98 protein-coding genes (1 of these 98 running past the window's edge) are annotated in these 111560 nt (G+C 69.6%); 51 read left to right on the top strand and 47 right to left on the bottom strand.

The genetic code is table 11. The annotated features are described in order from the left end of the window. Window positions 1–5: 5 nt before the first annotated feature. A complete protein-coding gene (locus tag RHOOR92_RS0113305; protein ID WP_007513743.1) occupies window positions 6–1988 on the bottom strand; it encodes a UvrD-helicase domain-containing protein in 1983 nt (660 codons plus the stop codon). A 104-nt stretch (window positions 1989–2092) separates the two neighbouring features. On the opposite strand from RHOOR92_RS0113305, the gene RHOOR92_RS0113310 reads away from it, so the two are divergent. The 3 genes from RHOOR92_RS0113310 (at window position 2093) to RHOOR92_RS0113320 (ending at window position 4970) form a co-directional block, all read left to right on the top strand. After that, window positions 2093–3403 (top strand): NAD(P)/FAD-dependent oxidoreductase, encoded by a 1311-nt coding sequence (locus RHOOR92_RS0113310; RefSeq protein WP_007513745.1) that lies wholly within the window; start codon window positions 2093–2095, stop codon window positions 3401–3403. Between the two features lie 144 nt (window positions 3404–3547). After that, window positions 3548–4180: a thymidine kinase gene (locus tag RHOOR92_RS0113315; protein WP_007513757.1), complete on the top strand. Its 633-nt coding sequence runs from the start codon at window positions 3548–3550 to the stop codon at window positions 4178–4180. A 22-nt stretch (window positions 4181–4202) separates the two neighbouring features. After that, a complete protein-coding gene (locus RHOOR92_RS0113320) occupies window positions 4203–4970 on the top strand; it encodes a hypothetical protein (protein WP_015448903.1) in 768 nt (255 codons plus the stop codon). 9 nt (window positions 4971–4979) lie between these two features. On the opposite strand, the gene mutM is transcribed toward RHOOR92_RS0113320, so the two are convergent. The 5 genes from mutM to RHOOR92_RS0113345 are packed head-to-tail and all read right to left on the bottom strand — an operon-like array spanning window position 4980 to window position 9204. Continuing rightward, a complete protein-coding gene (gene mutM / locus RHOOR92_RS0113325) occupies window positions 4980–5807 on the bottom strand; it encodes a bifunctional DNA-formamidopyrimidine glycosylase/DNA-(apurinic or apyrimidinic site) lyase (RefSeq protein ID WP_027490476.1) in 828 nt (275 codons plus the stop codon). A 15-nt stretch (window positions 5808–5822) separates the two neighbouring features. Continuing rightward, entirely contained in the window at window positions 5823–6314 is a 492-nt protein-coding gene (locus RHOOR92_RS0113330) for a hypothetical protein (protein WP_027490477.1), read from the bottom strand. Between the two features lie 3 nt (window positions 6315–6317). Continuing rightward, window positions 6318–7673, bottom strand: coding sequence for a GldG family protein (locus RHOOR92_RS0113335; protein ID WP_027490478.1), 1356 nt, complete (start codon window positions 7671–7673; stop codon window positions 6318–6320). After that, window positions 7673–8443 (bottom strand): ABC transporter permease, encoded by a 771-nt coding sequence (locus RHOOR92_RS0113340; protein WP_007513762.1) that lies wholly within the window; start codon window positions 8441–8443, stop codon window positions 7673–7675. The genes RHOOR92_RS0113335 and RHOOR92_RS0113340 overlap by 1 nt, the downstream gene beginning before the upstream one ends. Beyond that, complete coding sequence (locus RHOOR92_RS0113345) at window positions 8440–9204, bottom strand: ABC transporter ATP-binding protein (RefSeq protein ID WP_007513763.1); 765 nt, start codon at window positions 9202–9204, stop codon at window positions 8440–8442. Before RHOOR92_RS0113345 ends, RHOOR92_RS0113340 begins: the two co-directional genes overlap by 4 nt. 173 nt (window positions 9205–9377) lie before the next feature. Here RHOOR92_RS0113345 and RHOOR92_RS0113350 point away from each other — a divergent pair, with 173 nt between their 5' ends. Continuing rightward, window positions 9378–10571, top strand: coding sequence for a fatty acid desaturase (locus RHOOR92_RS0113350; RefSeq protein WP_007513764.1), 1194 nt, complete (start codon window positions 9378–9380; stop codon window positions 10569–10571). 365 nt (window positions 10572–10936) lie between these two features. Here RHOOR92_RS0113350 and rpmG read toward each other — a convergent pair whose 3' ends face one another. Both rpmG and rpmB read right to left on the bottom strand, forming a co-directional pair. Continuing rightward, the gene (rpmG, locus tag RHOOR92_RS0113355; RefSeq protein ID WP_007513765.1) at window positions 10937–11104 is read right to left on the bottom strand and encodes a 50S ribosomal protein L33; all 168 of its coding nucleotides are present in this window, start codon (window positions 11102–11104) and stop codon (window positions 10937–10939) included. Window positions 11105–11114: 10 nt separating this feature from the next. Then, the gene (gene rpmB / locus RHOOR92_RS0113360; RefSeq protein ID WP_007513766.1) at window positions 11115–11351 is read right to left on the bottom strand and encodes a 50S ribosomal protein L28; all 237 of its coding nucleotides are present in this window, start codon (window positions 11349–11351) and stop codon (window positions 11115–11117) included. A gap of 296 nt (window positions 11352–11647) precedes the next feature. On the opposite strand from rpmB, the gene secB reads away from it, so the two are divergent. The 3 genes from secB to RHOOR92_RS0113375 all read left to right on the top strand — a co-directional run bounded on the left by secB (window position 11648) and on the right by RHOOR92_RS0113375 (window position 16297). Next, window positions 11648–12151 carry a protein-export chaperone SecB gene (gene secB / locus RHOOR92_RS0113365; protein WP_007513767.1) on the top strand — a complete coding sequence of 168 codons (504 nt, stop codon included), beginning with the start codon at window positions 11648–11650 and terminating at the stop codon, window positions 12149–12151. A gap of 9 nt (window positions 12152–12160) precedes the next feature. Next, window positions 12161–13186: an NAD(P)H-dependent glycerol-3-phosphate dehydrogenase gene (locus tag RHOOR92_RS0113370; protein ID WP_007513768.1), complete on the top strand. Its 1026-nt coding sequence runs from the start codon at window positions 12161–12163 to the stop codon at window positions 13184–13186. Window positions 13187–13279: 93 nt separating this feature from the next. After that, entirely contained in the window at window positions 13280–16297 is a 3018-nt protein-coding gene (locus RHOOR92_RS0113375; RefSeq protein WP_027490479.1) for a DEAD/DEAH box helicase, read from the top strand. A 7-nt stretch (window positions 16298–16304) separates the two neighbouring features. Here RHOOR92_RS0113375 and RHOOR92_RS0113380 read toward each other — a convergent pair whose 3' ends face one another. The 4 genes from RHOOR92_RS0113380 to glk form a co-directional block, all read right to left on the bottom strand. After that, window positions 16305–16616: a hypothetical protein gene (locus RHOOR92_RS0113380; protein ID WP_015448894.1), complete on the bottom strand. Its 312-nt coding sequence runs from the start codon at window positions 16614–16616 to the stop codon at window positions 16305–16307. Window positions 16617–16714: 98 nt separating this feature from the next. Next, window positions 16715–17398 (bottom strand): HAD family hydrolase, encoded by a 684-nt coding sequence (locus RHOOR92_RS0113385; RefSeq protein ID WP_027490480.1) that lies wholly within the window; start codon window positions 17396–17398, stop codon window positions 16715–16717. Window positions 17399–17417: 19 nt separating this feature from the next. After that, window positions 17418–18644 (bottom strand): hypothetical protein, encoded by a 1227-nt coding sequence (locus RHOOR92_RS0113390; protein ID WP_007513772.1) that lies wholly within the window; start codon window positions 18642–18644, stop codon window positions 17418–17420. Between the two features lie 46 nt (window positions 18645–18690). Beyond that, window positions 18691–19707 (bottom strand): glucokinase, encoded by a 1017-nt coding sequence (glk, locus tag RHOOR92_RS0113395; protein WP_027490481.1) that lies wholly within the window; start codon window positions 19705–19707, stop codon window positions 18691–18693. A 114-nt stretch (window positions 19708–19821) separates the two neighbouring features. On the opposite strand from glk, the gene hemB reads away from it, so the two are divergent. From hemB to pyrC, 3 genes are all read left to right on the top strand, one after another. Next, window positions 19822–20817 (top strand): porphobilinogen synthase, encoded by a 996-nt coding sequence (gene hemB, locus RHOOR92_RS0113400; protein WP_015448890.1) that lies wholly within the window; start codon window positions 19822–19824, stop codon window positions 20815–20817. A 188-nt stretch (window positions 20818–21005) separates the two neighbouring features. Beyond that, entirely contained in the window at window positions 21006–21668 is a 663-nt protein-coding gene (locus RHOOR92_RS19715; protein WP_155950252.1) for a hypothetical protein, read from the top strand. A gap of 749 nt (window positions 21669–22417) precedes the next feature. Then, window positions 22418–23470 carry a dihydroorotase gene (gene pyrC, locus RHOOR92_RS0113405; protein ID WP_015448888.1) on the top strand — a complete coding sequence of 351 codons (1053 nt, stop codon included), beginning with the start codon at window positions 22418–22420 and terminating at the stop codon, window positions 23468–23470. A gap of 6 nt (window positions 23471–23476) precedes the next feature. Here pyrC and RHOOR92_RS0113410 read toward each other — a convergent pair whose 3' ends face one another. From RHOOR92_RS0113410 to trxA, 3 genes are all read right to left on the bottom strand, one after another. Continuing rightward, a complete protein-coding gene (locus tag RHOOR92_RS0113410; protein ID WP_015448887.1) occupies window positions 23477–24844 on the bottom strand; it encodes a glutamate--cysteine ligase in 1368 nt (455 codons plus the stop codon). A gap of 218 nt (window positions 24845–25062) precedes the next feature. Beyond that, window positions 25063–26862, bottom strand: a complete 1800-nt coding sequence (rho, locus tag RHOOR92_RS0113415; protein WP_027490482.1) for a transcription termination factor Rho — start codon at window positions 26860–26862, stop codon at window positions 25063–25065. 187 nt (window positions 26863–27049) lie between these two features. Continuing rightward, window positions 27050–27376: a thioredoxin TrxA gene (gene trxA, locus RHOOR92_RS0113420; protein WP_007515050.1), complete on the bottom strand. Its 327-nt coding sequence runs from the start codon at window positions 27374–27376 to the stop codon at window positions 27050–27052. 382 nt (window positions 27377–27758) lie between these two features. Between trxA and RHOOR92_RS0113425 the strand changes: the two genes are divergently transcribed. The 6 genes from RHOOR92_RS0113425 (at window position 27759) to rpoH (ending at window position 33998) form a co-directional block, all read left to right on the top strand. Beyond that, window positions 27759–29507 carry a DEAD/DEAH box helicase gene (locus tag RHOOR92_RS0113425; RefSeq protein ID WP_027490483.1) on the top strand — a complete coding sequence of 583 codons (1749 nt, stop codon included), beginning with the start codon at window positions 27759–27761 and terminating at the stop codon, window positions 29505–29507. A gap of 111 nt (window positions 29508–29618) precedes the next feature. Then, window positions 29619–30296: a cell division ATP-binding protein FtsE gene (gene ftsE / locus RHOOR92_RS0113430; RefSeq protein ID WP_015448884.1), complete on the top strand. Its 678-nt coding sequence runs from the start codon at window positions 29619–29621 to the stop codon at window positions 30294–30296. Beyond that, complete coding sequence (gene ftsX / locus RHOOR92_RS0113435) at window positions 30293–31273, top strand: permease-like cell division protein FtsX (RefSeq protein ID WP_007508750.1); 981 nt, start codon at window positions 30293–30295, stop codon at window positions 31271–31273. Before ftsE ends, ftsX begins: the two co-directional genes overlap by 4 nt. 140 nt (window positions 31274–31413) lie before the next feature. After that, a complete protein-coding gene (locus RHOOR92_RS0113440) occupies window positions 31414–32256 on the top strand; it encodes a response regulator (protein ID WP_007508747.1) in 843 nt (280 codons plus the stop codon). Beyond that, entirely contained in the window at window positions 32253–32975 is a 723-nt protein-coding gene (gene ung, locus RHOOR92_RS0113445) for a uracil-DNA glycosylase (RefSeq protein ID WP_007508745.1), read from the top strand. The genes RHOOR92_RS0113440 and ung overlap by 4 nt, the downstream gene beginning before the upstream one ends. A 156-nt stretch (window positions 32976–33131) precedes the next feature. Beyond that, the gene (rpoH, locus tag RHOOR92_RS0113450; protein ID WP_007508743.1) at window positions 33132–33998 is read left to right on the top strand and encodes an RNA polymerase sigma factor RpoH; all 867 of its coding nucleotides are present in this window, start codon (window positions 33132–33134) and stop codon (window positions 33996–33998) included. Window positions 33999–34073: 75 nt separating this feature from the next. On the opposite strand, the gene RHOOR92_RS0113455 is transcribed toward rpoH, so the two are convergent. Together RHOOR92_RS0113455 and RHOOR92_RS0113460 are read right to left on the bottom strand one after the other, a co-directional pair. Further along, a complete protein-coding gene (locus RHOOR92_RS0113455) occupies window positions 34074–35477 on the bottom strand; it encodes a S41 family peptidase (protein WP_015448881.1) in 1404 nt (467 codons plus the stop codon). A 131-nt stretch (window positions 35478–35608) separates the two neighbouring features. Then, entirely contained in the window at window positions 35609–36829 is a 1221-nt protein-coding gene (locus RHOOR92_RS0113460; RefSeq protein ID WP_007508739.1) for a peptidoglycan DD-metalloendopeptidase family protein, read from the bottom strand. 301 nt (window positions 36830–37130) lie between these two features. On the opposite strand from RHOOR92_RS0113460, the gene gltB reads away from it, so the two are divergent. The 4 genes from gltB (at window position 37131) to ligB (ending at window position 45593) form a co-directional block, all read left to right on the top strand. Then, window positions 37131–41585, top strand: a complete 4455-nt coding sequence (gltB, locus tag RHOOR92_RS0113465; RefSeq protein ID WP_027490484.1) for a glutamate synthase large subunit — start codon at window positions 37131–37133, stop codon at window positions 41583–41585. Then, window positions 41582–43021, top strand: coding sequence for an FAD-dependent oxidoreductase (locus RHOOR92_RS0113470; protein WP_027485239.1), 1440 nt, complete (start codon window positions 41582–41584; stop codon window positions 43019–43021). Before gltB ends, RHOOR92_RS0113470 begins: the two co-directional genes overlap by 4 nt. Before the next feature lie 9 nt (window positions 43022–43030). Next, window positions 43031–43810: an NRDE family protein gene (locus RHOOR92_RS0113475; RefSeq protein WP_007508732.1), complete on the top strand. Its 780-nt coding sequence runs from the start codon at window positions 43031–43033 to the stop codon at window positions 43808–43810. A 97-nt stretch (window positions 43811–43907) separates the two neighbouring features. Next, entirely contained in the window at window positions 43908–45593 is a 1686-nt protein-coding gene (gene ligB / locus RHOOR92_RS0113480; protein WP_027490485.1) for an NAD-dependent DNA ligase LigB, read from the top strand. Window positions 45594–45596: 3 nt separating this feature from the next. Here the strand turns inward: ligB and RHOOR92_RS0113485 are convergent, their stop codons facing one another. The 6 genes from RHOOR92_RS0113485 to dinG form a co-directional block, all read right to left on the bottom strand. Beyond that, a complete protein-coding gene (locus RHOOR92_RS0113485) occupies window positions 45597–45998 on the bottom strand; it encodes a YchJ family metal-binding protein (protein ID WP_007508729.1) in 402 nt (133 codons plus the stop codon). A gap of 56 nt (window positions 45999–46054) precedes the next feature. After that, complete coding sequence (locus RHOOR92_RS0113490; RefSeq protein WP_027490486.1) at window positions 46055–46651, bottom strand: DUF938 domain-containing protein; 597 nt, start codon at window positions 46649–46651, stop codon at window positions 46055–46057. 13 nt (window positions 46652–46664) lie between these two features. Continuing rightward, window positions 46665–46862: a hypothetical protein gene (locus RHOOR92_RS0113495; RefSeq protein ID WP_007508724.1), complete on the bottom strand. Its 198-nt coding sequence runs from the start codon at window positions 46860–46862 to the stop codon at window positions 46665–46667. 93 nt (window positions 46863–46955) lie between these two features. After that, on the bottom strand, window positions 46956–47534 hold the full coding sequence (locus tag RHOOR92_RS0113500) for an NnrU family protein (protein WP_027490487.1): 579 nt from the start codon (window positions 47532–47534) through the stop codon (window positions 46956–46958). A gap of 69 nt (window positions 47535–47603) precedes the next feature. Continuing rightward, complete coding sequence (locus tag RHOOR92_RS0113505; protein WP_027490488.1) at window positions 47604–48155, bottom strand: HutD family protein; 552 nt, start codon at window positions 48153–48155, stop codon at window positions 47604–47606. Next, the gene (dinG, locus tag RHOOR92_RS0113510; protein WP_027490489.1) at window positions 48152–50272 is read right to left on the bottom strand and encodes an ATP-dependent DNA helicase DinG; all 2121 of its coding nucleotides are present in this window, start codon (window positions 50270–50272) and stop codon (window positions 48152–48154) included. The genes RHOOR92_RS0113505 and dinG overlap by 4 nt, the downstream gene beginning before the upstream one ends. A 205-nt stretch (window positions 50273–50477) precedes the next feature. Between dinG and RHOOR92_RS0113515 the strand changes: the two genes are divergently transcribed. After that, window positions 50478–53429 (top strand): EAL domain-containing protein, encoded by a 2952-nt coding sequence (locus RHOOR92_RS0113515; protein ID WP_027490490.1) that lies wholly within the window; start codon window positions 50478–50480, stop codon window positions 53427–53429. 33 nt (window positions 53430–53462) lie between these two features. On the opposite strand, the gene RHOOR92_RS0113520 is transcribed toward RHOOR92_RS0113515, so the two are convergent. The 5 genes from RHOOR92_RS0113520 to RHOOR92_RS0113540 form a co-directional block, all read right to left on the bottom strand. After that, window positions 53463–54116 carry a DsbA family oxidoreductase gene (locus RHOOR92_RS0113520; protein ID WP_007508712.1) on the bottom strand — a complete coding sequence of 218 codons (654 nt, stop codon included), beginning with the start codon at window positions 54114–54116 and terminating at the stop codon, window positions 53463–53465. Between the two features lie 90 nt (window positions 54117–54206). Then, the gene (locus RHOOR92_RS0113525; protein ID WP_007508710.1) at window positions 54207–55853 is read right to left on the bottom strand and encodes an NAD(P)/FAD-dependent oxidoreductase; all 1647 of its coding nucleotides are present in this window, start codon (window positions 55851–55853) and stop codon (window positions 54207–54209) included. Window positions 55854–56021: 168 nt separating this feature from the next. Beyond that, a complete protein-coding gene (locus tag RHOOR92_RS0113530) occupies window positions 56022–56243 on the bottom strand; it encodes a hypothetical protein (protein ID WP_007508709.1) in 222 nt (73 codons plus the stop codon). A 154-nt stretch (window positions 56244–56397) separates the two neighbouring features. Then, window positions 56398–56904 (bottom strand): DUF1993 domain-containing protein, encoded by a 507-nt coding sequence (locus RHOOR92_RS0113535; RefSeq protein WP_007508703.1) that lies wholly within the window; start codon window positions 56902–56904, stop codon window positions 56398–56400. After that, complete coding sequence (locus tag RHOOR92_RS0113540) at window positions 56901–58187, bottom strand: tetracycline resistance MFS efflux pump (RefSeq protein ID WP_027490491.1); 1287 nt, start codon at window positions 58185–58187, stop codon at window positions 56901–56903. Before RHOOR92_RS0113540 ends, RHOOR92_RS0113535 begins: the two co-directional genes overlap by 4 nt. 183 nt (window positions 58188–58370) lie before the next feature. Here RHOOR92_RS0113540 and RHOOR92_RS0113545 point away from each other — a divergent pair, with 183 nt between their 5' ends. Continuing rightward, on the top strand, window positions 58371–60101 hold the full coding sequence (locus RHOOR92_RS0113545; RefSeq protein WP_027490492.1) for a hypothetical protein: 1731 nt from the start codon (window positions 58371–58373) through the stop codon (window positions 60099–60101). A 10-nt stretch (window positions 60102–60111) separates the two neighbouring features. On the opposite strand, the gene RHOOR92_RS0113550 is transcribed toward RHOOR92_RS0113545, so the two are convergent. Together RHOOR92_RS0113550 and hemH are read right to left on the bottom strand one after the other, a co-directional pair. After that, window positions 60112–60957: an alpha/beta fold hydrolase gene (locus RHOOR92_RS0113550; protein ID WP_027490493.1), complete on the bottom strand. Its 846-nt coding sequence runs from the start codon at window positions 60955–60957 to the stop codon at window positions 60112–60114. Then, the gene (gene hemH / locus RHOOR92_RS0113555; RefSeq protein WP_027490494.1) at window positions 60954–62009 is read right to left on the bottom strand and encodes a ferrochelatase; all 1056 of its coding nucleotides are present in this window, start codon (window positions 62007–62009) and stop codon (window positions 60954–60956) included. The genes RHOOR92_RS0113550 and hemH overlap by 4 nt, the downstream gene beginning before the upstream one ends. 97 nt (window positions 62010–62106) lie before the next feature. On the opposite strand from hemH, the gene RHOOR92_RS0113560 reads away from it, so the two are divergent. The 4 genes from RHOOR92_RS0113560 to tatC all read left to right on the top strand — a co-directional run bounded on the left by RHOOR92_RS0113560 (window position 62107) and on the right by tatC (window position 64312). Continuing rightward, entirely contained in the window at window positions 62107–62796 is a 690-nt protein-coding gene (locus RHOOR92_RS0113560; RefSeq protein WP_015448863.1) for a lipid-binding SYLF domain-containing protein, read from the top strand. 63 nt (window positions 62797–62859) lie between these two features. Next, the gene (gene tatA, locus RHOOR92_RS0113565; protein ID WP_027485249.1) at window positions 62860–63096 is read left to right on the top strand and encodes a twin-arginine translocase TatA/TatE family subunit; all 237 of its coding nucleotides are present in this window, start codon (window positions 62860–62862) and stop codon (window positions 63094–63096) included. 27 nt (window positions 63097–63123) lie between these two features. Then, a complete protein-coding gene (gene tatB, locus RHOOR92_RS0113570) occupies window positions 63124–63567 on the top strand; it encodes a Sec-independent protein translocase protein TatB (protein ID WP_027490495.1) in 444 nt (147 codons plus the stop codon). Further along, complete coding sequence (gene tatC, locus RHOOR92_RS0113575; RefSeq protein ID WP_027490496.1) at window positions 63554–64312, top strand: twin-arginine translocase subunit TatC; 759 nt, start codon at window positions 63554–63556, stop codon at window positions 64310–64312. Before tatB ends, tatC begins: the two co-directional genes overlap by 14 nt. A gap of 21 nt (window positions 64313–64333) precedes the next feature. Here tatC and RHOOR92_RS0113580 read toward each other — a convergent pair whose 3' ends face one another. Next, window positions 64334–66508 carry a primosomal protein N' gene (locus RHOOR92_RS0113580; protein ID WP_027490497.1) on the bottom strand — a complete coding sequence of 725 codons (2175 nt, stop codon included), beginning with the start codon at window positions 66506–66508 and terminating at the stop codon, window positions 64334–64336. A 401-nt stretch (window positions 66509–66909) separates the two neighbouring features. Further along, window positions 66910–68112, bottom strand: a complete 1203-nt coding sequence (locus tag RHOOR92_RS0113585; protein WP_015448859.1) for a DUF3667 domain-containing protein — start codon at window positions 68110–68112, stop codon at window positions 66910–66912. A gap of 106 nt (window positions 68113–68218) precedes the next feature. Here RHOOR92_RS0113585 and RHOOR92_RS0113590 point away from each other — a divergent pair, with 106 nt between their 5' ends. Together RHOOR92_RS0113590 and sppA are read left to right on the top strand one after the other, a co-directional pair. Continuing rightward, window positions 68219–69604 (top strand): MATE family efflux transporter, encoded by a 1386-nt coding sequence (locus RHOOR92_RS0113590; RefSeq protein ID WP_027490498.1) that lies wholly within the window; start codon window positions 68219–68221, stop codon window positions 69602–69604. A gap of 37 nt (window positions 69605–69641) precedes the next feature. Continuing rightward, entirely contained in the window at window positions 69642–71522 is a 1881-nt protein-coding gene (gene sppA, locus RHOOR92_RS0113595) for a signal peptide peptidase SppA (protein ID WP_027490499.1), read from the top strand. Window positions 71523–71533: 11 nt separating this feature from the next. Here the strand turns inward: sppA and RHOOR92_RS0113600 are convergent, their stop codons facing one another. Beyond that, window positions 71534–71743 (bottom strand): hypothetical protein, encoded by a 210-nt coding sequence (locus tag RHOOR92_RS0113600; RefSeq protein WP_027490500.1) that lies wholly within the window; start codon window positions 71741–71743, stop codon window positions 71534–71536. Window positions 71744–71831: 88 nt separating this feature from the next. On the opposite strand from RHOOR92_RS0113600, the gene RHOOR92_RS0113605 reads away from it, so the two are divergent. Continuing rightward, complete coding sequence (locus tag RHOOR92_RS0113605) at window positions 71832–72614, top strand: SDR family oxidoreductase (RefSeq protein WP_007509797.1); 783 nt, start codon at window positions 71832–71834, stop codon at window positions 72612–72614. 9 nt (window positions 72615–72623) lie between these two features. On the opposite strand, the gene RHOOR92_RS0113610 is transcribed toward RHOOR92_RS0113605, so the two are convergent. After that, window positions 72624–73562 carry a DegV family protein gene (locus tag RHOOR92_RS0113610; RefSeq protein WP_007509795.1) on the bottom strand — a complete coding sequence of 313 codons (939 nt, stop codon included), beginning with the start codon at window positions 73560–73562 and terminating at the stop codon, window positions 72624–72626. Window positions 73563–73608: 46 nt separating this feature from the next. On the opposite strand from RHOOR92_RS0113610, the gene RHOOR92_RS20005 reads away from it, so the two are divergent. The 4 genes from RHOOR92_RS20005 to RHOOR92_RS0113625 all read left to right on the top strand — a co-directional run bounded on the left by RHOOR92_RS20005 (window position 73609) and on the right by RHOOR92_RS0113625 (window position 79992). Next, complete coding sequence (locus tag RHOOR92_RS20005; RefSeq protein WP_231378391.1) at window positions 73609–73809, top strand: hypothetical protein; 201 nt, start codon at window positions 73609–73611, stop codon at window positions 73807–73809. Continuing rightward, a complete protein-coding gene (locus RHOOR92_RS0113615) occupies window positions 73809–74600 on the top strand; it encodes an AMP nucleosidase (protein ID WP_007509793.1) in 792 nt (263 codons plus the stop codon). The genes RHOOR92_RS20005 and RHOOR92_RS0113615 overlap by 1 nt, the downstream gene beginning before the upstream one ends. Before the next feature lie 521 nt (window positions 74601–75121). Then, window positions 75122–78076, top strand: coding sequence for a TonB-dependent receptor plug domain-containing protein (locus RHOOR92_RS0113620; RefSeq protein ID WP_027490501.1), 2955 nt, complete (start codon window positions 75122–75124; stop codon window positions 78074–78076). An 86-nt stretch (window positions 78077–78162) separates the two neighbouring features. After that, window positions 78163–79992 (top strand): tetratricopeptide repeat-containing sulfotransferase family protein, encoded by a 1830-nt coding sequence (locus tag RHOOR92_RS0113625; protein ID WP_027490502.1) that lies wholly within the window; start codon window positions 78163–78165, stop codon window positions 79990–79992. 3 nt (window positions 79993–79995) lie between these two features. Here RHOOR92_RS0113625 and RHOOR92_RS0113630 read toward each other — a convergent pair whose 3' ends face one another. Further along, window positions 79996–81531, bottom strand: coding sequence for a sulfotransferase (locus RHOOR92_RS0113630; protein WP_231378392.1), 1536 nt, complete (start codon window positions 81529–81531; stop codon window positions 79996–79998). A 31-nt stretch (window positions 81532–81562) separates the two neighbouring features. After that, window positions 81563–83140: a tetratricopeptide repeat-containing sulfotransferase family protein gene (locus RHOOR92_RS0113635; RefSeq protein WP_027490504.1), complete on the bottom strand. Its 1578-nt coding sequence runs from the start codon at window positions 83138–83140 to the stop codon at window positions 81563–81565. Between the two features lie 118 nt (window positions 83141–83258). Here RHOOR92_RS0113635 and RHOOR92_RS0113640 point away from each other — a divergent pair, with 118 nt between their 5' ends. Continuing rightward, window positions 83259–84584, top strand: a complete 1326-nt coding sequence (locus RHOOR92_RS0113640) for an aspartyl/asparaginyl beta-hydroxylase domain-containing protein (RefSeq protein WP_027490505.1) — start codon at window positions 83259–83261, stop codon at window positions 84582–84584. A gap of 74 nt (window positions 84585–84658) precedes the next feature. Here the strand turns inward: RHOOR92_RS0113640 and grxD are convergent, their stop codons facing one another. The 4 genes from grxD to RHOOR92_RS0113660 form a co-directional block, all read right to left on the bottom strand. Then, window positions 84659–85582: a Grx4 family monothiol glutaredoxin gene (gene grxD / locus RHOOR92_RS0113645; RefSeq protein ID WP_027490506.1), complete on the bottom strand. Its 924-nt coding sequence runs from the start codon at window positions 85580–85582 to the stop codon at window positions 84659–84661. 82 nt (window positions 85583–85664) lie between these two features. Beyond that, window positions 85665–86522, bottom strand: a complete 858-nt coding sequence (locus tag RHOOR92_RS0113650; RefSeq protein WP_027490507.1) for a UDP-2,3-diacylglucosamine diphosphatase — start codon at window positions 86520–86522, stop codon at window positions 85665–85667. An 87-nt stretch (window positions 86523–86609) separates the two neighbouring features. Continuing rightward, on the bottom strand, window positions 86610–87209 hold the full coding sequence (locus tag RHOOR92_RS0113655; RefSeq protein ID WP_027490508.1) for an SGNH/GDSL hydrolase family protein: 600 nt from the start codon (window positions 87207–87209) through the stop codon (window positions 86610–86612). A 4-nt stretch (window positions 87210–87213) separates the two neighbouring features. Next, window positions 87214–88461, bottom strand: coding sequence for an aminotransferase class I/II-fold pyridoxal phosphate-dependent enzyme (locus RHOOR92_RS0113660; protein WP_027490509.1), 1248 nt, complete (start codon window positions 88459–88461; stop codon window positions 87214–87216). Between the two features lie 166 nt (window positions 88462–88627). Between RHOOR92_RS0113660 and rsgA the strand changes: the two genes are divergently transcribed. The 4 genes from rsgA to aceE all read left to right on the top strand — a co-directional run bounded on the left by rsgA (window position 88628) and on the right by aceE (window position 96394). Continuing rightward, window positions 88628–89683 carry a ribosome small subunit-dependent GTPase A gene (gene rsgA / locus RHOOR92_RS0113665; protein ID WP_015448848.1) on the top strand — a complete coding sequence of 352 codons (1056 nt, stop codon included), beginning with the start codon at window positions 88628–88630 and terminating at the stop codon, window positions 89681–89683. A gap of 143 nt (window positions 89684–89826) precedes the next feature. Then, window positions 89827–91110: a flavohemoglobin expression-modulating QEGLA motif protein gene (locus RHOOR92_RS0113670; RefSeq protein ID WP_007509771.1), complete on the top strand. Its 1284-nt coding sequence runs from the start codon at window positions 89827–89829 to the stop codon at window positions 91108–91110. Window positions 91111–91209: 99 nt separating this feature from the next. Continuing rightward, complete coding sequence (locus tag RHOOR92_RS0113675) at window positions 91210–93501, top strand: NADP-dependent malic enzyme (protein WP_027490510.1); 2292 nt, start codon at window positions 91210–91212, stop codon at window positions 93499–93501. A gap of 178 nt (window positions 93502–93679) precedes the next feature. After that, window positions 93680–96394: a pyruvate dehydrogenase (acetyl-transferring), homodimeric type gene (gene aceE / locus RHOOR92_RS0113680; RefSeq protein WP_007509767.1), complete on the top strand. Its 2715-nt coding sequence runs from the start codon at window positions 93680–93682 to the stop codon at window positions 96392–96394. A 61-nt stretch (window positions 96395–96455) separates the two neighbouring features. Here aceE and RHOOR92_RS0113685 read toward each other — a convergent pair whose 3' ends face one another. The 4 genes from RHOOR92_RS0113685 to RHOOR92_RS0113700 form a co-directional block, all read right to left on the bottom strand. Further along, window positions 96456–98060: an MFS transporter gene (locus RHOOR92_RS0113685; protein ID WP_027490511.1), complete on the bottom strand. Its 1605-nt coding sequence runs from the start codon at window positions 98058–98060 to the stop codon at window positions 96456–96458. Between the two features lie 140 nt (window positions 98061–98200). After that, a complete protein-coding gene (locus RHOOR92_RS0113690) occupies window positions 98201–98521 on the bottom strand; it encodes a hypothetical protein (RefSeq protein WP_027490512.1) in 321 nt (106 codons plus the stop codon). 88 nt (window positions 98522–98609) lie between these two features. After that, window positions 98610–99278 (bottom strand): glutathione S-transferase, encoded by a 669-nt coding sequence (locus RHOOR92_RS0113695; protein WP_007509760.1) that lies wholly within the window; start codon window positions 99276–99278, stop codon window positions 98610–98612. 89 nt (window positions 99279–99367) lie between these two features. Next, entirely contained in the window at window positions 99368–100285 is a 918-nt protein-coding gene (locus RHOOR92_RS0113700) for an arginine deiminase-related protein (protein ID WP_007509757.1), read from the bottom strand. Between the two features lie 224 nt (window positions 100286–100509). Here RHOOR92_RS0113700 and RHOOR92_RS0113705 point away from each other — a divergent pair, with 224 nt between their 5' ends. Further along, a complete protein-coding gene (locus RHOOR92_RS0113705) occupies window positions 100510–100812 on the top strand; it encodes a DUF3247 family protein (RefSeq protein ID WP_007509755.1) in 303 nt (100 codons plus the stop codon). Between the two features lie 42 nt (window positions 100813–100854). Here RHOOR92_RS0113705 and RHOOR92_RS0113710 read toward each other — a convergent pair whose 3' ends face one another. Next, a complete protein-coding gene (locus tag RHOOR92_RS0113710; protein ID WP_007509753.1) occupies window positions 100855–102054 on the bottom strand; it encodes an acyltransferase family protein in 1200 nt (399 codons plus the stop codon). A gap of 148 nt (window positions 102055–102202) precedes the next feature. On the opposite strand from RHOOR92_RS0113710, the gene RHOOR92_RS0113715 reads away from it, so the two are divergent. The 3 genes from RHOOR92_RS0113715 (at window position 102203) to RHOOR92_RS0113725 (ending at window position 104407) form a co-directional block, all read left to right on the top strand. Continuing rightward, window positions 102203–103066 (top strand): LytTR family DNA-binding domain-containing protein, encoded by an 864-nt coding sequence (locus tag RHOOR92_RS0113715; protein WP_027490513.1) that lies wholly within the window; start codon window positions 102203–102205, stop codon window positions 103064–103066. A 70-nt stretch (window positions 103067–103136) separates the two neighbouring features. Further along, on the top strand, window positions 103137–103871 hold the full coding sequence (locus RHOOR92_RS0113720; protein ID WP_027485267.1) for a hypothetical protein: 735 nt from the start codon (window positions 103137–103139) through the stop codon (window positions 103869–103871). Between the two features lie 77 nt (window positions 103872–103948). Then, entirely contained in the window at window positions 103949–104407 is a 459-nt protein-coding gene (locus tag RHOOR92_RS0113725) for a DUF6491 family protein (RefSeq protein ID WP_027485268.1), read from the top strand. 33 nt (window positions 104408–104440) lie between these two features. Here RHOOR92_RS0113725 and RHOOR92_RS0113730 read toward each other — a convergent pair whose 3' ends face one another. Further along, window positions 104441–105262, bottom strand: coding sequence for a ferritin-like domain-containing protein (locus RHOOR92_RS0113730; protein ID WP_027485269.1), 822 nt, complete (start codon window positions 105260–105262; stop codon window positions 104441–104443). Between the two features lie 112 nt (window positions 105263–105374). After that, on the bottom strand, window positions 105375–105791 hold the full coding sequence (locus RHOOR92_RS0113735) for a universal stress protein (protein WP_007509741.1): 417 nt from the start codon (window positions 105789–105791) through the stop codon (window positions 105375–105377). Between the two features lie 279 nt (window positions 105792–106070). On the opposite strand from RHOOR92_RS0113735, the gene RHOOR92_RS0113740 reads away from it, so the two are divergent. From RHOOR92_RS0113740 to RHOOR92_RS0113780, 9 genes are all read left to right on the top strand, one after another. After that, window positions 106071–106529, top strand: coding sequence for a hypothetical protein (locus tag RHOOR92_RS0113740; protein ID WP_027485270.1), 459 nt, complete (start codon window positions 106071–106073; stop codon window positions 106527–106529). Between the two features lie 177 nt (window positions 106530–106706). Beyond that, window positions 106707–107189, top strand: coding sequence for a hypothetical protein (locus RHOOR92_RS0113745; protein ID WP_027485271.1), 483 nt, complete (start codon window positions 106707–106709; stop codon window positions 107187–107189). 46 nt (window positions 107190–107235) lie between these two features. Further along, window positions 107236–108090, top strand: a complete 855-nt coding sequence (locus RHOOR92_RS0113750) for an energy transducer TonB (protein ID WP_007509735.1) — start codon at window positions 107236–107238, stop codon at window positions 108088–108090. 127 nt (window positions 108091–108217) lie between these two features. Then, window positions 108218–108970 carry a DUF2884 family protein gene (locus RHOOR92_RS0113755; RefSeq protein WP_027490514.1) on the top strand — a complete coding sequence of 251 codons (753 nt, stop codon included), beginning with the start codon at window positions 108218–108220 and terminating at the stop codon, window positions 108968–108970. A gap of 108 nt (window positions 108971–109078) precedes the next feature. Beyond that, on the top strand, window positions 109079–109519 hold the full coding sequence (locus RHOOR92_RS0113760; protein WP_007509731.1) for a DUF2383 domain-containing protein: 441 nt from the start codon (window positions 109079–109081) through the stop codon (window positions 109517–109519). 12 nt (window positions 109520–109531) lie between these two features. Then, window positions 109532–110107: a DUF924 family protein gene (locus RHOOR92_RS0113765; protein WP_007509728.1), complete on the top strand. Its 576-nt coding sequence runs from the start codon at window positions 109532–109534 to the stop codon at window positions 110105–110107. 26 nt (window positions 110108–110133) lie between these two features. Beyond that, window positions 110134–110406, top strand: a complete 273-nt coding sequence (locus tag RHOOR92_RS0113770) for a DUF2845 domain-containing protein (protein ID WP_007509726.1) — start codon at window positions 110134–110136, stop codon at window positions 110404–110406. 62 nt (window positions 110407–110468) lie between these two features. Continuing rightward, complete coding sequence (locus RHOOR92_RS0113775) at window positions 110469–110777, top strand: DUF2845 domain-containing protein (RefSeq protein WP_007509725.1); 309 nt, start codon at window positions 110469–110471, stop codon at window positions 110775–110777. Window positions 110778–110866: 89 nt separating this feature from the next. Further along, window positions 110867–111560, top strand: partial view of a mechanosensitive ion channel domain-containing protein gene (locus tag RHOOR92_RS0113780; protein ID WP_027490515.1) — the 5' portion only. The gene runs 161 nt beyond the window's last position; the window shows 694 of its 855 coding nt (coding positions 1–694); its start codon is at window positions 110867–110869; its stop codon lies off the right edge, out of view.

Below are 111560 nucleotides of genomic sequence, written 5' to 3' on the forward strand. Positions count from 1 at the left end.
GCCCATCAGCCGCCGGCCAGCATCGCCTTGATCCGCGCCATGTGCGACTCGGCGGTTTCGCGGGTCACTTCCTTGTCCGCTTCCGGGTCCTTGCCCTGCCAGTGCAGGTCGGCCTGCGGCAGCTCGTGCAGGAAACGGCTGGGCTGGTTGCGGTGGATGTCGCCGTAGCGCTTGGTCTGCGCCGACCAGGACAGCGTCAGCAGTTCCTTGGCGCGGGTGATGCCGACGTACATCAGCCGGCGTTCCTCGTCGACGCGGCCTTCGTCCAGCGCGCCCTCGTGCGGCAGCGTGCCGTCCTCGCAGCCGACGATGAAGACGAAACGGAACTCCAGGCCCTTGGCCGCGTGCAGGGTCATCATGCGCACGGCATTGCCCGGCTCGTCGCGGTCGGTGTGGCTGAGCAGGGCCAGCTGCGAGGCGAGGTCGCCGGCCGTGTTGCCGCCTTTCTGCATCGCGCGGAACCAGTCGGCCAGTTCCTGCAGGTTGCCCAGCTTGCGCTCGCGCACGCTGGCGTCGGGCGTGCCGGCGGCGATCTGCGCGGCGTAGCCGGTGCGCTTCAGGATCAGCTCGACCAGGTCGGCGGCGCTCTCGTGCAGCGAGGCACTGCGCAGTTCGTCCAGCAGATTGGCGAATGACGCCAGCGCCGCCGCCGGGCGCGGGGTGAGCTGGCGCAGCACGCCGTCGCTGCGGGTGGCGTCGAGCAGGGACGAGTGGCGCGACTGCGCGAGCTGGCCCAGCTTCTCCAGCGTGGTCGCGCCGATCTCGCGCTTCGGCACGTTGACCACGCGCAGGAACGCGGCGTCGTCGCTGGGGTTGGTCAGCAGGCGCAGGTAGCACAGCAGGTCCTTCACCTCGGCGCGGTCGAGGAAGCTCAAGGCGCCGGTGAGGTGGTACGGAATCCGCGCCAGGCGCAGCGCCTTCTCCAGCGGCCGCGCCTGGAAGTTGCCGCGGTACAGGATCGCCATGTCGTCCCAGCGCGCCTTGTGCTTCTCGGCCAGCGTGGTGGCGATCGCGGCGACGCGCTCGGCTTCGTGCTCGGCTTCCTTGCATTCGAGTACGCGGATCGGCGCGCCTTCGGGGTGCTCGCTCCACAGCTTCTTTTCGTGGCTGTGTGGGTTGTGCGCGATCAGCGCATTCGCCGCGCGCAGGATGCGCTTGCCGCAGCGGTAGTTCTGTTCCAGCTTGATCACGCGCAGGTTCGGCCAGTCGCGGCCGAGCTGGTCGATGTTCTCCGGATTGGCGCCGCGCCAGGCGTAGATCGACTGGTCGTCGTCGCCCACGCAGGTGATGCCGCCGCGCTCGCCGGTCAGCACCTTCAGCAGGCGGTACTGCGCGTCGTTGGTGTCCTGGTACTCGTCCACCAGCAGGTAGCGCAGGCGCTCGCGCCAGGCGTCGCGGCATTCGGCGTCGCTTTCCAGGATGCGCAGCGGCAGCCGGATCAGGTCGTCGAAATCCACCGCGTTGAACGCGGCCAGGCGCTGCTGGTACAGGTCGTAGATGGTCGCCGCTTCGAGTTCGCGCGGGCTGCGCGCGGCGGCCAGCGCCTCCTCCGGCGACAGCCCGCCGTTCTTCGCGCGGCTGAGCAGGTTGCGCAGGCCGAACAGCGCGTCGTTCTTGATCCCTTTCGGCGCCAGCTCCTTGACGATGCCGCCGCTGTCGTCCGCATCCAGCACCGAGAAGCCGCGGCGCAGGCCGGCGCGGGCGTGTTCGATCTGCAGGAATTTCAGCCCCAGCGCGTGGAACGTGCTCACCGTGAGCGCGGCCGCGTCCTCGCTGCTGACCAGCTTCGCCACGCGCTCGCGCATCTCGCGCGCGGCCTTGTTGGTGAAGGTGATCGCGGCGATCTTCGACGGCGCCAGCTTGCGGCGCTGGATCAGGTAGGCGATCTTCTGGGTGATCACGCTGGTCTTGCCGGAACCGGCGCCGGCCAGCACCAGCAGCGGGCTGTCGCAGTGTTCGACGGCGGCCAGTTGTTGTGGATTGAGCATGGACCGAGTGAGGCGTGAGGCGGCGGCCGATGGTAACAGAGCGCTACTGGCGCACCCGCCGGCTTCGGCCATAATCGGCCGCACGACAGCCAGCGAGGAACGGCATGGCGGAACCGGAAATCGAGCAGTGCGACGTGGCGGTGATCGGCGGCGGCCCCGGCGGCAGCACCGCGGCCGCCTTGCTGGCGCGCCGCGGCTACAAGGTGATCGCGCTGGAGAAGGCGCACCACCCGCGCTTCCATATCGGTGAGTCGCTGCTGCCGATGAACCTGCCGGTGTTCGAGCGGCTGGGCGTGCTGGACAAGGTGCGCGCGCTCGGCGTGTTCAAGCGCGGCGCGGATTTCGAGACCGACGACGCGCGCGGCTACAACGTCTACGCGTTCGCCCGCGCGATCGGGCAGAGCCCGCCGCATGCGTACCAGGTGTGGCGGCAGGATTTCGACCGCATGCTGTATCAGCATGCGCGCGAGTGCGGCGCCGAGGCGCGCGAGGGGCACGAGGTGCTACAGGTGGAGCAGCGCGGCCCGCGCGAGAGCCGGCTGGACGTGCGCACCGACGACGGTCGCGACTACGCGATCCGCGCGCGCTACGTGGTGGACGCCAGCGGCCGCGATGCGCTGCTGGCGACGAAGATGAAGTTGCGGCGCCGCAGCCGCCAGCATCAGAGCGCGGCGATCTTCGGCCACTTCCGCGGTGCCGGCTGCCGCGATGGCGAGGACGCCGGCAACGTCAGCATCTACCGCTTCGCGCACGGCTGGATGTGGATGATCCCGCTGCCCGACGGCGTGATGAGCGTGGGCGCGGTGTGCCGGCCGGATTACCTCAAGCAGCGCAAGGGCCGCACGCTGGAGTTCCTGCTCGACACGCTGCGGCTCAACCCGGCGCTGTGGCAGCGCGTCGAGCGGGCCAGGCTGATCGGCGACGAAGTGCATGTCACCGGCAACTACTCCTACGACGCGAGCCGCATGGGCGGAGCGGGTTGGGTGCTGGTGGGCGATGCGTTCGCCTTCCTCGACCCGGTGTTTTCCTCCGGCGTGTACCTGGCGATGGACGGCGCGGAGCGGGTGGCCGACGTGGTCGATGCGGCGCTGCGCGAACCGCGGCGCGAACGGACCCTGCTGCGCCGGCTGGAGCGGCGCCAGCGCAGGGGTATGGCGCGCTTCGCGTTCTTCATCCACCGCTTCAACGCGCCGGTGATGCGGCAGATGCTGCGCTCGCCGCGCAACACCTGGCAGCTGGAGCAGGCGGTGATCTCGATGCTGGCCGGCGACTTGTTCGACACGCCGAAGGTGCTGTGGCGGCTGCAGCTGTTCAGGCTGGTGTACGCGATCCTGTGCCTGCGCGACTGGCGCCGCAGCCGTGCCGAGCGCCGTTATCGGCTGGCCCAGGCGCGCGCGCCTTTGGGCGGGGAATAGGGAGCAGGAAACAGGGAATAGGAAGAGCGGCAGCTCTCGCGACCGGGTGCCTGTGAGAAACTGGGAGCATGGCTTGGCCGCAGCGCCGCTCTTGCCAGTCCCGAATCCCGAATCCCGAATCCCGAATCCCGAATCCCGGCTCCAATGGCCAAGCTCTACTTCTATTACTCGGCGATGAACGCCGGCAAGACCACCACGCTGCTGCAGAGCGCGTACAACTATCACGAGCGCGGCATGCGCACGCTGATCCTCACCCCGGCGCTGGACGACCGCTTCGGCGCAGGCGTGGTCGCCTCGCGCATCGGCCTCAAGGCGAACGCGCGCCGCTTCGCCGGTGACGAGGATCTGCTGGCGCTGGTCGAGGCCGACATCGCCGCGCACGGCCCGCTGCATTGCGTGTTCGTCGACGAGGCGCAGTTTCTGGCCAGGGCGCAGGTGTGGCAGGCCAGCGACGTGGTCGACAAGCTGCACATCCCGGTGCTGGCCTACGGCCTGCGCACCGACTTTCGTGGCGAGCTGTTCGAGGGCAGCCGCTACCTGCTGGCCTGGGCCGACGAGCTGCAGGAAATCAAGACGATCTGCCATACCGGCAGCAAGGCGACCATGGTGGTGCGCGTGGACGAGCATGGCCGCGCCGTCACCGACGGCCCGCAGGTTGAGATCGGCGGCAACGAACGCTATGTCTCGGTGAGCCGCGCCGAGTTCAAGAAGATCAGCGCGGGCCACGGCCGCATCGAGCTGCAGCAGAGCGTGCTGCCGCTGGGCGAGCGCGAATGAACCGAGCCACCGAGGAATCCGCATGAGCGAAGCCACTCCCCCCGCCAGCTGGCCGCGGCCGTACTGGCAGCCCGGCGAAGACGAGGTGGTGCTGCAGTTCTACGTGTTCGGCAAGTTCGCGCCGGAGTTGCTGATCCCGTCGCCGCGCTACGGCAGCCCCGGCCTGCCCGCAGGCGTGGAGATCCAGCGCTTCCAGAACGCGGTGCTGCGCCAGTGGGAGGGCTATCCGCTGAACGGCGCGCTGGGCCGGCTGATCAGGGAAGACACGCCCGAGGCGTACGAGGCCGCGCGCATCGCGCCCGAGGTGCTGGTGGTGCGCGGCGTGCTCAAGGACGGCGCCAGCCTCGACTACCTGCGCGACACGCTGGGCGTGCTGGCCGGCATGCTCGACGTGGGCGGCACGGCGATCCTCGACCCGCAGATCCTCACCCTGTTCGACGCCGCGCACTGGCGCCGCCACTACCTGGTCAAGGACGGCGCGCCGCCGCGCCACCACGTGCTGATCCTGCGCAGCGACGAGGGCGGCGACCGCTCCTGGGTGCACACCCGCGGCATGCGCAAGTTCGGCCGCCCCGACCTCAGCCTGCGCCACGTGCCCGAGCGCGACCTCGACCGCGCCGGCGTGCTGTGCGAGAAGCTGGTCGAACTGCTCTCGCTGGGCGCGCACTTCAGCGCCGGCCAGCAGCTCGACGTCGAAGGTTTGCCCGACGGCCTGGTGGCGCAGCCGGGCGGCAGCCTCGACGACCCCGAGTTCAACAACACCCATGTCGAGTTCAGCTGGCCCGAGTAAGCCGCCGGTTCAGCGCTGGCAGCGCGGGCACCAGAACGTCGAGCGCTGTCCCAGCACGACCTGCCGGATTGCCGTGCCGCAGACGTGGCACGGTTCGCCGGCGCGGCCGTAGACCATCAGTTCGCGGAAGAAGTAGCCGGGTGCGCCGTCGGGGGCGAGGAAGTCGCGCAAGGTGGTGCCGCCGCGCTCGATCGCCCAGGCCAGCAGGTGCTTCACCTCGGCGGCCAGCCGCGCGTAGCGCGCCCGCGAGAGGCTGCCGGCTGGTTTGCGCGGGTCGATGCCGCCGCGGAACAGCGCTTCGCTGGCGTAGATGTTGCCCACCCCGACGACGACCGCGTTGTCCATCAGGAACAGCTTCACCGCCGCCGTGCGGCCGCGCGAGCGATGCCACAGCAGGTCGCCGTCGAAGGCATCGGTCAGCGGCTCGGGGCCGAGCTTGGCCAGCAGCTCGTGGATGGTGTCGGGCGGCTGCCACAACAGGCAGCCGAAGCGGCGCGGATCGGTGAAGCGCAGGATGCGTGGCGCCTGCGTGCTCGTGCGTTCCAGCGCGATGTCGACGTGGTCGTGCCTGCCGACCGGGGCGTCCGGCGGCAGCACGCGCAGCACGCCGGTCATGCCCAGGTGCAGCAGCACGCTGCCGGCCGCGGTGTGCAGCAGCAGGTATTTCGCGCGGCGTTCCACCGCGTCGATGCGCTGGCCGGGCAGCAGCGCACCGATTTCCGGCGGGATCGGCCAGCGCAGGTCGGGCCGGCGCAGGATCACGCCGGTGACGCGGCGGCCGACCACATACGGCGCGATGCCGCGGCGGGTGGTTTCGACTTCGGGCAGTTCGGGCAAGGCGTGATCCCGCGGTCAGTGCAACGCGGTGGTCGCCGTGGCCGGCGAGCGCGGTACGTAGCGCGACGATACCAGCGCGATGCGCTGGCCCACGCGCACGTAGTGCTGCGGGCCGGTGACCGAGGCCTCGCCGAATTCCAGTGTCTGGCCGTCCAGCGTGAGCACGGCGTGTGGCGGCGCCAGCCCGATCTTCGCCGTTTCGAAATCGCTGGCCGGGCGCCAGCTCAGTACGGGCGCCGCGGCGGTGTCGGCGAGATCGTTGAGGCGAGCGTCGACGGCCCGGGTGGGCGTGCCGTCGATGCGCCACCAGTGACCGTCGCGTTTCTCATAGCGTTCGGCGGGCGCACCGGGCAGGGCGAGCGCGACGTACGTGACGGCGGCCGGGTCGAGCGTGGTGAGATTTCCTTTGGCGTGGCGCGCGTCGCGCTGCCACTGCCAGCCGGCGAGCAGCAGCAGGGCGAGCACGGCAAGCAGCAACCACAGGCGCTGGCGGGCGGCGCGTTTCATGGTTCAGCGCCGCCGCCGGCGCCATGCGATCAGGCCGCCGGCCAGCAGCAACAGCAACGGCAGCACGACCAGGAAACCGATGCTCAGCGCATTCAACTCGGCCTGCGAGATTTCCAGCAGCCGGTCCGGCGCACCGCGCGGCGGCAGCTCGACCAGCTTGTCGTCGCCCAGCAGCCAGTCGAACACGCGCTCGCCCAGCGCGCGGTTGCCGCCGTTGCCGAGGAAGGTGTTTGAGAGGAAATCGCCGTCGCCGATCACCACCGCGCGCTGCTCGCTCTTGTCCGGGCTGGGCGACAGCCGGCTCAGCGCGAAGCCGAAGTCCAGCGGCCCCTTCAGCTCGCCGGCGTCGGCGTCGTAGCGGATGTCCGAGGGCTTGCTGTTGTCGATCGGCTGGAACTCGGTCCAGCTCTGCGTGCCGGAGCGCAGGAACGGCTTGACCGCCCAATCGCCCTGGCTCAGCTGGGCCAGCGCGGAGGCCTGCGGGAACAGCGTGGTCAGCGTGAAGCCGCGCGTGATTGCCTGCGGCGGGTAGCTGCCCAGCGCGATCAGGCGCGGGTCGCCCACGCCCAGCGCGGCGCCGGAACCGTCGACCAGCACGCCCGGCAGCACGCGCACGCCGAACGCGGCGGCCAGCGGCGCGAGGCCGAGGTCGTCGTTGGACGGCTCGCTCAGCCACAACAGGTTGCCGCCGTTCTGCACGTAGGCAACCAGTGCCTGCACCGCGGCCGGCGGCAGCGCGAGGCTCGGGCTGGCCAGCACCACCAGGTCGGTGTGCTCGGGCACCGCGGTCACTTGCGCGAAATTCAGCGGCACCGCGCGCATGCCGCGCGCTTCCAACTGGGTGATGAAGGTGCCGAGGTCGGCGTTGGCCTGGCCGTCGGCGCGCCGTTCGCCGTCGCCGGTGACGAAGGCCACGATGCGGTCGCTGCCGCGCAGCAGGCGTTCCAGCGCATTGGTGAGGCTGCGTTCGGACAGCTCGTCCAGCCGTTGCTCGCGGTCCTTGTAGTGCAGGATCAGCGCGCCGTCGACGGTGATGCCCAGCTCGCGCATCTTCGCCGGGTCCAGTTGCGGGTCGACGAAGCGCAGCGTGAGGTCGCTCTTTACCGCCTGGTAGCGCTGCAGGAAACCGGCCACGGTCTGGCGCAGGTTGCCCTGCGGGTTCGCGTAGCTGACGATTTCCACCGGGCCGTCGAATCTGGCCAGCACCGCGCGGCTTTCCGCCGACAGGCTGGTGCGACCGTTCGCGGTCCAGTCGGCCTGGTGCGCGTAGCGCGTGCTGAGGTAGCCGATAGCCGCGGCCGCGAGTATCAGCAGCAGCGCGAACAACCAGCCGTCCAGACGTCTGAACAGTGCGCCCATCAGTTGCGCTCCTTGTCGGCCGCCAGCCGGCGCGTGGCCAGGGCCAGCGCCAGCACGATCAGCAGCGCGAACCAGACGAGGTCGGCGCTGGAGACCAGTCCGCGCAGCAGCGGCTGCAGGTGCGTGCTCATCGCCAGCCAGTTGATCGCGCCGCCGTTGACGCCGGCCAGCTGCGCGCCCAGGTTCACGCTCCACAGCGCCAGCGCGATCACCAGCGCGGCGGCGGCGGCCAGCGCCGGATGCGAGGCGAAACTCGAGCAGGCCACGCCGATCGCGGCCAGCGCGGCCAGCATCAGCGCCAGGCCCAGCGTGGCGGCGGCCAGCTTGCCCCAGTCGAAGTGCGTGGCGTGCATCAGCGCCAGCGGCATCGCCAGGGTCAGCGCCAGCCACAGCAGCAGCCAGCCCAGCACCGCCAGGTACTTGCCCAGCACGATGCGCCAGGCCGGCACGCCGGCGGCGAACAGCAGCGGCAGGGTGCCGTTGCGGCGTTCGCCGGCGAGCGTCGACATGCTGAGCAGCGGCACCACCAGGAATGCCAGCTGGGCCAGTTGGGCCAGCAGCGGCACGCCGACCAGGTCGGTGAAGCCGGGCCCGTCCGGCAGCGCGGCGCGCTGGATCTGGCCGGCCAGGAAGCTGCCCAGCAGCAGGGTGAAGTTCCATGCCAGCCAGGCCAGGGTCAGCGCCGCCAGTACCCAGGCCAGCGGACGCACCAGCAGCCGGCGCCATTCCAGTCGCGTCACGGCGACGGTGTTCGCGAAAGCGTGGCTCATGCGGCGCGTGCCGGTGCGGTGCTGCCGTTCATCGCGATCCCGAAAAAGGTTTTCTCCAGCGCGGCATGGTCGTCGGCGCGCACCGGGCCGTCGTGGCGCAGCGCGCCCTCGTGCAGGATCGCCACGCGGTCGCACACCGCGGTGACCTCGGCCAGCAGGTGGGTGGACAGGATCACCGCGGTGCCGGCCGCGGCCTGCTCGCGGATCAACGCGCGCAGCGCGGCGACCTGCACCGGGTCGAGCGCGTTGGCCGGTTCGTCCAGCACCAGCAGGGCGGGGCGATGCAGCAGCGCGCAGGCCAGGCCGAGGCGCTGGCGCTGGCCCTGCGACAGCACGCCGGCCACGCGTCGGGCCAGCGGTTGCAGTTCCAGCCTCTGGATGATCGCGGTGCGCGCCGTGCGCAACGCGGCGCCGTGCAGTCCGCGCAGGCGGCCGTGCGCGTCGAGATGCTCCTCGACGCTGAGCTCGGCCCACACCGGCGCGCGTTCCGGCAGCCAGCCGATCCGCGTGCGTGCCGTTTCCGGGTGTTCCAGGAAATCCTCGCCGTTCAGCTCGATGCCGCCGCTGTCGGGGCGCAGCGCGCCGGCAATCATCGACAAGGTGGTCGACTTGCCGGCGCCGTTCACGCCGAGCAGGCCCAGCACCTGGCCGCTTTGCAGCTCCAGGCTGAGATCCTGCACGGCGGGGCGGCCGGCGCGGCGACGGCTGAGCCGGCGCAGGCGCAGGACGACAGGGGGTGAATCGGCAGGCGGCGAGGTCATTGCGTGATTGTCACGGCGCCCCCATCGTTAAACAACAGGCGCGCGCCACGGACGCGGATAACGTCACCTTAGCGTTCCGCTCTTGACCGGCTGCTATGATTCGTGGTTCGCCGTGCTGGCGGGTATGGAAACCCACAATTTACACTGTCTCCATCCCTCACCCGGTGCTTTCCATGCTCGACGCTGTATTCGATTTCCTGATCAACGGCCTCACCGGCGCAAGCTGGGGCCAGATGCTGGTCTACATGCTGGTCGTGACCCAGCTCACCATCTTCACGGTGACGCTGTACCTGCATCGCAGCCAGACCCATCGCGGCGTGGATTTCCACCCGGCGCTGGCGCACTTCTTCCGTTTCTGGGGCTGGCTGACCACTGGCATGGTCACCCGCGAATGGGTGGCGGTGCATCGCAAGCACCACGCCAAGGTCGAGACGGCGGAAGACCCGCACAGCCCGATGATCTACGGCATCAAGAAGGTGTTCTGGGACGGCGTCTCGCTGTACCGCGACGCCTGCGCGTCGAAACAGGACATGGAACAGTACGGCCGCGGCACGCCCGACGACTGGGTCGAGCACAAGCTCTACGGTGCGCACCCGTATTGGGGGCCGACCCTGATGCTGCTGATCGACCTGGCCCTGTTCGGCGTGATCGGTGCCTTGCTGTGGGCGGTGCAGATGGTGTGGATCCCGTTCTGGGCCGCCGGTTTCGTCAACGGCATCGGCCACTGGTGGGGTTACCGCAACTTCGAGAGCGCCGACACCGCGACCAACCTGGTCCCGTGGGGTTTCTGGATCGGTGGTGAAGAGTTGCACAACAATCATCACGCGTTCCCCAGCTCGGCCAAGTTCGCGCTGCGCAAGTGGGAGTTCGACATCGGCTGGGCGGCGATCTGCGGTCTGCGCGCGGTGGGCCTGGCCAAGGTGCTGCGCGTGGCGCCGTCGCTCGATGTACGTCCGAACGTGCGCCTGCCCGACGCCGACACGCTGAAGGCGGTGCTCACCCACCGCTTCCAGGCGATGACCGACTACTACCGCGGCGTGATCCTGCCGACCATCAGCGACGAGGCACAGCATGCCGGCGAGAGCCTCAAGTCGATGCCGCGGCGCATGCGCCGTGCGCTGGCCGACGGCGGACGCTGGCTGGACAACGAGGGTCGCGAGCGCATGCAGGCCGTGCTGGCCAGGCGCCCGACGCTGAGGACCGTGTGCGATTTCCGCAACCGCCTCGCCGCCTTGATGGAGCAGCGCGGCGCCGAGCAGGCGCTGAAGGGCCTGCAGCAGTGGATCGTCGAGGCCGAGCAGAGCGGCATCCGCGCGCTGCAGGAGTTCGCGCAGCGGCTCAAGGGCTACAGCGTCGCGACAGCCTGATTCGTCCGGCGGCACAACGGTTCGACAAAACCCGCCTTCGTGGCGGGTTTTGTTTATTTGGGTCTGCGGGGAGGCTCGAATAATCTCCGAACTTCGTCATTCCGGCGAAGGCCGGAGGAGCTTTTCAACAGCGAAGCTGGTCATCCATCGGGCCTTGCGCAAGGCCACATGGACGACGGGTTTGCCGCGGCGCGTCGGCCGCGCCATCCATCCGAGCAAAAGAAAACCCGCCACGAGGGCGGGTTTTCCTGGAGGCATCAGTATCGCTGTTGCGGATGCAGTGGCAAGAGCAAGAGCGATCCCTGCCTTCGCAGGGATGACGTTCTGACAGAGCCGCCCGCGCGCAGCGCGGGCGGGTCAGAACGTCACTTGATCTTGCCTTCCTTGTAGATCACGTGCTTGCGCACGACCGGATCGTACTTCTTGAACTCGAACTTTTCCGGCGTGTTCTTCTTGTTCTTCTGCGTGGTGTAGAAGTGGCCGGTGCCGGCCGAGGAGATCATGCGGATCTTGTCTTGCGATTTGTTAGCCATGGCTCAATCCTCAGACCTTTTCGCCGCGGGCGCGCATCTCGGCAATCACGGCCTCGATGCCATTCTTGTCGATCGTGCGCAGGGCGTTGTTGGAAACGCGCAGCTTGATCCAGCGGTTCTCGCTGGGCACCCAGAAACGACGCTCATGCAGGTTGGGCAACCAGCGGCGACGGGTCCGGTTGTTGGCGTGCGAGACGTTGTTGCCGCTCTGCACACCCTTGCCGGTGACTTGACATACACGGGCCATGACGACCTCCGTAATTTGGTTTACTGACACCCGTTGGCCAGGGTGTGATCGGCCCAGCGGCGCCATGCGCCACGCGATGCTGGAGTTGTCGCAACGCGTGATCGTGAGGTCCGTACCGCGTGGCGGACCGCCCGGAAACACCGGGTCGACAGAGGCGAGCCGCGTATTCTCGCAGAAAAACAAGGTCGTGCGCAATCTTCCGGGCTCGCGTCGGCGTCTGCCGGCGTGCGCGCTGCGGGGATGTATGGAACAATCAGTCTCTTTTGTACACACGACCCAGACCCGAGGAACCCCCGATGGCACAAGAGATCACCAACGACCAGGCCAACGGCCAGGCCAGTCAGCCGCAGCTGGTGATGCAGAAGATCTACGTGAAGGACGTCTCCTTCGAGGCGCCGAACGCGCCGCAGATCTTCCAGGAGATCGGCGACAGCGAGCAGCCGCAGGTACAGCTGAACCTGGGCCAGAAGGCCACCGACCTCGGCAACGACCTGTACGAAGTGGTGCTCAGCCTCACCCTGACCTGCACCATCGGCCAGCGCACCGCCTACCTGGCCGAGGTGGAACAGGCCGGCCTGTTCGGCATCGCCGGTTTCAGCGAGACGGATCATGCCGGCATCATCGGCAGCTACTGCCCGAACCTGCTGTTCCCGTATGCGCGCCAGGTGATCTCCTCGCTGGTGCTGGAGGGCGGCTTCCCGCCGTTCCTGCTGCAGCCAATCAACTTCGACGCGCTGTTCGCCGAGCAGCAGCGTCGCATGATGGGTGGCGACGACGCCCCGGCCACGCTCAACAGCTGAGCCGTGTCCATGGCTGAAAACCCGAAGCTGACCATCCTCGGGGCCGGCTCCTGGGGCACCGCGCTGGCGGCGCTGACCGCGCGCAACGGCGTGCCGACCACGCTGTGGGGGCGCGACCGCGCGGCGCTGGCGGCGATGGCGGCCAGCCGTCGCAACCAGCGCTACCTGCCGGACATCGAGCTGCCGGCCGAGCTGGCCTACGAGGCCGAGCTGGCCACGGCCGTGCGCGGCGCCGGCATCGTGCTGATCGTGGTGCCCAGCCACGCGTTCGCCGCGATGCTCGACGAGATCGCGCCGCTGCTCGACGCCGGCACCGCGATCGCGTGGGCGACCAAGGGCTTCGAACCGGGCACCGGTCGCTTCCTGCACGAGCTGGTCGCCGAGCGGCTGCCCGGTCGCGCCGCGGCGGTGGTCACCGGCCCGTCGTTCGCCAGGGAAGTTGCCGCCGGCCTGCCCAGCGCGGTCACCGTGCATTCGGACGACGCGGCGTTCGCGCAGCAACTGGCCGGCTTGCTGCACGCGCCGAACCTGCGCGCATATTCCGGCGGCGACGTGCTCGGCGCCGAACTCGGCGGGGCGATGAAGAACGTGCTGGCGGTCGCCACCGGCATCGCCGACGGCATGCAGCTTGGCCTGAACGCCCGTGCCGGCCTGATCACCCGCGGCATGAACGAGATGCTGCGCCTGGGCGTGGCGCTGGGCGCGCGGCCGGAAACGCTGATCGGCCTGTCCGGCCTGGGCGACCTGGTGCTGACCTGCACCGGCGACCTCTCGCGCAACCGCCGGCTCGGCCTGGCGCTGGGCCAGGGCGTGGCGATCGACGAGGCGGTGCGCCGGATCGGCCAGGTGGTGGAAAGCATCCTGACTGCCGACGAAGTGACGCGGCTGGCCGACAAGCACGGCCTGGACCTGCCGATCAGCGCCGGCGTGCGCGCGGTGCTGCACGGCGAGGTCACCCCGGTGGACGGGCTCAAGGCGCTGATGGCGCGCGAGCAGAAACCGGAATACCCGCACGGCCTGTTCGGCACCGACTGATCCGGCGGCGCGCCGCCCGCGCCTTCGGCGGTCGCATCGTGCCCCTGCGCTGCTAAGCTCAATGTTTTGGTCGTCGCCACGGACCGCATGCGCATGCAGCAACCGGACGGGAAACAGCACGCCGCCGCCACGCCTTCCGGCGAGGACGAGGCCCTGCCGCAGGCATGGCGGCGATTGCTGGCGGCGCCGAAGCCGGCAGTGGCCGACGAGCACGGCGTGCTCGGTTTCTTCCTGGAAGTGATGCCGGAGGAAGGCGCCGCCTTCGCCCGGCTGGACGTGGCGCCGGTGCTGCTGGCGGTGGCCGAGCACGGCCGCTACGCGCGGCCGGTGCCGCTGGACAGCCGGCACCTGGCGCAGTCGCCGCTGCCGCCGCACGAGCAGCGCCTGGCCGCGACCATGCTGGGTCTGCCGCAGAGCGTGCGCAAGGGCCGCAGCTACGCGCGCCTCGGTGGCCACGTCGGCGACACCCTGCTGGCCGAGATCCTGGACACTGCGCCATGTTTCCTCGGCGGCCTGGCCGGGCTGCGGCTGTCGCGCGGCAAGTCGCACCCGCTCAACTGGCACTGGCAACTGGAGCCGGACGGCAGCCAGCGCCTGCTGCCGGTGCTGCCGCACAGCCAGCGCCTGCTGCGCATCGACGGGCTGTGGTGCCTCGATGCCGAGCGCGCCACGGTGGGCCGCTTCGACGCGGCGGTCGAGGAAACACGCTGGCTGGAGTTGCCGCCGCTGAAGCACGAGCACGGCCGCCGCCTGCGCAACCGCCTGGCCGGCAGTCGGCTGGCCACGCGGGTGCCGTTGCCGCTGGTGTTCGATGAAGTGCGTCGCTCGGCGCTGGCGCCCAAACCGGTGCTGACCCTGCACGCACTGACCCGCCACGTGCGGCTGGCCGCCGGCACGCCGCCGCTGGGCTATGCGCGGCTGGCCTTCGACTACGCCGGCGAACGCCTGCCCGCCCGTGGCGGCGAGCCGCTGGTGCGGCGCGTGCGCAACGGGCAGCTGGTCGAGATCACCCGCCGCCGCGCCGAGGAACTCAGCGCGATGGAGCAGCTCGAGCGCGCCGGACTCACCCCCGGCGTGGATACCGAAGGCCTGCCGTGGGACGTGGCCGAAACCCTGCCCGACGACGCCTGGCTGTTTCCCGGCACCGGCTACGCCGGTGCGCTGGAGGTCAACACGCCGGCACGCTGGCTGGCGCTGCGGCCGAAACTCGAGGCGGAGAATTTCCAGGTCGAGTACGCGCCGAGCTTCCCGTTCGAAGTGCTGGAAGGCCCGGTGCACTGGTACGGCCAGGCGGTGGAAGATGCCGACGACCATGCCTTCGACCTGGAGATCGGCATCGAGCTGGATGGCGAGCGGCACAACCTGCTGCCCGCCGTGGCGCAGGCGCTGGCCGAGCACCAGTTGAACTTGCGTCCGGCACCGAACGAGCCGGAAGACGCCGTGTGGTACGCGCCGGTCGATGCGCGCCGGCGCGTGCCGGTGCGCCTGAAGGAACTGCGCGGGCTGCTGGCGCCGCTGGCCGAGTACCTGGAGAAGCCGCGCCAGAAGCTGCATCTGCCGCGGGTCCAGGCCGGCCGGCTGGAAGAACTCGTCGCGGCGATGCCCGGCGGCAGCACGCTGGAGGCGGCCGAACCGCTGCTCGGTTTCGCTGCGCGCCTGCGCGACGCCGCCGAGCGTGCCAGCGACGCGGTGCCCGACGGGCTCACCGTGGAGCTGCGGCCGTACCAGCGCGAGGGCCTGCGCTGGCTGAACGCGTTGGCCGAGGCCGGCGTCGGCGGCGTGCTCGCCGACGACATGGGCCTGGGCAAGACGCTGCAGCTGATCACCCATCTGCTGTCGCTGAAACAGGGCGGCGCGCTGACCCAGCCTGCGCTGATCGTGGTGCCGACCAGCCTGATCCCGAACTGGCAGTCCGAGATCGCCCGCTTCGCGCCGATGCTGCACGTCTTGACCCTGCACGGGCCGCAGCGCGCCGAGGAGTTTGCCCAGCTCGGCGCGCAGGACATCGTGCTGACCAGCTACGCGCTGTTGCCGCGCGACGTGGTCGCGCTGCGCAAGCAGCCGTTCGCGCTGATCGTGCTGGATGAGGCGCAGCAGGTGAAGAACCCGCGCACGCAGGCGCGCCGCGCCCTGCTCAGCCTGCGCACGCCGCGCTACGTCTGCCTCACCGGCACGCCGCTGGAGAATCACCTTGGCGAGCTGTGGTCGCAGGTCGATCTGGCGGTGCCCGGCCTGCTCGGCGACGAGAGCGCGTTCCGCCGCTTCTACCGCATCCCGATCGAGAAGCAGCACGACGAGGAATGCCAGCAGCGGCTGAACCTGCGCATCGCGCCGTTCATTCTGCGCCGGAGCAAGGCGCAGGTGGCGAAGGAGCTGCCGCCGAAGACCGAGATCACCCGCCGCGTGGTGCTGGAAGGGCGGCAGCGCGATCTCTACGAAGGCCTGCGCCTGTCGCTGGCGGAGGAACTGCGCGAGGTGATCGCGCAGCGCGGCATCGCGCACTCCGGCATCGTGGTGCTGGACGCGTTGCTCAAGCTGCGCCAGGTCTGCTGCGACCCGCGGCTGGTGAAACTCGAAGCCGCGCGCGGCGTGCACGAGTCGGCCAAGTTCGAGTTGCTGATGGACATGCTGCCGGCGCTGCTCGACGAGGGCCGCAAGGTGCTGCTGTTCTCGCAGTTCACCGGCATGCTGAAACTGATCGCCGCCGAGCTCGACCGCCGGCGCATCCGCTACGTCACCCTGACCGGCGACACCCGCGACCGCGCCGAGCCGGTGCAGCGTTTCCAGAACGGCGAGGTGCCGCTGTTCCTGCTCTCGCTGAAGGCCGGCGGCGTGGGCCTGAACCTCACCGCGGCGGACACCGTGATCCACTACGACCCGTGGTGGAACCCCGCCGCCGAGGCGCAGGCCAGCGACCGTGCGCACCGCATCGGCCAGGACAAGCCGGTGTTCGTGTTCCGCCTGATCACCTCGGGCACGGTGGAAGAGCGCATCGAGCAGCTGAAGGAGCGCAAGGCCGAACTGGCCGCCGCCGTGCTCGAAGGCGGCGGCAGCCGCGAGAAGCTCAGTTTCGACGAAGGCGACCTGGACACCCTGCTGGCGCCGGGCTGATCTCGCGTCACGACGACGGCGGCAACCGCGTGCGCAGCAGCGCGTCCACCGATTGCTGCCATTCCGGCGAGCCGGGCTTGGACTGCGGCGCTTCCTGGCCCAGCTTGTCCTGTACCGCCTGGTTCCATGCGTCCGAGCCGCGGGCCGGGCCGTGGCCGTCGTCGATGTGCAGCGACTGATCGACCCATGCGTACCATTCGGCCGAGCCGAGCACGGCGTTCGTCGATGCGGGCCGGCTGCCGTCCGATGGCGGCGCCGGCGAGGGCGCGCACGCGGCGAGCAGCAGGGCAAGCGGCAGGCTGGCGACGAGGCGGCGCATGGGTGGCTCCTTGATCGACTGCCGCCGAGCCTACCGCGGGCTCGTGCGCGGGTGATTAATTTTTCATGACGCCTGGCGGCATTGTTCAACGCGGCCGCTCAATCGCGTGCGGCGACCTCGTCGATGTGCCGCAGCAGATCGGCCGGATCGCCGTACACGCGGAACGCGCCGGACTGCTGCAGCTCGGCGTGGCCGTAGCCTCCCGAGAGCAGGCCCACGCCGAGCGCGCGGGCGCGCTGCGCGGCGAGCATGTCCCACACGCTGTCGCCGATCACCAGCGACTGCTGGATGTCCACGCCGAGCCGTGCGGCGGCGGCAAGGAACAGGTCCGGGTCGGGCTTGGCGTGGCGCACCTGGTCGCGCGTCACCACCGGCACCTTCGACGGGTCGACGCCGAGCGTCTGCAGGTTGGGCACGGCGGTCTCCATCCGTCCGCTGGTGGCGATCGCCCATGGAATCTGCTGTTCGGTGAGGTAGTCCAGCAACGCGCGCGCGCCGGGCAGCGGCTGCACCGAGCCCTGCGCGTGCTGGCGGTTGAACGCCTCGGCATGCCACTGGCGCAGGCGGTCGAGGCGCTCGGCGGTGATTTCCAGTCCGGTCTCGCGCAGCAGGATGTTGGCGAACAGGCCGCCGCTCATGCCGATCTTGCGGTGGATGCGCCACACCGACAGTTCCACGCCTTCGCGATCGAGCGCCTCCTTCCACGCCAGCACGTGCTGGTAGACGCTGTCGATCAGGGTGCCGTCGAGGTCGAACAGGAAGGCGGTGTCGTGGCGGGGCATGGGTTTCTCCGTGGGCAGGTCAGCGCAGCAGGTCGATCTTGCGCAAGCCGCGCCGGATCGCGTCGAGGTTGCCGCCGGGCGGCCAGCCGACCACGGTGTCGACGACCGTGCCGTGGTCGAGGAAGTAGAACACCGGGGTCTCGACGCGCTCGACCATCGGCAGCGCAGCGTTGTCGTAGGCGATGCCGAGCCGCAGTGCAGGATGCGCCTCGTTCCACTCGCGCACGGCATCGAACGCGGTGACCTCGCTGGGCGGAGCCACCCATTGCCCGTACTCGCGGAACAGGTCGCGCAGCAGCGGATCGGCCTCGATGTCGCGCGCGGCGTTCGCGGAGAAATGGCAGCCGGTCGAGGCCAGCACGATCACCTGTGCCGGCGCGCGGAGGTTGAAGCGGAAGCGCACCAGTTCGCGCGTGCGTGTGCCCGGCGTGACCACCCACAGGCTGGGCTGGCCGTTGCGGATGCGGCTGAACGTGTGCATCGACGGCGGCGGGCTGCGCTGGATGTCGGGGTGGGCGGCCAGCAGCGTGCGCGCCTCGTCGTCGCGGTGCGCGACGAGCAACGCGTCGTAGAGATCGCTGGCGTGCGGACGGTCGACACGCCGGCGGCGCTCCAGTTCGGCGAAATCGCGGCGCAGGTCGGCGAGGTAGTCCGGTCGGCCGGTGGTCTGGAAGGCCAGCGCCGCCGCGCGGAACAGGAGCTCCGCGTCGCGGTCGCCGAGCGCGGGCCGTTGCGCGTCGGTCTGTGCCGGCGCGAAATCCGCGGCGTAGCTGCGCGCGATGGCCTGCGCCGGTGCGGCGGCGTGCTCCGCGGCGGCCAGCAGGCGGTCGTAGGCGGCTTCCAGCGTGCCTGCCGCGTCGTCGTGCGTGGCCGCGCGCGGCGCGCTCAGCGCATCCAGGTCGATGGCGTAGTCTTGCGCGCCGAACAGGCGCAGCAGGGTATAGGCCTGCCCGCGGGTGAGTTCGTAGCGCAGGTCGGCGAGACGCATGCCGCCCAGGCCGTGCTCGCGGTACACCAGGGTGTCGAGGAAGCGGCGCCGGGCGCCGGGCGTCAGCCAGTTCAGCGGCGAGTTTTCAGGCGGCGTATCGCGCACATAGGCATCCAGCGCCGTGCGCGAGGTGATCGGCGTGGCCGGGATGGCCAGTGCCGCGTTGCGGGTGACGCCGGTATCCTGCGCCGGCGCGGCGAGCGGCAGCGCCAGCAGGCACGGCAGCCACAGCAGGCGGGCGACGGTGGCGCAGGGCATACGCATTCCTCGCATGGCCTCGGCAGGATACGCGCCGGCCCGCGGGCTAACGCGGCGGCAGCAGCGTGCGCCCCGACTCCAGCACCGCCAGCGCCGCCGCGCCGAGCAGGCCCGGCTCCGGGTTCATGATCGCCTGGGTCGGCACCTTTTCCATGATGTCGCGGAAGCGGCCCTTGGCCTCGAAGCGCTCGCGGAAGCGGCCGCGTTCCAGCCACGGCAGCAGGATCGGGATCAGGCCGCCGGTGAGGTAGACGCCGTTCCAGGCGCCGAGCGTGAGCACCAGGTCGCCGGCGACGCTGCCGAAGATGCCGGCGAAGGTTTCCACCGTGCGCGTGCACAGCGAGCAGCTGCCGTCCTTCGCACGGGCCGTGATGTCCTCGGGCTTGAGCGCCTCGGGCTGCGCGCCGACCATGTGGCAGATCGCGTCGTACAGGTTCACCAGGCCCTGGCCGCAGATCAGCCGCTCGTTGGAGACGCGGCCGTACTTGTGGTTGAGGTAGTCGAGGATGGCGATGTCCTCCGGCGTGTGCGCGGCGAAGCCGGCGTGGCCGCCCTCGGTCTGCAGCACGCTGCAGTGGCCGCCGCGCACCAGCAGGCCGCCGACGCCCAGGCCGGTGCCCGGACCGACCACGGCGAAGGTCTGCTCCGCCTCGGCGCCCACCACCGGGCGCGGCACCGTGCCCACGTCGACCAGGTCGTCGCCCTGCAGCAAGGTCACCGCCATGCTCTGCGCGGCGAAGTCGTTGACCAGGTGCACGTACTCCAGGTCCAGCGCGGCGGCGGTCTGCTGCGCCGAGATCGCCCACGGGTTGTTGGTGACCTTCACCGTCTCGCCGTCGACGATGCGCCCGGCCGCGGCCACGATGGCGCGGCTTACCTTGAGGCCGGTGTCGGCCAGGTACTGCTGCGCGGTCGCCACCAGCGAATCGTGCTCGGCCACGCGGTAGCGCCGGATGCTGTCGGCCAGCAAAGGCTGGTCGCGCGAAGGATCGGCCACCCCGAAGCGGACGTTGGTGCCGCCGAGATCGACGAGCAGGGTGGGGGCGTGGCTGGGCTGGCTCATGGAACTTCCTGGCGGCGTGAAGCGCCAAGCCTGCCGGCGTCACGGCAGTTAGTCCAGTGTTTTGCCGGCCGCACGGCGTAAAATCCCCCGCAGACCGTTCCGCGAGACCCCGCCATGAGCTTCCCTGCCACCCGCATGCGGCGCATGCGCCGCGACGCCTTCTCCCGCGCGCTGATGCGCGAGCACACCCTGCTGCCGAGTGACCTGATCATGGTCGCGTTCGTGATCGAGGGCGAGGGCCGGCGCGAGGCGGTGCCGTCGATGCCGGGGGTGGAGCGGCTGTCCATCGACGGCTTACTGGCGCTGGCTGGCGAATGCGTGCGGCTGGGCATCCCCGCGCTGGCGCTGTTCCCCTCGCCCGGCGCCGACGTGAAGTCGCTCGACGCCAGCGAGGCGTGGAACCCGGACAACCTGATGCATCGCGCCACCCGCGCGTTGAAGGCGAAGTACCCGGAGCTGGGCCTGATCGGCGACGTGGCGCTCGACCCGTACACCACCCACGGCCAGGACGGCCTGATCGACGAGCACGGCTACGTGATGAACGAGCCCACCGTCGAGGCACTGATCAGGATGTCGCTGGCCCAGGCCGAGGCGGGCATGGATTTCGTGGCGCCGTCGGACATGATGGACGGCCGCATCGGCGCGATCCGCGAAGCGCTGGAAGAAGCCGGCCTCATCCACACCCGCATCCTCGCCTACTCGGCGAAATACGCCTCCGCGTTCTACGGCCCGTTCCGCGACGCGGTCGGTTCGTCGGTGAACCTCGGCAAGGGCAACAAGCACACCTACCAGATGGACGTGGGCAACAGTGACGAGGCGCTGCGCGAAGTCGAGCTGGACCTGCTCGAAGGCGCCGACGCGGTGATGGTGAAACCCGGCCTGCCGTATCTCGACGTGCTGCGCCGGGTGAAGGACACCTTCGGCGCGCCGACCTTCGTGTACCAGGTGTCGGGTGAATACGCGATGCTGAAGGCCGCGTCGCAGAACGGCTGGCTGGACGAGAAGGCGGTAGTGCTGGAGGCGCTCACCGCGATGAAGCGGGCGGGGGCGGATGCGATTCTTACCTACTACGCGATTGACGCGGCGCGGTGGTTGCGCGACGGGAAGTAGGTGTGGCCAGTTTGCAATGTCTGCTTTCGATGGCGAACCTTTCCAGCCAGCCAACGCTGGGGTCAGACAGAGTTGATCGATACAATTTGAAAACTAGCTAGCAAGGCTTCGCATTCAGTTATCGCGGTTTGACTTATCCGCACCGTTGCTACTACCAATCGATACGCAGGGGACGTGTCATGCGCGCTATGAATCTCATCTATTGTCTTCTTCTACTTGCGACCTCGGTCGCCTTCAACTCGGTGCAGGCGTCGGATACTTCGTCGGCGGCGCAAGGCACGACAATTTCTCCTCCGCGGGGTCTTGTGTCAGTGGCAAAAAGTCCTGCCGCAACGGCCAGTTTTTCGAATGCCGCAAGTAACCATGCCCTTCGATTTGTGGATGCTTACCTGGCACTCTCCGATATCAACAAGATAGAGAAAGGGGAGCGACCAGAGAAGCGCCACTATGCCGTTGTTCTTCAACCCACAGATGACAAACTTCGTTTCGCTAGTCCCGACACATTTGCAGCCTTGGTGGGAGACATGCGCAAGAGCTTCTTCGGCCCTGCGGAAATATGGCACGCCAATGCCTATATGAAGGCCAAGGGGGAAGACAGTAAATTGGTTGATACAAACGGCGATCGCATCTTGGTGGACGAGACCAACTGCTTTGCCATTGTGACGAGGGGGAGATACGAGATCGATGGTAACTCAAAGTTACCGCCCATGAGCCTTGGTGTTGCATACATTCGCATTAGGGGACAACTCTTTGTTGTAAAGATATTTGCAAAAGGGGATGTGCCAGAGGAAGCGGAGTGGCTCACCAATGAAATTCCCGTCTGGCTTCGCTCACTCGTGGTAAGAAACTGAATACTTGAATGTGGAGTGATATCGAGGTCAGGCTCAGTTTCTGCGGTAAGCCAATGTACGTTGTAGAGGCAAAAGCTCTCGTCCTCCTGCGGAGGCCGAGTCACTTCCTCTTTGCGTGCTCAAAGAGAAAGTAACCAAAGAGAAAGAGCGCCCCGCTTGGCGCTTGCCGGGCTCCTGCCCGGCAAGTCCGTGAGCCGGGGCCAGGCTTATCGAACGGGCATCCTGCCCGTGCGAAAAGGCATCGGCATCCCTGCCGATGCCCGCTGCGCGGCCTGTCGACCCCGACTCACCGCCGCACAAGGGACCCCGGTAGAGCAGCGGGCCATCGTGGCCCGCACTCGGTGGAAAGCTGAAAAGCAACAGCAACGCATCGCTCTGCTATTGCCTTGCTCTTGATCTGGCTCTTCTAAAAAGTGCGGGCCACGATGGCCCGCTGCTCTACCCGGGTCCCCTCTGAAGCGGCGGGCGGGTGGAGGAAAAGCCCGCAGGGTGGTTCGCATGGATGCGAACCAGTTTGGCGTCAGGGCAGGATGCCCTGTCGACAAACCCCGTAACACGACCGCGAACCTTGCGGGCAGGAGGCCCGCAAGGCGCGCAAGCGGGGTGGCCTTCTCTTTTGGTTACTTTTCTCTTGGCCACGCAAGAGAAAAGTGACTCGGTCGCCGAAGGCGATCGACCGCTCTGCTCTCAAGCTTTCGCGCTGGCGCGATACCATTGTCATCTCCGACCGCAACCCGAGCCCGGAATCCATGACACCCACGCGTCTTGAAATCACCCGCCCCGACGACTGGCACCTGCACCTTCGCGACGGCGATGCGCTGGCCTCGGTGATCGCCCACACCGCGCAGCGTTTTGCGCGCGCCATCGTGATGCCGAACCTGAAGCCGCCGGTGACGACGGTGGCGCAGGCCGAGGACTATCGCCGGAGGATTCTGGCGAGCCTGCCGGCGGGCGCACGCTTCCGGCCGCTGATGACGCTGTATCTCACCGAGAACACGCCGGTCGAGGAAATCGCCCGCGCCAAGGCAAGCGACAGCGTGTTTGCGGTGAAGTACTACCCGGCCGGCGCCACCACCAATTCCGACTCGGGCGTGCGCGAGCTGTCGCGCGTGCATGCGGTGCTCGAAGCGATGCAGAAGCACGAACTGCCGCTGCTCCTGCACGGTGAGGTCACCGATCCGGATGTCGACATCTTCGATCGCGAACGCGTCTTCATCGAACGCTACCTGCTGCCGCTGCAGGCGCGGTTCCCGGCCTTGCGCATGGTGCTGGAGCACATCACCACGCGCGACGCGGTGGAGTTCGTCCGCGGCGCCCCGGCCAACGTGGCGGCCACGATCACCGCGCATCACCTGCTGCTCAACCGCAACGCGTTGTTCGCTGGTGGCATCCGCCCGCACAACTACTGCGCGCCGATCCTCAAGCGCGAGACGCACCGCGTTGCGTTGCTGCAGGCAGCCACCAGCGGCGACGCGCACTTCTTCCTCGGCACGGACAGCGCGCCGCATCCGCGCGAAGCGAAGGAGACGGCGTGTGGCTGCGCGGGGCTGTATACCGCGCATGCGGCGCTCGAGCTGTACGCCGAGGCGTTCGAGCAGGCGGGCCGACTGGATCGGCTGGAAGCGTTCGCCAGTTTCCATGGCGCCGACTTCTACCGGTTGCCACGGAACCGGGAACGCATCGCGCTCGAGCGCACGCCATGGATGGTGCCGGACCTATACCCGCTGGCCGGGTCCACCTGCACGCCGATGCGCGCCGGCGAGTCGGTAGCGTGGTCGTTGGTGGAAACGACCACGCCCTGACCGTCCTCAGTAGGCGAACTCGCGGAACACCGGATCGACGCTGCCGTGCCACGGGCCGTGGAACAGCTCCAGCTTGCGTTCGGCCGGGGTCTGGTTGGCCTGCACGATCTCGACCAGCGGTTCGAGGAAGACGCTCTCGTCGGCGCCGTGGCGGTTGAGGCGGGCGCGGCGTTTCAGGCCATGGCCGGCGATCTTCAGCGCTTCCTCGGCGAGATCGCGCACGCTGCCGCCGCGGAACGGCAGCTTCAGCGCGTGCTTCGGCACGCCGTCGCGCAGCGCGTGGCGTTCCTCGCGGCTGAAGTCCTTGACCAGGTCCCATGCCGCGTCCAGTGCCTGCTGGTCGTAGAGCAGGCCGACCCAGAACGCGGGCAGCGCGCACAGCCGGTTCCACGGGCCGCCATCGGCGCCGCGCATCTCCAGGTACTGTTTCAGGCGCACCTCGGGGAAGGCGGTGGTGAGGTGGTCGGCGAAGTCCTTCATGGTCGCGTGCACGCCCGGCAGCGTGGGCAGCTCGCCGGCGAGGAAGCGCTTGAAGTCCTGTCCGGCCAGGTCGATGTAGCGGCCGTCCTGATAGCTGAAGTACATCGGCACGTCGAGGATGTAGTCGACGTAGCGCTCGTAGCCGAAGCCGTCGGCGAACACGAAGTCGAGCATGCCGGTGCGGTCCCGGTCGGTGTCGGTCCAGATCTGCGAGCGGTAGGACAAATAGCCGTTCGGACGTCCCTCGGTGAACGGCGAGTCGGCGAACAACGCGGTGGCGATCGGCTGCAGCGCGAGGCTGGTGCGGAACTTCTTCACCATGTCCGCTTCGGAGGAGAAATCCAGATTCACCTGCACGGTGCAGGTGCGCGTCATCATGTCCAGGCCGAGCGAGCCGACCTTGGGCATGTACTCGCGCATGATCTTGTAGCGGCCTTTCGGCATCCATGGCATCTCGTCGCGGCGCCACTTCGGCTGGAAGCCCATGCCGAGGAAGCCCAGCCCCATGCCGTCGGCGACCGAGCGCACTTCCTCCAGGTGCGAGTTCACCTCGCAGCAGGTCTGGTGGATGGTTTCCAGCGGCGCGCCGGACAGTTCCAGCTGGCCGGCCGGCTCCAGCGTGATGTTGGCCTTGTCGCGGGATAGCGCCACCGGGGTCTCGCCCTCGCGGGCAATGTCCCAGCCGTAGCGCGTGGCGATGCCTTCGAGCAGGGCGCGGATGCCGCGCTCACCCTCGAATGGCGGCGGCATCAGGTCGTCGGTGCGGAAGCCGAACTTCTCGTGCTCGGTGCCGATGCGCCAGGCCTCGCGCGGCTTCTCGCCGGCGGCGAGGTAATCGGCAAGTTGCTGGCGGCCCTGGATCGGGGTGCTCTTGACGGCACTGGGTATGGACACGGGCGAAGCCTCGCTGGGGGAGCCGACACTATGGGGGCGGCACAAGGCGACGAAAAGGGGTGTCGTGGGATGCGGGGTCGGAGCCGCATTGGAGCAGCATCGCCCGGGTGCCGCCTTGAGCTGGATCAGACGGGCACGGGAGGGAAAACGGCGGCCTGTGGCCGCCGTTCCAGTACCGGGCGGAATCGCCGCGTCCCGCGATTCCCGATTCCCGCCTGTCAGCGCTTCATCGAATTGAAGAACTCGTCGTTGGACTTGGTGTTCTTCATCTTGTCGAGCATGAACTCCATCGCGGCCAGCTCGTCCATCGGGTGCAGCAGTTTGCGCAGGATCCAGATCTTGGCCAGCATGTCCGGGTCGATCAGCAGATCCTCGCGGCGGGTGCCGGAGCGGTTGATGTCGATCGCCGGGTAGACGCGCTTCTCGGAGATGCGGCGGGACAGGTGCACTTCCATGTTGCCGGTGCCCTTGAACTCCTCGTAGATCACCTCGTCCATCTTGCTGCCGGTTTCGGTCAGCGCGGTGGCGATGATGGTCAGCGAACCGCCTTCTTCCACGTTGCGGGCGGCGCCGAAGAAGCGCTTCGGGCGCTGCAGCGCGTTCGCGTCGACACCACCGGTGAGCACCTTGCCGGAGCTCGGGATCACGGTGTTGTAAGCACGCGCCAGGCGGGTGATCGAGTCGAGCAGGATGATCACGTCCTTCTTGTGCTCGACCAGGCGCTTGGCGCGCTCGATCACCATCTCGGCGACCTGCACGTGGCGCACGGCCGGTTCGTCGAAGGTCGATGAAATGACTTCGGCGCGCACGGTGCGGGCGATCTCAGTGACTTCCTCCGGGCGCTCGTCGATCAGCAGCATGATCAGGTGCGCTTCGGGATGGTTGTACTGGATGGCCTGCGCGATGTTCTGCAGCATCATCGTCTTGCCGGACTTCGGCTGCGAGACGATCAGGCCGCGCTGGCCCTTGCCGATCGGCGCGATCAAATCGAGGATGCGGCCGGTGATGTCCTCGCTCGACCCGTTGCCGCGCTCCAGCTTGTACGCCTTGCGCGGGAACAGCGGGGTGAGGTTCTCGAACAGCATCTTGTTCTTCGACGCCTCCGGCGGATCGCCGTTGATGTCGTCGACGCGCAGCATGGCGAAGTAGCGCTCGCCTTCCTTCGGGTGGCGCACGCGGCCGGTGATGTAGTCGCCGGTGCGCAGGTTGAAGCGGCGGATCTGGCTGGGGCTGACGTAGATGTCGTCGGGGCCGGCCAGGTAGGACTCGTCGGCCGAGCGCAGGAAGCCGAAACCGTCCTGCAGGATTTCCAGCACGCCCTCGGCCCAGATGCCGCCGCCGGAGCGGGCGTGCGCCTTGAGCACGTTGAAGATCACGTCCTGCTTGCGCGCGCGGGCGACGCCTTCGTACACGCCCAGCGACTCGGCGAATTCCAGCAGCTGCGGCGCCTTCATGCGCTTCAGCTCGGTGAGGTTGATCACCCGATCGTTGCTGCCCGGGTCGGCGTTGTCGTCGTCCACCGGCAGGCCGTTCGGGTTCGGCCGCGGATGCTGCGGGCGCCCCTGCTGCTGGTTCGGGTTGCCGCCGCGTTCGTTGCGCCGGCGGCGGCCGCGACCCTCGCGACCTTCGCGGCCGCCGTTGTTCTGGCTGCCGTTCGGGTTCTGGCCCTGGTTCGGATTCTGCGGCTGGCCGGGGTTCTGGCCGGCCGGCGAGTCCTGGTTCTGGTTCTGCCCGGTCGGTGCGGCGAAGTCGCGCGGCTCCGGCGCGGGGCGCGTGATGGCCGGTTCCGCCGGCATGGCCGGCAGGCTGGCCTGCACCGGCACGGCTGCCGGCGTCGCCGGGGCGGGCGTCGGTGCGACCGGCCTGTCGGCCACGGCGGCCTTCTCGGCGTTCGCCGCCGCGGTCGCGGCGGCCGTGCGGCGCGGCGCGCGGGGGCGCGGCTCGGGCTTGTTTTCGGCCACGGCGCGGGCGTCGGCGCCCGGGGCGTCGTTCGGGGTTCTGTTTTCGGTATCGGACACGGGCAATCCTCGCGGGGCGCCGTTGAATTGCAGGAGGGAGGGTGTGCGTCGCGCGGCAGGCGCAAGGGGACAGGACTGTCCCGACGGACGCGATGAATCTAGCACCCGCCGCGTGCCGGCGTAAAGCCTCGCCAACCTGCCGGACGGGGCCGGGCAGGCGGTGGGCAGCGGGTGTGCAACGAAGGGGTCAGATGGCCTTGTCGATCATCTGGGTCAGCTGGCCCTTGCTGACGGCACCGATCTGGGTCGCCTCGACCTTGCCGTTCTTGAACACCATCAGGGTCGGGATGCCGCGCACGCCATAGGCGCGCGGGGTCTGCTGGTTCTGGTCGATGTTCACCTTCACCACGCGCAGCTTGCCCTGATACTGCTGTGCCAGCTCGTCCAGCATCGGCGCGATGGCCTTGCACGGGCCGCACCATTCCGCCCAGAAATCCAGCAACACCGGGGTTTCGGATTTGAGCACCTGCTCGTCGAAGGCGTCGTCGTTCACATGGGTAATCAGGTCGCTCACCGGGATCTCCGTGGCTGGGGGGGCCAGAACTGGCAGGTGGAAAACAATGGGGTGGCCGGGGCCGAAAAACAAGGAGTGACGACGGGCGGGCCCGTCATCGGCTACACTCAGGCGCCCACGAAGCGCGGGTTGGGCAGGAAGAGGGCGGCGAGTTCTCATTCCAGCGCAACTCCGGGCACGATTCAAGGGCGGCCGTTCAAGCCGCCCGTCGGACCGCCGTCAAATCCGGCGTCGCACGCCGCGGCGCGACCTTGCCGACCCCGGGATTGAACGCTTCGCTGCGCCACGCGCACCCCGTCCTGCACCGTTTCGCGCCGAACCCCGGCCGCTGAAACGGGTGCAGCGCATCACGCCGCCGTCAGGCAAGGTCAACCATCCGCATATGTCACAAACCGTACTCACCGACACCTTCTTCGCCAACTTCGATCTTCATCCGCTGCTGCAGCAGGGTCTGGACGACAGCGGTTTCACCCGCTGCACGCCGATCCAGGAAATGACTCTGCCGCTGGCGCTGGCCGGGCGCGACGTTGCCGGCCAGGCGCAGACCGGCACCGGCAAGACCTGCGCCTTCCTGGTCGCGCTGATGAACCACCTGCTGACCACCCCGGCGGTGGCCGAGCGCAAGGACAGCGACCCGCGCGCGCTGGTGATCGCGCCCACCCGCGAGCTGGCCATCCAGATCGAGAAGGACGCCAAGGCGATCGGCCGCCACACCGGCCTGCGCAGCGCGCTGATCTACGGCGGCGTCGACTACGACAAGCAGCGCCAGCAGCTGAAGGACGGCTGCGACATCATCATCGCCACCCCGGGCCGACTGCTCGACTACCACAAGCAGGGCGTGTTCAGCCTCAACAGCGTCGAGGTGATGGTGATCGACGAGGCCGATCGCATGTTCGACCTCGGCTTCATCAAGGACGTGCGCTTCATTTTCCGCAAGCTGCCGCCGCGCGAGCAGCGCCAGGTGCTGCTGTTCTCCGCCACCTTGAGCCACCGCGTGCTGGAGCTGGCCTACGAGCACATGCACGAGGCCGAGAAGCTGGTGGTGGAGAGCGACCACGTCACTGCCGACAAGGTGCGCCAGGTCGTCTACTTCCCGGCCAAGGAAGAGAAGATGCCGCTGCTGCTGAACCTGATCGACCGGCACAAGCCGTCGCGCAGCATCATCTTCGTCAACACCAAGGCTGCCGCCGAGCGCGTCACCGAGCGGGTCAAGCGCCATGGCTGCCGGGTCGGCGCGATCTCCGGCGACGTGCCGCAGCTGAAGCGGCAGAAGCTGCTGCAGCGCTTCCAGGACGGCCAGCTCGACATCCTGGTGGCCACCGACGTGGCCGCGCGCGGCCTGCACATCCCGGCGGTCAGCCACGTCTTCAACTACGACCTGCCGCACGAAGCCGAGGACTACGTGCATCGCATCGGCCGCACCGCGCGGCTCGGCGCCGAGGGCGACGCGATCAGCTTCGCCTGCGACCTGTACGCGATGAGCCTGCCGGACATCGAGACCTACATCGGCCAGAGCATCCCGGTCGGCGCGATGGAGCCGGAGCTGCTGGTGATGCCGAAGCCGCACGCGATCGACCCCGAGTTCGCCGCCAACGCCGCCGCCGACAGCGCCGCGTTTGGCGACGTGGTGGCGCCGCGGCCGGGCGAGAAGCCGCGCCGCAGCGGCGCTCCGGGTCGCAGCGGCGAGCGCAGCGGAAGCAGCCGCGGCGCCGCGCGCCCGCCGCGCGAGCGCAAGCCGGAGCTGGCCGACGGCCGTGTTGCCGCTGCCGAACAGCCGGCTGCCGAGGGCGTGCACAAGACCGAGGCGGCACCGCGGGCAGATGCCGGTCCGGCCGCCGAGGGGACGCGCAAGCCGCGGCGCCGTCGCGGCGGCCGCAATCGTCGCCGTGAAGGCGCGCCGACCGATGGCGTCGAGACGACCGGCCACCAGCCCGCGGTCGCCGAAGGCAATCGCGCACCGCGCGGCGAGCGTCGCCCGCCCCGCGAGCGCAACGCGGCCGAGTCCGCGGGTAGCGGCCACAGCCGGCCGTCGCGGCAGGTCGCGGTGACTTCGGGCAAGCCCAGCGAGCACGCCCATCCGAAGAAGCCGAGCCTGTTCCGTCGCCTGACCCGGCTGTTCACCGGCCGCTGAGTGCCGCGACCGCCGCGGGTTGGCCCGCGGCGGTCAGGGAAGTCCGCATCTTGCGGCCGGCTTCCCTTATCCTTGCGCGGATACGACGACACGCAGGCTCGGGGACGCGCGGTGATCCATTTCGACCAAGTCAGCAAGCGCTACGAAGGCGGCCATGAGGCGCTCTCGCAGCTTTCGTTCGAGGTGCCGACCGGCGAGATGGCCTTCGTCACCGGCCATTCCGGCGCCGGCAAGAGCACCCTGCTCAAGTTGCTGGGGCTGATCGAGCGGCCCTCGCACGGCACCATCAGCGTGGACGGCAAGAGTCTGGCGAAGATCCGCCACAGCGGCATCCCGAAGTGGCGCCGGCATCTCGGCATGGTGTTCCAGGACCATCGCCTGCTGCTGGATCGCAGCGTGTTCGCCAACGTCGAGCTGCCGCTGGTGATCGGCGGCATCGCCCGCGCCGAACGCGCGCGGCGCGTGCGTGCCGCGCTGGAGAAGGTCGGCCTGCTCGCCTACGAGCGGCAGCTGCCGGCCACCCTGTCCACCGGCGAGCAGCAGCGCGTGGGCATCGCCCGCGCGATCGTGGCGCGCCCCGCGCTGCTGATCGCCGACGAGCCCACCGGCAACCTCGACCCGCAGCTGGCGGTGGAGATCATGGGCCTGTTCGGCGAGTTCCAGCAGGTCGGCACCACCGTGCTGATCGCCAGCCACGACCTGCCGCTGATCAAGCGCATGAAGAAGCGCGTGATCGTGCTGGATCACGGCCGCCTGGTGGCCGACCTGGCCGCGCAGGAGGTGCTGTGAACACGTCGACCGAGACCCTGCACGTGCCGGCGGATGCGCCGCCGCGCAACGTCCACAGCCGCGGCAACCGCTTCGCCAGCTGGCAGGAACACCACCGCTGGAGCGCGGCGTCCAGCCTGCGCCGGCTCGCCGCGCGTCCGTTCGGCAGCCTGCTCACCATCGCGGTGATGGGCCTGGCGCTGGCCTTGCCGCTGACGTTCTACCTGCTGCTGGGCAACGTGCAGCAGCTCGGCAACGCGCTGGGCCAGAGCCAGGCGATCAGCGTGTTCCTGCAGCCGGGCCAGACCGCGCCACAGGCGCAACTGCTCGCCAGACAACTGGGCGACCGCCCCGAAGTGGCCGCAGTGACGGTGAAGACGCCGCAGCAGGGCATGGACGAGCTGGCGCAGATGCAGGGCTTCTCCGGTGCGCTGCAGACGCTGGACGACAACCCGCTGCCGTACGTGCTGCAGCTGCAGCCGCGCGCCGGCGTGGATGCGCACGCACTGGAGCAGCTGGTGGCCGACGTGCGCACGTTGCGCAGCGTCGAGCTGGTGCAGGACAGCGGCAGCTGGCGGCAGCGGCTGGATGCCTTGCTCGGCGTGGGCAACCGCGTGGTGCTGGTGCTGGCTTCGCTGCTGGCGCTGGCGGCGCTGCTGGTGGTCGGCAACACGATCCGGGTGGACATCGCCAGCCGCAGCGAGGAGATCGGCGTGCTGCTGCTGGTCGGCGCCAGTGGCGCGTTCGTGCGCCGGCCCTACCTGTACGCGGGGATCTGGTATGGCTTGTTCAGCGGCGTCCTGGCCGCGTTGCTGGCGGTGGCGATCGAGCTGGCGCTGGCCGCGCCGGTGGCGCAGCTGAGCCAAGCCTATGACGGCAAGCTCCACATCGGCGGCCTGCCGTTGTGGCTGCTGCTGGCGGTGCCGCTGGTCGCCGCGGCGCTGGGCTGGCTCGGCGCGCGGTTGGTTAGCGCGTGGCAATTGCGCCGGGCGGCATGACGGCCTTGCGCCGGGGTGACGTGAATCGCAGCCGTCGGTGCCCGCTCCGGTGCACTATCCCCGTTTGCGACGGGTGCAGGGGACGCACCCGCAGGTCCATCGGCGAAGGACGGCCACGAGTCGGGTGGGTAAGTTAAGCCATGAGTACGAATATCAGCGGCCGTCTGCTGACCGATGCACCGCGGGTGCTGGTGGTCGACGGCTCGCGCGTGGTGCGCCAGTTGATCACCCGCGTGCTGCAGGCCGAGCTGCCCGGGGTCGAGGTGGTCGGCTGCGGCAGCGGTGCGGAGGCGCAGCAGGTGCTCGGCGAGGGCGTGTTCGACTTCATCACCGTCGCGCTGCGCCTGCCGGACATGGACGGGCTGGAGCTGGCGCGCTTCGTGCGCGAGTCGGCGCCGCAGGCGTACGTGCCGATCGTGGTGGTGTCCGGCGACGTCGAGGGGCGCCTGCACAGCCGCTCGCTGGGCGAGCACGTCACCGACTACTTCGACAAGGCGCTCGGCTTCCAGGCGCTGGCCGAATTCATTCGCGGCTACGTGCGGCCGGACGCCACCGCCGAGGGCGTGGTGCTGTACGTCGAGGACAGCCGCGTGGTGGCGCTGGCGACGCGCCGCATGCTGGAGAAGATCGGTCTCACCGTGCGCCACGTGGTCAGCGTGGAAGATGCGCTGGCCCTGCTGGAAACCTCGAGGGCGCAAGGCGAGGTGGGCGCCGACGTGGTGCTCACCGACGTCAGCCTGAAGGGCGAGCTCACTGGCGGCGACCTGCTCAAGCACGTCCGCGGCGAGTTCGGCTACGGCAAGGGCCGGCTGCCGGTGCTGGTGATGACCGGCGACGAGAACCCGGCCAACCAGGCTGCGCTGATCAAGGCCGGCGCCAACGACCTGGTCGAGAAGCCGGTCGAGGAAAAACTGCTGGTGACCAAGCTGCTGTTCCAGCTGCGCGTGGCCAGGCACCTGCGCGAACACGCCGCCGGGGCATGAGCGACGCGGCGCAGATCCGGCTGGAACCGTCGTGGAAGGCGCGCATCGGCGACTACCTCGTGCGCCCGGAGATGCAGGCGCTGGCGGCGTTCCTGCGCGCGGAGAAGCAGGCCGGCAAGCGGATCTATCCGCCCGGTCCGGAGATCTTCGCCGCGTTCGCGCACACCCCGTTCGACGCGGTGCGGGTGGTGATCCTGGGCCAGGATCCGTACCACGGCCCCGGCCAGGCGCACGGCCTGTGCTTCTCGGTGCGCCCCGGCGTGCGGGTGCCGCCGTCGCTGGAAAACATCTTCAAGGAAATCCAGCGCGACCTCGGCATTGCGCGCCCCGACCACGGCTGCCTCACGCCATGGGCCGACCGCGGCGTGCTCCTGCTCAACAGCGTGCTGACGGTGGAGGAAGGCCGCGCCGGCTCGCACCAGGGCAAGGGCTGGGAAGGCTTCACCGACGCGGCGATCGACGCGCTGGGCCGCGAGCGCGAAGGCCTCGTGTTCCTGCTGTGGGGCAGCTACGCCCAGCGCAAGGGGCAACTGATCGACACCCGCAAGCACTGCGTGCTGAAGAGCGTGCACCCCTCGCCACTGTCGGCGCACCGCGGCTTCCTCGGCTGCGGGCATTTTTCCGCGGCGAACCGCTATCTGGAAGCGCACGGCCAGGCGCCGATCGACTGGTCGCTGCCGCCTCGCGCCGCGCTGGGGGACGGTTTCACGCCCGCTTGAAGGCCGTGTCGGTAGTCTTTGCCGGCGGGGTGGGGCGCTGGACAAGGGTGACAAATATCTGTACCATTCAGTTTACAAAAGCGCGGAACCAACTCGCGCTTTAGCACTCCAACTATCCGAGTGCTAAACTTTGACGTCGTTCAGGAGGTTCCACCCATGTCCCAAGCCTTGGCGATCACCCCCAGCAACCTGCCCAGCGTCGTCGGCAGCCTGGACGCCTATATCTCGGCCGTGCATCGCATCCCGGTGCTGAGCCAGGACGAGGAGCAGGAACTGTCGCGCCGCTACAACGAAAAGGAAGACCTGTCGGCGGCAAAGAAGCTGGTGATGTCGCACCTGCGCTTCGTGGTGCACGTGGCGCGCGGTTACAGCGGCTACGGCCTGCAGCTGGCCGACCTGATCCAGGAAGGCAACATCGGCCTGATGAAGGCGGTCAAGCGCTTCGACCCCGACCAGGGCGTGCGCCTGGTCAGCTTCGCGGTGCACTGGATCCGTGCCGAGATGCACGAGTTCATCCTGAAGAACTGGCGCATCGTCAAGGTCGCCACCACCAAGGCGCAGCGCAAGCTGTTCTTCAACCTGCGCAAGAGCAAGAAGCGCCTGGGCTGGATGAACGCGGCCGAGGTGAGTACCGTGGCGAAGGATCTGGGCGTGCCCGAGGCGACCGTGCGCGAGATGGAATCGCGCCTGTCCGGCCGCGACATCGGTTTCGAGGCCCCGGCCGATGCCGACGACGACGCCAAGCCGGCCCCGGCGGCGTTCCTGGTCGACGATGGCGCCGACCCGTACGAGAACGCGGCCGACGAGGACTACGCCGACAACCAGATGGAGACGCTGAGCGATGCGCTCGGCCATCTGGATCCGCGCTCGCGCGACATCATCCAGCGCCGCTGGCTGGATGATGCCAGCAAGGCCACGCTGCAGGACCTGGCCGACGAGTACGGTGTGTCTGCCGAGCGGATTCGCCAGATCGAGGCGAACGCGATGAAGAAGATGCGCGGTCTGTTCGCCGCGGTGGCCTGAACAGCGCATCACGGCTCGACCGAAAACGGCCCCGCGCGGGGCCGTTTTCGTGTCTGCACGGGGTGAGGCGTCGGTTCAGCGCCGCACGGCGGCAGGCTGGCGCAGCGCCATGCCCTTGAGCACGTTCAGCGCCTGCGACAGCGCGTAGTCGCTGGTGGCCAGCTTGGCGTCGTCGGCGCTGCCGTCGTTGTTGATGTCGGCGCCGGCCTTGGCGTTCTCGTTGGCCAGGTGGTTCGGCAGGTCGGCCTCCGAGCTGATCAGCACCGGCCCGCGGTCGGATTCGTTCACGGTGAGGTCGGCCAGCGCGATGTCGGGCTTGATCCCTTCGGCCTGGATCGAGGTGCCGTTCGGCGTGTAGTAGCGCGCGGTGGTGATCTTCACCGCGTGGTCGGCGTCCAGCGGCAGCACGGTCTGCACCACGCCCTTGCCGAACGTGCGCTGGCCCATGGTCAGCGCACGGTGGTTGTCCTTCAACGCGCCGGAGACGATCTCGGCGGCCGAGGCGGTGCCGTTGTTGGTCAGCACGATCATCGGCGCGCCGCCGAGCTGGTCGCCGGGGTGGGCCTTGAAGCTCATGTTCGCGTCCTGCAGCCGGCCACGGGTGGTGACGATGGTGCCGGCATCGAGGAAGTCGTCGCTGACGCCCACCGCCGCGGTGAGCAGGCCGCCCGGATTGTTGCGCAGGTCGAGCACGGCGCCCTTCGGCGCCCCGTGCTCGGCGATCAGCTGGCCCAGCTTCTTCTCCAGGTCGCCGGCAGTGTCCTCCTGGAACTGGCTGATCCGCACGTAGGCGTAGCCCGGCTCCAGCTCGCGCACCTTGACGCTGCTGACCGAGATGTTCTCGCGCACCAGGTGCAGGTCGATCAGCTTGTCGCTGTTCGGGTGCACGATGGTCAGGTCGATCTTGCTGCCCGGCTTGCCGCGCAGCTGCTTGAACATCTCGTCCACGTTCTGCGCGTCGACCACGCTGCCGTTGATCTTGACGATGCTGTCGCCCGGCTTGATGCCGGCGCGCGCCGCCGGGGTGTCGTCGATCGGCGAGACGATGCGCAGGCCGCCGTCGACCTGCAGCACCTCGATGCCGAGGCCGCTGTACTCGCCGGTGGTGTCCTCGCTGAGCTGGGTCAGGCCGTCCTTGTCCAGGTATTCGCTGTGCGGATCCAGGCCGCTGAGCATGCCGGTGATGGCGGCCTTCATCAGGGTCTTGTCGTCAACCTTCTCCACATAGGCCTGGCGCACCACCTCGTAGACGCGGCTGAAGTTGCGGATGTCGTCAAGATCCACCTGGTTGGCGGAACGGGCGCCGGCAGGCGCGTCGGCGCTGCTGGTGGTGGCCGGCAGGTCGACCGGCGGCGCCGCCACGCTGGCGGCAGCCGCCGGTGCGCTCTGCGCGCGGGCATCCGGCGCGGCGAGCAGGAACGGAACGGCCAGCAGCAGGACCGCCATGCCGATCGGCGGGCTAGAAGGGGAAAGACGCATGCGTGTGACTCCGTGCAGCAGGCAACGCCGCGCCGGAGCGCGACGGGAAAAGTGGTCAGGCATGAGACAACCAGATGCCGGGGTAATTCAGCGTTAACTCGTTGCTAGCCTGCGATGCGGCGGCGGTCGCGTCAACGGCGCTGGCTCAGCCAGCTGCGCGGGTCGACCGGCTTGCCGGCCTTGCGCAGCTCGAAATAGACCCCGGTATTGACGCCGGTGGGCGGGCTGGCGGTGCCGATCGCCTGGCCGGCCTCGACCTGGTCGCCCACCTCGCGCAGCAGGGTCTCGTTGTTGCCGTACATGCTCATCCAGCCGTTGCCGTGATTGAGGATCAGCAGCATGCCGTAACCGCGCAGGAAGCCGGCGTAGATCACCCGCCCGCGCGCCACGGCATGGATCTCGCTGCCGCCGCCGGCCTTGATCAGCACGCCGTTGCCGTAGCTGTTGACCACGCCGCTGGCCGGCCACGGCAGGTTGCCGCGGATGTTGGCGCCGGCGCCGCCGACCGCGAGCGGCGGCGGCCGGTGGCCGGGATGTTTCCTGACCGTCGCGGCGCGTTCGGCGGCGGCGCGCGCAGCGGCTTCGTCGATCGCCTTCTGCAGCTTGTCGAGCAGGTTGTTGAGCGATTGCGCGTTCTGCTTCAGCGCGGCCAGCCGCTGCGCCTGGTCTTTGTACCGGGCGTCGGTCTCGGCGGCCAGCTGCTGTTGCGCGGCGCGTTGCCGGGCCAGCGCGGCGGCCTGCTGCTCACGCTGGGCGCGGGTCGCCTGCAGCGCCTGCTGCTCGGCGGTGATCGCGTCCTCCAGCTCCTGCAGCTTGGCCAGGTCGGCCATCAGCCGCTGCACGCGTTGCACGCGGTCCTGCTGGAAGTATTTCGAGTACACCAATGCACGGGCGATGCGCGCCACGTCCTCGTCGCCCAGCAACAGGCGCAGGTCCGAGCCGTGGCCGAGCGCGTAGGTGGCGCGCAGCAGGTCGGCGATAGCGGCGCGCTGGCTGTCCAGCGTCTGCTTCAGCGCGCCGCGCTGCTGTTGCAGCTGGTCCAGCTGCTGCTGCTTGGCCGCCAGCTCGGCATCGGTCTGGCGCACCGCGCGCGCCGCGCCGGCCAGTGCGTTGGCCTGCCTGGCCAGTTCCGCGTTGACGCTGTCGCGGCGGGCCGCCGTGTCGGCCTGCTCCCTGGCCAGCGCCTCCATTTTGTGGCGCAGCTCGGCCAGTTTCTGCTTCGCCTCGGCTTGTTCGCTGCGGCTCGTGCCGTCCTGGCGCGCCTGCAGCGGAGTGACGGCCAGACAGCCCAGCAGTGCGGCAAAGATCAGGCAGCGGACGGGGTGGGCAGCGAAGCGGATGGGTTTGGGCATGCAGCCGATTATCCCCGAGCGGAGCGGATGGAGCGAGACGGGCGTGTCGGGCGGTGCCGCACGCCGGGCGCGGGTTCGCCGCGGATCCGCCGCCGGCCACGGCGAGGGTTGCGGCGGGGGCGCGCCGTTCGACGCGCCGATCCCGCCACGGTTGCATCCGGCGACGACAGTGGATGGAAGTCTAGCCGTCCAAACAAATGTTTTGACGCGCCGCAACAATTGTGCTCTAGTCGGAACCGCTCCTGCGCAAAACGACGGTGCCATCGGCATCGCGGCAGCCTGCGCAGCCCGGAGGGGTGAGATGGCGGCAAGCGGCACGGCGACGTTGTACGACCCGGCTTTCGAGCACGACAGCTGCGGCTTCGGCCTGGTGGCGCAGATCGACGGGCGCGCCGGCGCCGCGCTGGTCGACACCGCGTTCGCGGCGCTGGCGAAACTCTCCCACCGCGGCGGCGTCAACGCCGACGGCATCAGCGGTGACGGTTGCGGCGTGCTGATCCATCGCCCGGCGGACTGGCTGCGCGCGCTGGCCGCGGCGGACGGTATCGTGCCGGGCGAGCGTTTCGCGGCCGGGCTGGTGTTCCTCGACCCGACTGGCGGCGAGGCGGCCGCGATCGCGTTCGAGCGGCAGCTGGCCGAGGCCGGGCTGGCGCTGGCCGGCTGGCGCGAGGTGACCATCCATGCCGAAGCCTGCGGCCCACTGGCATACGCCACCTGCCCGCGCGTGCGCCAGGTGTTCGTGAATGCCTCGCCCGGGATGGACGACGATGCGTTCGAGCGCGCGCTGTTCCGCGCGCGCCGCCGCGCCGAGGCGGCACTGGTGGATGACCCGCAGTTCTACGTGGTGAGCCTGTCGGTGCACGCGATCGGCTACAAGGCGATGGCGGCGCCCGGCCGGTTGCGCGACGTGTTCGCCGACCTGCACCATCCGGCGCTGGCCAGCGATGCGGTGGTGTTCCACCAGCGCTTCTCCACCAACACCACGCCGCAATGGCGGCTGGCGCAGCCGTTCCGCCTGCTCGCGCACAACGGCGAGATCAACACCATCCGCGGCAACCGGCGCTGGATGCAGGCGCGCGAGGCGGTGCTGCGTTCGCCGCGGGTCGACCTCACCGACCTCGGCCCGCTGGTGCGCCAGGACGGCTCGGACTCGGAAAGCCTGGACAACGCGCTGGAGGTGCTGCTGGCCGGCGGCCTCGACATGCTCACCGCGATGCGCGTGCTGGTGCCGCCGGCGTACGCGGCGCGCGAGGATCTGGACGAGGACCTCAGCGGCTTCTACGAGTACTACGCGCTGCACAGCGAACCGTGGGACGGCCCGGCCGGGCTGGTCATGTGCGACGGCCACTACGCCGCCTGCACGCTGGACCGCAACGGCCTGCGCCCGGCGCGCTGGGCACTGTCCGACGACAACCTGCTGATCGTCGCCTCCGAGGCCGGCCTGTGGGACGTGCCGGCCGCGCGCGTGGTGGCCAAGGGCCGGCTCGGCCCGGGCCAGATGCTGGCGGTGGATTTCGCCGGCAGGCGCCTGCTGCACGACGCCGACATCGATGCGATCAACAAGAGCCGCGCGCCGTTTCGCGACTGGTTGCGCGCCGGTGTCAGCTATCTCGAATCGGACCTGATCGATCCCAGCCTCGCCGCCGAGCCGCTGCCGGCGCCAGTGCTGCGCCGCTACCAGAAGCTGTACGGCCTCAGCCGCGAAGAGCGCGAGAGCGTGCTCAAGGTGCTGGCCGAGACCGAGGCTGAGGCCACCGGCGCGATGGGCGACGACACGCCGATGGCGGCGCTGTCGCGCCAAGTGCGGCCGCTGTTCGACCGCTTCCGCGAAGGTTTCGCCCAAGTCACCAACCCGCCGATCGATCCGCTGCGCGAGCGGCTGGTGATGTCGCTGGTCACCCAGTTCGGCCGCGAAGGCAATTTGTTCGAGCTGTCGGCGGACAACGCGAAGCAGATCCTGCTGAACTCGCCGATCTGCTCGCAGCGCAAGCTGCGCCAGCTGCTGGCGCTGCCGCAGTTCGTCGACGCCACCGTGCAGATCGACCTGTGCTACCGGCCCGAGGAAGGGCTGGAAGCGGCGCTGCGCCGCTTCTGCCGCGAAGCGGAGCAGGGCGTACGCGGCGGCGCCGGGATGGTCTTCATCACCGACCGCTATCCGAACCGGGACACGCTGCCGGCGCACGCGCTGCTCGCCGTCGGCGCGATCCACGCGCATCTGGTCGAAAGCGGCTTGCGCTGCCAGTGCAACCTGCTGGTGGAAACCGCCACCGCGCGCGACGCGCACCAGTTCGCCTGCCTGATCGGCTTCGGCGCCACCGCGATCTACCCGTGGCTGGCCTACCAGAGCCTGTTCGAGCTGGGCCGCGACGGCCACATCAAGCGCGGCGACGGCACGGCGCGCGAGATCGGCCGCAGCTACCGCCGCGGCATCCGCAAGGGGCTGCTGAAGATCCTCTCGAAGATGGGCATCTCCACCATCGCCGGCTACCGCGGCGCGCAGCTGTTCGAGATCGTCGGCCTGGCGCCCGAAGTGGTGGCGCTGTGCTTCGCCGGCACGCCGTCGCGCATCGGCGGTGCCGGCTTCGCCGATCTCGAGCACGACGCGCGCCTGCTCGCCGCCGAGGCCTGGAACGAGGCGCAGCCGCTGCGCGCCGGCGGCATCTACAAGTACGTGCACGGCGGCGAGTACCACATGTACAACCCCGACGTGATCGACACGCTGCAGGTCGCCGTGCGCAGCGGCGCGATGGCCGACTACCGGCGCTACGCGCAACAGGTGGACACGCGCCCGCCGTCTGCCTTGCGCGACCTGCTGCTGCCGCAGGCGGCGGGCCAGCCGGTGCCGCTCGATGAAGTCGAGCCGGTCGAGGCGATCCTCAAGCGTTTCGACTCCGCCGGCATGTCGCTCGGCGCGCTGTCGCCGGAGGCGCACGAGGCGCTGGCGATCGCGATGAATCGTCTTGGCGCGCGCAGCAATTCCGGCGAAGGCGGCGAGGATCCGGCACGCTACGGCACCGAGAAGAGTTCGAAGATCAAGCAGGTGTCCTCCGGTCGCTTCGGCGTCACCGCCGAGTACCTGGTCAACGCCGAGGTGCTGCAGATCAAGATCGCGCAGGGCGCCAAGCCCGGCGAGGGCGGCCAGCTGCCCGGGCACAAGGTCAACGAGCTGATCGCGCGGCTGCGCTACGCCAAGCCCGGCATCGGCCTGATCTCGCCGCCGCCGCACCACGACATCTATTCGATCGAGGACCTGGCGCAGCTGATCCACGACCTGAAGGAAGTGAACCCGACCGCACTGATCTCGGTGAAGCTGGTCTCGCACGCCGGCGTCGGCACGGTCGCCGCCGGCGTGGTCAAGGCCGGCGCGGACCTGATCACCATCTCCGGTCACGACGGCGGCACCGGCGCCAGCCCGCTCACCTCGATCAAGTACGCCGGCACGCCGTGGGAACTGGGCGTGGCCGAGGCGCAGCAGACGCTGCGCCGCAACGGCCTGCGTGGGCGCGTGCGGCTGCAGACCGACGGCGGCCTGAAGACCGGGCTGGACGTGATCAAGGCCGCGCTGCTCGGCGCCGAGAGCTTCGGCTTCGGCACCGGCCCGATGGCCGCGCTGGGCTGCAGGTACCTGCGCATCTGCCACCTCAACAACTGCGCCACCGGCATCGCCACGCAGAACGAGACGCTGCGTCAGGAGCACTTCACCGGCCTGCCCGAGATGGTGATGAATTACTTCCGCCTGCTCGCCGAGGACGTGCGCGAGCACCTGGCGCAGCTCGGCGTGCGCAGCCTCGGCGAGCTGGTCGGCCGCAGCGACCTGCTGCGCCAGGCCGAGGGCAGCACGCCGGTGCAGCGGCAGCTCGACCTGTCGCGGCTGATCGACGCCGACGGTCTCGGCACCGCGGTCGACAGCGGCTGCACGATGGCGCGCAACCCGATGCGCGACGAAGCGGCGCTGGCCACGCGCATCGCCCACGATGCCGCGCCGCTGGTGGAACTGGGCGCAGGCGGCACCTTCCGCTACGCCATCGCCAACACCGACCGTGCGATCGGCGCGCGGCTGTCCGGCGCGGTGGCGCGGCGCTGGGGCGACCACGGCATGCCCGAACCGATCACCCTGCAACTGGAAGGCAGTGCCGGGCAGAGCCTCGGCGCGTGGAATGCCGGCGGCGTGCAGATCGAGCTCACCGGCGAGGCGAACGACGGCGTCGGCAAGGGCATGGCCGGCGGGCGCATCCTGGTGCGGCCGCCGGCCGAGTCGCCGTTCGCCAGCCAGGACGCGGCGATCCTCGGCAACACCTGCCTGTACGGCGCCACCGGCGGCGAGCTGTTCGCCGCCGGCCGCGCCGGCGAGCGCTTCGGTGTGCGCAACTCCGGCGCGCTGGCGGTGATCGAGGGCGCCGGCGACCACTGCTGCGAGTACATGACCGGCGGCGTGGTCGCCGTGCTCGGCGCCTGCGGCCTCAACTTCGGCGCCGGCATGACCGGCGGCTTCGCCTACGTGCTCGACCTCGAGCGCAACTTCGTCGATTGCTACAACCACGAGCTGGTCGACATCGTGCGCATCACGCCCGAAGGCATGGAACACCACATGCAGCACCTGCGCAGCCTGATCGCGCGCCACGCCGAGCTCACCGGCAGCGCGTGGGCGCGGCATTTGCTCGGGGATTTCCGCGGCCTGCTGCAGCGCTTCTGGCTGGTCAAGCCGAAGGCGGCCAGCCTCGCCGCGCTGGCCGACGAATTGCGGAGGGCGGCATGAGCGACAAACTGTTCCAGTTCCTCAATCTCCCCCGCCAGCCACCCAAGGCGGTGCCGGTGGCGATCCGCGTGCTCGGCTACGGCGAGATCAGCGGCGACTTCGCGCCGGCCGCCGCGGTGGGCCAGGCCGAGCGTTGCCTCGACTGCGGCAATCCGTACTGCGAACACGCCTGTCCGGTGCACAACTACATCCCGGACTGGCTGAAGCTGGTGCAGGACGGGCGCCTGTTCGAGGCCGCCACGCTGATGCACGAGACCAACCCGCTGCCGGAAATCTGCGGCCGCGTATGCCCGCACGATCGCCTGTGCGAAGGCGCCTGCACGCTGGAGCAGGGCGGCTTCGGCGCGGTGACCATCGGCAGCATCGAGCGCTCGATCACCGACGAGGCGTTCCGCCAGGGCTGGCGGCCGGACCTGTCCGGCGTGGTGGAAAGCGGCCGCCGCGTGGCGGTGGTCGGCGCCGGCCCGGCCGGGCTGTCGTGCGCGGACCGGTTGCGCCGCGCCGGCATCGCGGTGGACGTGTTCGACCGCCAGCGCGAGATCGGCGGTCTGCTCACCTTCGGCATCCCGCCGTTCAAGCTGGACAAGACGGTGATCCACACCCGCCGCGCGGTGCTCGAAGGCATGGGCGTGCGTTTCCACCTCAACGTGGAGATCGGCCGCGACCTCGCGTTCGAGCGGCTGCTGGCCGACTACGATGCGGTGTTCCTCGGCACCGGCGCCTACACCTTCGTCGACGGCGAGCTGCCCGGGCGCGAGCTCGATGGCGTGCACGACGCGCTGCCGTTCCTGATCGCCAACGCGAACCGCCTGCTCGACGACCAGCCGGTGCCGCCGGCGCTCGACCTCAACGGCAAGCACGTGGTGGTACTCGGCGGCGGCGACACCGGCATGGACTGCAATCGCACCTCGGTGCGCCTGGGTGCCGCCTCGGTCACCTGCGTGTACCGACGCGGCGAGGCCAGCATGCCCGGCTCGCGCCGCGAGATCGCCTACAGCCGCGAGGAGGGCGTGGGTTTCCTGTTCCATCACCAGCCGCTGGCCCTGCTCGGCGAGCAAGGCCGGGTGCGCGGCGTGCGCCTGGTGCGTACCGAGGTGGGACGCGATGCGGACGGCCGCGCGCGGCTGCAGCACGTCGAGGGCAGCGAGACCGAGCTGCGTGCCGACGTGGTGATCCAGGCGTTCGGCTTCCGTCCCAGTCCGCCCGCGTGGTGCGCCACACATGGCATCGCGCTGGACGCCGGCGGCCGCATCCTGGCCGGCGACGCGGGTGCGCTGCCGTTCCAGACCGGCCACCCGAAGATCTTCGCCGGCGGCGACAACATGCGCGGCGCCGACCTGGTGGTGCGCGCGGTGCACGACGGGCGCGAGGCAGCCGGCTCGATCGCACGGATGCTCGCCGAGCTTCCGCTGGAAGCGGTGGCCTGCGTGGCGTAAGTTTCGCGCATGTGCCTGATCGCGTTCGCCTGGGAGTCGCATCCGCGCTGGCGCCTGCTGCTGGCGGGCAACCGTGACGAGTTCCACGCGCGGCCCAGCGCGGCACTGGCGCGCTGGGACGACGCGCCGATCGTCGGCGGCCGCGATCTCGAGGCCGGCGGCACCTGGCTGGGCGTTGCCGACGGCGGGCGCTGCTGCGTGGTGACCAACGTGCGCGACCCGCGTGATCCGCAACTCGGCGCCTCGCGCGGCCTGCTGGCCAGCGACTACCTGCGCGGCGAGGCCGATGCGGCGGCGCATGCGGAGCAGCTGTTGCGCGCGGCTGCCGACTACCGGCCGTTCAACCTGCTCACCTTCGACGCGCGCGCGGCGTTCTATCTCGGCAACCGCCCCAACCCGCGCGCGCAGGCAGTGACGCCGGGCGTGCACGGCCTGTCCAACGCCGACTTCAACACGCCGTGGCCGAAGACCCGTACGCTGATGCAGCGGCTGCAGCAATGGATCGACGCTGGCGACGACACGGATTTCGCGCCGTTGTTCGAGGCGCTTGCCGATGAACGGCAGGCGCCGGATACGCAATTGCCCGACACCGGGGTGGGGCTGGAACGCGAGCGTCTGCTGTCGTCGGCGTTCATCCGCGGCGAACAGTACGGCACCCGCGCCAGCACCGTGGTGGCGATCGACCGCGACGGTTGCGGCGTGATCGCGGAGCGCCGCTTCGGGCCGAACGGCCGCTACCACGGCCAGACGCTGCTGCGCTTCGGCGAGCGGTCGACCGCCATCGGCTGACGCCTCGCGCCTACGTGCCGCCGCGCTCGTCGCCGCCTGACCGTCGCGCGGCCTCGCCGCTAGCCTCGCCGACGCCATCCACGGAACGGAGCGTCGCATGCGCACGACTTGCCTGTTGCTGATCCTGCTCGCCTCGATGGCCGGTGCAGCGCACGCGGCGGGTTGCCCGGACTGGCCGCCGGCGCGGGCGCGGCAGGAACTCGCCGCGCTGCATGAGCGGCTGGACGGCTGGAACCATGGGTACCGCGTCGAGGGCCAGTCGCCAGTGAGCGATGCGGTCTACGACCAGGCCAGCCAGCGCCTTGCCGCGTGGCGGCGCTGCTTCCCCGCGCAGGCACCGGCGCCGCTGGCGCCGCTGGCCGACGCCGGCGGCCGGGTGCGTGCACCGGTGGCGCAGACCGGCCTGGCCAAGTTGCCGGATGCCGCCGCGATCGGCGCCTGGATGCACGCGCACGGCGACCGCGACCTGTGGGTGCAGCCGAAGGCCGATGGCGTGGCGGTTACCTTGCTGTATGTGGACGGCCGCTTGCGCCAGGCGACCAGTCGCGGCGATGGCTTGCACGGCTCGGACTGGATGGCGCTGGCCCAACTGATCGACGCGATACCGAAGCGGCTGCCGCAGGCGCCGGCACGCTTGGTGTTGCAGGGCGAGCTGTACTGGCGCCTGCCCGGCCACGTGCAGGCCGACGACGGCGGCGCCAACGCGCGCGCGGCGGTGGCCGGTGCGCTGGCGCGCGAGGCGCTGGATGCCGACAGCGCCGCGCAGATCGGCCTGTTCGTGTGGGACTGGCCCAGCGGCCCGGCCGACATGCCGGCGCGGCTGGCCGGGCTGGCGGCGATGGGGCTGGCCGACAGCGTGGCGTACACGCAGCCGGTGGCCACGCTGGAGGAGGTGAAGCACTGGCGCGAGCGGTGGTATCGCCATCCCATGCCGTTCGCCGCCGACGGCACGGTGTTGCGCCAGGGCCATCGGCCGCCGGCCGCGAGCTGGCCGGCGGCACCGCCGGACTGGGCGGTGGCGTGGAAGTACCCGGCCGCGTCGGCGCTGGCCGAGGTGCGCGCGGTGGATTTCACGGTGGGGCGCAGCGGCCGCATCACGCCGGTGCTGGAACTGGCGCCGGTGCAGCTGGACGACCATCGCGTGCAGCGAGTCAGCGTGGGTTCTCTCAAGCGCTGGCAACAGCTCGACATCCGCCCCGGCGACCAGGTCGAGGTGGTGCTCGCCGGGCTGACCATCCCGCGCCTGCAATCGGTGGTATGGCGCGCGCAGCAGCGCGTTGCGGTGACGCCGCCCGACCCGCAGGCGCACGGCCCGTTGAGTTGCTGGCAGGCCACGCCCGGCTGCGAGCAGCAGTTCCGCGCGCGGCTGGTGTGGCTGGGTGGCCGGCAGGGCCTGCAGCTGGAGGGGCTGGGCGCGGAGACGTGGCAGGCCTTGATCGACGCCGGGCTGGTGCATGGCCTGCTGGACTGGATGGAGCTCACGCCGGCACAGCTGGCGGGCGTGCCCGGCCTGGGCACCAGCCGTGCGACGGCGCTGGCGCGCAGCTTTGCCGCGGCGCGCGATCGCCCGTTCGCGCGCTGGTTGCAGGCGCTGGGCGCGCCCTCCGGCGTGGCGGCCGGACTGCCCGACTGGGCCGCCCTGAGCGCGCGCGCGGCCGGCGACTGGCAGGCAATGGAAGGCATCGGCGCCGGGCGCGCGAACCAGCTGGTGGCGTTCTTCGACTGCCCCGCGGTTCGCGCGCAAGCCGTCCGCCTGCACGCGGCCGGCGTGCAGGGTTTCTGAGGCTCAGCTCTTCAGTTCGCCGTCGTGGTAGTACCAGCGGCCGCCTTCGCGCACGAAGCGGCCGGTCTCGTGCTGGCGCTGCGCGCGGCCGCCGCCGAGGCGGTAGCGGGCGACGAATTCCACCGTGGCGTGGTCGTCGTCGAGGGCCTGCTGGCGGCGCACCTCCAGCCCCAGCCAGGTCGGCGGCGGTTGCTGCGCGGCCAGCCGCAGCGAGGCCGGGCGGGTGTCTGCATGCCAGCTGGTCAGCAGGTAGTCCTCGCGCTTGAGCACGTAGGCGCTGTAGCGCGAGCGCATCAGCTGTTCGGCGCTGGCAGCGGGTGCGCCGTCGTGCAGCGGTCCGCAGCACTGGCTGTAACCGGCCGGGTTGCCGCAGGGACAGGGGGTCAACGTGTCGATGGCCTTCATGCCGCCTTTGTACCCGGTTCGGCGCGGTTGTGCAGGCGTACCGTGCTGGCGGCGATTCAGCCGTGCACGCGGCGCCACACGCGGCAGCGGTTGTTGGCCGGCATCGCCACGTCGTCGACCAGCGCGAAGCCCGCCGCCGCGGCCAGCGCGTCGACGGCTTCGGCGTCGCGGATGCCCATGTGCGCGCCGCGGGCCTTCAGCGATTGGTCGAAGGCGGCGTTGCTGTCGCTGCTGTAGCGGCCGTGCTCGTTGAACGGGCCGTAGATCACCAGCACGGCATCGCCGGTGGTGACCGCAGGCAGGCGCGCGAACAGCTGCTGCACCTCGGGCCAGGCCATGATGTGCAGGGTGTTGGCGCTGAACACCGCGTCGAACGGGCCGCTCGGCCAGGCACCGCCGACGTCCAGTGCCAGCGGCGGCGGCGTGTTCGGCAGCGCCGCCTCGTCCAGCCAGGCGCGGATGCCGGGCAGGCTTTCCGCGCGATCGGAGCTTTGCCAGCTCAGCTGCGGCAGCGCGGCGGCGAAGTGCACCGCGTGCTGGCCGCTGCCGCTGCCGATCTCCAGCACGCGCCGACGGTCGGCGAAATGCGCGCGCAGCACGCCGAGGATCGGTTCGCGGTTGCGCTCGCACGAGGGCGAGTGCGGTTTTTCCACGTGTCGGCGCGGCTCAGACCGGGCGCCCGCGCAGCACGCGCGCGGGCAGCATCAGCAGCGCGCCGAGGAAGGCGAACACGGCGCTCACCGTGATGCCGACCAGGCGTAGCGGCAGCAACAGCAGCCACACGATCGGGTACAGCACCAGCGCCAGCAGCGCGAGCGGCCAGCAGAACACCAGCAGCAACAGCCAGAGCAGGAAGGCGGCCATGCGGTGATCCTCGCGAAGGGTTGGACGGCGCCCACTGTAGCGCAGGCCGGCGCCGCCGCGCGGGTGACTCCCGACACCCCCGGCGGCCGCTGTTCAGCCCATCGGGCTCATGCCGATCAGCCACAGGTGCAGCCAGCGCGCGAACACCGCCCAGGCCACCACGCCGATCACCAGCGTGAGCGCACTGCCGCGCAGCGTGCCGGCCGGATACCGCGTGCCCTCGCGGCGGTCGCGGCGGCGCGAGGCGATGAACAGCGCCACCGCCCACAGCAGGAACGCGCCGAACAGCAGCACGTCGTGCAGCATGCCGGTGGCCAGCAGATGACCGAACGCCCACACCATTACGCCGAGCAGCATCGGGTGGCCGAAGGCCGCCTTGAGATGGTTGCGCGGAACGTAGGCGGCAGCCACCAGCACGAAAGCGATCAGGGTGAACAGTGCGTTGGCGTGACGCAAGGCCAGCGGCGGCACGTACAGCAGCACGGCATGCTGGCGCGCCAGGCCGAAGCCCCAGCAGATCAGCGCAAAGCCGAACAGCGAGACCAGCGCGTACAGGCCTTTCCAGCGCAGCTCGCCCAGTCGCGCCCGTTGCCGGCTGCGCCAGCCGTCGGCGAAGAGGCGCAGCGAATGCACGCCGAGGAACAACACGAGACCGAGGATCAGCACGGGCATGGTCGAAACTCCGGGGGACGGTGAGTGACAAGCGTACGGGCGTGGCGTCCGCCGTCCTAGTGACAGCCGTCAGGCGACGGCCTCGACCCGCACGGCCAGCGCCAGCGCACCCGGCCGCAAGGTTAGCACCGCGGGCGAGCACCGCTGCCAGGCGTCGCCTGCCTGCAGCGTGCCGTCGGCGCCATCGATCGTGCCGCGGGCGCAGTACACCAGCACGGTGGCGGCGTCGGTCGGGTATGGCCCGGCTTCGCGCCACACCTCGATACCGCCGCGCACGCGGCCGCGGCGCAGCATCAGGTTGAAGTCGCGGGTGGGCCCGCCGGCCAGCGCCACCTCTACCCGCGCTTCGCCGGGGAACGCGAACGGCGCGCACGGCGTGGTCAGCGCATGCGTGCGGCCGTCGTCCAGCGTCATCGTGAAGCCGGCGCCGTCCAGCAGCACGATCTGCCGGTCGATGCCGGGGAACGCGGAGAATGGTGCGGCGCTGTCCACCTCGGCCACGCTGACCCGCCACAGGAAATCGTCCATGCCCGCGCCCGCCGGTTCGATGGCGATTTCGCGGGTGCGGCCCAGGCCGTTCTTCCACGGCTGCGGGGGACAGTCGGCCAGACGGAGGATCATGCGCTTCTCTCGATGACGCGCCGGAACGGCGGCAGCGCCTTCAGCATGCCGGCGCCATAGCGCTTGGTGACCACGCGGCGGTCCAGCAGCACGATGCGGCCGCAGTCGCTTTCGTTGCGGATCAGGCGGCCGCAGTACTGGGTGAGCAGGCGCGTGGCCTCGGGAATGCTGACCTCGATGAACGGGTTGCGCCCGCGCGATTCCAGCCACTCCGCATAGGTGGCGCCGACCGGGTCGGTGGGCACCGCGAAGGGCAGCTGGGTGATCACCACCGTCTCGCACAGCTTGCCGGGCAGGTCCAGGCCTTCGCCGAACGAGGCCAGCCCGAACAGCGTGCTGCCCTTGCCCGCCTCGACGTCGGCGCAATGCTCGGCCACCAGCTGCGACTTGCCCAGCGAACCTTGCGCGCGCACCTTGCGCACCTGCGCGATCGGCAGTTTCTGCAGCACGCGGTCGAGCTTGGCGCGCGAGGTGAACAGCACCAGGTTGCCGGCGCCCCAGTCGAGGTGGTCGGCCAGCCACTCGCTGATCTCCTCGGCGTGCGCCTCGCGCGCGTCGGGCAGTGTGCGCATCGTGGGCACTTCCAGCCGCGCCTGCGCGGCGAGGTTGAACGGCGAGGGCAGGCTCAGCGTCACCGCGTCGTCGGGCAGGCCCACCGCATCGGCGAAGCCGCGGAAATTGCCGCCGGCGCTCAGCGTGGCCGAGGTCAGCAGCACGCCGCTGGCGTTGCCCCACAGCACGCTGCGCAGCAGGCCGGCGGCGGATACGGCCGAGGCGTGGCAGACCAGCTGCTGGTCGGCGCCCAGGGTGACCCAGCGCGCCAGCGGCGGCGCGTCATCCGGATCGTCGGCTGACCAGGCACGCCAGCAGGCCGCCTGCCGGCCGATGCGTTCCAGCGCGATGCCCAGCTCGCGCGACAGCGCCTCCTGAGTCGGCCCGCCGTCGGTCATCTCGACCACCGCGCGGCGCACCGCGCCCAGCCAGCGCTGCACCTCGCCGGTGAGCAGGCCGAGCCCCCGCGCATGCTCCACCCACGGCTCGGGCAGCTGGCCCAGCGAACCGCGGTACATCGGTTCGGTCTCGGCCGGGTCGGGCAGCCAGCCCAGGCGGATGGCCTTTTCCAGTTCCTCCAGTGCGTCGCTGAGTTCCTGCAGCTTCGCGTCGCCGGCATCCAGCGCGAGCTTGCCCAGGCTTTCCTTGTCGGTGAGCGAATACGCCGCATGCACCTGCCGGCCGAGCCGGCTCAGCTGGCGCACGGTGGCGGTCATGTAGACCTCGGCCGCGCCGCGGTCGATCGCCTTGCCCGGCACGTGGTGGGCTTCGTCGAACACGTACAGCGTCTCGTCCGGACGCGGCAGGATCACGCCGCCCCAGGCCGGGGTGCCATCGCCTCCGTCCTCGCCCGGCATGGTGAGGTCGGCCAGCACCAGGTCCTGGTTCGCCACGATGATCTCGGCGTCGTCCACCGCGCGGCGCGCGGCGAAGAACGGACAGATCATGAACTGGCCGCACTTGCGGTTGGTGCAGCCGCCGGCGCTGGTGGTGATCATCGGCCGCAGCAGGTCGCTGACCGGCTCCGGCGCGCCGTCCATGTCGCCGTCCCACTCGTTGCGGTCGAACGCGGCGCCGAGCTTGGCCAGCGCCTGCTTGTCGCGCGCCTGCGGCGGCTTGCTCCACAGCGCGAGATCCGCATCGAAACCGGCCAGGCCCATCTGTGCGCCGTCGTTGATGCTGTTGCGCGCCATCAGCAGGTTGCGCGGACACAGGTAGCGGCCGCGGCCCTTGGCCAGCGCCACCTTCGCCTCGATGCCGTTGAGCCTGAGGTAGAGCGGGATGTCGCGCTGCACCAGCTGTTCCTGCAGCGCCACGGTGGCGGTGGCGATCAGCAGCTTCTTCTTCTGGAAGCGCGCCACCGCCACCCCGGCGATCAGGTAGGCCATCGACTTGCCGGTGCCGGTGGGCGCCTCGATCACCGCCACGCCGCCCTCGGTGGCCAGCGCCTTGGCCACCTCGGCGATCATGCGTCCCTGCGAGGCGCGCGCACGGAAATCCGGCAGGCCGTCCTTCAGGCGCGTGTAGGCGGCGCGGATGGCGTCTTTGGTGGTGTCGGCGAGCATGCGGTGGATCGGAAACCTGTGGCGCGGATGACGCGAGGGGCAGGGCGGCGGCGAGCGTGGCGCCGGCTGGCAGGCGGCAGTTTATCGGTATTGCGCGTTCGCTCGCATGCAGGCAGGCTGGCGGCAGCCCGGCATCGCCATGTGGTCGGCAGGAGCGGTTCGACCGATCGGCGAGGGGACGCCCGGGCAAGGGGGAAGCTCATCGATGAAGCATGCCGGTGCCGTCGGGTCGATGTCGTACGAGGGATCGTTGCAGCTGGGCTGGCTGGCCCGGCTGACCGCCGCGCATGCGCCGGACGAGGTGGCCGGCGCGATCGCCGAGCTGGCGCGGGCCTTGCCGGGCTGTTCCGCCGCCTGCGTGTTGTGGGGGCTGGACGATGGCGCAACCTGGCGCAGCGTGCCGCCGTTGCCGGCCGCGATGGATGAGGCATGGCTGGCCGGCGCCGTTCGCGCGACCGCCCCGCACCGGCACCCGGACGGATCGCGCGTGGCGGTCCGCCTGTGCGTGCAGCCGCAGCCGGCCTTGCTGCTGCTGCAACTGGACGAACCGGCGGCCGGCGGTTTTTTCGACGATCTGGAGGCGCCGCTGCGGCTTGCGGGCCAGCACCTGCGGCGCGCCCTGGAATGGGCCGAGCTGCAGGATTCGCACGAGCAACTCGAACGTTCCGAGGCGCTCCAGCGCGCGTTGTTCGCGATTTCCGACCTGGCCGGTTCCGAGCGCGACATGCCAGACATGCTGCGCGGCATCCACGCGATCGTCAGCACGCTGATGTACGCGGAGAATTTCTTCATCGTGCTGCACGATGTCGCGCGTAGCACGATCCGTTTCCTGTATTTCGTCGATGTCGAGTCGCCACCCCTGTTCGAGGTCGGCCGTGACCTGCCATTGAGCGCGATCGAGCACACGCTGACCTGGCACGTGATCAGCGATGGCAAGGCCCGCATGGGCGACGCCGAGGAACTGCGCAGCCAGGTGGCCGGGCCGGTGACCCTGATCGGTCCGGACAGCCACGACTGGCTCGGTGTGCCGATGCTGCGCGGCAGCCAGCCGTGTGGCGTGCTGGTGGTGCAGAGTTATCGCCCGGACATCGGCTTCACCGACGAGGACCTCGCCCTGCTGCAGTTCGTCGGCAGCCACATCCTCACCGCGCTCGAGCGCAAGCAGGGCAAGGATGAACTCGAACAGCGGGTGCAGCTGCGCACGCTGCAGCTGGCCGAGGCGAACCGCGGGCTGCAGCAGGAGATCGTCGAGCGGCAGCGCGCCGAGCACCTGCAGGCCGCACTGTTCCAGATCGCCGAGCTGGCCACCGCGGACATCGACCAGGGCGCGTTCTACCGGCGCGTGCACGCGGTGGTGGGCGAACTGCTGAACGCGCAGAATTTCTTCATCGGGCTGCTCTCCGACGACGGCCGCAAGCTGAGCTTCCCCTATTCGGTGGATGCAGTGCTGGCGCCGCCGGCCGAACGCGTGCTGGCGCGCGGCCTGAGCGAATACGTGCTGCGCCTGGGCCGGGCGCTGCGGGTGGACAACGCGGACATCGAGGAACTGGAGCGGCGCGGCGAGATCGCGCCGGGGCGCATGAATTCCCCAGCGATGTACTGGCTCGGCGTGCCGCTGATCGTGGCCGACGAGGTGATCGGCCTGGTCGCCGTGCAGAGCTACCGTGCCGACGTGGTGTACGGCGCGGCCGACCAGGAACTGCTCAGCTTCGTCGCCTCGCAGGTCGCCAACAGCCTCACCCGGCGCCGCTCCGCCGAGTCGCTCAAGCGCGCCTATGAACAGCTGGAACAGCGGGTGGAGGAGCGCACGCAGGCTTTGCGCAAGGAAATCGGCGAACGCGAGCGCATGCAGGACCAGCTGCGCCATCAGGTCATGCACGACGCGCTGACCGGGCTGCCGAATCGCGGCTACCTGCGCGACCGCATCGAGCGCGTGCTGGCCGCGATGCGGCGCGAGCCGCAGCAGCAATGCGCGCTGCTGTACCTGGACGTGGACCGGTTCAAGATCATCAACGACAGCCTCGGCCACCTGGCCGGCGACGAGGTGCTGAAGGAGGTGGCGAAGCGGTTGTCCAGCTGCGTGCGCCACCCGGACCTGGTGGCGCGGCTGTCCGGCGACGAGTTTGCGATCCTGCTGGAACAGGACGACCTGCCGTCGGCGGCCACCGCCGTGGCGCAGCGCGTGCTGGACGCGCTGGACGCGCCGATGCCGGTCGCCGGCAAGGAACTGCAGGTGACCGCCAGCGTGGGTATCGCGATCGGCGACGGCCACTACGCGGCGGCCGACGAGCTGTTGCGCGACGCCGACATCGCGCTGTACCGGGCCAAGGAACTGGGGCGCAAGCGCTACGAGCTGTTCGACGAGCGGCTGGCGCAGACCGTGGTCGACGTGCTCGCGCTGGAAGGCGAGCTGCGCCAGGCGTTGCTGCATGGCCAGTTCGAGCCGTACTTCCAGCCGATCTGCGCGCTCGACGGCAGCCACCGCACGCTCGGCTACGAGGCGCTGCTGCGCTGGAACCACCCGCAACGCGGCGTGTTGCGGCCGGGCGATTTCCTGAAGATCGCCGAGGACAGCGGGCTGATCGAGACGATCGACTGGCACCTGTTCGAGCTCAGCTGCCGGCTGCTGCTGCAGCACGAACGCAACGACAGTTTCATGACGGTGAACGTGTCGGCGCTGCACCTGCGCCACGCGCATTTCGACCGCCGCCTGATCCAGTTGCTGGAACACATCGGGCTGCCGCCGTCGCGGCTGGTGGTGGAGGTCACCGAGGGCGCGCTGCTGGACAACCCCGAATACGTGCGTGCCACGCTGGAGCGCCTGCGCGCGATCGGCATCGGTGCGGCGCTGGACGATTTCGGCACCGGCTATTCCTCGCTCAGCTACCTGCACTCGCTGCCGCTGCGCATCCTGAAGATCGACCGCGCCTTCGTGCAGGAGCTGGACAAGGGCGCCAACACCTCCAGCACCACCGTGGTGGCGGCGATCCTGGCCCTGGCCCGCGCGCTGAACATCCAGGTGATCGCCGAGGGCATCGAGACGCCGGCCCAGCGCGATGCGCTGATGGCGATGGGCTGCGAGATGGGCCAGGGCTACCTGCTCGGCCGCCCGGCGCCGATCGCGCAGTGGCGGGAGTCGCGCGCGGTCGACGCGTGAGCCGGGCCGCAGTCGCGGCGCGGCCGAGCCTGCCTAGCCGGCGGCGACGATCTGCCGCAACGCCTGCTCGAACGCCTCCGGCGGCTGCCCGCCGGAGATCAGGTGCTGGCCATTGACGATGGTGGCCGGCACCGAGTGGATGCCGCGCGAGGTGAAGAACTGCTCCTGCGCGCGCACCTCGTCGGCAAACTCGCTGCCTTCGAGCAACTGCCGCGCCCGCTCGCCGTCCAGCCCCGCTTCAACGGCCAGCCGCGCCAGCGTGTCGTGCGAACTCACGTCCTCGCCGTCGGTGAAATACGCGCGCAGCAGGATCCGCTTCAGCGCCAGCTGGCGCCCTTCCAGCCCGGCCCAGTGCAGCAGCCGGTGCGCGTCGAAGGTGTTGTAGACGCGGCTGCGCCGGTCCATGTTGAAGGCGAAGCCGAGCGCCGCACCGCGCTCGCGGATCGCCGCGCGGTTCGCGTCGATCTGTTCGGCGCTGCTGCCGTACTTGTGCACCAGGTGTTCGGTCGCATCCTCGCCCTCGAGCGCCATCTGCGGGTTCAGCTCGAACGGCTGGAAATGGATCTGCGCACTGACCTCGCCTTCCAGCTTCGCCAGCGCCTGCTGCAATGACGCCAGCCCGATCGCGCACCACGGGCAGGACACGTCGGAGACGAAGTCGATGCGAAGCGGAACGGGCGTGGACATCGGGATACCTTTCGTGAGGCGGACAGCGTGGCTGCGCGGACCTGCTTGAAATATGGCCGCAACGCGGCGAATCAATTGCCGGCCGGAGTCTCAGTTTCCGGCGATGCTCAGCGCCACCGCCTCGGCCACCTTGATGCCGTCCACGGCGGCGGAGAGGATCCCGCCGGCGTAGCCGGCGCCTTCGCCGGCGGGGTACAGGCCGCGGGTGTTGAGGCTTTGCAGGCTGTCGTCGCGCTGGATGCGGACGGGCGAGGAGGTTCGCGTCTCCACGCCGGTGAGGATGGCGTCGGGCATGGCGTAGCCGCGCAGCTGCCGCTCGAACGCGGGTAGCGCCTCGCGGATCGCGGCGATCGCATAGTCGGGCAGCGCGCTGTCGAGGCTGCCGAAGGTCACGCCCGGCTGGTACGACGGCAGCACCTCGCCGCAGTCGCGCGAGGGACGGCCGGCGAGGAAATCGCCGACCCGTTGCGCCGGGGCGTTGTAGTTTTCGCCGCCGAGCACGTAGGCGTGGCTTTCCAGCGCACGCTGCAGGGCGATGCCGGCGAGCGGGCTGCCACTGTCATCGTAGGCGGCGAAGTCGGACGGCTCGATGCCGACCACCACCGCCGCGTTCGCGTTGCGCTCGTTGCGCGAATACTGGCTCATGCCGTTGGTGACGACCCGGCCCGGTTCGGACGCGGCGGCCACCACGGTGCCGCCGGGGCACATGCAGAAGCTGTACACCGAGCGCCCGCGTCCGCCCTGATTTCCCTTGCCGTGGTGCACCAGCTTGTAGTCGGCCGCGCCCAGCATCGGGTGGCCGGCCTGCGGGCCGAAACGGGCGCGGTCGATCACCGACTGCGGGTGCTCGATGCGAAAGCCGATCGAGAACGGTTTGGCTTCCAGGTACACGCCGCGCGCGTGCAGCATCTCGAAGGTGTCGCGCGCGCTGTGGCCGAGCGCCAGCACCACGTGGTCGGCGCGCAGCTGTTCGCCGCTGGCCAGGGTCACGCCGCGGATGTGGCGTTCGCCGGCGGCGTCGGTGTCGATCAGCAGGTCGTCCACGCGCTGGCTGAAGCGGATCTCGCCGCCCAGCGCTTCGATCGTGGCGCGCATGTTCTCCACCATCGAGACCAGCCGGAAGGTGCCGATATGCGGCTTGCTGACGTAGAGGATTTCCTCCGGCGCGCCGGCCTTGACGAATTCGGTCAGCACCTTGCGGCCATGGTGCTGCGGATCGCGGATCTGGCTGTGCAGCTTGCCGTCGGAGAACGTGCCGGCGCCGCCCTCGCCGAACTGCACGTTCGACTCCGGGTGCAGTTCGCGCTTGCGCCACAGGTCCCAGGTGTCCTTGGTGCGCTCGCGCACGGCCTTGCCGCGGTCGAGAATGATCGGGCGAAAGCCCATCTGCGCCAGGATCAGGCCGGCGAACAGGCCGCACGGGCCGAAACCGATCACCAGCGGGCGGTGTTCGATCCGCGGCGGCGCCTTGGCCACGAAGTGGTAGCTGGTGTCTGGCGTGGGCTGCACGTGCGCGTCGTCGGCAAAACGCTTGAGCAGTTCGGCTTCGCGCGGGGTGTCGATGTCCAGCGCGTAGATCAGCATGATCGCGCCGCGCTTGCGCGCATCGTAGCCGCGGCGGGCGATGGTGCAGCCGGTGAGGGCGGCGGCGTCGATGTCCAGCCGGCGGAGGATCGCGGCGGTGAGCGCGGCCTCGCCGTGGTCGAGCGGCAGCCTGAGGTCGGTCAATCGCAGCATGGGAGGCCCGGAACGGTCGGTCGGCTGGAGTGGGCGTGGGCCCGGCCGACTATTGTCGATGCGACGGTGCGCAGCCGACAAGCGCGCCTGGCCTGCGACATCGTGTCCGGTTTCCGGCGGGCACCGGCGCCTGCGCGGCGGGGCGCCGGGGTGACACGATGCGTCAGTTCAGGCCGCCAGCATGGTCAGGATCTGTTCGCCGGTGGCACGCGGGTGCAGCAGCAGGTAGTGCGGGCGCATGCTGCGGTCGTGCCGGCGGGCGGCGGCGATGCACGGCTCACCGTCGGCGGCAATGACGCACAGCCGGGCCGGGCGGCGCCGGTCCCACGGGCGGCGGAGCACCAGGCCATGCTGCGGGCCGCCGACGATGATGCATTTGATCTGTTCCATGACGCTTGCTCGGAATGGGGGAGGGGACGGTGGAGGTGTCACTTCCCTGCAAGCAGAAGGCAGGCCACGGGGCGGCGGTCGAATGTGGTGTGCATCACACTTTGGCAATTCCGGCACGATGGCGACCCCCACGGGCCCCCATCGTGCCGCTTTGTCAGGCGTTGCCGATGAAGTCGGTTTTGCCGATGTCGGTGCCGGCCTCGCGCAGGATGTCGTAGGCGGTAGTGCAGTGGAAGAACAGGTTCGGCAGGGTGAAGTGCAGCAGATAGGCCTGGCCTTCGAAGTGCATCTCGCCGTTGCGCATCTTCAGGTGGATCGCACGGGTTTCGCTGCCGTCGATCTGTTCCGGCGTGAAGCTCTTGATGTACGCGATCGAGCGCTCGATGCGGCTGTAGGCCTGCTCCAGCGTGGTCTCGTTGTCCTCGAAGCTCTGCGGCTCCACGCCGGCCAGGCGGGCGGTGCCGCGGGTCGCCATGTCGCAGGCGATCTGGATCTGCTTGATCAGCGGCAGCATGTCCGGGATCAGCCGGGTCTGCAGCAGCACCTCGTCGCTGACATTCTTCGACCTGGCGTGCTGCTCGCCCTTCTTCAGCACGTGGGCGAGATTGCCCAGGGCGCGGACGCAGACGGGAACGGCGACCTGGTACATCGAAATGCTCATGGACGATCTTCCTGTGGTGGGTGAGTGGGTTCGGCGGGAGGGACGACGACCGGCGGCCGCCGCGTCACCCGAACCGCGACCAGCATGCCGACCAGCATCAGCGCGGCGGAAAGCACGAAGGCTACACCGGGCAGGTGCACCGACGAAGACGGCGCGATCGACAACGCGAACACCTGGGCGAACAGATACGGCCCGAAGATGCCGGCGAAACTGCCCAGGCTGCCGATCGCACCCTGCAGCCGACCCTGCTCGGAAGGGTCGACCTGCTGGGTCATGATCGACTGGATCGGCGGCATCGCCAGCCCCCACAGCGCCAGCAACGGAATCCCGAACAGGAACGCCCAGCCCACGTCGGCTACGCCCATCACCAGGAACGCGCCCACGCCGAACAGCATGCCCGCCAGCAGCACGCGGCGTTCGCCGAAGCGCGGCGCGAGCCTGCCGGTGAGCACCGCCTGCACGAAGCCGTCGCAGGCGCCGACCAGCATCAGCACGTAGCCGACCGCCTGCGGGCCCCAGCCATAGCGGTAATCCGCGTACAGCACGAACACCGTCTGCAGCACGTAGTGCGCCAGGTAGACCAGGAACAGCACTACCGCCAGGCCGAGCACCTGCGGGTAGCGGCGCAGCAGTTTCAGGGAGCCGAACGGGTGCGCGCTGTGCAGTTCGAGCCGGGCCGTGCGGCGCTCCTTCGGCAGCGACTCGGGCAGGATGAAGCAGCCGTACAGGAAGTTGCACAGCGCCAGGCCGGCGGCCACCCAGAACGGCAGCCGCAGCGCGATGCCGCCGAGGAAGCCGCCCACGCCGGGGCCGATGATGAAGCCCAGCCCGAACGCGCTGCCGAGTATGCCGAATGCGGCGGCGCGCTTTTCCTTCGGGATCACGTCGGCGACGTAGGCATTGGCGGTGCTGAAGCTGGCTGCGGTCATGCCGAGCAGGATGCGCGCGGCGAACAGCAGCCACAGTGTGGGCGCCAGCGCCAGCACCACGAAATCCACCGCCAGGCCCAGGTTGGAAATCAGGATCACCGGCCGCCGGCCGTAGCGGTCCGACAGCGCGCCCTGCACCGGCGAGAACCCGAACTGCACGATGGCGAACACCGTGCTGAAGATGCCCACCCACCACGCCGCCTTCGCGATGCCGCCGCCGGCCAGCTGCTCGATCAGGTGCGGCAGCACCGGGATGATGATGCCGAACGCCAGCATGTCCAGCAGCACGGTGACGTAGATGAACGCCAGCGCGGCCCGGTGGCGTGGTGCGGAGGGAGGTGGCGACGGGACCATGGGCGTGGCGAGGCAAGGGGAGGGGCACGATAGCCGAACGGCGACCGCGCGCCATGTGCATTGGCTCGGCGGCGTCCGCCGGCCAGCGCGGCAACCGCGGCGTGGCGCACCCGATCCGTGGCGCGACCGCCGCCGGCACGTGCGGCGCGATACCATGGGCGATCCCTTCGCCGAGGAACCGCCATGCTCCGACGTCTGCTTCCCGTGTGCCTGCTGTTGGCGCTGGCCGCCTGTTCCTCGAACCAGGGGAGCACCGCCACGGCGCCGGTGTCAAAGGAGGAGCTGGCGCCGGCGCCGACCGCCAGCGCCGCCGTCGCGTCGCCCGCCACGTCGGCCGCCGACGCCGGCACCAGCGCCGCCGTGCAGCAGCGCCTGGCCGACTACGCCACGGTGAAACTCAGTGCCGACCTGTCGAAGTTCGATGCGCGGCAGAAGAAGATGATCGCGCTGCTGGTCGAGGCGGCCGACAGCATGAACGCGCTGTACTGGAAGCAGGCGTGGGGCGACAAGGATGCATTGCTGGCGAAGATCGCCGACCCCGCCACGCGCGAGTTCGCCGGGATCAACTACGGCCCGTGGGACCGGCTGGACAACGACAAGCCGTTCGTCGACGGCATCGGCGTGCGCCCGGCCGGCGCGCAGTTCTACCCGGCCGACATGAGCAAGGCCGAGTTCGAGAAGTCCACCCTCAAGGACAAGACCGCGCTGTACACCCTGCTGCGTCGCGACGCGCAGGGCCAGCTGATCAGCGTGCCCTACCACGAGGCGTACAAGCCCGAGCTGGCGAAGGCCGCCGGATTGCTGCGCCAGGCCGCGAAGCTGGCGAAGGATGCCGGCTTCCGCAAGTACCTCATGCTGCGCGCCGACGCGCTGCAGAGCGACGACTACCAGGCCAGCGATTTCGCCTGGATGGACATGAAGACCAACCCGGTCGACCTCGTGATCGGCCCGATCGAGACCTATGCAGACCAGCTCTACGGCTACAAGGCCAGCTACGAATCCTACGTGCTGATCAAGGACCAGGCCTGGAGCAAGAAGCTGGCGCGCTTCGCGAAATACCTGCCCGAGCTGCAGCGCGAGTTGCCGGTGGCCGACAAGTACAAGGCGGAAAAGCCCGGTTCCGACGCCGACCTCAACGCCTACTTCGCGGTGTACTACGGCGGCGACGCCAACGTCGGCGCCAAGACCATCGCGATCAACCTGCCCAACGACGAGCAGGTGCAGCTGAAGAAGGGCACCCGCCGCCTGCAGCTGGAAAACGTGATGCAGGCGAAGTTCGACCAGATCATGCTGCCGATCGCGAAGGAACTGATCGCCGACGACCAGCAGAAGAACCTGACCTTTGATGCGTTCTTCCAGAACACCATGTTCCACGAGGTGGCGCACGGTCTCGGCATCAAGGAAACACTCGACGGCAAGGGCACCGTGCGCAAGGCGTTGAAGGACCAGGCCTCCAGCTTCGAGGAAGGCAAGGCGGACATCCTCGGCCTGTACATGGTGACGAAGCTGGCCGACAAGGGCGAGCTGGACAAGTCGAAGCTGATGGACAACTACGTCACCTTCCTCGCCGGCATCCTGCGCTCGGTACGTTTCGGCGCGTCCGACGCGCACGCCAAGGCGAACATGGTGCGCTTCAATTTCTTCAAGCAGCAGGGCGCGTTCAGCCGCGATGAGAAGACCGGCCGCTACCGCGTCGACTTCGACAAGATGACTGCGGCGATGAACGCGCTGTCGGCCAAGCTGCTGACCATCCAGGGCGACGGCGACTATGACGCCGCCCGGCAGCTCACCGACCGCATGGGCGCCGTCGACGCCGAACTGGCCGGCGACCTGAAGCGGCTCGACCAGGCGCATATCCCGGTCGACATCCGCTTCGAGCAGGGGCTCGACGTGCTGGGGTTGAAGCAGCCCTGAGGCGCATGCGTCACGTCGCCGCGTCGATCCACGCGGCGACGTCGGCCGGATGTTCGAGATGCAGGTGGTGGCCGCCTTCCATGTGGCTGACGGTGATGTCCGCCACGCAGGCAGCGCGCGAGCGCATCATCGGCGTGGGCAGGTAAGCCGTGGCGGGCCGCGCCAGCAGCATCGCGGTGGGGGCCGTGATGCCGCGCAGCAGGGCGTGCACCTGCGTTTCGGCCAGGCGCACGGCGCTGGGGCGGGTCAGCCGCGGGTCGCTGCGCCAGCGCCAGCCGCCATCGGCTTCGAGCAGGCCACGCTCGACGATCGGCCGCGCCAGTTCGGCGGGCAGGCCGCTGGCCATGCTGCGTGCGGCGGCTGCGTGGGCAACATCGCGGAAGATGCGCAGCGGCTTGCCGTTGCCCTCGCGCGGCGCCAGCGCCTCGCGGAAGCGCTGCAGCGTGTGCGCGCCGTCGTCGCCGAGCGGGCCGAGGCCCTCGATCAGCAGCAGGCACTCGATCCGTTCGGGCCGCGCCGTGGCGACCAGGCTGGCGATGCCGGCGCCCAGCGAGTGGCCGAGCAGGGTGTAGCGCTCCAGCCCGAGTGCGTCGGCGGCGGCCAGCACGGCCTGCACGTGGTCGACGTAGTGGTAGCCGGCGCCGGCGGCGAGATGGCCGGCATGGCCGTGGCCGGGCAGGTCCAGCGCGATCACCTGCCAGCGTGCGGCCAGCTGCGGCGCCAGCTGCGCGAAGCTGCCGGCGTTGTCGAGCCAGCCGTGCAGCGCCAGCAGTGGCGGCAGGCTGTCTTCGCCCCAGATTTGCGCGGCCAGCGTCAGGTGGGGCAGCGCGATGCGGCGCTCGACCGATGCGCTCACGCGGCGGCTTCCGGCCAGCCGCCGAGGTGCCGGCGCACCAGCGCGGCGAGGCTGGCCACCTGTTCGGCGCTGTCGTTCAGCGCGGGGATGTAGCGCAGCGACTCGCCGCCGGCGGCGGTGAAGAAGTCGCGGTTCTGCATCGCGATCTCCTCCAGCGTCTCCAGGCAGTCCACCGCGAAGCCGGGGCAGGCCACGTCGAGCCTCTTCACGCCGTCGGCGGCCAACCGGCGCACGGTGGCGTCGGTGTATGGCTGCAGCCAGCGCTCGCGGCCCACCCGCGACTGGAAGCTGACGATCATCTCGCTCTCGCCCAGCCGCAGCCGCTCGTGCAGCAGTTGCGCGGTGCGCCGGCATTGTTCCGCGTAGGGATCGCCGAGCCGCACGTAGCGCTCGGGGATGCCGTGGAACGACAGCAGCAGTTTCTCGCCGCGGCCGTGCGCCGCCCACCAGCGTTCGATGCCGGCGGCCAGCGCCTCGATGTGGCCGGGCTCGTCGTGGTAGTCGTTGACGAAGCGCAGCTCGGGCGGCCAGCGCCGTTGCTTGCAGGCATCGGCCACCGCGTCGATCACCGAGCCGGTCGAGGTGGCCGAATACTGCGGGTACAGCGGCAGCACCAGCAGCCGGCGCACGCCCTCGCGCTGCAGCCGTTCGATCGTCTGTGCCACCGACGGCTCGCCGTAGCGCATCGCCAGCGCCACCCGCAGCGTGCCGGGGCGCTGACGGTCGAACTCGGCCTGCAGCGCCGTGGCCAGCGCCTCGCTGCCGTAGCGCAGCGGCGAGCCGCGTTCGTCCCAGATGCGCGCGTAGGCGTGCGCGGAACGTTTCGGCCGCACACGCAGAATCACCCCATGCAGGATCAGCCACCACAGCCAGCGTGGGTAGTCGATCACCCGCGGATCGCCGAGGAACTCGGCCAGGTACGGGCGCACCGCTTGCGCGGTCGGCGCGGTCGGCGTGCCCAGGTTGACCAGCAGCACGCCAGCCTGAACGGGCTGAACGGCCGGCGCGTCGGAATCGTCGGCAACGCCGGTATAGTGGTTGCTGCGTGGCATCGTGACAGTCGTGGCTGCTGGAACCGTGCAGTCTGCCACAAGCCCGGCGCACCGCGTGGCGCCGCGCCTATCCCCCGAACCCGAGTGGAGCTGCCCCATGTTGAAGACATCGCTGCAACGTCTGCTGCTGACCAGCCTGGCCCTGCTGTTGCCGGCGATGGCCGTGCATGCCGAGGATCCGCCGCTGGTGCGCGCCACCAACGCCGTGCGCGTGATGAACGATATCATGCAGGCGCCGGACAAGGCGATCCCGAAGGACCTGCTGCAGAACGCCCGCGCGATCGCGGTGATCCCGGACATGATCAAGGCCGGCTTCATCTTCGGCGGCCGTCGCGGCGAGGGCCTGATCTCGGTGAAGAGCCCGAACGGCACCTGGTCCAATCCCAGCTTCATCACCATGACCGGCGGCAGCGTGGGCTTCCAGGCCGGCGTGTCCTCGACCGACGTGATCCTGGTGTTCCGCACCCAGCGCGGCGTGGATTCGATCGTCAACGGCAAGTTCACCCTCGGCGCCGACGCCTCCGCCGCGGCCGGCCCGGTCGGGCGCACCGCCAGTGCCTCCACCGACGCGCAGATGAAGGCCGAGATCTATTCCTACTCGCGCAGCCGCGGCCTGTTCGCCGGCGTGGCGCTGGATGGATCGGTCCTGCGCATCGACTATGATGCGAACGCTGCGGTGTACGGCGCCGGCATCACGCCGCGGCGCATCTTCGAGGGTGGCGTCAGCAACGTGCCGACGCCGGTGGTCGACTTTCGCGACCGGCTCGAAGAGTACACTTCACGCTGATACGGAAAGGCCGGCGCGCGCGGCGCGACGGGTTTCCGGCTTCGTCCGTTTTCGAGGTAATTCATGAGCATCTGGCATCTGATAATCCTGCTGGTGGTGGTGGTGGTGATCTTCGGCACCGGCAAGCTGCGCAACATCGGCTCCGACCTCGGCAACGCCATGCGGGATTTCAAGAAGGGCCTCAATGGCGACGAGGACGAGGCCAAGCGCAAGGAAGCGGAGCGTCTGCGCGCCGATCCGCCGGCGAGCCCTGCCGACACCACGACGCAGAGTCAGCGCGACTCCAGCGACGCGAAGTAAGCCGCGGGCGACGGGCAGGTTGCGGCGATGATCGAGATCAGCTTCGGCAAGCTGGTGCTGCTCGCGCTCATCGCGCTGATCGTGCTCGGCCCGGAGAAGCTGCCGGGCGCCGCGCGCACCGCCGGCGCCCTGCTGCGGCGCATGCGCAGCGGCTGGGACGGCGTGCGCGCCGAGGTGGAGCGCGAGCTGCAGATCGAGGAAATCAAGCGCGCTGCGCGCGAGGCCGCGGCGAAGGCGGAAGCGGCGCAAGGCGAACTGGACGCCACGCTGGCCCAGGTGCGCGACCTGCAGAACGCCGCGTCACCGGTTGACGCGGCGGCGACAGGCGAGCCGTCCGCCGCGATCGCCGGTTCCGCCGCCGCGCCGGCGGCGACCGCGGCAGCGGAACCGGACCGCGCCACCGGCGACCTGTTCGCCGATACCGCCGTGGCGGCGCCGGGGCCCCGGGAGTCGCCACATGGCCACGCCTGAACCCGAGGTCGACCTGCAACAGGGCCTGTTCTCGCACCTGCTGGAACTGCGCTCGCGCCTGCTCAAGGCCAGCGCCACCGTGCTGGTGGTGCTGCTGGCGCTGGTGCCGTTCGCCAACCGCCTGTACACGGAACTGGCCGCGCCGCTGGTGGCGCGGCTGCCCCAGGGCGCGCACCTGATCGCCACCGAGGTGGCCAGCCCGTTCGTCACCCCGCTGAAGCTGGCCTTCTACGCGGCGCTGTTCATCAGCATGCCGATGATCCTGTACCAGCTGTGGGCCTTCGTCAGCCCCGGCCTGTACCGGCACGAGAAGCGCCTGGCGCGACCGCTGCTCGCCGCGGCGCTGGTGCTGTTCTACATGGGCTGCGCGTTCGCCTATTTCCTGGTGCTGCCGGCGGCGTTCCGCTTCCTCACCGCGATCACGCCGCAGGGGGTGGAGATGATGACCGACATCACCCACTACCTCGATTTCGTGATGCTGATGTTCTTCGCGTTCGGGCTGTGCTTCGAGGTGCCGGTGGCGGTGGTGATCCTCGCCGCGGTGGGCGTCGTCGACCTGGACAAGCTGCGCAGCAGCCGGCGCTATGCCATCGTCGGCGCGTTCGCGATCGCCGCCTTCATCACCCCGCCGGACATCACCTCGATGATCATGCTGGCGGTACCGATGTGCCTGCTCTACGAACTGGGCATGCTGGCGGTGCGCTGGCTGGTCAAGCCGGGCTCACTGAAGCCGGACGCGGGCTGAGCGCGCTTCCATCCAGCCGGTTCAATACAGGTCGATCGGATCGACATCCAGCGACCAGCGCACCTTCCGTGCCGACGGCAGCGCGATCAGCGCCAGCTGCCACGAGCGCAGCCTGCCGTGCAGGGTGCGACGGCTGGCCGCCTCCAGCAGCAGCTGGCCGCGATGCCGGCCCGCACGCAATGGCATCGGCGCCGGCATCGGGCCGGCGATCTGCAACTGGTCGTTGACCGGCAGCGCGGCGTGCGCTGCGGCGAGGAACGCATCGACCTGCTCGCGCTGCGGCGCCTCGGCACGCAGCAATACCTGATGGCTGTACGGCGGCAGCTGGATCAGCCGGCGCTCGGCCAGCAGCTCGCGCGCCGCGGCGGCGTAACCGTGCGCCAGCAGGCTGCGCAGCAGCGGGTGTTCCGGCTGGTGCGTCTGCAGCAGCACGCGGCCGGGCTTGCGCGCGCGGCCGGCACGGCCGGCCACCTGCACCACCAGCTGCGCCAGCCGTTCGCCGGCGCGGAAGTCGATGCTGTGCAGGCCCTCGTCCACGCCGACGATGGCGACCAGGGTGAGGTTGGGCAGGTCGTGGCCCTTGGCCAGCATCTGCGTGCCGACCAGGATCGCCGGCTGGTCGTCCCGGAGCGTGGCCAGCAGTTGTTCGAACGCGTCGCGGCGGCGGGTGGTTTCGCGATCGACGCGCAGCACCGGCACCTGCGGGAACTGCGCGAGCAGCGCTTCCTCCAGCCGCTCGGTGCCCTGGCCCTGCGGCTTCAGGTCGCCGGCGCCGCAAGTCGGGCAGGCGGCGGGAACGCGCTGGCGATAGTCGCAGTGATGGCAGATCAGCTGGCGCCGGCCCGCGTGCAGGGTCAGCGGCCGGTCGCAGCGCGGGCAGCCGGCATGCCAGCCGCAGGCATGGCACAGCAGCACCGGCGCGTAGCCGCGGCGGTTGCGGAACACCAGCGCCTGTTCGCCGCGCGCCACCGTATCCGCCACCGCGCCAAGCAGCGCCGGCGACATGCCGTGCTCCAGCCGCTGTGCGCGCATGTCGATGATCTGCACCTGCGGTGGCCGGATCGCGCCGGGGCGCGCGCGCAGATGCAGGGTGCGGTAGCGGCCGGCCTCGGCATTCGCCAGCGATTCCAGCGACGGCGTGCCCGAGCCCAGCAGTACCGGCACGCCAAGCGCGCGGGCGCGCACCAGGGCCAGGTCGCGGGCGTGGTAGCGGAAGCCTTCCTGCTGTTTGTAGGCGCTGTCGTGTTCCTCGTCGACGATGATCAGGCCGGCCTGCGGCAGCGGCGTGAACACCGCCGAGCGGGTGCCCAGGATCACCCGCGCGCTGCCGGCGCGGGCGCGCAGCCAGGCGCGCGCGCGGTCGCCTTCGGACAGGTTCGAGTGCAGCACCTCGACGATCACCCCGAGCCGCTCGCGCAGGCGCCGCATGGTCTGCGGGGCAAGCCCGATCTCCGGCACCAGCAGCAGCGCCTGCCTGCCTTGCGCCAGCACCTGTTCGATCAGCGCCAGGTAGACCTCGGTCTTGCCGCTGCCGGTGACGCCATCGAGCAGGAACGGCTGGTACTGGCCGAGGCTGGCGCCGACGGTGACCACCGCCTGCTGCTGTTCGTCGCTGAGTTGCGGCGCCAGCGAGGGCGGCGACGAGCGATCGGGCGGCGGCCGTTCGCTCCGTTCGAGCAGGCCGGCCGTGGCCAGTCGGCGCGCCGCTTCGCGCCAGCCCGGCTGGCGCTCGCTCAACTCCTGCGCACTCAATGCGCCGGCAGCCAGCAAATCCAGCAAGGCCTTGCTGCCGCCGCGGCGGCTGCCGGCATCATGCGCGCTGCGGCCGGCGCCGCTGAGCGACCAGTATTCGTCGCCGATCGGCGGCAGCGGCTTCGCCTCGCGCAGGGCCAGCGGCAAGGCATTGGCGTAGGCCTCGCCCGGCGCACCCAGCCAGTAGTCGGCGGCCCAGGCCAGGGTCTGCATCAGCTCGGGGTCGAGCAGCGCGCCGTCGTCGAGCAGGCGCAGTACCTGCTTCAGCCGGCTGCTGCCGACTGCCGCCTCGGCGTCGATCGTCACCACCATGCCGACCAGCTTGTGGCGACCGAACGGCACCAGCACCCGGCTGCCCACGCAGGCCGCGCCCACCGTCGGCGGCAGGTAGTCGAACAGGCCTGGCAGAGGGACCGGCAGGGCGACGCGAAGAACGGCAGGCATGGGTTACCTCGTGGCAGGCCAGTGTAACGGCCGCCTCCACGCGGCCCGCGTTTTTGATGGCTGCGATGGCAGGTGGATCAGATCGGCCAAGTTGCGCGAACTTGCTGCCCGGCTATCGAGGAGTCATGGGTAAGTGACTATCCCCGGGGAGTTTTTGTGCTTATCCACAATAGCTGTGGATAAGTCTGTGGATGCAGCGGGGAAGGGGTGCTTCAAAGCGCACCGTGAAGCCTTTTCTGACACTCTGACGAGGTTTTGGTCACGTAAAAATGTCCTTGTCAGTCAATGGTCTGCAAATGCCGATCAGTCACGGTTCACACAATTGACGCACCGTCCCCGGCTGCCTTGACAGGCCCGTGACGCTGTGCAAAACCCGCTGCGCCAGGAGCCGCGAAACGGCCTCAGTGGGCCACACCAAGCACTAAAGCGACCAATAGGGCAAACATCAGCAGCCAGACGTAGCACCAGCCGACGAACCAGAATTTCAGCAAGGTCATCGGCCAGCCCTGGCGGTAGATCCGCTTCTGCATGATCAGCAGATAAGCGGGAATCCACAGGATCAGCGCGGCCTGTAGCCAGCCCAGCGCGTAGCCGGTCCACGCCGCATGCGGTCGCAGCCAGGTCGACAGCATGCCGACGAGAGTGATCAGCAACAGGCTGAGGAACATGAAAGCGTGGCTGTGCAGGGCCACGATCAGGTGCTCCATGTACAGCCGCCGGCGGAATACGTAGAACAGTTTCAGCAGGATGGCAAAGGCCGGGATCAGCACGAACATGGTCGGCGGCAGTGCGCCGAAGACGCCGTTGATCATGCGCTGCTTCGCTTCGGCGCTGGCCGCCGGATCGCCATGCTTGAAGGCGTGCCAGTTCTTTTGGAACTGGCGGCCCAGCGCGGTCAGGCGCGCGTTGGCCACGTCCGGCAGCCAGGCGATCCGGACCGATTTCGATTCATTCTCGAACGCCTTGCGTGCAGCGTCGCGCGGCTTGGTGTCGCTGCTGGCCTTCACCACCGTGGATGCTGGCGGCGAGGCAAGCGAGGCTACCGGCATGGGCGCCGCGCCGAGTGCGGCAAGGCGCCGATTGGCTGCCTGACGCAGTTCCTGCTCGCCGACGCGCGCCTGCTCCAGCACGTTCGGCGGCAGCACGCCGGTGTCCCGGGCGCGCTGCAGACCATCCAGTTCGTCCTGCAGCGCCTTGCGCACCTCGGCGGGGCTGGCCGCGGTCTCGATCGCCCGGCTGTCCACGCTCACCAGGGGATGGCCGTTCGCGGGGATCTTGTCGGCGACCTGGTCGATCGCCAGGTGGAATACGAAAAACGACAGCAGGCACAGCACGAACATCAGCCGGAACGGCGCGATGTAGCGCACCCGCCGGCCGGCGAAGTATTCCAGGGTGAGGAAGCCGGGCTTCAGCAGCAGCGGCGGCAGCGTGTGCACGATGCGGCCATCGATGTGCAGCACCGTCTCGACGGTTTCCTCGACCATGTGGTGCATCGGCTTCAGCACGCTGTGGATCGACTGGCCGCACTGGTGGCAGAACTCGCCTTGCATGGTCGCGCCGCAGTTGGCGCAGTGCAGGCCTTCGTAGCTGGTCAGCTGCTTCATCGCGGTTCCCGTCCGGTGCAGCGGGCGATCTTCGCACACGGCGGCGGCTCGGCGGGCGTGACGAATGGCTCAGGTAGAATGGCCGGCCCTGGAGTCCGCTGTGCCCATGAAATCTTTGCGTCCCGAACGCGCCCATCTGCTGCACGAGGTGCGCGCCACCGTGCGCCTCGCGCTGCCGCTGATCGCCGCGCAGCTGGCCGCGGTCGGCAGCAACGTGATCGACGCGGTGCTGGCCGGCCACGTCAGCGCGCACGTGCTCGGCGCGGTGGCGGTGGGCGCCAGCATCTGGTCGCTGGCGATCGTCTGCGGCATCGGCATGATGATGGCGGTGCCGCCGTCGGTGGCGCAGCTGGACGGCGCCGGGCGCCGCGGCGAGGTCGGCACGGTGTTCCAGCAGGCGCTGTGGCTGGCGCTGGGCATGGGCGCGCTGCTGTGGTTCGCGGTGCGCCACGCCGGGCCGCTGATCGAGCTGATCGGGGTGACCGCGAGCCTGCGCCACGACGTGCAGCGCTTCCTGCTGGCGATCAGCTGGGGGGCGCCGGCACTGACCTGCTACTTCGCGCTGCGCGGCCTGTCCGAAGGCCTGTCGCTGACCCGGCCGTCGATGTACTTCAGCCTCGGCGGGCTGGTCTTGCTGGTGCCGCTGGGCTACGTGCTGATGTTCGGCAAGCTGGGCATCCCGCCGCAGGGCGCGCACGGTTGCGGCGTGGCCACCGCGATCGTGCTGTGGCTGGAGATGCTGGCGTTCGGCGTCTATGTGGTCTTGCGGCGCCATTACCGCGGGCTGGGCTTGTTCGACCGTTTCCAGTGGCCGGACCTGCGCCGGATCGGCCAGCTGGTGCATATCGGCCTGCCGATGGCGGTGACCCTGCTGGCCGAGGCCGGGCTGTTCGTGGCCACCGCGCTGATCATCGCCACGCTGGGCGAGGACGTGATCGCCAGCCACCAGGTGGCGATCAACATCGCCTCGCTGTTCTTCATGATCCCGCTCGGCCTGGCGATGGCGATCACCGTGCGCGTGGGCAACGCGGTGGGCCGCGGCGACGAGCGCGGCGTGCGCTATGCCGGCTTCTGCGGGATCGGCCTGACCCTGGTCACGCAAATCTTCTCGGCCGGCCTGATGCTGGGCCTGCCGCACTTCATCGCGTCGTTGTACACGCACGAGCCGAAGGTGATCGCGCTGGCCGCGCAGCTGATCATGCTGGCCGGGCTGTTCCAGTTTTCCGACGGCGTCCAGGTCGCCGCCAACGGGGCGTTGCGCGGCCTCAAGGACACCCGCGTGCCGATGGCGATTACCCTGTTCGCGTACTGGATCGTTGGCATGCCGACGGGCTGGTGGCTGGCCTTCCACCACGGCATGGGTGCGCGCGGCATGTGGATCGGCCTGATCGCCGGCCTGTCGGTGGCCGCCGCGATGCTGTTCACCCGCTTCTGGCGCAGCGCGTGGAAACAGCGCTGGCGCGGTCACCTGCCGATGACCGCGTCGGCCTGACCGGCTACGCTTGCCCCGACGATATCCGGATACCCACATGACGCTGCCACCGCCGCCACCGCCCCGCCGCCACGGTTTCTGGGCCTTCCTGCGCACGCTCGGGCGCGGCATCAACCTGCTGCGGCTGGTGATCATCAACCTGGTGTTCTTCGGCGTGCTGTTCGTGTTGCTGTTGCTGGTGACCGCCGGCGTGGCCGGCAGCCGGATGGAACGCGCGGTGCAGGACGACAGCGTGCTGGTGATCCGGCCGCAGGGGCAGCTGGTCGAGCAGTACAGCATCGATCCGCTGCAGCGCGCGCTGGCCGGCCTGTCCGGCGAGCAGCCGAAGCAGGTGCAGCTGCGCGACCTGGTCGGCGCGATCGACGCGGCGGCGACGGACCACCGGATCAGCCGCATCCTGCTGCTGCCGGACGAGCTGCAGGGCGGCGGCTTTGCCGCGCTGCGCGAGGTCGGCGCGGCGCTGGACCGCTTCCGCGCGGCGGGCAAGCCGGTGGTGGCGTGGGCGGTGAACCTGGACCAGGGCCAGTACTACCTCGCTGCGCATGCCGACCGCCTGCTGGTCGACCCGCAGGGCGGCGTGATGATCACCGGGCTGGCCAACTACCGGCTGTTCTACAAGGATCTGCTGGACAAGCTCGGCGTCGACGTGCACCTGTTCCGCGTCGGCGAGTTCAAGAGCGCGGCCGAGCCGTACATCCTCGATCACGCCTCGGCCGAGGCCAAGCAGGCCGACAGCTACTGGATGGGCGGCCTGTGGGACGGCTACCTCGTCGAGGTGGCGGCCATGCGCAAGCTGGACCCGGCGACGCTGCGCGACGACATCGACAACCTGCCGCAGCACATCGCCAGCACCCAGGGCAACCTGGCCCGGCTGGCACTGGACCAGCACCTGGTCGACGGCCTGGCCACCCGCGCCGAGCTGATCGCGATGATGCGCAAGGAAGGCATCCCGGCCGACCGCAAAGGCCACAGTTTCCGCCAGGTCGACTTCGCCCGTTACGCGGCCGGCGTGCCGCATGCCGTCAATGCGTTCGCGCCCGGCGTGGCGATCGTGGTGGCCGAGGGCGAGATCGCCGGCGGCAAGCGCGCGGCCGGTTCGGTCGGCGGCGAATCCACCGCGGCGCTGATCCGCAGCGCACGCGAGGACCGCAAGACCAAGGCGCTGGTGCTGCGGGTGAACTCGCCCGGCGGCGAAGTGTATGCGGCCGAGCAGATCCGCCGCGAGATCGAGCTGACCCGCAGCGCGGGCATCCCGGTAGTGGTGTCGATGGGCGACGTGGCGGCCAGCGGCGGCTACTGGATCGCGATGAATGCGAACCGCATCTACGCCGAACCGAACACCATCACCGGCTCGATCGGCATCTTCGGCATGTACTACACGGTGCCGAACACGCTGGCCAAGCTCGGAGTTCAGAGCGACGGCGTCGGCACCGGGCCGATGGCCGGCGCGTTCGACATCAGTCGTCCGCTCGATCCGAAGGTCGGCACGGTGATCCAGGCGATCATCGACAAGGGTTACCGCGACTTCGTCGGCAACGTGGCGAAGGCGCGCGGCAAGAGCTACGAGGCGATCGACGCGATCGCGCAGGGCCGCGTGTGGACCGGCCAGCAGGCGCTCGAGCGCGGCCTGGTCGACCAGCTCGGTGGGCTGCAGGCTGCCGTCGCCGAGGCGGCCAGCGTGGCCAGGCTGGGCAAGGGCTATCCGGTGCGCTACGTGGAGGCGCCGCTGGGCGGCTTCGAGCGTTTCCTGATCGGCCTCAACCAGGGCGCCGGCGTGCACCTGCTGCAGTCGTGGGGCGTGCGCCTGCCGGCCTGGTTCGCCCAGCTGCCCGCGCTGGCGCCGGAGCTGCAGCTGTTGCGCAACGCGAAGGCCGGCACGCCGAACATCTACGCGGACTGCCTGTGCAGCCCGCGCTGAGGCGGTAGCCCCTACTGCTCCTGCGCCTCGATCTGCTTGCGCTGTTCCTCGGCCTGCTTGTCGACCGTCTTCTGCACGTCCTTGGCGCGCTGCTCGTCCGCCTTCAGCGCGTCGAACGGCGTGGCGGTGTCGGTCGCCGCCGGCTTGGCCTGGGGTTCCGGCGGCTTGCTGGAACAGGCGCCGAGGGCAAGGACGCAGAGCAGGAGCGGCAGCGGCTTCATGGCGGTTCTCGCGCGGGGTCGATGCGTCGAGTGTCCCGCCGCGCCCGGTCGCTGGCAAGGCATCGCCCGCGGGCTTTAAGCTGCACCCATGAACAGCCGCCTCGACGCCTGGCAACTGCACGGTCACACCGCCCTGGTCACCGGTGCCAGCAAGGGCATCGGCTACGCCACCGCGCGCGAGCTGGCCGGGCTCGGCGCCGACCTGTTACTGGTGGCGCGCGACGAGGATTACCTCGAGCAGGTGCGGGTGGAGCTGGCCGACGAATTCGCCGACGTCGAGGTGCTGGCGTTCGGCGCGGACCTGGCCGAGGCGGAGGAACGCCTGGCGGTGTTCGACTGGATCGCCGACCTCGGCGCGCCGGTGTCGCTGCTGGTCAACAACGCCGGCGGCAACCAGCCCGGCGCCACGCTGGACTATCGCGAGGACGACTACCGCGCGATCTTCGAGCAGAACCTGTTCTCCGCGTTCGAGATGTGCCGGTTGGCGCACCCTCAGCTGGTGCAGCACGCCAACGCGGCGATCGTCAACGTGGGCTCGGTCTCCGGCATCACCCACGTGCGCACCGGTGCGCCCTACGGCATGAGCAAGGCGGCACTGCACCAGCTCACCCGCAACCTGGCCGCCGAGTGGGCGGTGGACGGCATCCGCGTCAATGCGGTGGCGCCGTGGTACATCCGCACCCAGCGCACCGACCCGGCGCTGGCCGACGCCGACTATCTGGACGAGGTGCTCGAGCGCACGCCGCTGAAGCGCATCGGCGAGCCGGAGGAGGTGGCCGCCGCGATCGCCTTCCTGTGCCTGCCGGCGGCCAGCTACGTCACCGGCCAGGTGCTGGCGGTGGACGGCGGGTTCCTGAACTACGGCTTCTGAGCGGCGGCCTCAGAACTCCGCTTCGTGCTCCTCGGCGGCGAAGCCGACGGTCACCGCGCCTTCGCCCACGTTGACCATGCCGGTGATGCTCATCGGCGCCTCCATCAGCTCGACGCCGCATTCCGCACAGGCCTGGCGCAGCTCGATGTAGCCCGGCAAGTGGGGCAGCACCTCCAGGTCGCCGCCGTAGCTGACGCAGACCACCGGCACCATCAGGCCGGCGCGCACCCGCCGCGTCACGTAGCCGAACAGCGCCTCCGCGCCCTGGTCGAAACCGCGCACCTTGCCGACCGGGCTGGTCTCGCCGCGGAAGCAGCGCAGGATGGGCTTGATGTCGAGCGCGGTGCCGACCACCGCGCTGAGCAGGCTGACGCTGCGGTCGCCGCGCTTCTTGATGCGGTTGCGCAGGTGGATCAGGTCGCGCGGCAGCATGTAGCCGTAGCTGTGGCTGGCGATGTGCACCAGGCGTTCGCGGATCGTCGACGGCGACTCGTTGGCGGCGATCAGCCGGGCCGCTTCGTAAACGGCCGGGGCGGCGCCGGTGAAGACGTTGCCGGTGTCCACCACGCGCATCATGAACGGTCCGGGTACGCCGGCCTTCTCGCGCACCTGGCGGTAGTTCTTCAGGATCGCGAAGCTGGCCTTGTTGACGTGCTCGTTGATCGGGCTGCGGGTGGCGGTGATGGTCAGGCAGAACACGCAGTCCTGTTCCAGTACCAGCTTCTCGAGGAACAGCTTCTGCACCTCTTCCACCGGGCAAGGCTCGGTCTCCGCCGAGTGGCTGCGGCTGCCCAGGCGGCGATCGATGAAGCGCTGGATCTCGGCCGGCTTGCGGTCGTCCATGAAGACCTCGCTGTCCACCCGCACGGTGATCGGCATGATCGCGATACGGTGCTTCTGCAGAAACTCCTGCGACAGATCGCAGGATGCATCGATTGCCAGGCCCATCCTCATCACGTGACCCCCCGATCATCAATGGCAGGAGGAACATAGCATGCTGGCCGTGATCGGGCATTTGTCCGATGGTCGCACGGCGGCGGCCGCAAGCCGGGGGCGACGAGGCATCCGCACGGCGGCAAGCCGGCGCGTCGGCATGATCGCCGGGCGTGGACGAACAGGCCCTAAGATGGCGCCACTGATCTGGCATCCCGCCGGCGTGGCGTCGCCGGCAACGCGATTCGGGCAAGAGCTCTGATGAAAAGCAAACAGGAAATCGTCTCGAACTGGCTGCCGCGCTACACCGGCACGGCGCTGGAGCAATTCGGCGAACACATTCTGCTGACCAACTTCGGTCATTACGTGGAGCTGTTCGCGCAGTGGCACGGGGTGGACGTGCAGGGCCGCGACCGGCCGATGCCGAACGCCACCGCCGACGGCATCACCCTGATCAACTTCGGCATGGGCAGCCCCAACGCGGCCACCATGATGGATCTGCTCGGCGCGATCGCGCCGAAGGCCGCGCTGTTCCTGGGCAAGTGCGGCGGCGTGAAGAAGAAGAACCAGCTGGGCGACCTGGTGCTGCCGATCGCCGCGATCCGCGGCGAGGGCACCAGCAACGACTACCTGCCGCCGGAAGTGCCGGCGCTGCCGGCGTTCCAGCTGCAGCGCGCGGTTTCCACCATGATCCGCGACCTCGGCCACGACTACTGGACCGGCACCGTGTACACCACCAACCGGCGCGTGTGGGAACACGACGACACCTTCAAGGCCTACCTGCGGCGCACCCGCTGCATGGCGGTGGACATGGAAACCGCGACCATCTTCGCCGCCGGCTTCGCCAACCGGATTCCCTGCGGCGCCCTGCTGCTGGTGTCCGACCAGCCGATGATCCCGGAAGGCGTGAAGACCGAAGCGAGCGACCGCACCATCACCTCGCGGTTCGTCGAGGCGCACATCAAGATCGGCATCGAGGCGCTCAAGCTGGTGCGCCGCAACGGGCGCAGCGTGAAACACCTGCGCTTCGAGGCGGATGTCGAGACGGACTGAGCCTCGCGGATGCGGCAACGGGGCGCTCGGCCCGAACTCGGCATCACGCTGCGGGGTTGTTGTGCCATCAGGGACGGTTGCCGGGGGCTGCCGTGTCGGATTCTGCCGTCAGGGCAACCGACCAGCTTCGGACACCGCCCTCGGCGGCCCCTTGCCACGGACAGCCGTCGCTGGCGGTGGTGGGCGTCGGAGGGGTGGTTGCGTGCCGAAGTGCAAAAAGTTTCGTATTGAGAATGTTGACAATACGTAAACGCAAAGTAATAAAGTAGCCGTCGGAGGGCCGGCAGCGTGGGCGAATGATCGACCAAACCGCAGGACGCGCAGAACAGTCATTGGGCCACCCGGACAGGGTGTGCGTTTGATATGGGTTCACACAAGTGTTATCTGCCTGTTAGTATCGGCCCGGTTTGGGGTTCGTGAGTCTGAAGTCCACGGGTCTGACAACAGGCTGGATTGTGCTTCTGGGCAGAATTCAAGTCGGGTTCTGACCCATGACAATAATTAACTGGAGGGTGTCTTAAATGAAACTTGGGGTCACAAAACTTTCTTCGGCAGTCCGCCTCGCGCTTTCGCTGGGTGCTGTCATCGCGGTCGGTGCCTCGGGCACGGTCTTCGCCCAGGACACGGGCAGTCAGGACACGACCACCAAACCCAGCCAGGAGAAGGCGCAGACACTGCAGACGGTGGTGGTCACCGGCTCGCACATCCGCCGCGTGGACCTGGAAACGTCCAACCCGGTCGTGACCATCGATGCCGCGCAGATCAAGGCCACCGGCAAACTGACGCTGGGCGACATCGTGCAGCAGCTGCCGGCGGTGACCGGCGGCAACATCAACCCACAGGTCAACAACAGCGGCGGCACCGGCGGCTCCTCGATCGGCCTGCGTGGCCTCGGCGCCCAGCGCACCCTGATCCTGATCGACGGCAAGCGCATCATCAACGGCGATCCGAACTCGATCCCGGCCGACATGATCGAGCGCATCGAAGTGCTGACCGATGGCGCCTCCTCGGTGTACGGCTCCGACGCCATCGGCGGCGTGGTCAACTTCATCCTGAAGAAGGACTACCAGGGTGCCCAGTTCACGGTGAACTACGGTCAGTCCGGCCATGCGGACGGTCGCTCGAAGGGTTACACCTTCACGTTCGGCCAGACGTCCGACAAGGGCAGCATCATGGGCGGCGTCGACTACAACAAGACCGAAGCCGTGCTGGCCAAGAACCGCGACTTCTCCAAGAACGCGGTGTCGATCTACGGCAGCAGCCAGACCCCGATCTACAGCTACGTCGGCGGTTCCAGCTTCCCGGCCTACGGCCGCGTCCAGTTGCCGAGCCAGTATCGGGGCACCGGCCCGGGGCAGTACAACTGCAAGAACGTGGCACTGAACCCGGGTGCCAGCGGCCAGAACATCGCCACCGACTACCACTGCTTCACCAACGCCGACAAGTACAACTACGCGACGGTCAACCTGATCCAGACCCCGCAGGAGCGCACCAGTCTGTGGCTGAAGGGTACCTACAACCTCGGTGACCACGTCCAGACCTACATGGACGCGTACCACAACAAGACCAGCTCCGGCTTCCAGCTGGCCCCGGCGCTGCTGGGCTCGATCTACGGTGCGGTGATCTCCAAGGATGCGTACTACAACCCGTTCGGCCAGGAGTATTCGGGGGCCGGTCTGGACTACCGCGCGCGCCTGGTCTCCGCCGGCAACCGCTCGGCCAACTTCGGCACCACCACCGACCAGATCCACACCGGTTTCAAGGGTGACTTCAACCTGCTGAACCACGACTGGAACTGGGACGTGGGCATGAGCTATGGCCACTTCTCGCAGCAGACCATCACCCGCGGCCTGTCCAACCAGCAGAAGATCAACGCGGACCTGGGTCCGTCGTTCCTGGATCCGGCAACCGGCAAGGTAACCTGCGGCACGCCGACGGCTCCGATCACCTCCGGCTGCACGCCGTTCAACCCGTTCAACCTGTTCGACCCGAACTCGGTGGCGGCCCTGCAGGCCGCCGCGGTGCCGGCGATCAGCAACAACTTCGCGATCGAGCGCGTCTACTCGGCCGACGTCAACGGCGGCCTGTTCGACCTGCCGGCCGGCACCGTGCAGCTGGCCGCGGGCGCTTCCTACCGCAAGGAATACACCCGTTCGGAAATCGATCCGCTGCTGCTGATCGACCCGGCCACCGGCAACTGCACCCTGGGCAGCCAGTGCAGCTCGCCGCTGCGTGGCGGCTACAACGTGAAGGAGGCCTACGCCGAGGTATTCGTACCGATCCTGTCGGACCTGCCCTTTGCGCAGATGCTGAACGTCACCATCGGTGACCGCTACTCGAAGTACAGCACCTTCGGCAGCACCAACAACACCAAGTTCGCGGTGGAATACCGCCCGATCACCGACCTGCTGCTGCGCGGCACGATGTCCGAGGTGTTCCGCGCGCCGACCATCGGCAACGTCTTCGGCGCGCCGATCAGCGACGCACCGAAGCTCAGCAGCGACCCCTGCGACGGCATCACCGCCGCCAATCCGGCCTGCGTGGGCGTGCCGACCAACGGCAGCTTCGTCAACCAGGACGTGGCGCTCGGCCAGCAGATCAAGGGCATTTCCTCCGGCTCGCAGTACGCCGGCTTCCCGCTCGGGCCGGAGAAGGGCAAGTCGTTCGACCTCGGCTTCGTCTACTCGCCGAGCTACGTGCCTGGGCTGTCGCTCAGTGCCGACGCGTGGCACCTGTACCTGAACGACACGATCTCCTCGATCGGCGCGCAGACCGTGCTCGACCTCTGCTACAACGGCGCCACCCAGTACTGCCCGCTGATCACCCGCTTCCCGGCCAGCAGTGCCAACCCCGGCCAGATCGCGCAGATCGTCGAGCCGACCGGCAACCTGGGCCGCACGGACGTGGCGGGTGTCGACTTCTCCGGTCGCTACAGCCTGCCGGAGTTCTCGTTCGGCAAGTTCGTGGTGGGCCTGGATGCGACCTACATGTCGCGTTACGACCAGCAGACCGCGCCGGGCACCAATGCCAACACGGTGTTCCATGACGCCGGCCACTTCATGCCGTTCGGCTCCAGCCAGGCGTCGACCTGCCCCAGCGGTGGCGGCGTGTGCCTGTTCCCGCGCTGGCGCGGCAACGGCTTCGTGAACTGGAACCTGGGCGACTGGAGTGCTTCCTGGCGCATGCGCTACATCGGCGCGTTCCGCAACGGCTCGAAGAGCCCGTCGCAGGACACGAACCCGGTGCAGGGCCTGCCGGGCGTGGTGCTCAAGTACGGTGCGACGATCTACAACGACGTGTCGCTCGGCTACAACTTCGAGCCGCTCAACACCCGTATCGACGTCGGCGTGAACAACCTGTTCGACAAGCAGCCGCCGTTCCTGTACGCCAACAACACGCTCAACGCCAACACCGATCCGAGCGACTTCGACCTGCAGGGCCGCTACTACTGGGCTCGCGTGACGGTGTCGTTCTGATTGACTGGACAGCACTGAGTAGCTGAAGCTGACGAGCCGCGCGGGCAACCCGCGCGGCTCTTTTTTTTTGGAAAGTTGCCTCTCACGTGATCAACGACATTCTCAGCGCCCTGCAAGGCGGCCGGCCGGCCGATGTGGAGCGCCTTTCCAGGGCCGCCCTGAGCGAGCGTCCGGACGACCCCGACCTCGCCCTGTTCCTCGCGATCGGCCTGCAGCAGCAGGGCCGGCTGGCCGAGGCACTGGAGGTTTATGCGGCGCTGGCGCAAAACCATCCCGACGACTCGCTGCACTGGGGCAATTACGCGACCGCGCTGCGTGAGGCGGGGCGCGTGCAGGAGGCCGAGCAGGCTTACCTGCGCTCGATCGCGCTGGCGCCGGACAACGGGGAGCAGCTGATCAACCTGGGCCTGTTGCAGCTCGAGCGGAAGGATTACCAGGCAGCCCGCGACACCTTGCTGCGCGCCCACGCGCTGGACCCGGCAGCGCCGGCCGTACGCATTCATGCCGCGCGCGCCTGTTCGGCCTGCCGCGACTCGCGCGCGGAGGAGCTGCTGCGTCCCTGGCGCGACTGGACCGCGCTGGACGATCCGCTGCAACTGGAACTCGCCGACCTGCAACTGGTACTCGGCGAGGCGAACATCGCCCGCGTGCTGCTGGAGGAACTGCTGGCGCGCACGCCCGGCCATCTGCCGGCGCGTCTGTTGCTGGCCGCGGTTTACGAACGCGTCAACGACCTCGACGGCAGCGCGGCCCTGCTCGACCAGCTGGAGCGGGATCATCCGGCGCTGGATGCCGAGGCGCAGCTGGAGATCGTCCACCAGCGCGCGAAACTTGCGTTGCGACGCGGACAGACCGAACAGGCGCGGCGGCTGCTCCAGCAGGCCGGACCGCGCACGCCCGACGACTACGCGCATTTCTTCTCCTTGGCCGAGGCCTGCGACAAGCTGCGCGATTACCCGGGCGCGATCGCGGCGCTGCACGAGGCGCACGCGCGCCAGATCGAGGAGCTGAAGCACAACGCGCCGCGTCGCTTCGATCCGGGCGCGCCGGTGCTTCCGGCCGCGGTGGAACGTATCGGCGCCGAGGAGTTCCGCCGCTGGCCGGTGCTGCAGGGACCCGACAGCGCGAACTCGCCCGTGTTCATCGTGGGCTTCCCGCGCTCGGGTACGACCCTGCTGGAATTGATGCTCGATGCCCACCCGGCGCTGCAGTCGATGGACGAGCGGCCGTTCTTCACGATTCTTTCCGACCAGCTGGCCGACCACGGCATCGTGGTGCCGCAGGATCTGTACAAGCTCGACCAGCATGCGTGCGATGAATTGCGCAAGGGCTACGTGAGCCTGGTCTGCTCCAAGGTCCGGCGGCGCTGGAGCGCGCAGCTGGTCGACAAGAATCCGCTGAACATGCTGTGGCTGCCGCTGATCTATCGCCTGTTTCCCGAGGCGAAATTCATCCTCGCCTTGCGCCATCCGTGCGACGTGCTGGTCAGCAATTACATGCAGAACTTCCGTGCCGCCGTGCTGGCGGTGGCGTGCGCTTCGATGGAGAAACTGGCCACTGCCTACGTGACCGCGATGGAATGCTGGCTGCACGACGTGGCACTGTTCCAGCCGAACGTGTTCGTTTCCCGCTATGAGGACCTGGTGGCCGACCCGGCTGCGCAGACGCGGCGCATCGCCGATTTCCTCGGCCTGGAGGATGCCGCGCCGCTGCTGCATTTCGATCGCCACGCGCGCGACAAGGGCTTCATCGCCACGCCGAGCTATGCGCAGGTTACCCAGCCGGTGAACCGCAAGGGGCTCGATCGCTGGAAACGCTACCGCGAGGCGCTGGCCCCGGCGTTGCCGATCCTCGATCCGATGCTGCGGCACTGGGGCTATTCGGTCGCGGACGCCGACGAAGCCGGCGCCGGCTGATCCTCAGTCGCCTGCCATCCGTGCAAGCTCCGGCAGCAGCGTGGCGTAGGCGCGCCAGCGCTGCACCGAGCGGGTGTGCACGGGTTGCCGGGCTTGCCACAGGCTGGCCGTGCTGATCGCGCGTTCCCGGTCGGGTGCCGCGGGCGCGATGGCAGCGGGCAGTCCAAGCCAGTCGGCCAATGCGCCGATGCAGCCATCCGGATCGCCGACCAGTTCCTCGTAGCGCACTTCGCGCACGGCGGCCGGGTAGCGCCGCTGCCAGTGCGCCATCAGCCGCCGCGAGCCATGGATGACCGCCGCGATGTCGGCGAAATCGCTGGCGAAGTCCTGCGTGCCGGGATGGAACGACTGCATCCACAGCGAGAGCGCGGTGTCCCGGGCGTTGCGGCGGCAGTGGATGATCCGCGCCTGCGGAAACAGCGCGAGGATCAGGTCCACGTGCATGTCGTTGTGCGGCTGCTTGTCGATGTACCAGCGGGCGGGGGCATCGTCCTGCACCAGCTGGGCGGCGTAGGCCGCGGCGGCCAGCGGCATCTGCGCGGCGCGCTCGCGCTCCGCAGCGATGGCGTCCAGGCGCGCCGCCAGGGTCGGCAGCCAGGGCAGCTCCCCGCGATGCCGTACCGCCGGGTGGCAGGCGAGCCGTTCGGCCAGCAGCGTGCTGCCGGATCGTGGCATGCCCACGATGAAGACAGGCGTCCAGGCGCGATCTTCGCCGGACTGGACGGGTGGCGTTGGCCGCGCCAGCCGCATTTCCACGCTGCGCCGCCATGACTTGCGATTCCATGGGTGATGCTGGCGCACGATGCGGTTGGCCTCGGCCCAGGCGGCAACGGCACGGGCATGCTCGTCGAGGTCGTCGCAGGCCTTGCCCAACGCGAACAGCAGGCCGCTGCGCGCGTGCGGGCTCAGGTCGCCGCGGGCCAGGCCGCGTTCGAACAGCGCGAGGTCCGGGTGTTGCCGATCGCGGTACCGCTGCAGCCCGGCCAGGCCGAGCGGGACGTGCCATTCCAGCGCCAGCGGGCTGCCGGCCAGCGCCGCCTGCTGGTGCCGGCGGGCTTCGTCGAAACGTCCCAGTTGCGAGGCCAGCGCGCCGGCGTGTGCGCGCAGGCGGGGATCGTCGAGGCCGTGGGCGAACGCGTCCGTGCACAGCCGCAGCGCTTCCGCCTGGCGGCCGCAGTCGTCGAGCAGTTCCACCGCGGTGATCCGCTGCTCCATGCCGGTCGCGCCGGCCGTGCAGGCACCGGTCAGGACCTCGCCGGCGGCGACCATCCGGCCCTGCTCGCGCAGCAGGCGCGTCAGCATGAAAGCGGCGGGCAAGTGGCCCGGCGTGCGCTGCAGGATGCCCCGCAGACGCAGCTCGGCGCCGGGTCGATCGCCACGCTGCATCGCCAGGCCGGCGAACGCCAGCGCCAGCTCGTCGGATGCGGGATGCGCAGCGATGGCCGCTTCCAGCGTACCCGCCGCGGCGGCCACATCGCCGCGCAGGACCTGCGCCTGCGCGGCTTGCAGCGCCAGCTGTTCATCCGGAGGTGCAGGCATGGTCGGCGTCATCTTGCGTCCGCGCGTGCGCTCAGTCTTGCCAGGGCGGCAGCTCGAGCGCCGTGCGCAACGGATCGAGCAGGGCGCCGTAGCGCGTGCTGTGTGCGGTGTCGCTGCGCAGTGGCTGGCGTACCTGGCCGGCGCTGGGCGAGCGCACCTCGCGCGCGTTCTCGTGGAAACGCAGGCAGGCGGGGTCGAACGGCAGGTTGCAGAAGGCCAGCAGGGCGCGGATGCGGGCTTCCGGCTCGGCCAGCAGCGCTTCATGGTCGTGCACCATCATCGCCTGGGGATGGCGCTGGACGAGCCGCTGCAGGCTGCGGTCGCAGTCGCGCCAGAAGCTGGCCAGGTCGCTGAAATCGCGGCTGTACTCGTTGTTGTCCAGGCGCTGGCGGTAGCAGGAAAAACACGTCTCCAGCGCGTCGCGACGGCAGCCGATGATGCGCGCCCCCGGCAGCATGGCGCGGATGGCGTCGGCGTAGATCCAGTTGCTCGGCAGCTTGTCGGTGAAGCGCGGACGCTGCTTGCGCCAGTGGGCCGTGCGTTCGAGGTAGCGGTGGCCAAGTCGCGACCAGTCGGCAGGCTGCATCTGCGGCACCCAGCGCGGGAACGGCTGCCCGCGCCGGCGCGACTCCTCGGCCAGTACCTGCGGCAGGTCCGGCAGCTCGCCGGTGCCTTCCACCTGCGGATGCGAGGCGAGGATCTGCTCGGTGAGCGTGGAGCCGGATCGCGGCAGGCCGACGATGAAGATCACCTCGTGGCCCAGGCCGGGCTCGTCCGCGCCGGCCGGCGGCGGATCGAAGGCCGCCGCCAGGGCGTCGATCGCGGCCGAGTAGCCGGCGGCGTTCCACTGCTGGCGCCGCCGCGCGATGGCGTTCGCCGCGGCGATCGCCTGCAGCGATTCGGCGTATCGACCCTGGTCGTCCAGCGCGCGCGCCAGCGCGAAGCCGATCGCGATACGATCGTCCTCGGAGGCGCGCGGTTCCCGCAGTGCAGCTCGCATGGCGGCAATGTCGGCCTGGTCCATGCGCATGGTCTTGAGGTCGGCCAGCCCCCACCATGCCATGCCGGCCCACGGCCGTTCGGCCAGCACGCGGCGGTATTCGATGGCGGCCTCGGATGGTTGCCCGCGCATGCGCAGCAGGTCCGCCCGCAAGGCGCGCGCGTCGGTGGCGCCCGGATCGAGATCCACGGCGCGGCGCAAGGCGGCCTCGGCTTCATCGTTGCGTACGCTGCGGGTCAGCATGACGCCGAGGTTGTACCAGGCCAGTGCCATGTCCGGCTGCAGGCGGCAGGCGGTCTGCAGGGCATCGATGGCGCCGTCGTATTCGCCGGCCTGGCCGAGCAGGGTGGCCAGCGTGTTCAGATAGGTCGCGTCGTCCGGGTGCTGGGCGAGCGCCGCCCGCATCAGGGCGATGGCTTCCTGATGGTGCCCGCGCATGCCCAGGATGCCAGCATGCAGGCGCTGCACCTCGGGGTGGTCGGGCTGGCTGGCGAGCAAGGGGCCGATGTGTGCGATCGCGGCATCGAGACGACCTTCGTCGAGCGCTCGCGCGACGGCGGACACGGCCCGCGTCAGGTCAGGGGTGAGGCCGTGCAATCGTGCCGACATCCGGGCTCCGTGAGGCATGGTGGGTGCGGCGGCGCCGCGAACGGCTATTATGCCTGTTCGACCACGGTCCGCTTGGTGCGGGCGGCAGTGGCATGGCACAACCCGCGGAGCACCATCGATGAGCGTTTCCCCTACGCCCGACCCCGTGTCGTCATTGCGGGAGACCGTTCGCGCGCAGTTGCAGGGCGGACAGATGGCGGCGGCGGAATCCTCTTATCGGCAATTGCTCGAGCACGAGCCCGATGACGTCGACGCGCTGGTCTTCCTGGCCGACCGCGAGCTGGCCCGGCGCAACGCGCCGCAGGCGATACTGCTGCTGAGCCGGGCCGAGCGGGCGCATCCCGATCATCCCGGCGTGGCTCACCAACTGGGCAGCGTGCATCTTGCCAGCGGCGACTTCGAGGCCGCCGCCAGCCACCTTCAGCGGGCGCTGGCGGCGGCGCCGAGCATGTTCCTGGCGCGGTTGCGACTGGGCATCGCGCTGGAGCAGCTGGGGCGGGCGGAGCAGGCGCTGACCGCCTACTTCATGGCCGTGCGCAGTGCGCAGGAGCAGGGCCGCTGGCTCAGCGACGCCACCACCGCGCCGGGCCTGCGCGAGCTGGTGAAGTATGCGATGAACTATGCCAACGCCGGGCGCCAGCGGCTGTTCGACGCGGCACTGGAGCCGCTGCGCGAACGCTACGGTCGCTCCGAGCTGCGCCGGGTGGATCGCGCGCTGGCGATCCATCTCGGGCTGGAGCCGATGCCGTCGACCGATCCGCGCCAGCGTCCGTTGTTCCTCTATTTTCCCGACATACCCAGCCAGCCGTTCTACCCGCGCGAGCGCTTTCCCTGGCATGAGACGCTGGAGGCGGCTGCCGCGGCGGTGCGCGAAGAGCTGCTGGCCGTGCTGGCCGGCGAGCAGGTGCTGGAATCCTTCCTCGGCGTGGACGACCCCACGCAGGCGCAGTCGATGCTGCGCGGGTCGGATGGCCACGCCGCCGCATGGGATGCCTACTTCTTCCATCGCCACGGCGACCGCTACGAGGACCATTGCGCCGCCTGCCCGCGCACCAGCGCCGTGCTGGATGCGGTGCCGCTGGTGCGCATCCGCGACCATGCGCCGGAAGCGCTGTTTTCGGTGCTGCGCCCGGGCACGCATATCCTGCCGCACCGCGGCGTGACCAACACCCGCCTGGTCACCCACCTGCCGCTGATCGTGCCGTCCGACTGTGCGCTGCGTGTGGGCGGGCAGATCCATTCCTGGCGCGAGGGGAGCTGCGTCACGTTCGACGACACCTTCGAGCACGAGGCCTGGAACCGCAGCCAGTTCACCCGCGTGGTGCTGATCCTGGACAGCTGGAACCCCGACCTGAGCGAGGCGGAGCAGGCCGCGGTCACCGACCTGGTCGAAGCCATCGGCGACTTCAACGCGTCGTGCGCGGTGACCGCCGACCCTGCCTGATCGGCGCCGCATCCGCTCCACGAAAACGGCGCCCCAAGGCGCCGTTTTCCTGTGTCAGCCGGGTGCGATGGCGCTCAGTAGCGCGGCACGCCCGGGTCGATCTCGCCGGCCCACGCGTCCATGCCGCCTTCCACGTTGTGCAGGTTGCTGAAACCGTGCGCGGCGAAGCGTTCGGCCATGTCGCGGCTGGATATGCCGTGATGGCAGATGAAGGCCAGCGCGGTGTCCTTCGGCAGGCCAGCCAAGCTCTCGTAGCCTTCCTCTTCCAGCACCCGGGCCTGCGCCAGCGGGGCGGCCATGGCGCGGCCGGCGGCGGGGCGCACGTCGATCAGGGTGATGTCGTTGGCGGCCAGCCGCTGCTGGAGCTGCTGCACGCTGAGCGGCTTGATCTCGACGGCGCCGGGAAACTTCAGGCTGAGGCCTTCGCCCTGCACGGTGGAGACCCAGTCGATCACGATGCCCTTGGCGCGCTGGGCGCTGGCCGGATCGAAGTGGATCTGCAGCCCATTCGCCGTGGCCACGATGTCGTGCTCGCCGGCCGCTGCCAGCTGGAAGCCGGCGCTGTGGTCGGGGCCGATCTCCAGATGCAGCGCCATGCCCTGCGCGTTCGCGGTGCCCTGGCGGATCGCTTCGGCGGCGGCATCGGTGATGGTGATGTCCGGCGGGGTGCGGTCCGGCGCAGCCAGACCGAACAGCTGGTGCAGCTCGCCGCTGCCGTACATCTGGCGGATGATGTCGGCGCCGCCGACCAGCTCGCCTTCCACGTACAGCTGCGGGATGGTTGGCCACTCGCCGTAGGCCTTGATGCCCTCGCGGATCTCCGGGTCGTCCAGCACGTTGACCGTGTGGTATTCGGGCAGCAGCTCGTTCAGCGTGTTGGTGGCCGCGGCGGAGAAACCGCACATCGGCTGGCTGCGGTTGCCCTTCATGAACAGCACCACGCGGTGGTCCTTGAGCAGGGTTTCGATACGTTCGCGGGTGGCGCTGTCGAGGGACATGGGAATAACTCCGGCAGGGAAGGCGACTATGATACGCCGCCCCCGACAGGCGGGGTTCCCGCCGGCCTTCAAGGCGGTCCGTTCAAGCGGCCCGGTGCAGTTCACCCAGGTCGTGCCGGCGGGCGGCCAGCGGCGCCAGCGCCAGCACGGCGGCGGGTGAGGGCCAGACCAGTTCGCGGCTGGCCCGGCCCAGCGCGGTGGCCTGCTCGCTCCAGTGGATCAGTTCCATCGCGCCGGTATGGTCCTCGACCAGCGCGGTGCAGTGCTCGACCCAGTCGCCGTCGTTGAGATAGAGCACGCCGCCCAGCTCGCGCACGTGGCCGAAGTGGATGTGCCCGCAGATGTGGCCGTCGAAACCGCGCTCGCGCGCATCGGCGGCGACGCGCTGCTCGTAGGCGCGGATATACGCCAGCGCCCTGCCCACGTGCGATTTGACGATGATCGACAGCGGCAGGTACGGCAGCTGCAGCCGCCGCCGCAGCGCATGCAGCAGGCGATTGCTCCAGCAGATCAGCCGGTGCATCGCCTCGCCGAGCTGCAGCATCCAGCGGCGGCCGATCCGCTCGGGGTCGAACTCGTCGCCGTGGCTGACCCGGTAGCGGCGGCCGTCGGCACCGACGTGCACGGCGTCCAGCTCGATCCGCACGCCTGCGAAGTGCTGTCCGTGCAGGCCGCGCATGGGCGCGTCGTGGTTGCCGGGGATGTAGACCACCTCGACCCCGCGACGCGCCAGCACCAATACCTCGGCGATCACCGCGCTGTGCTCGGCATGCCACCAGTGGCGCCGGGACAGCGCCTCCAGGTCGATGATGTCGCCGACCAGGTAGAGCTTCTCGCAACGCAGCCGGCGCAGGAAGTCGAGCAGGTAGGCGGCCTTGCAGTCCGGCGTGCCCAGGTGCACATCGGAGATGAAGGCGCTGCGGCAATGGAAGCTGTTCATGGCACGGTCCCCGGTGGTGGCCCGGGGCGCCAGTGTGCGATCGCCACGTCACCGTGCGATGGCTAAAAGGTTGCAGCGCCGTTGCGACTAGGAACGAAGTGCCGCGCGCGCCGCCGGCTCGATCGCCGCCGCCCACAGCGCGTACTGCGCGGCGGAAGGGTGCAGGCCGTCGTCGGCGAGCAGTTCGGGGTGCCGGCGCGAGATGGCGGTGACGTCGACGAAACGGACGCCGGCGCGCCGGCACGCGTCGCCGGCGATCGCGTTGTAGGCGTCCAGTTCCTCGGCGATGCGCGCGCGGTCGCGGCCCTGCTCGGCGGCGAAGCGGGTGACGCCCCAGTCGGGGATCGACGCCACCACCACGCGTGCGGCGCGCCCGCCGGCCAGCGCGATCGCGCGCGCCAGCAGGCCGGCGAACTCGCCGCGGTAATCCTCGGCCGGGCGCCCGCGGTACTGGTTGTTCACGCCGATCTGCAGCGTCACCAACTCGTAGCGCGGTGCCAGCGTGGCGGCGTCCATGCCCTGCACCAGCTCGTCGGTGCTCCAGCCGGTGACGGCGACGAGCTGCGGCACGTCGAGCGGCACGCCGGCCTGGCGCAGGCGCTGCGCCAGCACGGCCGGCCAGCGCTCGTGCGCGGCCACCGCCTCGCCGATGGTGTAGGAGTCGCCGAGGGCGAGCCAGGTCGGCATGCGATCAGGCCATCGCGACGGCGGGGCTGGGCGACTGCTCGTGCGCCATCCGCGAGAGCACCCGCTCGATGCGCACGAACACCTCGCGCAACTGCGCCGGCGGCGGCAGCAGGGTCAGCCGGACGTGGCGGCTGCCCGGCACGTTGAAGCTGCTGCCGGGCACCACCAGCACCGATTCCTCCTCCAGCAGGCGCAGCGCGAAGGCCTCGTCGTCGAAGCTGGCGAGGCGGTCGGCGCGCACCTGCGGGAACGCGTACAGCGCACCGTCCGGGGCCACCAGTTCCAGGTAGTCGCTGGCGGCGACGCCTTCCAGCACGATCCGGCGAGCCTCGTGCAGGCGCCCGCCGGGCGTGGTCAGCGCGCCGATCGTCGGCGCGTCCTGCAGCGCCGGCAGCACCGCCCATTGCGCGGTGACGTTCGCGCACAGGCGCAGCGCGGCCAGCAACTGCAGCGCATCGCGATAGGACGCGCTGCCCGCGGAGTCGCCGGACAGGCTCATCCAGCCGACCCGGTAGCCGCAGGCGCGATGCACCTTGGACAGGCCGCCGAAGCTGAGGCAGGGCACCTCGCCGGCCACCGCAGCCAGCGGCTGGAATACGGCGTCGTCGTACAGGATCTCGTCGTAGATCTCGTCGGACAGCAGCAGCAGGCGGTGCCGCGCCGCGATCGTCACCAGCCGTTGCAGCAGCGCGCGCGGATAGACCGCGCCGGTCGGGTTGTTCGGATTGATCAGCACCAGCGCGCGGGTGCGCGGGGTGATCAGCGCCTCGATCTCGTCCGGATCGGGCAGGTGGCCGTCGCGGGCGAGACAGCGGTAGTAGCGTGGCTGGCCGCCGTTGAGGATGGTGGCGGCGCTCCACAGCGGGTAATCGGGGCTGGGTAGCAACACCTCGTCGCCGTCCTGCAGCAGCGCGCGCAGGGAGAGGTCGATCAGTTCGCTGACGCCGTTGCCGATGAAGATGCGTTCGGGCTCGACGCCCTGGGCGCCGCGTGCACGCTGCTGCGCGGCGATCGCCTCGCGGGCCGGCTCCAGGCCTTGTTCGTGGCCGTAGGCCTCGCTGTCGTGCAGGTGGCCGGCGATGGCCTCGCGCAGATGCGCGGGCGTGGCGAAGCCATAGCGGCCGGGGTTGCCGATGTTGAGCTTGATGATGTCGAGGCCGGCAGCCTCCAGCTCGCGTGCGCGCCGGGTCAGCGCGCCACGGATTTCGTAGCGCACGTCCGCCAGGTGCGCGCTGGGTGTGATCGGGGCCAACGCTGGTGTCCTTTGCATGAGGATGGGAGGTCGGTGTCGACAGGCAGCTTGATGCTAGCAGCGTGGTGCAGTGCAGCGCGAGCGCCGTTTGGGCCGGTTCCCGGTTCATCGTCGGGCAATCTTCAGGCAAGGCATAATCGGCGGACCGTGCCGACCGACCCTCCCGATGAGCGAACCCGAACCGATCGAACGCCTGCGCCGGATCGGCTGGCGCGGCGATGCGCTGCCCGGCGCCGGCCTGCGACTGGCGCGGGTGGTGGCCCAGCATCGCGCCGGCTACGAGCTGCATGACGGCGAGACCCTGTTCAGTGCGCAGCCGGACGGGCACTTCCTCAAGCGTGGCCTCGACCCGGCGGCGCGGCCGGTGGTCGGCGATTTCGTCGAGCTTGCGCCCGGTCGGCCGCCGCACATCGTCAAGGTGCTGGCGCGGCGCACCGTGCTATCGCGCGCGGCGGCCGGCGAACGCTACGAACGGCAGCTGATTGCCACCAACATCGACTACGTGCTGGTGCTGACCGGACTGGACGGCGACTTCAACCCGGCGCGGATCGAGCGCTACCTGTCGCTGACCGAGGGCTCCGGCGCGCAGCCGGTGGTGCTGCTGAGCAAGCTGGATACGCGCGAGGACGCCGCCGCGCAGATCGACGCGTTGCGCGCACGGCTGCCCGCCGGCACGCCGGTGCATGCGCTGAACAGCAAGGACCCGGCCAGCGTGGCGCAACTGGCCGCGTACCTGCAGCCGGGCGACAGCGCGGTGCTGGTGGGTTCCTCCGGCGCCGGCAAGTCGACCCTCACCAACACCCTGCTCGGCACGGCGCGCATGGCCACCGCCGCGGTGCGCAGCCACGACAGCCGCGGCCGCCACACCACCACCCACCGCGCCCTGCTGCAACTGCCCTCAGGCGGCTGCCTGATCGACACGCCCGGGATGCGCGAGCTGAAGCTGACCGGCGAGGAAAACCTCGACCTGTTCGCCGACATCGAGGCGCTGGCCGGGCAATGCCGCTTTGCCGACTGCGGCCACGGCAGCGAGCCGGGCTGCGCAGTGCAGGCCGCGCTGGCCAGCGGTGAGTTGACGCCCGGGCGCTGGCGCAATTTCCTCAAGCTGCACGACGAGCGCGAGGAGCAGGCGGCCACCCTGGAGGCGCGCCTGCGTCGCCAGCGCGGCGGCCGGCCGATCGAACGTCCGCACGGCCATCGCGGGCAGCGCGAGCGGGAGTAAGAGCGGCGCTCCCGCGTGCGGACGCCGCGCGCCAAAGCATCTAGTATCGCGGCATCGTTGCAGCGGAGGGCAGGCATGCGCCGGTTGTCGTCGTCAGGTTCCGGGTCGCGCGGTCGTTCCGGCGCGTCGCATGGAGCCGCGCGATGAGCGCGGCGGACGGCACCGTCGCACCCGAGCTGCGGCGTTACGCCGCGCTCGACCAGCGCCTGCTGGCGGCGGTGCGCGGCATCCGCATCCTGCCCACGGTGGCGTGGCCGGCGTCGCTGGAGGACCGCATGATCGCGGACTACGCCAGCGGCCGCTTCGCCCTGCCGCAGGTGAGCTACGCGCGGCCGGACCTGTCCGCGGCGCGCGCCGAGCTGGCGGCGATCGAGCTGGCCGCGGCCGAGGGCGCGCAGGTCGACCCGCTGGGCGATTACCTGCGCCGCACTGCCGAATCCTGGCGGATTGCCGCCGAGATGCTGGAGTCGGTCGGCACGGCCGGCGTCACTGCGCCGTCGATCGCGCTGTATGGACGGCCGGACGACGTCATCCCCGGCAGCCAGCGCAGCAACCTGGACGCGGCGCGCTACTTCGTCGAGCTGTCCGACGAGCTGGGCGCGGACCTGCTGGCCGACGACAGTTGCGTGAACGTGCCGGCCGACGTGCTGCGCGGCGACCTGGCCGCCACCCTGGACGAGTTCTTCGGTGCCGGCACGATCAACGTCGAGGTCGACCCCGAGCTGACCGCCAAGGCGGCCGCCGGCGCCACCCGCATCCGCCTGCGCGGCGGCGCCAGCTTCAGCGCCTACGACCGCCACCAGCTGCTGGCGCACGAGGCGTTCGTGCATTCGCTGACCGCGCTGAACGGCCGCCGGCAACCGCTGCTGGCCTCGCTGGCGCGCACCTCGCCGCGGGTCACCGCGACCCAGGAAGGGCTGGCCGTGTTCGCCGAGCTGATGTCCGGCGCGATCGACATCACCCGGCTCAAGCGCATCAGCCTGCGCATCCTGGCGATCGACATGGCGCTGGGCGGCGCCGACTTCGTCGAGGTCTACAAATATTTCAGCGCCTGCGGCCAGAGCGCGGCGGACAGCTTCCATTCGGCCCAGCGCGTGTTCCGCGGCGTGCCGCTGGGCGGCGGCGCGGCGTTCGCCAAGGACAACGTCTACCTGTCCGGCCTGCTCACCGTGCACACCTTCTTCCGCCTGGCGTTGAAACAGCGGCGGATGGACCTGCTGCGCCACCTGTTCGCCGGCAAGCTGACCCTGCACGACGTGATTGCGCTGCAGCCGCACTTCGAATCCGGCGCGATCCTGCCGCCGCGCTGGCTGCCGCCGTGGATGCAGCACGTGCACGGGCTGGCCGGCAAGCTGGCGTTCTCGGTCTTCATCAACGGCATCCAGCTGAACCGGGTGCACGGCAACGAGCTGCTGGCGAGCGTCTAGGGCCGCCGTTCCGGGCCGGCGCAGGCCGCCCCGGTGCTAACATCACGGAAAGTCGTCCGCCGCGGCCGGCGACTTCCCTTCATCGACCAAATGCACCTCATGAGCCTCCCCGAAGAACTGCGCCTTGCTGCCCTCGAATACCATCGCCTGCCGCGCCCCGGCAAGATCAAGGTCACCCCGACCACCTCGCTGCTGACCCAGCGCGACCTGTCGCTGGCCTACTCGCCCGGCGTGGCCGCGGCCTGCGATGCGATCGTCGAGGATCCGACCTCGGCGGCCGAGTACACCGCGCGCTCGAACCTGGTCGCGGTGATCAGCAACGGCACCGCCGTGCTCGGCCTGGGCAACATCGGGCCGCTGGCGGCCAAGCCGGTGATGGAAGGCAAGGGCGTGCTGTTCCAGAAGTTCGCCGGCATCGACGTGTTCGACATCGAGATCGACGAGAACGACCCGGACAAGCTGGTCGACATCATCGCCAGCCTGGAGCCCACCTTCGGCGGCATCAACCTGGAAGACATCAAGGCGCCGGAATGCTTCATCGTCGAGCGCAAGCTGCGCGAGCGGATGAAGATCCCGGTGTTCCACGACGACCAGCACGGCACCTCGATCATCGTCGGTGCCGCGGTGATCAATGCGCTGGTGGTGGTCGGCAAGAAGATCGAGGACATCCGCGTGGCCACCACCGGCGCCGGCGCCGCGGGCATTGCCTGTCTCGACATGCTGGTGGCGCTGGGCGTGAAACCCGAACACATCCTGGCGTTCGACCGCCATGGCGTGATCCACACCGAGCGCACCGACCTCGACCCGGACAAGCAGCGCTACGCGCGCGACACCGGGGCGCGCACGCTGGCCGAGATCGTCGAGGGCGCAGACGTGTTCCTCGGCCTGTCGGCCGGCGGCATCCTGAAGCCGGAGATGGTCGCCACCATGGCTACGCGGCCGGTCATCTTCGCGCTGGCCAATCCGAACCCGGAGATCACCCCGGAAGACGCCAAGGCGGTGCGGCCGGACTGCATCATGGCCACCGGCCGTTCGGATTACCCGAACCAGGTCAACAACGCGCTGTGCTTCCCCTACCTGTTCCGCGGCGCGCTGGACGTGGGCGCCACGGTGATCAACGAGGCGATGAAGATCGCCTGCGTGAAGGCGATCGCGGCGCTGGCGCGGCGCGAGTCGTCGGACGTCAGCGCGCGCGCCTACGGCGGCAAGCCGCCGAGCTTCGGCGCGGACTACCTGATCCCGCAGCCGTTCGACCCGCGCTTGCTGATCCAGCTGCCGCCGGCGGTGGCGCGGGCGGCGATGGAGTCGGGCGTGGCGACGCGGCCGATCGCGGATTTCGCGGCGTACAACGACCAGCTGACCAGTTTCGTGTTCCGCACCGGGTTGCTGATGAAGCCGGTGTTCGAGCGGGCCAAGTCCGCGCCGTGCCGGCTGGTCTACGCCGAGGGCGAGGAAGAGACCGTGCTGCGCGCGGTGCAGGTGGTGGTCGACGAAGGCCTGGCGCGGCCCATTCTGATCGGCCGCCCGGAAGTGATCGAGAAGCGCATCCATCGCGCCGGCCTGCGCATCCGCCCGGGCGTGGACATCGAGATCTGCAACATCAACTTCGATCCGCGTTTCGACGACTACTGGCGGCACTACCATCGGCTGATGGAGCGCCGCGGGGTGACCCCGTCGATGGCCAAGGCGGTGGTGCGCTCGCGGCCCACCGCGATCGCCGCGCTGATGGTCGAGCGCGGCGAGGCCGACGCGATGATCTGCGGCCTGGTCGGCCAGTACCAGGGCAAGCTGCGCTACATCCGCGACATCATCGGCCTGGATGCCGGCGTGGTCGAACCGTCGGCGATGGCCGCGGTGTCCACCGACAAGGGCACCTTCTTCTACCTCGACACCCACGTGCAGGACGACCCCTGTCCCGAGCAGATCGCCGAGGCAACCCTGCAGGCGTCGATCCGGCTGAAGCTGTTCGGCATCGTGCCGAAGATCGCGCTGCTGTCCGGCGGCAACTTCGGCAGCCGCGACACCTGCGGCGCGAAGAAGATGCGCAAGGCGCTGGAGCTGATCCGCGCCCGCGCGCCGCGGCTGGAGGTGGAAGGCGAGATGCAGGCCGACGCGGCGCTGGTGCCCGCGCTGCGCGAGAAGCTGTTCCCGCACTCGCGGCTGGAAGGCAAGGCGAACGTGTTCGTGTTCCCCAACCTGGATGCGGCCAACATCGCCTACAACATGACCCGCATGCTCTCCGACGGCGTGGTGATCGGGCCGATCCTGATGGGCGTGGCCAAGCCGGCGCACATCCTGATGCCGCAGTCGACCGTGCGCCGGGTGGTGAACATGAGCGCGGTGGCCTGCGTCGAGGCGCAGATCCGCGCGGCGAATCGCCACACCGGCTGAGCGGGCCGGCGTGCGTCGGCCCGTCGCGGTCGCGATCGCCATCCGTCAGCGCATGGACGCCGAATTGGCGGCTCCCGGGTCCAGCCGCTAGACTTGGACGTCGATTCCGCCGAGGTCCCCGGCGGCGGGATGTCCCCCTTCAAGCATGGGCGCTGCAACGGTGCCGCGGAGAATCTTCATGGATCAGCTCGACGATATCCTCAACCAGGACATCGACCCCACCGAAACCCGCGAGTGGATCGACTCGCTCGACGCGGTGATCCATCACGACGGCACCGAGCGCGCGCATTTCCTGCTGGAGAAGATGGTCGACACCACCCGCCGTTCGGGTGGCCACCTGCCGTTCGACCCGACCACCGCTTACGTCAACACCATCGCGCCGGCGAACGAGGCGAAGAGCCCGGGCGACGCGGCCATGGAATGGCGCATCCGCTCGCTGATCCGCTGGAACGCGATGGCGATGGTGGTGCGCACCAACCGCAAGCCCGGCTCGCTGGGCGGCCACATCGCCAGCTTCGCCTCCTCGGCCACGCTGTACGACGTGGGCTTCAACCATTTCTGGCGCGCACCCGGCGCCGAGCATCCCGGCGACCTGATCGGCTACCAGGGCCACATCAGCCCCGGCATCTACGCGCGCTCCTTCATCGAAGGCCGCATCAGCGAGGATCAGCTCGACCTGTTCCGCGCCGACGTGGTCGGCCATGGCCGCTCGCTGACCTCCTACCCGCACCCGTGGCTGATGCCCGACTATTGGCAGATGCCCACGGTGTCGATGGGGCTGGGCCCGATCCAGGCGATCTACCAGGCGCAGTTCTTCCGCTACCTGGAAAACCGCGGCCTGGTGCCCAAGTCCGACCGCAAGGTGTGGTGCTTCCTCGGCGACGGCGAGGTGGACGAGCCCGAGTCGCTCGGCGCCATCGCGTTGGCCGGCCGCGAGGGGCTGGACAACCTGATCTTCGTGATCAACTGCAACCTGCAGCGCCTGGACGGCCCGGTGCGCGGCAACGGCAAGATCATCCAGGAACTCGAAGGCGTATTCCGCGGCGCCGGCTGGAACGCGATCAAGGTGATCTGGGGTTCCTACTGGGATCCGCTGCTGGCGCGCGACAACGACGGCATCCTGCGCAAGCTGATGATGGAAACCGTCGACGGCGAGTACCAGGCGTGCAAGGCGTTCGGCGGTGCGTACACGCGCGAGCACTTCTTCGGCAAGTACCCGCAGACCCGCGAGATGGTCGCCAACCTCAGCGACGACGACATCTGGCGGCTCAACCGCGGCGGCCACGACCCGCACAAGGTCTACGCCGCCTACCACGCGGCGGTGAACACCCAGGGCATGCCCACGGTGATCCTGGCCAAGACGGTGAAGGGTTACGGCATGGGCATCGGCTCGGGCGAGGCGGAGAACCCCACCCACCAGCAGAAGAAGATGACCGGCGACGCGGTGCGCCATTTCCGCGACCGCTTCCAGATCCCGATTGCCGACGACAAGCTCGACAGCGTGCCCTACTACCACCCCGGCGCGAACTCGGCCGAGGTGGAATACATGCTGGAGCGTCGCCGCGCGCTGGGCGGCTTCCTGCCGCAGCGTCGCCGCCGCACCGACGTGCCGTGCAAGGCGCCGGAGCTGTCCGCCTACGCGCAGATCACCACCGGCACCGGCGAGCGCGAGATCTCCAACACCATGGCGCTGGTGCGCGGCATGAACCTGTTGCTGCGCGACAAGCAGCTCGGCCCGCGGGTGGTGCCGATCGTGGCCGACGAGGCGCGCACCTTCGGCATGGAAGGCATGTTCCGCCAGATCGGCATCTACGCGCCGTTCGGCCAGAAGTACCGCCCGCAGGACGCCGACCAGCTGTTGTACTACCGCGAGGCGCAGGACGGCCAGGTGCTGCAGGAGGGCATCTCCGAGGCCGGCGGCGTGTCGGCGTGGATCGCCGCGGCCACCAGCTACTCGGTGTCCAACCAGCCGATGCTGCCGTTCTTCATCTACTACTCGTTCTTCGGCTTCCGCCGCGTCGGCGACCTGATCTGGGCCGCCGGCGACCAGCGCGCGCGCGGCTTCCTGATCGGCGCCACCGCCGGCGCCAGCTTCCCCGGCGAGGGCCTGCAGCACTCCGACTGCGCCTCGCAGCTGATGGCCGGCACCGTGCCCAACTGCCGCGCCTACGACCCGACCTTCTCCTACGAGGTGGCGGTGCTGCTGCATCGCGGCGTGCAGGAGATGTACGAGGAGCAGCAGGACGTCTTCTACTACATCACCACCACCAACGAGAACTACACCCACCCGGACATGCCCGAGGGCTGCTACGACGGCATCGTCAAGGGCATGTACCTGTTCCGGGATTCGGGAGCCGGCGCCGCCAAGGGCAAGGGCAAGAACGGTGCGCCGCGCGTGCAGCTGATGGCGGCCGGTGGTTCCGTGCGCGAGGCCGTCGCCGCGGCCGAGCTGCTGGAGGCCGACTTCGGCGTCAAGGCCGACGTGTGGTCCTGCCCCAGCTTCAGCGAGCTGTCGCGTGACGGCTTCGACTGCGAGCGCTGGAACCGCCTGCACCCGGAAGCCAAGGCGCCGCGCGTGCCGCACGTCACGCAGTGCCTGGCCGACCGCGACGGCCCGGTGATCGCCGCCAGCGAGTACGTGCGCGGCGTGGTGGACCAGGTGCGCGCGTTCGTGCCCGAGGGCCGCTCCTTCACCGCGCTGGGCGCCGACGGCTACGGCCGCTCGGACACCCGCGAGCACCTGCGCGAGTTCTTCGAGCTGAGCCGCTACTGGATCGCCCATGCCGCGCTGGCCGCGCTGGCGAAGGAAGGCAAGGTCAACGCCAAGGACGTGGCGCGCGCGATCCGCGAGTACAAGCTCGACCCGGACAAGCCGAACCCGCTGACGGTGTGAGCGATCGGGTGCCCGGCGCCAAGGTCAGGGAAAGCCGCCGCGAGGCGGCTTTCCTTTGCGGCTATTCCGACAGCGCGTGCTGGATCGCTTCCAGCCCATGGCCGCGCGTCTCGATGCCGCTGCGCGCCAGCAGCCAGGCGGCGGCGATCATCGGCAGCGCGAGCATCAGCGCGGACAGCATGAAGTGTTCGAACAGGCCGGCCACGCCGACCAGTGCGCCGAGGATGCCGCCGAACTTCGAGCCCCCGGCGATCAGCCCTGCGCCGGTGCTGCGCAGGTGCACCGGATAGATCTCCGCCGCGTACGGGATCAGCGTGGCGATCACCCCGCTGATGCTCAGCAGCAACGCCACCGTGCCGACGATGGTCAGCGTCGTCGAGCGCAGGTCGGCCAGCGTGATCGCGAAGAAGAACAGCAGCGACAGCGCGGTCAGCGCGATGAACAGGACCAGGCTGCGGATGCTGCTCCAGCGTTGGTAGGCCCATACCACCAGGGCGATGCCGGGCAGGGCGATGATCGCCGAGCGCGCCAGCAGCGCGGCGCTGGCCTGTGCGTCGATGCCCAGCGCCACCAGGTTCGCCGGCAGCCACAGCAGGAAGCCGAAGTTGGCCAGGCCCCAAGCCACCGCGCACACCATCAGACCCCAGCTGATCGCCGCATGCCGGCCGCGCAGCAACTGGCGCAGGCCGATGCGCGCGGCCGCCGGCGACCGCGCGCGGGCGGCGTCGCCGGCAGGCGCGACGGCCACCGCCGCCGCGCCGCCGGAGAAGCGCTGCAGCACCGCGCGCGCCTGCTCCTCCAGCCCGGCCAGGGCGAGGAAGCGCGGCGACTCGGGGATGTAGCGGTTGAGCAGGATGATCAGCGCGCCGGTGGGCAGGTTGAGCAACCACAGCGCGCGCCAGCTCCACGCCGGCTCGAACAGCGCGGCGGCACCGGAGGCCAGCAGGTAGCCGACCGAGCTGCCGACGCCGCCCAGCGCCACCAGCAGCCAGCCGCGATGGCGGGTCGGGATGGTCTCGGCCATCAGGGTGAAGGTGATCGGCAGCATGCCGCCGGCGGCGGCGCCCATCATGAAGCACATCACCAGATTCCAGCCGAACGCCGGCATCGCGCCGCAGATCGCGGTGCCCATGAACATCAGCGCCGACAGCAGGATCGTCGCGCGGCGGCCGAACAGGTCGCCGAGCCGGCCCCACACGATCGAGCCGACCACGGTGCCAGTCAGCGCCGACAGCGCCAGCCAGCCGGCGGTCGCGCCGCTGATGCCGTATTCGGCCGACAGGCCCGGCATCACGAAACCGATCGTGGCCGGCTTCATCACGTCCACCGCCAGCGCGACGGTCAGCACGCCGACCAGCTTCCAGTGTTCGCGGTTGAGCGGCACGTGGTCGGCGGCGTGGAACGGCAATGGCTCGCGATCGGGGTGCAGCGTGCGCCGCATCTGCTGCAGCCGCGGCATCAGGCCATAGCCGGCGAGCAGCACGCCGAGCGGCACCAGCGCCATGCCGACCAGCATCAGGTTGTCCATCGGCATGCCGGCGAGGCGGAAGTGCATCGGCGCGGCCATCGCCAGCATCGGCAGGTGTGCCAGCACGCCGGCGATCACCGCGGTGCAGCCGAGCCAGAACGCCACCGGGTGGTGGAAGGAGAGGTCTTTCGAGCGCATGGATCGGCCGGCTGCGGGCGGTGATCCAGCTTAGCAGCGGCGGCACGGCCGGCAGACGGCCAGGCGGCAACCCGTCGGCGGCGGGTGCCTGCGGGTTGCCGGCGAAGCGCCGCGTGCGGCGCTTCGCGCGGCGCCGGCGGTCACTCGTCGTCGTCGCTGCGGAAGGCGCGGCGCAGCAGCAGGAAGGCGCCGAGGGTGCCGGCGACGATGGCCGCAGTGGCCAGCGGGTGGCGGTTCACCTGGCGGCGCAGCCGGCGATAGTGGTAGTTCGCCTCGTCGGCAAGATCCTCGGCGGTATGCGACAGCCGGCGGCCGTAGGCATCGCCGCGCTGGCCCCAGCGTGCGCGCAGGTCGCGCGCGCGGTCGTACAGGGTGTGCGCCCGCTCGCTGGCGCCGTCGGCGTAGCGGTGCACCTGTTCGCCGGCGTCGCGAAGCTGGCGTTCGATATCGTGCTTGCGCATCGGTGTTCTCCTCGACGGCCCGGTGGCACAGCGTGCCAGCGCCGTCGTGAGCGAGGCGTAAACAGCGCCGCCCGCTGGCGCGAACCGTTCAGCCGAGCCGGTATTCCCCGCCCTGCTGCAGCGCACGCTGGTATGCCGGGCGGGCGTGGATCTGCCGCAGGAACGCGCACAGCCGCGGGTGGCGCTCGTCCAGCCCGCCGCGCGCGGCGAACGCCTCCAGCGGGAAACTGAGCTGGATGTCGGCGACGCTGAACGCGTCGCCGCCGAACCACGCGTGCTTGCCCAGCTCGCCTTCGAGGTAGTCCAGGTGCAGCTTCAGTTGCGGGTCGACGAAGCTGCGTTGCACCTTGCGCGCGATGCTTCTGGCGACCGGCTTCACGAAGAACGGCGCGGGTGCGCTTTCCACCCGCCGGAACACCAGCTTCAGCAACAGTGGCGGCATCGCCGAGCCCTCGGCGTAATGCAGCCAGTAGTTGCAGCGCAGCCGCTCGGGCGTGCCGTGCGCGGGGATCAGGCTGTCGGCGCCGTAGCGGTCGGCGAGGTATTCGACGATCGCGCCGGATTCGGCCAGGGTGAGTTCGCCATCGGTGATCACCGGCGACTTGCCCAGCGGATGCATGGCGCGCAATTCCGTCGGCGCCAGCATGGTTTTCGGGTCGCGCCGGTAACGCTTGAGCTCGTACGGCACGCCAAGCTCTTCCAGCAGCCACAGGATGCGCTGCGAGCGCGAGTTGTCGAGGTGGTGGACGACGATCATGGGCTGTTCCATCGCGTTTCGTTTGCACAAGGATGTCGGCCGGCGATGCGCCGTCGCGAATCCCGCGGACTCTCGCCGGGATCGGCTATTCAGTAGATCTCGCCGACGCAGCAGCGCAGGCTGCCGCCGGCTTTCTCGATCTCGTCCAGTGCCACCGCATCGAGCGCGAAGCCGTAGCTGGCCAGCGCCTCGCGCTGCGCGTCGGTCAACGCGGCGGCGGCGCCGGCGCTCATCCACACGCGTTCGTCGGACAGGGTGATCGCGTTGCCGGCGAAGGCCTGCTTCTGCGCCGGGCTCAGCCAGATCGCGCGACCGCCGCAAGCCTGCGCGATCGCCTGCGCCGCGGCCGGATCGCGAAAGCCGTCGGCGGCGATGATCGCGGCGCGACTGGCCAGCAGCGCCAGCACCACGTTGGTGTGGTATTCGGACTCGGCCAACTCGAAGCAGTAGGTGAGGCGCAGGCCGAACGCCTGGTGCATGGCCTCGGCGCCGGCCAGGTTGCAGCGTTCGCCGAGGCCGCAGTAGCCGATGCCGCGGACGCGGTCGATGACCAGCGAACCGGTCAGCTCGGCGACCAGGCCGCTGCAGCCGGACAGGTCGATCTCGTCGTAGCCGAGCAGGTCGCCGAAGAATGCGCGGATGTCGGCGCGCGCGGCTTCGCGCTGGCGCACCGGGTGGCACATGCGGCCGACGATCAGCCGCCCCGGCGCGGTGGCGAACACGTTGTTCGGGAACACCGCGTCGGGCGTCGCCGGGTCGCCGGGAAAGGTGATCACCGGCACGTCCGCGCGCAGCGCCTGTGCCAGCGCACCGTGCTGGGCCAGCGCCCGCAGCGGGTCGACCGTGCGGCTCAGGTCCATGTAGCGGTTGTCGCGCGCCGATTCCTGCGCCAGCGCGAATCCGGCCGGCGCGACCAGGAACGCCGCCCGCGCGGTCGCGGCGGCCTCCGGCAGCGGCGCCAGGGCGGCGCAGGCGTCGAGGAATTCGGTGGGTGAGGTGGTGATCACGCGGCGGCTCCCTGCGCTGGCGGACATCGAAAGACGCCCTCGCAGCATAGCCGCTGCCGGTGCGGCCCGCGCAGCAGCTTCCCGGTGACGTTGCCGATGGCGGCAGGCGGCGGACCTCGTGGCGGCCCGGTGCCTCCGTTCAGCTGGCGGACGGGTGAATTGACGCGCGCTTGCCGCCTTGTCGACCAAGCTGGCGGCCGCTCCCATCACGCGAGGCGAATCCCATGGGCAGAGCGGCGGAACGTGTCTATACCGACCCGGCCAGCATCCGGCGGCTCGAATCGCTGATCGGGGAATTGCCGGCCAATGGCCACGTCGTGCTGCTGCTCAAGGACGGCAGCAGCTGCGACGGCGTGGTCGTCACGCGACCGAACGTGCAGATGTTTCGTGATGCCGACGAGCGCGAAGGGATCAATGCCACGGTGAAACTGGAACGCCCCGACGTGCCGGCGTGGAGTCGGCAGGTCTGGCTCGATCAGATCGCGCGGGTCGAACACGTCGATTCGATCATGGCGAGCGAAAACTGAGCGACCGCGGACAACCGCCGGATTGTTCCGCGGGCTCCGGGTTCAGGCCAGGTCGTCGGCCAGTCGTGGCGGCATGGCCGGCGCAGGAGCCCGCGCCGGTGCCGGATCGAGGCCGAAGCATGGCCGCAGCCAGCGCACCCGGCGTATCACGAACTCGTGCAGCAGCGCGCAGCCGCCGACGGTGGCGAGCAGGATCAGCGCGGGCTCGGCCACCGGCCCCAGCCGCAGCGGCATCAGCTGCCAGGCGAACAGCAACAGCAGGCTCTGGTGCAGCACGTACCACGGGTAGACCGCCTCGCGCGCATACGGCAACCAGCGGAACGGACGATCCAGATACGCATGGCCCCAGCCGAGCACGGCGACGATCGCGCTCCACAGGTAGAGGTAGTGCAGCGCACGCACCGTCAGCACCAGCGGCAGCGCGGCATCGTCCGGCAGGGTCTGGATGCCGAGCAGGTAGCCCGCGAAACAGCCGAGTGCCGTCAGCAGCGACGCCCGGCGCAGCCGTGCCAGTTCCGCCCAGAGGCCGGCGTCGGTGCCGAGCAGGTAGCCGTACAGGAACACCGTGGCGTAGATCGCATGCGCGTACCAGTCGCCCCACAGCGCCCCGGTCACCGGATAGCGGCTGGCCAGCAACGAAGCCCACAGCAGCAACGGCAGCGCGGGCAACAGCAGCAGGCGCGCGCCGCGCAACTTCAGGCAGGCCCCGCGCAGGCGCTGGCCCGGGCGCGATTCCAGCAGCGGCAGCAGGGCCAGCAACAGCATCGTGTAGACCCACAGATAGGGCAGGTACCACAGGTGGTTCCAGGTGAAGCCGTACTGCCAGCCGGTGAACGCGCCGGCCGGCCACGGGCCGCCGCTCCAGTAGCGCAGCAGGAAATGGCCGAAGCCCGGCGCGACCAGATGATTGGCCAGCCCCTGCACGTACGGCTGGATCGGGATCACCACCAGCATGCCGAAGACCAGCGGCAGCAGCAGGCGCAGGCTGCGCTTGCCGGCCAGCCGGCCGAGGCTGCCACGCCGACGCATGAAGTTCACCGCCAGCCCGGAGACCAGGAACAGCAGCTCCATCCGCCAGCGGTTGAGGAACAGCATCGGGTATTGCAGCCATTCGGTGGTGTGGCTGCTCTTGAGATGGAAATCCCAGCCGGCCCCGGCCACGTACAGCATCGCGGCGTGGTACAGGATCAGCAGGCCGAAGGCGAGCACGCGCAGCGCGTCGATGTCGTGGCGGCGGTTCATGGCGACTCCACAGGTGGGGAAAGTGACCGCCAGACTGCCGTGGCGAGCGCTCCCCCGTCGTGGCGCAAGTGACCGTTGGCCAGGCCGCTGTGACGAATCGCGGCGGGCAGGGGCGAGCCGCGGGGACGAGTTGCGTAGAATCCGTCGCATGACCACGACCCGCGGCTACACCTTCTACCAGCGCTGGCGGCGGCCGCTCGAAGTGACGGCCTGGCTGCTGTTCGTCGCGCTGAACGCCACCTTCAACAGCATCGACTCGCGCATCGACCACGCCGGCCGGGTGGCCGGCTGGGAGCCGTGGGTGTGGGAGTGGAGCAGTGCGCTGGTGCTGCTGGCGCTGCTGCCGGCGGTGATCGCCGTGGAGCGGCGCTGGCCGATCCGCTTCGATACCTGGCGGCGCCACCTGCCGCTGCACCTGCTGGCCAGCCTGCCGTTCAGCCTGATCCACGTCGGCGGCATGATCGCGTTGCGCACGCTGGCCTATGCCATGGCCGGGGCGCACTACGATTTCGGCGCGTGGTGGTTCAACTTCGGCTACGAATACCTCAAGGACATCCGCACCTATTTCCTGATCGTCGGCACACTGGTGCTGTACCGGCTGTGGTGGCTGCGCCAGCAGGGCGAGGCGAAACTGCTGGCTGCGCCGGACGAGGGCACGCCGGTGGAGCCGGTGGAGCGGCCAGAGCGTTTCCTGGTGCGCAAGCTGGGCAAGGAGTTCCTGCTCAACGCCAGCGAGATCGAGTGGCTGCAGGCCTCGGGCAACTACGTGAACCTGCACGTGCGCGGGCGCGACTATCCGCTGCGCGCCACCATGGCCGGGATCGAGGAACGGCTGGACCCGGCGCGCTTCGTGCGGGTGCACCGCAGCCATTTCGTCAACCTCGATTACCTCGTCGAGATCGAACCGCTGGAAAGCGGCGACGCACGCTTGCAGATGCGCGATGGCGCGAAGATCCCCTGCAGCCGGCGCTACCGCGCCGCGCTGCGCGAGCGTTTCGGCCAGGCGGATTGAGCTGGTGCGGTTGCGTGGCGACCGCGGATCGTTCCAAGCTAGCGGCCTGTTCCCGCCAGGTATGCCGCCGATGAACCGCGCTTTTCCCCGCCTTGCCCGGCTGGCTCTCTGCGCCGCCTGGCTGCTCGCCGGCTGCTCGCCGCAGGGCGGCGCGCCGGCGCCGACCGCGGAGCAGCAGCAGGCTCAGGCGCAGGCGGCCGACGCGGCGCGCAACCTCGACACCTACCGCCAGCTGCTGCGCATCGGCAACGACGAGATGGCGGTGTCGATGGGCAAGGACATCCTCAAGCGCTATCCCGACAGCGACGCCGCGAAGGAAGTGCACAAGACCCTGCCGGCGATCGAGCAGCGCTACACCGCGGCCAGCGAGAAGAGCCGGCTGGCCGCATTGTGGCTGTACCAGGTGGCGCCGATGGCCGGCGGCACGCAGTCCACCGCCACCATCGAGAACAGCCAGCCGGCTGACGGCGAGCGCGTGCGGCTGGTGCTGCGCCGGCACACCGAGTGGGGCCAGAGCGTGTTCCTGTACGGCAGCAAGCCCGGCTTCGTCTGCCGCGGCAACTGCACCCTCGCCGCCACGGTCGACGGCAAACCGGTGCGGATCAAGGCGTTCGCGCCGTCCACCGGCGAGCCGGCGCTGATGATCCGCGACGACAACGCGTTCATCGCGATGCTGCGCAAGGCGAAGAAGATCGGCATGGGCGTCACCCTGGTCGACGGCGAGAAGAAGCAGACCCTGGTCTACGAGGTGGGCGGTTTCGACCCGGCAAAGTGGGTCGCCGTGGGCAAGGGCAGCAAGAAGTAGCCTGTCCGCGCCGGGCGGCGTCAACCGAAACGGCGTCCGTGCGTCTGGACAGGAAAGTCTCCATCGAGGGCCGCCTTATGCCCAAGTCACCCCTGATCCCTGCCGGCGCACTGCTGCTTGGTCTGTCGTGCGCCGGTTGCTCCAGCGTGCCCTACGCCCAGCGCATGAGCGAGCGCCAGGCCGCCTATGCGGCGGCGGCCGGCGCGCCGGTGCGCAGCTTCCGCTTCTTCAGCCTGTACTCGTGGGAGCCGCTCGGCGACACCCAACTGGCCGTCTACACGCAGCCGAACAAGGCCTGGTTGCTGGACCTCGGCGGCTGCCAGGAGCTGCGCTTCGTCAACAGCATCGGGCTCACCTCCAACCTCAACCAGGTGATGGTGGGCTTCGACAAGGTGCTCACCGGGCGGCACAACGTTCCCTGCACCATCACGCAGATCCGCCCGGTCGAGGTGAAAAGCCTGAAGCTCGCGCAGCAGCAGCAGCGGCAGATCGAGAGCGCGGCGCGCGAAGGGCAGCCGCCCGCCGCGGCGCACTGAGTCACGCGCCGACGCTGGCCATGCCGGCGTCGGTCAGTGCAGGAACAGCTTCTCGGTGATCTTCGCCAGCGGCTTTTCCAGCGCACTCTGCAGGCGCGGCGGCAGGTCCAGCGGCTTGAGTAGCATCTTCACCGTCATCGCGGCCGGGATGTTCCGGCGCAGCCGGCCCTGCGCGCGGTCGCTGAGGCGGCGGAATTCGGCCTCGTTGCCTTGGTGCTGCGGGTAGCACTGGTTGAACACGTGGCGCAGCGCGATGTCGCTGTCCTCGCTCTTGATCTCATTGACCCGGCGCAGCAGCGCGCGGAACACTTGGTAGCGGCCGAAGCCTTCGCGCTCGCGGTAGCGTCGGTAGTGCTGGTAGAAATATTTGAAGTGGCGAACCTCGTCGCTCTTGATGTGGTTGGTCAGCTGCTTCAGTACCGGTTCGTCGGTGATGTCGTTGAGCGCGCGGTACAGGCTGGCGGTGCCAGTTTCCACCACGCAGCGCGCGGCCAGCTCCAGCCCGCGGCAGGGTTCCAGCTGCTCGGCGGTGCACACCGCGGCGTACGCGTTCCAGAACGCGGCGAAGCCCTTGTCCCAGTCGAACTCCGGCCAGACCTTCCTGACGTAGGCGGCCAGCGCACGGCCATGCTGCAGCTCCTCGTGCTCCCAGTGCTGGCTGAGCCAGGCGCCCAGTTCCTCGTCGTCGGCGAAATGGTCGACCAGGTTGCGCGCGTAGAGGTCCGAGCCGCTTTCGACGAAGGACGAGCTGCACAGCAGGAAGAACAGATCCTCGTCGTGGCGCACGCGGGCGAGCTCGATGCGCTCGAGGTCGATGCTTTCCAGGGTCCAGGGCAGGGCGGTGGATGGATTCAAGGCGAATGTCCCCGTGCGGCGATGGCTGCGGCGGCTGGTGGCCTGTCCGCAGATGACGGCAAGATGACACAGGATACGGCTTGGCCGCAGTGGCGGATTAACGTCGGCCGACTTAGCGCACCACCGTCACCGGCACGTGCGCGCGCGCCAGCACGTTGCCGGACACCGAGCCGAGCAGCCAGCGCGCCAGCGCGCCGCGCTCGGTATGGCCGATCACGATGTGGTCCACGCCGTGCTGTTCGATCTGGCTCAGCAGCACGTCGCCGGGGCTGCCCAGGGTCAGTTCGACGTCGATCAGGTCGGCCGCCTCCGGCACGATCGCGGTCAGCTCCTCAAGCAGTTCCTGCGCGCGTTCGGTGCCGTTGTCGGCCATCATCAGGGCGCAGGCGTCGGCGCCGCCTTCGGTGACCTGCAGTACCGACACCACGCGCACCCGGCCGTGGCTGCAGCGGGCCAGCTCGACCGCGAACTCGAACGCGCGGCGGGAGGCATCCGAGCCGTCGTAACCGACCAGCGAATACTTGACCATGGTGCTCCCTCGCCTCGTCGGCCGCAGCGTCGTGCCGAGTCTATGCGGGGCGTCCGCCGCGCCACAACCGCGGGGCCGCTCCCGGTGCGCCGGGTGCCGGTCTGCGCGCCGCGCCGCTACCGCCGCCTCAGCGGCGAAAGCCTGAACGGACAGTCATGCTTCTGCACGCGGCTGTCACGCCGCCCTGCACAATCTGCGCTCACCCCGCCGCGGCTGCCGCCCCACCTCGCAGCCGCAGCGCATGACGAACCCCACCCGCAGAAAGCGAAGGAGACGACGATGATCAAGCGTACGTTTGGAATGGCTGCCCTGGTAATCGCCTGCGCGGGCGCCGTAACCGCCCTGCCGGCCGGCAGCGCAAGGGCCGCCGAGGCCTCGGTGAAGTGCGATCTGGTGTACAACCTGTCCGGTTGGTCGCTGATCTACAAGCACGCCGAGGGCAGCGGCACCATCACCTGCGACAACGGCCAGCGCGCGAACGTGAAGATCGCCGTGGTCGGTGGCGGCCTCACCGCCGGCAAGTACCACATCGACAACGGCAAGGGCGAGATCAGCAAGGTGCACGACATCGCCGACGTCTACGGTGACTACGCGCAGGCCGGCGCCGAGGCCGGCGTGGTGAAGAGCGGCAGCGCGCAGGTGCTGACCAAGGGCACCACCTCGCTGGCGTTGTCCGGCACCGGCGAAGGCGTGAACCTGGGCGTCTCGATCGGCAAGTTCACCATCAGCAAACGCTGATCGCACCGGGGTGACGAAGAAGGGCGCCGCACGGCGCTCTTCTTCATGGACGCGCGTAAACTTCGCAGCCTGCAGCCGTGCCTCTTGCCCGAGTGGAGCATCCGCGATGCGTCGTCTTTGCCGTTTGTTTGCCCCGCCCCTGCCGCGCGTTCCGGCCAGCCCGAAGGCGGCCGCCTGATGTCGCCGGCGGTGCGCAACGATCCCGCGCCGGCGCGGCGTTTCGCGGCGTGGGCGGTCGGCCCGTGGGTACTGCTGCTGTTTGCCGCGCTGGGCTTCGTGCAGTACCTGCGGCATGCCGAATACCTCTACCTGGCGGCCGCCCTGCTGGTCATCGTGGCCTGCGCCGGCTGCATCCTGCGCCAGGCGTGGGCGCGCCCCGTGCTGCAGCTGCTGGCCGTGCTGCTGGCCGCGTGGGCGCTGGTGACGGCGGCGCTGATGCTGCAGCAAGCGGGCGATTTCGATACCGCCAGGCAGCATGCGCTGGCGCAGCCGCAACTGGGCGAGGTCGCGCTGTGGATGATCGCACGGGCCGAACGCATCTGGCAGGTCGGCCTGGCGCTCAAGGCCGCCGCGATCCCGTTGTTGTTGTGGCTGGCCTGGCAACTGGGCCGGTCGACGGTACGCGCGCAATTCCGTCCGCGGCGTCGCGGACGGTTGTAGCTGCTGGCGCTAGACTGCGCGAGAGGCTCACGCTGAGGGGACAGGGATGAAGCATTGGCCGATCGGTTTGTTCTGCGTATTGCTGTCGGGCGCCGCGCTGGCTGCCGGGCCCGCCGCGGTGCGCAAGCGAGTACAGGCAAGCATGCTGCTTACCGGAACGATCGTGGTGGCACCGGACGGCAGCGTCCGCAGCTATGTCATCGACAAGGTGGAGAAGCTGCCGTCCGTGGTGACCGGGCTGCTTGCCAAGAACATTCCGAACTGGAAGTTCGAGCCCACCCTGCTCGACGGCAAGCCGGTGGCGGCCAAGGCGACGATGAGCCTGCGCCTCGTCGCCAAGCCAGTGGGTGACGACGATTACTCGGTCGGCATCAGCGGTACCCAGTTCGGGCAGCAGGTGCCGGGTGAATCCATCACTTACAAGGATCAGGTGCGGCCGACGTATCCGCCCCAGGCGGTGCGGGCCCACGTATCCGGCACGGTCTATCTGGTGCTGCGCGTGGGGCGGCAGGGGCGGGTGCAAAAGGCCGAGGCCGAACAGGTCAACCTGGTGATGGTGGCCAGCGACCACGAAATGGAGCGGTGGCGCAAGGTGCTCGCCAACTCCGCCCTGGCGGCGGCGCGCGAGTGGACCTTCAACTTGCCGACGTCCGGCAGGCACGTGGGTGACCAGTACTGGGTAGCGCGGGTGCCCGTGACGTACAACCTGAGGAGGCTCGGCGAGATCCGGGGCGACGATTACGGCGAGTGGCGGCCCTATGTGCCCGGCCCAAGGCAACTGGTGCCCTGGATTGACGACTCACGGCTGCTGTCCGGCAGCGCGGATGCGCTTCCGGACGGAGGCATCCATCCACTCGAAAAGGGTGGCCTGCGACTGATCACGCCACCGGGTGGCGCCTGAGCCGTCCCGTGTTGCCGCGAGCGCCCCGTTTTGCTGCGCGTTCGCGTTTCGGAGCGAGAGCCACGTTCAGCATGGGTTGGCCAGTAGGCGGTTATCGCTGGGCACACTGTCTTCGGGAATCCTGTCCATGCACGTGCTCCGTTTGCCCGTTCTGCTGTTGTCCCTGTTCGCCGCGTGGTCGGTGCATGCACAGGATCTGGCGGCGACCTGCCACGCCAGCAGCAGCTATGACGTCACCCTGAAACCCGGCAGCCTGCTGTTCGATCGGCCGGCGCCCACTCCGTTCCACGTCGAGCTGCAGCAGGGCACGCTGCGCACCGACGGCGCCGCGGTGAAGCTGAATGCGGAAGATGAGGACCGACTGGCCTTGTTCGAGCGCGACCTGCGCGCGCTGGCGCCGCGGGTGCGCACGGTGGCACGCAACGGCGTGGACATCGCCGCGCAGGCGCTGCGCGAGGAGGCCGGCGGCATGGGCCTGGGCGCCGATACACGTACCGAATTCACCCGCCGCCTTGACGCGCACGCGGCCGAACTGAAGCGGCGCATCTCGGTCAGCCAGAGCACCCACGACTGGCAGGGCGACGCCGCCAACCAGGCGATGAACCAGATCGCCGGCGACCTGCTGCCGCTGCTGGCGGCCGACCTCGGCCAGCAGGCGATCAACGCCGCGCTGGCCGGCGACCTGCAGGCCGCCGCCAGCCTGCGCGACCGCGCCGCCGACCTCACCACCGCGTTGCGTCCGCGCCTGCAGTCGCGGCTGCAGGTGCTGCGCCCGCAGGTCGAGGCGCTGTGCCCGTCGATCCAGCGGCTGGCGGCCTTGCAGCAGGGTGTGCGCGGCGGCAGCGGGCAGCCGCTGGACCTGTTGCAGGTCGGGCCGTGAACGAGGCTGGCCGCCAGCTGACCGCCGGGTGGGGCGTCGCGCGGGGTTAATCTCCGGCTAAGTGGGCTGGCGCGAGGATGGCGCACCGCCCCCGATCGCCGATCCCGCATGCCGCAGTACCTGCCCGTCTCCGCCTGCAATGCCCTGATCCGGCGCAGCATCGACCTGCGCCAGCTGTATCGGCATGCCGCGACGGCGTGCGAACCGGGCTTGCGCATGGTGCTGAACGACAACGTGCACACGCTGGACCTGCTGATCGCCGACCTGCAGGCGCAGTTACGCGACCGCGGCGGCAGGCCGTGCCGGCGCGGCAGCTGGCGCGGAACCGTGCGCCGCCATCTTGCCGGCTGGCTGGTGCGTACCGCCGCACGCCGCGACAGCGCCTGGATCCACGTGCTGGCGCACGACGAGAGCGGGCTGCTGAACCGCTTCGAGCAAGCCATTGCCGCGGCCCCCGCCGAGGCGGTGCTGGTCCTGCGCCGGCAATTGCCGCGCTTGCGCGGCATCCATCTGGACATGCACAGTCTGGGCGGTACAGCACGCTATTGAACGGGGGGGCCGATGCGCGCGACTGCACAGGATGTCCTCGACTTCTGGTTCGCCGGGGCGAGCGCCGCACACTGGTTTGCCGCCGACACCGGGTTCGATGCGCAGATCCGCGAGCGTTTCGGCGAAGCCGCGAGGGCTGCCGCCGACGGTCGGCTGGACGACTGGGCGGCGACCCCGCCGGGCTGGCTGGCGTTGCTGATCCTGCTCGACCAGTTTCCGCGCAATCTGTATCGCGACGATCCGCGCGCCTGGGCGGCGGACGCCAGCGCACAGCGTGTGGCCTTGTCGGGCCTTGCCCGCAGTGATGACCGGCAACTGCCCGCCGTGCAGCGCGTGTTTGCCTACCTGCCGCTGGAACATGCCGAGAACATCGCGCTGCAGCAGCGTTCGGTGGCGTTGTTCGAGGCTTTGCTGGCGGATGCTGCACCGGAACAGCACCGGCAGCTCGAAAATTATCTGGACTATGCTCGGCGCCACCGTGAGGTGATCGTGCGCTTCGGCCGCTTCCCTCACCGCAACGCTGCACTCGGACGTTCCAGCACGCCGGAGGAAATACTCTACCTGGCACAGCCCGGTGCCGGTTTCTGAGGCGACTCGCCGCAAGGGAGCATGTCATGCGTCATCCATGGTTGATTTCGTTGCTGGCGTTCAGCCTGACCGCCCAGGCCGGGCAGACCCTGCGCATCGGCCAGCAGGTGCTGACGGTAGGCGATACCGCGGCGCATGCGGTCGCCCTGCTGGGCGTGCCGGCCCTCAAGGAGCCGGTGGAAAACACGTTCGGCGCGTATCTCGGCGAACGCTGGCAATACACCCGCGAGAATGGCCATGTCGTCGTCGTGACGATCATTGGCGGCAAGGTCGCCGACATCGACGACCGCCAGCGTTGAGGCGGCTTCCGCCGCGAAGCAGCCAGAGATTCCGGAATTCCAACCCGGCCAGGGAGCAGGTCATGCGCATTCGTCTCGTCGTTGCATTGTTCGCGTTCAGTGCCGCCGTGCAGGCGTCCAGCACCTTGCGCGTGGGCAGCCAGGTGCTCACCGCCGGCGACAGCCGCGAGCGGGTAGTCGAGCTGCTGGGCAAACCCACTTCGAAATCGCACACACGCAAGCCGCACAGTCACGGCAGTCGTCGCGGCGGCGCCCGTGCGGTGGACAAGAATCAGGGTGGCGAACAGTGGCGCTACCGCCGCGGCGATCATGTCACCGTGGTGACGATCGTCGACGGCCGGGTCAGCGAGATCGAGGACCGCCGGCTCTAGCCGTTCGCGATGGCGTCCGCGTCGCCGGCGGCGCGGTTGCCGCGACTCTCCTGCTAGGCTTGCCTGCGGTTTTTCGCGGAAGGCAGGCCATGTTCGATGTCTCGGTTGTGCCGGCGGCAGCCCGCGCGGTGTCCACTTACTCCGACCAGGCGGTGCAGCTCGGTTTGCGCCTGCTTGGCGCGCTGCTGGTGCTGCTGCTCGGCATGTGGGTGGCGCGCCGGCTGGCCGGTTTCGCCCAGGCGGCGCTGGGCCGGGCCAATCTGGATACCACGCTCAGCGGCTTCCTGCGCAACCTGATCTACGGCGTGCTGGTGGTCCTGCTGGTGGTGACCGCACTGGGCGTGCTGGGGGTGCCGTCGGCGCCGCTGGTCGCCGCGCTCGGCACCGCCGGGCTGGCGATCGGGCTGGCCCTGCAGGGCTCGCTCAGCAACCTGGCGTGGGGTGTGCTGCTGGTACTGTTCCGGCCGTTCCGGGTCGGCGACTACGTCAGTGCCGGCGGTACCGAGGGCACCGTGCAGAGCATCAACCTGATGCATACCCAGCTGATCCTGCCGGACAACCGCGAGGCGATCCTGCCGAACGCGAAGATCGGCGGCGACGCCATCGTCAATTTCAATCGCCGTGGCACGCGGCGCTTCGAGCTGAAGCTCGGCATCGCCTACCGTGATGACGCCGAGCGGGTGATGGCCACCATCATGCAGCTGATGGCGGCGGATCCGCGCATCCTGAAGGACCCGGCGCCCGGCGTGTGGATCGAGGGCCTGAGCGTGCAGACGGTGAACC

Origin of the sequence: Rhodanobacter sp. OR92 (assembly GCF_000427545.1) — a bacterium.
In the GTDB taxonomy this organism is placed as follows: domain Bacteria; phylum Pseudomonadota; class Gammaproteobacteria; order Xanthomonadales; family Rhodanobacteraceae; genus Rhodanobacter; species Rhodanobacter denitrificans.

What these genes read in the sequence shown, in the direction of transcription:
- RHOOR92_RS0113580 (WP_027490497.1), bottom strand. Translation starts at nt 66,508, where the DNA reads ATGCCTGCCGTTCTTCGCGTCGCCCTGCCGGTCCCTCTGCCAGGCCTG.
- tatA (WP_027485249.1), top strand. Translation starts at nt 62,860, where the DNA reads ATGAGCATCTGGCATCTGATAATCCTGCTGGTGGTGGTGGTGGTGATC.
- RHOOR92_RS0113460 (WP_007508739.1), bottom strand. Translation starts at nt 36,829, where the DNA reads ATGCCCAAACCCATCCGCTTCGCTGCCCACCCCGTCCGCTGCCTGATC.
- RHOOR92_RS0113650 (WP_027490507.1), bottom strand. Translation starts at nt 86,522, where the DNA reads ATGAACAGCTTCCATTGCCGCAGCGCCTTCATCTCCGATGTGCACCTG.
- RHOOR92_RS0113765 (WP_007509728.1), top strand. Translation starts at nt 109,532, where the DNA reads ATGCGCGCGACTGCACAGGATGTCCTCGACTTCTGGTTCGCCGGGGCG.
- ligB (WP_027490485.1), top strand. Translation starts at nt 43,908, where the DNA reads ATGCGCACGACTTGCCTGTTGCTGATCCTGCTCGCCTCGATGGCCGGT.
- rpmB (WP_007513766.1), bottom strand. Translation starts at nt 11,351, where the DNA reads ATGGCCCGTGTATGTCAAGTCACCGGCAAGGGTGTGCAGAGCGGCAAC.
- RHOOR92_RS0113475 (WP_007508732.1), top strand. Translation starts at nt 43,031, where the DNA reads ATGTGCCTGATCGCGTTCGCCTGGGAGTCGCATCCGCGCTGGCGCCTG.
- RHOOR92_RS0113380 (WP_015448894.1), bottom strand. Translation starts at nt 16,616, where the DNA reads ATGCGCCGCCTCGTCGCCAGCCTGCCGCTTGCCCTGCTGCTCGCCGCG.
- pyrC (WP_015448888.1), top strand. Translation starts at nt 22,418, where the DNA reads ATGACACCCACGCGTCTTGAAATCACCCGCCCCGACGACTGGCACCTG.
- RHOOR92_RS0113485 (WP_007508729.1), bottom strand. Translation starts at nt 45,998, where the DNA reads ATGAAGGCCATCGACACGTTGACCCCCTGTCCCTGCGGCAACCCGGCC.
- RHOOR92_RS0113585 (WP_015448859.1), bottom strand. Translation starts at nt 68,112, where the DNA reads ATGAAGCAGCTGACCAGCTACGAAGGCCTGCACTGCGCCAACTGCGGC.
- RHOOR92_RS0113760 (WP_007509731.1), top strand. Translation starts at nt 109,079, where the DNA reads ATGCCGCAGTACCTGCCCGTCTCCGCCTGCAATGCCCTGATCCGGCGC.
- RHOOR92_RS0113545 (WP_027490492.1), top strand. Translation starts at nt 58,371, where the DNA reads ATGCTCCGACGTCTGCTTCCCGTGTGCCTGCTGTTGGCGCTGGCCGCC.
- RHOOR92_RS0113310 (WP_007513745.1), top strand. Translation starts at nt 2,093, where the DNA reads ATGGCGGAACCGGAAATCGAGCAGTGCGACGTGGCGGTGATCGGCGGC.
- RHOOR92_RS0113495 (WP_007508724.1), bottom strand. Translation starts at nt 46,862, where the DNA reads ATGGCCGCCTTCCTGCTCTGGCTGTTGCTGCTGGTGTTCTGCTGGCCG.
- RHOOR92_RS0113755 (WP_027490514.1), top strand. Translation starts at nt 108,218, where the DNA reads ATGCACGTGCTCCGTTTGCCCGTTCTGCTGTTGTCCCTGTTCGCCGCG.
- rpoH (WP_007508743.1), top strand. Translation starts at nt 33,132, where the DNA reads ATGTCCCAAGCCTTGGCGATCACCCCCAGCAACCTGCCCAGCGTCGTC.
- RHOOR92_RS0113720 (WP_027485267.1), top strand. Translation starts at nt 103,137, where the DNA reads ATGAACCGCGCTTTTCCCCGCCTTGCCCGGCTGGCTCTCTGCGCCGCC.
- rpmG (WP_007513765.1), bottom strand. Translation starts at nt 11,104, where the DNA reads ATGGCTAACAAATCGCAAGACAAGATCCGCATGATCTCCTCGGCCGGC.
- RHOOR92_RS0113750 (WP_007509735.1), top strand. Translation starts at nt 107,236, where the DNA reads ATGAAGCATTGGCCGATCGGTTTGTTCTGCGTATTGCTGTCGGGCGCC.
- RHOOR92_RS0113690 (WP_027490512.1), bottom strand. Translation starts at nt 98,521, where the DNA reads ATGCGCAAGCACGATATCGAACGCCAGCTTCGCGACGCCGGCGAACAG.
- RHOOR92_RS0113455 (WP_015448881.1), bottom strand. Translation starts at nt 35,477, where the DNA reads ATGCGTCTTTCCCCTTCTAGCCCGCCGATCGGCATGGCGGTCCTGCTG.
- RHOOR92_RS0113500 (WP_027490487.1), bottom strand. Translation starts at nt 47,534, where the DNA reads ATGCCCGTGCTGATCCTCGGTCTCGTGTTGTTCCTCGGCGTGCATTCG.
- RHOOR92_RS0113745 (WP_027485271.1), top strand. Translation starts at nt 106,707, where the DNA reads ATGTCGCCGGCGGTGCGCAACGATCCCGCGCCGGCGCGGCGTTTCGCG.
- RHOOR92_RS0113725 (WP_027485268.1), top strand. Translation starts at nt 103,949, where the DNA reads ATGCCCAAGTCACCCCTGATCCCTGCCGGCGCACTGCTGCTTGGTCTG.
- RHOOR92_RS0113560 (WP_015448863.1), top strand. Translation starts at nt 62,107, where the DNA reads ATGTTGAAGACATCGCTGCAACGTCTGCTGCTGACCAGCCTGGCCCTG.
- RHOOR92_RS0113775 (WP_007509725.1), top strand. Translation starts at nt 110,469, where the DNA reads ATGCGCATTCGTCTCGTCGTTGCATTGTTCGCGTTCAGTGCCGCCGTG.
- RHOOR92_RS0113740 (WP_027485270.1), top strand. Translation starts at nt 106,071, where the DNA reads ATGATCAAGCGTACGTTTGGAATGGCTGCCCTGGTAATCGCCTGCGCG.
- RHOOR92_RS0113590 (WP_027490498.1), top strand. Translation starts at nt 68,219, where the DNA reads ATGAAATCTTTGCGTCCCGAACGCGCCCATCTGCTGCACGAGGTGCGC.
- tatB (WP_027490495.1), top strand. Translation starts at nt 63,124, where the DNA reads ATGATCGAGATCAGCTTCGGCAAGCTGGTGCTGCTCGCGCTCATCGCG.
- grxD (WP_027490506.1), bottom strand. Translation starts at nt 85,582, where the DNA reads ATGTCCCTCGACAGCGCCACCCGCGAACGTATCGAAACCCTGCTCAAG.
- hemH (WP_027490494.1), bottom strand. Translation starts at nt 62,009, where the DNA reads ATGCCACGCAGCAACCACTATACCGGCGTTGCCGACGATTCCGACGCG.
- RHOOR92_RS0113525 (WP_007508710.1), bottom strand. Translation starts at nt 55,853, where the DNA reads ATGCTGCGATTGACCGACCTCAGGCTGCCGCTCGACCACGGCGAGGCC.
- RHOOR92_RS0113470 (WP_027485239.1), top strand. Translation starts at nt 41,582, where the DNA reads ATGAGCGACAAACTGTTCCAGTTCCTCAATCTCCCCCGCCAGCCACCC.
- RHOOR92_RS0113390 (WP_007513772.1), bottom strand. Translation starts at nt 18,644, where the DNA reads ATGCCCTGCGCCACCGTCGCCCGCCTGCTGTGGCTGCCGTGCCTGCTG.
- RHOOR92_RS0113340 (WP_007513762.1), bottom strand. Translation starts at nt 8,443, where the DNA reads ATGAGCCACGCTTTCGCGAACACCGTCGCCGTGACGCGACTGGAATGG.
- secB (WP_007513767.1), top strand. Translation starts at nt 11,648, where the DNA reads ATGGCACAAGAGATCACCAACGACCAGGCCAACGGCCAGGCCAGTCAG.
- RHOOR92_RS0113715 (WP_027490513.1), top strand. Translation starts at nt 102,203, where the DNA reads ATGACCACGACCCGCGGCTACACCTTCTACCAGCGCTGGCGGCGGCCG.
- RHOOR92_RS0113385 (WP_027490480.1), bottom strand. Translation starts at nt 17,398, where the DNA reads ATGCCCCGCCACGACACCGCCTTCCTGTTCGACCTCGACGGCACCCTG.
- RHOOR92_RS0113635 (WP_027490504.1), bottom strand. Translation starts at nt 83,140, where the DNA reads ATGTCGGCACGATTGCACGGCCTCACCCCTGACCTGACGCGGGCCGTG.
- RHOOR92_RS0113535 (WP_007508703.1), bottom strand. Translation starts at nt 56,904, where the DNA reads ATGAGCATTTCGATGTACCAGGTCGCCGTTCCCGTCTGCGTCCGCGCC.
- RHOOR92_RS0113685 (WP_027490511.1), bottom strand. Translation starts at nt 98,060, where the DNA reads ATGCGCTCGAAAGACCTCTCCTTCCACCACCCGGTGGCGTTCTGGCTC.
- RHOOR92_RS0113315 (WP_007513757.1), top strand. Translation starts at nt 3,548, where the DNA reads ATGGCCAAGCTCTACTTCTATTACTCGGCGATGAACGCCGGCAAGACC.
- glk (WP_027490481.1), bottom strand. Translation starts at nt 19,707, where the DNA reads ATGAGCCAGCCCAGCCACGCCCCCACCCTGCTCGTCGATCTCGGCGGC.
- RHOOR92_RS0113615 (WP_007509793.1), top strand. Translation starts at nt 73,809, where the DNA reads ATGAAAAGCAAACAGGAAATCGTCTCGAACTGGCTGCCGCGCTACACC.
- RHOOR92_RS0113515 (WP_027490490.1), top strand. Translation starts at nt 50,478, where the DNA reads ATGAAGCATGCCGGTGCCGTCGGGTCGATGTCGTACGAGGGATCGTTG.
- RHOOR92_RS0113350 (WP_007513764.1), top strand. Translation starts at nt 9,378, where the DNA reads ATGCTCGACGCTGTATTCGATTTCCTGATCAACGGCCTCACCGGCGCA.
- RHOOR92_RS0113505 (WP_027490488.1), bottom strand. Translation starts at nt 48,155, where the DNA reads ATGATCCTCCGTCTGGCCGACTGTCCCCCGCAGCCGTGGAAGAACGGC.
- RHOOR92_RS0113695 (WP_007509760.1), bottom strand. Translation starts at nt 99,278, where the DNA reads ATGATCGTCGTCCACCACCTCGACAACTCGCGCTCGCAGCGCATCCTG.
- RHOOR92_RS0113655 (WP_027490508.1), bottom strand. Translation starts at nt 87,209, where the DNA reads ATGCCGACCTGGCTCGCCCTCGGCGACTCCTACACCATCGGCGAGGCG.
- RHOOR92_RS0113330 (WP_027490477.1), bottom strand. Translation starts at nt 6,314, where the DNA reads ATGAAACGCGCCGCCCGCCAGCGCCTGTGGTTGCTGCTTGCCGTGCTC.
- RHOOR92_RS20005 (WP_231378391.1), top strand. Translation starts at nt 73,609, where the DNA reads ATGCTGGCCGTGATCGGGCATTTGTCCGATGGTCGCACGGCGGCGGCC.
- RHOOR92_RS0113605 (WP_007509797.1), top strand. Translation starts at nt 71,832, where the DNA reads ATGAACAGCCGCCTCGACGCCTGGCAACTGCACGGTCACACCGCCCTG.
- RHOOR92_RS0113735 (WP_007509741.1), bottom strand. Translation starts at nt 105,791, where the DNA reads ATGGTCAAGTATTCGCTGGTCGGTTACGACGGCTCGGATGCCTCCCGC.
- gltB (WP_027490484.1), top strand. Translation starts at nt 37,131, where the DNA reads ATGGCGGCAAGCGGCACGGCGACGTTGTACGACCCGGCTTTCGAGCAC.
- RHOOR92_RS0113335 (WP_027490478.1), bottom strand. Translation starts at nt 7,673, where the DNA reads ATGGGCGCACTGTTCAGACGTCTGGACGGCTGGTTGTTCGCGCTGCTG.
- aceE (WP_007509767.1), top strand. Translation starts at nt 93,680, where the DNA reads ATGGATCAGCTCGACGATATCCTCAACCAGGACATCGACCCCACCGAA.
- RHOOR92_RS0113610 (WP_007509795.1), bottom strand. Translation starts at nt 73,562, where the DNA reads ATGGGCCTGGCAATCGATGCATCCTGCGATCTGTCGCAGGAGTTTCTG.
- RHOOR92_RS0113540 (WP_027490491.1), bottom strand. Translation starts at nt 58,187, where the DNA reads ATGGTCCCGTCGCCACCTCCCTCCGCACCACGCCACCGGGCCGCGCTG.
- RHOOR92_RS0113620 (WP_027490501.1), top strand. Translation starts at nt 75,122, where the DNA reads ATGAAACTTGGGGTCACAAAACTTTCTTCGGCAGTCCGCCTCGCGCTT.
- RHOOR92_RS0113630 (WP_231378392.1), bottom strand. Translation starts at nt 81,531, where the DNA reads ATGCCTGCACCTCCGGATGAACAGCTGGCGCTGCAAGCCGCGCAGGCG.
- RHOOR92_RS0113375 (WP_027490479.1), top strand. Translation starts at nt 13,280, where the DNA reads ATGCAGCAACCGGACGGGAAACAGCACGCCGCCGCCACGCCTTCCGGC.
- rsgA (WP_015448848.1), top strand. Translation starts at nt 88,628, where the DNA reads ATGAGCGAACCCGAACCGATCGAACGCCTGCGCCGGATCGGCTGGCGC.
- RHOOR92_RS0113670 (WP_007509771.1), top strand. Translation starts at nt 89,827, where the DNA reads ATGAGCGCGGCGGACGGCACCGTCGCACCCGAGCTGCGGCGTTACGCC.
- RHOOR92_RS0113425 (WP_027490483.1), top strand. Translation starts at nt 27,759, where the DNA reads ATGTCACAAACCGTACTCACCGACACCTTCTTCGCCAACTTCGATCTT.
- hemB (WP_015448890.1), top strand. Translation starts at nt 19,822, where the DNA reads ATGAGCTTCCCTGCCACCCGCATGCGGCGCATGCGCCGCGACGCCTTC.
- RHOOR92_RS0113440 (WP_007508747.1), top strand. Translation starts at nt 31,414, where the DNA reads ATGAGTACGAATATCAGCGGCCGTCTGCTGACCGATGCACCGCGGGTG.
- RHOOR92_RS19715 (WP_155950252.1), top strand. Translation starts at nt 21,006, where the DNA reads ATGAATCTCATCTATTGTCTTCTTCTACTTGCGACCTCGGTCGCCTTC.
- RHOOR92_RS0113530 (WP_007508709.1), bottom strand. Translation starts at nt 56,243, where the DNA reads ATGGAACAGATCAAATGCATCATCGTCGGCGGCCCGCAGCATGGCCTG.
- RHOOR92_RS0113305 (WP_007513743.1), bottom strand. Translation starts at nt 1,988, where the DNA reads ATGCTCAATCCACAACAACTGGCCGCCGTCGAACACTGCGACAGCCCG.
- RHOOR92_RS0113320 (WP_015448903.1), top strand. Translation starts at nt 4,203, where the DNA reads ATGAGCGAAGCCACTCCCCCCGCCAGCTGGCCGCGGCCGTACTGGCAG.
- tatC (WP_027490496.1), top strand. Translation starts at nt 63,554, where the DNA reads ATGGCCACGCCTGAACCCGAGGTCGACCTGCAACAGGGCCTGTTCTCG.
- sppA (WP_027490499.1), top strand. Translation starts at nt 69,642, where the DNA reads ATGACGCTGCCACCGCCGCCACCGCCCCGCCGCCACGGTTTCTGGGCC.
- RHOOR92_RS0113675 (WP_027490510.1), top strand. Translation starts at nt 91,210, where the DNA reads ATGAGCCTCCCCGAAGAACTGCGCCTTGCTGCCCTCGAATACCATCGC.
- RHOOR92_RS0113705 (WP_007509755.1), top strand. Translation starts at nt 100,510, where the DNA reads ATGGGCAGAGCGGCGGAACGTGTCTATACCGACCCGGCCAGCATCCGG.
- RHOOR92_RS0113710 (WP_007509753.1), bottom strand. Translation starts at nt 102,054, where the DNA reads ATGAACCGCCGCCACGACATCGACGCGCTGCGCGTGCTCGCCTTCGGC.
- RHOOR92_RS0113770 (WP_007509726.1), top strand. Translation starts at nt 110,134, where the DNA reads ATGCGTCATCCATGGTTGATTTCGTTGCTGGCGTTCAGCCTGACCGCC.
- RHOOR92_RS0113600 (WP_027490500.1), bottom strand. Translation starts at nt 71,743, where the DNA reads ATGAAGCCGCTGCCGCTCCTGCTCTGCGTCCTTGCCCTCGGCGCCTGT.
- ung (WP_007508745.1), top strand. Translation starts at nt 32,253, where the DNA reads ATGAGCGACGCGGCGCAGATCCGGCTGGAACCGTCGTGGAAGGCGCGC.
- dinG (WP_027490489.1), bottom strand. Translation starts at nt 50,272, where the DNA reads ATGCTCGCCGACACCACCAAAGACGCCATCCGCGCCGCCTACACGCGC.
- RHOOR92_RS0113520 (WP_007508712.1), bottom strand. Translation starts at nt 54,116, where the DNA reads ATGTCCACGCCCGTTCCGCTTCGCATCGACTTCGTCTCCGACGTGTCC.
- RHOOR92_RS0113640 (WP_027490505.1), top strand. Translation starts at nt 83,259, where the DNA reads ATGAGCGTTTCCCCTACGCCCGACCCCGTGTCGTCATTGCGGGAGACC.
- RHOOR92_RS0113370 (WP_007513768.1), top strand. Translation starts at nt 12,161, where the DNA reads ATGGCTGAAAACCCGAAGCTGACCATCCTCGGGGCCGGCTCCTGGGGC.
- RHOOR92_RS0113345 (WP_007513763.1), bottom strand. Translation starts at nt 9,204, where the DNA reads ATGACCTCGCCGCCTGCCGATTCACCCCCTGTCGTCCTGCGCCTGCGC.